Annotated in this window: 103 protein-coding genes and 1 pseudogene; 41 read left to right on the top strand and 63 right to left on the bottom strand. The window is 41.6% G+C overall.

Annotated elements, in window-relative coordinates; translation table 11 throughout:
• Positions 1-398: 398 nt before the first annotated feature.
• The 6 genes from PSI06_RS06100 to PSI06_RS06075 all read right to left on the bottom strand — a co-directional run bounded on the left by PSI06_RS06100 (position 399) and on the right by PSI06_RS06075 (position 4,670).
• Positions 399-1,334, bottom strand: coding sequence for a nucleoside recognition domain-containing protein (locus PSI06_RS06100; protein ID WP_004586143.1), 936 nt, complete (start codon positions 1,332-1,334; stop codon positions 399-401).
• 56 nt (positions 1,335-1,390) lie between these two features.
• On the bottom strand, positions 1,391-1,873 hold the full coding sequence (locus PSI06_RS06095) for a RidA family protein (protein WP_273604996.1): 483 nt from the start codon (positions 1,871-1,873) through the stop codon (positions 1,391-1,393).
• Between the two features lie 17 nt (positions 1,874-1,890).
• Complete coding sequence (locus PSI06_RS06090; protein ID WP_273603177.1) at positions 1,891-2,721, bottom strand: PhzF family phenazine biosynthesis protein; 831 nt, start codon at positions 2,719-2,721, stop codon at positions 1,891-1,893.
• Between the two features lie 46 nt (positions 2,722-2,767).
• Positions 2,768-3,115, bottom strand: coding sequence for a RidA family protein (locus PSI06_RS06085; protein WP_273603176.1), 348 nt, complete (start codon positions 3,113-3,115; stop codon positions 2,768-2,770).
• Between the two features lie 128 nt (positions 3,116-3,243).
• Positions 3,244-4,155: a LysR family transcriptional regulator gene (locus PSI06_RS06080; protein WP_273603175.1), complete on the bottom strand. Its 912-nt coding sequence runs from the start codon at positions 4,153-4,155 to the stop codon at positions 3,244-3,246.
• A 164-nt stretch (positions 4,156-4,319) separates the two neighbouring features.
• Positions 4,320-4,670, bottom strand: a complete 351-nt coding sequence (locus PSI06_RS06075; RefSeq protein WP_443197787.1) for a winged helix-turn-helix transcriptional regulator — start codon at positions 4,668-4,670, stop codon at positions 4,320-4,322.
• Between the two features lie 156 nt (positions 4,671-4,826).
• Here PSI06_RS06075 and namA point away from each other — a divergent pair, with 156 nt between their 5' ends.
• Positions 4,827-5,912 carry an NADPH dehydrogenase NamA gene (gene namA, locus PSI06_RS06070; RefSeq protein WP_273603174.1) on the top strand — a complete coding sequence of 362 codons (1,086 nt, stop codon included), beginning with the start codon at positions 4,827-4,829 and terminating at the stop codon, positions 5,910-5,912.
• Positions 5,913-6,348: 436 nt separating this feature from the next.
• Here namA and PSI06_RS06065 read toward each other — a convergent pair whose 3' ends face one another.
• From PSI06_RS06065 to guaB, 4 genes and pseudogenes are all read right to left on the bottom strand, one after another.
• The gene (locus tag PSI06_RS06065) at positions 6,349-6,612 is read right to left on the bottom strand and encodes a hypothetical protein (RefSeq protein ID WP_273603181.1); all 264 of its coding nucleotides are present in this window, start codon (positions 6,610-6,612) and stop codon (positions 6,349-6,351) included.
• Between the two features lie 22 nt (positions 6,613-6,634).
• Positions 6,635-6,742, bottom strand: a pseudogene (locus tag PSI06_RS06060) (hypothetical protein); the annotation flags it as partial.
• Between the two features lie 307 nt (positions 6,743-7,049).
• The gene (guaA, locus tag PSI06_RS06055) at positions 7,050-8,627 is read right to left on the bottom strand and encodes a glutamine-hydrolyzing GMP synthase (protein WP_024033152.1); all 1,578 of its coding nucleotides are present in this window, start codon (positions 8,625-8,627) and stop codon (positions 7,050-7,052) included.
• A gap of 96 nt (positions 8,628-8,723) precedes the next feature.
• The gene (gene guaB / locus PSI06_RS06050) at positions 8,724-10,193 is read right to left on the bottom strand and encodes an IMP dehydrogenase (RefSeq protein ID WP_004586134.1); all 1,470 of its coding nucleotides are present in this window, start codon (positions 10,191-10,193) and stop codon (positions 8,724-8,726) included.
• A 146-nt stretch (positions 10,194-10,339) separates the two neighbouring features.
• Here guaB and xseA point away from each other — a divergent pair, with 146 nt between their 5' ends.
• The gene (gene xseA, locus PSI06_RS06045) at positions 10,340-11,671 is read left to right on the top strand and encodes an exodeoxyribonuclease VII large subunit (RefSeq protein WP_064385295.1); all 1,332 of its coding nucleotides are present in this window, start codon (positions 10,340-10,342) and stop codon (positions 11,669-11,671) included.
• Positions 11,672-11,682: 11 nt separating this feature from the next.
• On the opposite strand, the gene PSI06_RS06040 is transcribed toward xseA, so the two are convergent.
• The 3 genes from PSI06_RS06040 to PSI06_RS06030 form a co-directional block, all read right to left on the bottom strand.
• The gene (locus PSI06_RS06040; protein ID WP_273603173.1) at positions 11,683-12,363 is read right to left on the bottom strand and encodes a hypothetical protein; all 681 of its coding nucleotides are present in this window, start codon (positions 12,361-12,363) and stop codon (positions 11,683-11,685) included.
• Between the two features lie 42 nt (positions 12,364-12,405).
• The gene (cysE, locus tag PSI06_RS06035; RefSeq protein ID WP_004586131.1) at positions 12,406-13,224 is read right to left on the bottom strand and encodes a serine O-acetyltransferase; all 819 of its coding nucleotides are present in this window, start codon (positions 13,222-13,224) and stop codon (positions 12,406-12,408) included.
• 125 nt (positions 13,225-13,349) lie between these two features.
• On the bottom strand, positions 13,350-14,279 hold the full coding sequence (locus tag PSI06_RS06030) for a sensor domain-containing diguanylate cyclase (protein ID WP_273604995.1): 930 nt from the start codon (positions 14,277-14,279) through the stop codon (positions 13,350-13,352).
• A gap of 296 nt (positions 14,280-14,575) precedes the next feature.
• Here PSI06_RS06030 and PSI06_RS06025 point away from each other — a divergent pair, with 296 nt between their 5' ends.
• The gene (locus PSI06_RS06025) at positions 14,576-14,983 is read left to right on the top strand and encodes a hypothetical protein (protein WP_054982749.1); all 408 of its coding nucleotides are present in this window, start codon (positions 14,576-14,578) and stop codon (positions 14,981-14,983) included.
• Position 14,984: 1 nt separating this feature from the next.
• A complete protein-coding gene (locus PSI06_RS06020) occupies positions 14,985-15,299 on the top strand; it encodes a helix-turn-helix transcriptional regulator (RefSeq protein ID WP_054982750.1) in 315 nt (104 codons plus the stop codon).
• 87 nt (positions 15,300-15,386) lie between these two features.
• Here PSI06_RS06020 and PSI06_RS06015 read toward each other — a convergent pair whose 3' ends face one another.
• Positions 15,387-18,266, bottom strand: coding sequence for a M16 family metallopeptidase (locus PSI06_RS06015; RefSeq protein ID WP_273603171.1), 2,880 nt, complete (start codon positions 18,264-18,266; stop codon positions 15,387-15,389).
• Positions 18,267-18,525: 259 nt separating this feature from the next.
• Here PSI06_RS06015 and PSI06_RS06010 point away from each other — a divergent pair, with 259 nt between their 5' ends.
• Positions 18,526-19,482, top strand: coding sequence for a methylenetetrahydrofolate reductase (locus tag PSI06_RS06010; protein WP_024033159.1), 957 nt, complete (start codon positions 18,526-18,528; stop codon positions 19,480-19,482).
• A 77-nt stretch (positions 19,483-19,559) separates the two neighbouring features.
• On the opposite strand, the gene PSI06_RS06005 is transcribed toward PSI06_RS06010, so the two are convergent.
• The 3 genes from PSI06_RS06005 to PSI06_RS05995 form a co-directional block, all read right to left on the bottom strand.
• A complete protein-coding gene (locus PSI06_RS06005) occupies positions 19,560-20,537 on the bottom strand; it encodes a sensor domain-containing diguanylate cyclase (protein WP_273603170.1) in 978 nt (325 codons plus the stop codon).
• 55 nt (positions 20,538-20,592) lie between these two features.
• On the bottom strand, positions 20,593-21,843 hold the full coding sequence (locus PSI06_RS06000) for a DEAD/DEAH box helicase (protein ID WP_004586123.1): 1,251 nt from the start codon (positions 21,841-21,843) through the stop codon (positions 20,593-20,595).
• 324 nt (positions 21,844-22,167) lie between these two features.
• On the bottom strand, positions 22,168-22,869 hold the full coding sequence (locus tag PSI06_RS05995; RefSeq protein ID WP_273603169.1) for a DUF3581 domain-containing protein: 702 nt from the start codon (positions 22,867-22,869) through the stop codon (positions 22,168-22,170).
• Between the two features lie 167 nt (positions 22,870-23,036).
• Between PSI06_RS05995 and PSI06_RS05990 the strand changes: the two genes are divergently transcribed.
• Positions 23,037-23,429 (top strand): hypothetical protein, encoded by a 393-nt coding sequence (locus PSI06_RS05990; protein WP_029773896.1) that lies wholly within the window; start codon positions 23,037-23,039, stop codon positions 23,427-23,429.
• A 4-nt stretch (positions 23,430-23,433) separates the two neighbouring features.
• Here the strand turns inward: PSI06_RS05990 and PSI06_RS05985 are convergent, their stop codons facing one another.
• The 5 genes from PSI06_RS05985 to proB all read right to left on the bottom strand — a co-directional run bounded on the left by PSI06_RS05985 (position 23,434) and on the right by proB (position 28,303).
• Positions 23,434-23,733 carry a 2OG-Fe(II) oxygenase gene (locus PSI06_RS05985; RefSeq protein ID WP_273603168.1) on the bottom strand — a complete coding sequence of 100 codons (300 nt, stop codon included), beginning with the start codon at positions 23,731-23,733 and terminating at the stop codon, positions 23,434-23,436.
• Positions 23,734-23,894: 161 nt separating this feature from the next.
• A complete protein-coding gene (gltX, locus tag PSI06_RS05980; protein WP_273603167.1) occupies positions 23,895-25,379 on the bottom strand; it encodes a glutamate--tRNA ligase in 1,485 nt (494 codons plus the stop codon).
• A 45-nt stretch (positions 25,380-25,424) separates the two neighbouring features.
• A complete protein-coding gene (locus PSI06_RS05975) occupies positions 25,425-25,784 on the bottom strand; it encodes a glutaredoxin domain-containing protein (RefSeq protein WP_004586118.1) in 360 nt (119 codons plus the stop codon).
• Between the two features lie 55 nt (positions 25,785-25,839).
• The gene (locus PSI06_RS05970) at positions 25,840-26,814 is read right to left on the bottom strand and encodes a GGDEF domain-containing protein (RefSeq protein WP_273603166.1); all 975 of its coding nucleotides are present in this window, start codon (positions 26,812-26,814) and stop codon (positions 25,840-25,842) included.
• A 385-nt stretch (positions 26,815-27,199) separates the two neighbouring features.
• Complete coding sequence (gene proB, locus PSI06_RS05965; protein ID WP_273603165.1) at positions 27,200-28,303, bottom strand: glutamate 5-kinase; 1,104 nt, start codon at positions 28,301-28,303, stop codon at positions 27,200-27,202.
• Positions 28,304-28,419: 116 nt separating this feature from the next.
• Between proB and PSI06_RS05960 the strand changes: the two genes are divergently transcribed.
• Complete coding sequence (locus PSI06_RS05960) at positions 28,420-29,385, top strand: DMT family transporter (protein WP_054982757.1); 966 nt, start codon at positions 28,420-28,422, stop codon at positions 29,383-29,385.
• On the opposite strand, the gene PSI06_RS05955 is transcribed toward PSI06_RS05960, so the two are convergent.
• Genes PSI06_RS05955 through pdsO form a run of 3 tightly spaced genes read right to left on the bottom strand, consistent with a single transcriptional unit; the run spans position 29,274 to position 32,630 of the window.
• Positions 29,274-29,873 (bottom strand): class GN sortase, encoded by a 600-nt coding sequence (locus tag PSI06_RS05955; protein ID WP_248462313.1) that lies wholly within the window; start codon positions 29,871-29,873, stop codon positions 29,274-29,276. The two genes, PSI06_RS05960 and PSI06_RS05955, sit on opposite strands and share 112 nt — an antisense overlap.
• Positions 29,870-31,852 carry a marine proteobacterial sortase target protein gene (locus tag PSI06_RS05950; protein WP_273603164.1) on the bottom strand — a complete coding sequence of 661 codons (1,983 nt, stop codon included), beginning with the start codon at positions 31,850-31,852 and terminating at the stop codon, positions 29,870-29,872. The genes PSI06_RS05955 and PSI06_RS05950 overlap by 4 nt, the downstream gene beginning before the upstream one ends.
• 46 nt (positions 31,853-31,898) lie before the next feature.
• Entirely contained in the window at positions 31,899-32,630 is a 732-nt protein-coding gene (gene pdsO, locus PSI06_RS05945) for a sortase-associated OmpA-like protein PdsO (RefSeq protein WP_273603163.1), read from the bottom strand.
• Between the two features lie 200 nt (positions 32,631-32,830).
• On the opposite strand from pdsO, the gene pdsR reads away from it, so the two are divergent.
• The 3 genes from pdsR to PSI06_RS05930 all read left to right on the top strand — a co-directional run bounded on the left by pdsR (position 32,831) and on the right by PSI06_RS05930 (position 35,961).
• Positions 32,831-33,520 carry a proteobacterial dedicated sortase system response regulator gene (pdsR, locus tag PSI06_RS05940; protein ID WP_054982760.1) on the top strand — a complete coding sequence of 230 codons (690 nt, stop codon included), beginning with the start codon at positions 32,831-32,833 and terminating at the stop codon, positions 33,518-33,520.
• Positions 33,520-35,655, top strand: coding sequence for a proteobacterial dedicated sortase system histidine kinase (gene pdsS / locus PSI06_RS05935; protein WP_273603162.1), 2,136 nt, complete (start codon positions 33,520-33,522; stop codon positions 35,653-35,655). Before pdsR ends, pdsS begins: the two co-directional genes overlap by 1 nt.
• A gap of 141 nt (positions 35,656-35,796) precedes the next feature.
• Positions 35,797-35,961 (top strand): hypothetical protein, encoded by a 165-nt coding sequence (locus tag PSI06_RS05930; RefSeq protein WP_024033174.1) that lies wholly within the window; start codon positions 35,797-35,799, stop codon positions 35,959-35,961.
• Between the two features lie 8 nt (positions 35,962-35,969).
• On the opposite strand, the gene PSI06_RS05925 is transcribed toward PSI06_RS05930, so the two are convergent.
• A complete protein-coding gene (locus tag PSI06_RS05925) occupies positions 35,970-37,220 on the bottom strand; it encodes a multifunctional CCA addition/repair protein (RefSeq protein WP_029773901.1) in 1,251 nt (416 codons plus the stop codon).
• A gap of 125 nt (positions 37,221-37,345) precedes the next feature.
• Between PSI06_RS05925 and PSI06_RS05920 the strand changes: the two genes are divergently transcribed.
• On the top strand, positions 37,346-37,573 hold the full coding sequence (locus tag PSI06_RS05920) for a hypothetical protein (protein ID WP_004586108.1): 228 nt from the start codon (positions 37,346-37,348) through the stop codon (positions 37,571-37,573).
• An 8-nt stretch (positions 37,574-37,581) separates the two neighbouring features.
• Here PSI06_RS05920 and PSI06_RS05915 read toward each other — a convergent pair whose 3' ends face one another.
• Genes PSI06_RS05915 through PSI06_RS05900 form a run of 4 tightly spaced genes read right to left on the bottom strand, consistent with a single transcriptional unit; the run spans position 37,582 to position 41,432 of the window.
• The gene (locus PSI06_RS05915; RefSeq protein ID WP_273603161.1) at positions 37,582-38,082 is read right to left on the bottom strand and encodes a DUF1543 domain-containing protein; all 501 of its coding nucleotides are present in this window, start codon (positions 38,080-38,082) and stop codon (positions 37,582-37,584) included.
• A 20-nt stretch (positions 38,083-38,102) separates the two neighbouring features.
• Positions 38,103-39,452, bottom strand: a complete 1,350-nt coding sequence (locus tag PSI06_RS05910; protein WP_273603160.1) for a sigma 54-interacting transcriptional regulator — start codon at positions 39,450-39,452, stop codon at positions 38,103-38,105.
• A 2-nt stretch (positions 39,453-39,454) separates the two neighbouring features.
• On the bottom strand, positions 39,455-39,976 hold the full coding sequence (locus PSI06_RS05905) for a hypothetical protein (protein ID WP_029773902.1): 522 nt from the start codon (positions 39,974-39,976) through the stop codon (positions 39,455-39,457).
• 4 nt (positions 39,977-39,980) lie between these two features.
• On the bottom strand, positions 39,981-41,432 hold the full coding sequence (locus PSI06_RS05900) for a sensor histidine kinase (RefSeq protein WP_126008029.1): 1,452 nt from the start codon (positions 41,430-41,432) through the stop codon (positions 39,981-39,983).
• A 301-nt stretch (positions 41,433-41,733) separates the two neighbouring features.
• On the opposite strand from PSI06_RS05900, the gene PSI06_RS05895 reads away from it, so the two are divergent.
• From PSI06_RS05895 to PSI06_RS05870, 6 genes are all read left to right on the top strand, one after another.
• Complete coding sequence (locus PSI06_RS05895) at positions 41,734-41,967, top strand: calcium dependent protein (RefSeq protein ID WP_004586103.1); 234 nt, start codon at positions 41,734-41,736, stop codon at positions 41,965-41,967.
• A 25-nt stretch (positions 41,968-41,992) separates the two neighbouring features.
• Positions 41,993-42,220 (top strand): hypothetical protein, encoded by a 228-nt coding sequence (locus PSI06_RS05890; RefSeq protein WP_004586102.1) that lies wholly within the window; start codon positions 41,993-41,995, stop codon positions 42,218-42,220.
• Between the two features lie 289 nt (positions 42,221-42,509).
• Positions 42,510-42,746 (top strand): calcium dependent protein, encoded by a 237-nt coding sequence (locus PSI06_RS05885; protein WP_024033183.1) that lies wholly within the window; start codon positions 42,510-42,512, stop codon positions 42,744-42,746.
• A gap of 8 nt (positions 42,747-42,754) precedes the next feature.
• Positions 42,755-42,991: a calcium-binding protein gene (locus PSI06_RS05880; RefSeq protein WP_004586100.1), complete on the top strand. Its 237-nt coding sequence runs from the start codon at positions 42,755-42,757 to the stop codon at positions 42,989-42,991.
• A 131-nt stretch (positions 42,992-43,122) separates the two neighbouring features.
• Positions 43,123-44,778, top strand: coding sequence for an amidohydrolase (locus PSI06_RS05875; protein WP_273603159.1), 1,656 nt, complete (start codon positions 43,123-43,125; stop codon positions 44,776-44,778).
• A 120-nt stretch (positions 44,779-44,898) separates the two neighbouring features.
• A complete protein-coding gene (locus PSI06_RS05870) occupies positions 44,899-45,576 on the top strand; it encodes a FlgO family outer membrane protein (protein WP_004586098.1) in 678 nt (225 codons plus the stop codon).
• Positions 45,577-45,626: 50 nt separating this feature from the next.
• On the opposite strand, the gene PSI06_RS05865 is transcribed toward PSI06_RS05870, so the two are convergent.
• Positions 45,627-45,857: a uroporphyrinogen decarboxylase gene (locus PSI06_RS05865; protein WP_273603158.1), complete on the bottom strand. Its 231-nt coding sequence runs from the start codon at positions 45,855-45,857 to the stop codon at positions 45,627-45,629.
• Positions 45,858-46,343: 486 nt separating this feature from the next.
• Between PSI06_RS05865 and PSI06_RS05860 the strand changes: the two genes are divergently transcribed.
• Positions 46,344-47,000, top strand: a complete 657-nt coding sequence (locus PSI06_RS05860) for a Crp/Fnr family transcriptional regulator (RefSeq protein ID WP_273603157.1) — start codon at positions 46,344-46,346, stop codon at positions 46,998-47,000.
• Between the two features lie 144 nt (positions 47,001-47,144).
• Here PSI06_RS05860 and PSI06_RS05855 read toward each other — a convergent pair whose 3' ends face one another.
• Complete coding sequence (locus PSI06_RS05855) at positions 47,145-47,711, bottom strand: phosphoribosyltransferase (RefSeq protein ID WP_004586095.1); 567 nt, start codon at positions 47,709-47,711, stop codon at positions 47,145-47,147.
• Between the two features lie 182 nt (positions 47,712-47,893).
• Entirely contained in the window at positions 47,894-49,189 is a 1,296-nt protein-coding gene (gene pepB / locus PSI06_RS05850) for an aminopeptidase PepB (RefSeq protein ID WP_004586094.1), read from the bottom strand.
• Positions 49,190-49,309: 120 nt separating this feature from the next.
• Between pepB and sfsA the strand changes: the two genes are divergently transcribed.
• The 8 genes from sfsA (at position 49,310) to PSI06_RS05810 (ending at position 55,653) form a co-directional block, all read left to right on the top strand.
• Complete coding sequence (sfsA, locus tag PSI06_RS05845; RefSeq protein WP_273603156.1) at positions 49,310-50,026, top strand: DNA/RNA nuclease SfsA; 717 nt, start codon at positions 49,310-49,312, stop codon at positions 50,024-50,026.
• Between the two features lie 226 nt (positions 50,027-50,252).
• The gene (gene dksA / locus PSI06_RS05840; RefSeq protein ID WP_004586092.1) at positions 50,253-50,696 is read left to right on the top strand and encodes an RNA polymerase-binding protein DksA; all 444 of its coding nucleotides are present in this window, start codon (positions 50,253-50,255) and stop codon (positions 50,694-50,696) included.
• A gap of 16 nt (positions 50,697-50,712) precedes the next feature.
• Complete coding sequence (gene gluQRS, locus PSI06_RS05835) at positions 50,713-51,657, top strand: tRNA glutamyl-Q(34) synthetase GluQRS (protein ID WP_273603155.1); 945 nt, start codon at positions 50,713-50,715, stop codon at positions 51,655-51,657.
• 234 nt (positions 51,658-51,891) lie between these two features.
• On the top strand, positions 51,892-53,223 hold the full coding sequence (gene pcnB, locus PSI06_RS05830) for a polynucleotide adenylyltransferase PcnB (protein ID WP_004586090.1): 1,332 nt from the start codon (positions 51,892-51,894) through the stop codon (positions 53,221-53,223).
• A gap of 4 nt (positions 53,224-53,227) precedes the next feature.
• Positions 53,228-53,713, top strand: a complete 486-nt coding sequence (gene folK, locus PSI06_RS05825; protein ID WP_273603154.1) for a 2-amino-4-hydroxy-6-hydroxymethyldihydropteridine diphosphokinase — start codon at positions 53,228-53,230, stop codon at positions 53,711-53,713.
• A gap of 30 nt (positions 53,714-53,743) precedes the next feature.
• Positions 53,744-54,538: a 3-methyl-2-oxobutanoate hydroxymethyltransferase gene (gene panB / locus PSI06_RS05820; protein ID WP_273603153.1), complete on the top strand. Its 795-nt coding sequence runs from the start codon at positions 53,744-53,746 to the stop codon at positions 54,536-54,538.
• The gene (gene panC, locus PSI06_RS05815; RefSeq protein WP_273603152.1) at positions 54,538-55,386 is read left to right on the top strand and encodes a pantoate--beta-alanine ligase; all 849 of its coding nucleotides are present in this window, start codon (positions 54,538-54,540) and stop codon (positions 55,384-55,386) included. Before panB ends, panC begins: the two co-directional genes overlap by 1 nt.
• Positions 55,387-55,416: 30 nt before the next feature.
• Positions 55,417-55,653 carry a hypothetical protein gene (locus PSI06_RS05810; RefSeq protein WP_024033192.1) on the top strand — a complete coding sequence of 79 codons (237 nt, stop codon included), beginning with the start codon at positions 55,417-55,419 and terminating at the stop codon, positions 55,651-55,653.
• 91 nt (positions 55,654-55,744) lie between these two features.
• Here the strand turns inward: PSI06_RS05810 and PSI06_RS05805 are convergent, their stop codons facing one another.
• The 12 genes from PSI06_RS05805 to PSI06_RS05750 form a co-directional block, all read right to left on the bottom strand.
• Entirely contained in the window at positions 55,745-56,710 is a 966-nt protein-coding gene (locus PSI06_RS05805) for a PstS family phosphate ABC transporter substrate-binding protein (RefSeq protein ID WP_273604994.1), read from the bottom strand.
• Positions 56,711-56,825: 115 nt separating this feature from the next.
• Entirely contained in the window at positions 56,826-58,133 is a 1,308-nt protein-coding gene (phoR, locus tag PSI06_RS05800; protein ID WP_273603151.1) for a phosphate regulon sensor histidine kinase PhoR, read from the bottom strand.
• Between the two features lie 58 nt (positions 58,134-58,191).
• Positions 58,192-58,881: a phosphate regulon transcriptional regulator PhoB gene (gene phoB / locus PSI06_RS05795; protein ID WP_004586083.1), complete on the bottom strand. Its 690-nt coding sequence runs from the start codon at positions 58,879-58,881 to the stop codon at positions 58,192-58,194.
• 634 nt (positions 58,882-59,515) lie between these two features.
• A complete protein-coding gene (gene fba, locus PSI06_RS05790; protein WP_273603150.1) occupies positions 59,516-60,580 on the bottom strand; it encodes a class II fructose-bisphosphate aldolase in 1,065 nt (354 codons plus the stop codon).
• Between the two features lie 202 nt (positions 60,581-60,782).
• Positions 60,783-61,958 carry a phosphoglycerate kinase gene (locus PSI06_RS05785; protein WP_004586081.1) on the bottom strand — a complete coding sequence of 392 codons (1,176 nt, stop codon included), beginning with the start codon at positions 61,956-61,958 and terminating at the stop codon, positions 60,783-60,785.
• A 63-nt stretch (positions 61,959-62,021) separates the two neighbouring features.
• On the bottom strand, positions 62,022-63,032 hold the full coding sequence (gene epd / locus PSI06_RS05780; protein ID WP_273603149.1) for an erythrose-4-phosphate dehydrogenase: 1,011 nt from the start codon (positions 63,030-63,032) through the stop codon (positions 62,022-62,024).
• Positions 63,033-63,210: 178 nt separating this feature from the next.
• Positions 63,211-63,873, bottom strand: a complete 663-nt coding sequence (locus tag PSI06_RS05775) for a peroxiredoxin-like family protein (protein WP_273603148.1) — start codon at positions 63,871-63,873, stop codon at positions 63,211-63,213.
• A 79-nt stretch (positions 63,874-63,952) separates the two neighbouring features.
• The gene (locus tag PSI06_RS05770) at positions 63,953-64,681 is read right to left on the bottom strand and encodes an SIMPL domain-containing protein (RefSeq protein WP_273603147.1); all 729 of its coding nucleotides are present in this window, start codon (positions 64,679-64,681) and stop codon (positions 63,953-63,955) included.
• A 137-nt stretch (positions 64,682-64,818) separates the two neighbouring features.
• Positions 64,819-65,442 carry a 3'-5' exonuclease gene (locus PSI06_RS05765; protein ID WP_256845428.1) on the bottom strand — a complete coding sequence of 208 codons (624 nt, stop codon included), beginning with the start codon at positions 65,440-65,442 and terminating at the stop codon, positions 64,819-64,821.
• A gap of 15 nt (positions 65,443-65,457) precedes the next feature.
• Complete coding sequence (locus PSI06_RS05760) at positions 65,458-67,296, bottom strand: DUF294 nucleotidyltransferase-like domain-containing protein (protein WP_004586076.1); 1,839 nt, start codon at positions 67,294-67,296, stop codon at positions 65,458-65,460.
• Positions 67,297-67,409: 113 nt separating this feature from the next.
• Positions 67,410-69,134: a sodium:solute symporter family protein gene (locus PSI06_RS05755; protein WP_004586075.1), complete on the bottom strand. Its 1,725-nt coding sequence runs from the start codon at positions 69,132-69,134 to the stop codon at positions 67,410-67,412.
• A 10-nt stretch (positions 69,135-69,144) separates the two neighbouring features.
• Complete coding sequence (locus PSI06_RS05750) at positions 69,145-69,408, bottom strand: DUF4212 domain-containing protein (RefSeq protein WP_004586074.1); 264 nt, start codon at positions 69,406-69,408, stop codon at positions 69,145-69,147.
• A 392-nt stretch (positions 69,409-69,800) separates the two neighbouring features.
• Between PSI06_RS05750 and PSI06_RS05745 the strand changes: the two genes are divergently transcribed.
• Entirely contained in the window at positions 69,801-73,241 is a 3,441-nt protein-coding gene (locus PSI06_RS05745; RefSeq protein WP_273603146.1) for a PAS domain-containing hybrid sensor histidine kinase/response regulator, read from the top strand.
• 77 nt (positions 73,242-73,318) lie between these two features.
• Here PSI06_RS05745 and PSI06_RS05740 read toward each other — a convergent pair whose 3' ends face one another.
• The 4 genes from PSI06_RS05740 to PSI06_RS05725 form a co-directional block, all read right to left on the bottom strand.
• Complete coding sequence (locus PSI06_RS05740; RefSeq protein ID WP_273603145.1) at positions 73,319-76,024, bottom strand: DUF2339 domain-containing protein; 2,706 nt, start codon at positions 76,022-76,024, stop codon at positions 73,319-73,321.
• A gap of 176 nt (positions 76,025-76,200) precedes the next feature.
• Positions 76,201-77,562 (bottom strand): hypothetical protein, encoded by a 1,362-nt coding sequence (locus tag PSI06_RS05735; protein WP_273603144.1) that lies wholly within the window; start codon positions 77,560-77,562, stop codon positions 76,201-76,203.
• A gap of 153 nt (positions 77,563-77,715) precedes the next feature.
• Positions 77,716-78,615: a GGDEF domain-containing protein gene (locus PSI06_RS05730; protein ID WP_273603143.1), complete on the bottom strand. Its 900-nt coding sequence runs from the start codon at positions 78,613-78,615 to the stop codon at positions 77,716-77,718.
• Between the two features lie 231 nt (positions 78,616-78,846).
• Positions 78,847-79,431 (bottom strand): YqaA family protein, encoded by a 585-nt coding sequence (locus PSI06_RS05725; RefSeq protein ID WP_273603142.1) that lies wholly within the window; start codon positions 79,429-79,431, stop codon positions 78,847-78,849.
• Between the two features lie 189 nt (positions 79,432-79,620).
• On the opposite strand from PSI06_RS05725, the gene PSI06_RS05720 reads away from it, so the two are divergent.
• Complete coding sequence (locus tag PSI06_RS05720) at positions 79,621-80,856, top strand: TMEM143 family protein (RefSeq protein ID WP_273603141.1); 1,236 nt, start codon at positions 79,621-79,623, stop codon at positions 80,854-80,856.
• 5 nt (positions 80,857-80,861) lie between these two features.
• On the opposite strand, the gene PSI06_RS05715 is transcribed toward PSI06_RS05720, so the two are convergent.
• Positions 80,862-81,689 (bottom strand): AraC family transcriptional regulator, encoded by an 828-nt coding sequence (locus tag PSI06_RS05715; protein ID WP_273603140.1) that lies wholly within the window; start codon positions 81,687-81,689, stop codon positions 80,862-80,864.
• A 112-nt stretch (positions 81,690-81,801) separates the two neighbouring features.
• On the opposite strand from PSI06_RS05715, the gene PSI06_RS05710 reads away from it, so the two are divergent.
• Positions 81,802-84,900: a beta-galactosidase gene (locus tag PSI06_RS05710; RefSeq protein ID WP_273603139.1), complete on the top strand. Its 3,099-nt coding sequence runs from the start codon at positions 81,802-81,804 to the stop codon at positions 84,898-84,900.
• A 74-nt stretch (positions 84,901-84,974) separates the two neighbouring features.
• Here the strand turns inward: PSI06_RS05710 and PSI06_RS05705 are convergent, their stop codons facing one another.
• Positions 84,975-85,433 carry a DoxX family protein gene (locus PSI06_RS05705; RefSeq protein WP_004586061.1) on the bottom strand — a complete coding sequence of 153 codons (459 nt, stop codon included), beginning with the start codon at positions 85,431-85,433 and terminating at the stop codon, positions 84,975-84,977.
• A 294-nt stretch (positions 85,434-85,727) separates the two neighbouring features.
• On the opposite strand from PSI06_RS05705, the gene PSI06_RS05700 reads away from it, so the two are divergent.
• Positions 85,728-87,314, top strand: a complete 1,587-nt coding sequence (locus tag PSI06_RS05700; protein ID WP_273603138.1) for a sensor domain-containing diguanylate cyclase — start codon at positions 85,728-85,730, stop codon at positions 87,312-87,314.
• Positions 87,315-87,339: 25 nt separating this feature from the next.
• Here the strand turns inward: PSI06_RS05700 and PSI06_RS05695 are convergent, their stop codons facing one another.
• Positions 87,340-88,125 (bottom strand): hypothetical protein, encoded by a 786-nt coding sequence (locus tag PSI06_RS05695; RefSeq protein WP_273603137.1) that lies wholly within the window; start codon positions 88,123-88,125, stop codon positions 87,340-87,342.
• A gap of 155 nt (positions 88,126-88,280) precedes the next feature.
• A complete protein-coding gene (locus PSI06_RS05690) occupies positions 88,281-88,700 on the bottom strand; it encodes a VOC family protein (protein WP_024033213.1) in 420 nt (139 codons plus the stop codon).
• A gap of 271 nt (positions 88,701-88,971) precedes the next feature.
• On the opposite strand from PSI06_RS05690, the gene PSI06_RS05685 reads away from it, so the two are divergent.
• Together PSI06_RS05685 and PSI06_RS05680 are read left to right on the top strand one after the other, a co-directional pair.
• Positions 88,972-89,277 carry a hypothetical protein gene (locus tag PSI06_RS05685; protein WP_036963831.1) on the top strand — a complete coding sequence of 102 codons (306 nt, stop codon included), beginning with the start codon at positions 88,972-88,974 and terminating at the stop codon, positions 89,275-89,277.
• Positions 89,274-89,657: a hypothetical protein gene (locus PSI06_RS05680; protein ID WP_004586056.1), complete on the top strand. Its 384-nt coding sequence runs from the start codon at positions 89,274-89,276 to the stop codon at positions 89,655-89,657. The genes PSI06_RS05685 and PSI06_RS05680 overlap by 4 nt, the downstream gene beginning before the upstream one ends.
• Before the next feature lies 1 nt (position 89,658).
• On the opposite strand, the gene PSI06_RS05675 is transcribed toward PSI06_RS05680, so the two are convergent.
• On the bottom strand, positions 89,659-90,486 hold the full coding sequence (locus PSI06_RS05675) for a sterol desaturase family protein (protein WP_273603136.1): 828 nt from the start codon (positions 90,484-90,486) through the stop codon (positions 89,659-89,661).
• Complete coding sequence (locus tag PSI06_RS05670) at positions 90,483-90,929, bottom strand: SRPBCC family protein (RefSeq protein WP_126008070.1); 447 nt, start codon at positions 90,927-90,929, stop codon at positions 90,483-90,485. Before PSI06_RS05670 ends, PSI06_RS05675 begins: the two co-directional genes overlap by 4 nt.
• A gap of 97 nt (positions 90,930-91,026) precedes the next feature.
• Here PSI06_RS05670 and PSI06_RS05665 point away from each other — a divergent pair, with 97 nt between their 5' ends.
• From PSI06_RS05665 to PSI06_RS05650, 4 genes are all read left to right on the top strand, one after another.
• Complete coding sequence (locus PSI06_RS05665; RefSeq protein WP_273603135.1) at positions 91,027-92,022, top strand: AraC family transcriptional regulator; 996 nt, start codon at positions 91,027-91,029, stop codon at positions 92,020-92,022.
• Between the two features lie 94 nt (positions 92,023-92,116).
• A complete protein-coding gene (locus tag PSI06_RS05660; protein ID WP_273603180.1) occupies positions 92,117-92,887 on the top strand; it encodes a substrate-binding periplasmic protein in 771 nt (256 codons plus the stop codon).
• A gap of 46 nt (positions 92,888-92,933) precedes the next feature.
• Positions 92,934-93,884: an alpha/beta fold hydrolase gene (locus PSI06_RS05655; RefSeq protein ID WP_273603134.1), complete on the top strand. Its 951-nt coding sequence runs from the start codon at positions 92,934-92,936 to the stop codon at positions 93,882-93,884.
• 128 nt (positions 93,885-94,012) lie between these two features.
• Complete coding sequence (locus tag PSI06_RS05650; protein WP_273603133.1) at positions 94,013-95,101, top strand: polysaccharide lyase family 7 protein; 1,089 nt, start codon at positions 94,013-94,015, stop codon at positions 95,099-95,101.
• Here the strand turns inward: PSI06_RS05650 and PSI06_RS05645 are convergent.
• Positions 95,091-95,495, bottom strand: coding sequence for a nucleotide triphosphate diphosphatase NUDT15 (locus PSI06_RS05645; RefSeq protein ID WP_273603132.1), 405 nt, complete (start codon positions 95,493-95,495; stop codon positions 95,091-95,093). The two genes, PSI06_RS05650 and PSI06_RS05645, sit on opposite strands and share 11 nt — an antisense overlap.
• A gap of 183 nt (positions 95,496-95,678) precedes the next feature.
• On the opposite strand from PSI06_RS05645, the gene PSI06_RS05640 reads away from it, so the two are divergent.
• From PSI06_RS05640 to PSI06_RS05630, 3 genes are all read left to right on the top strand, one after another.
• Positions 95,679-97,562: an AMP-binding protein gene (locus tag PSI06_RS05640; protein WP_273603131.1), complete on the top strand. Its 1,884-nt coding sequence runs from the start codon at positions 95,679-95,681 to the stop codon at positions 97,560-97,562.
• 477 nt (positions 97,563-98,039) lie between these two features.
• Positions 98,040-98,897, top strand: a complete 858-nt coding sequence (locus tag PSI06_RS05635; protein WP_273603130.1) for an MBL fold metallo-hydrolase — start codon at positions 98,040-98,042, stop codon at positions 98,895-98,897.
• Between the two features lie 107 nt (positions 98,898-99,004).
• Entirely contained in the window at positions 99,005-99,952 is a 948-nt protein-coding gene (locus tag PSI06_RS05630; RefSeq protein ID WP_273603129.1) for an alpha/beta hydrolase, read from the top strand.
• Between the two features lie 155 nt (positions 99,953-100,107).
• Here the strand turns inward: PSI06_RS05630 and PSI06_RS05625 are convergent, their stop codons facing one another.
• The 7 genes from PSI06_RS05625 to PSI06_RS05595 all read right to left on the bottom strand — a co-directional run bounded on the left by PSI06_RS05625 (position 100,108) and on the right by PSI06_RS05595 (position 109,462).
• Positions 100,108-100,452: a PDZ domain-containing protein gene (locus tag PSI06_RS05625; RefSeq protein WP_273603128.1), complete on the bottom strand. Its 345-nt coding sequence runs from the start codon at positions 100,450-100,452 to the stop codon at positions 100,108-100,110.
• A gap of 101 nt (positions 100,453-100,553) precedes the next feature.
• Complete coding sequence (locus PSI06_RS05620) at positions 100,554-101,615, bottom strand: hypothetical protein (protein ID WP_273603127.1); 1,062 nt, start codon at positions 101,613-101,615, stop codon at positions 100,554-100,556.
• A 192-nt stretch (positions 101,616-101,807) separates the two neighbouring features.
• Entirely contained in the window at positions 101,808-103,094 is a 1,287-nt protein-coding gene (locus tag PSI06_RS05615) for a sensor histidine kinase (RefSeq protein WP_273603126.1), read from the bottom strand.
• Positions 103,091-103,774 (bottom strand): response regulator transcription factor, encoded by a 684-nt coding sequence (locus PSI06_RS05610; RefSeq protein ID WP_029772931.1) that lies wholly within the window; start codon positions 103,772-103,774, stop codon positions 103,091-103,093. Before PSI06_RS05610 ends, PSI06_RS05615 begins: the two co-directional genes overlap by 4 nt.
• Positions 103,774-106,959 (bottom strand): efflux RND transporter permease subunit, encoded by a 3,186-nt coding sequence (locus PSI06_RS05605; RefSeq protein WP_273603125.1) that lies wholly within the window; start codon positions 106,957-106,959, stop codon positions 103,774-103,776. Before PSI06_RS05605 ends, PSI06_RS05610 begins: the two co-directional genes overlap by 1 nt.
• On the bottom strand, positions 106,959-108,104 hold the full coding sequence (locus tag PSI06_RS05600; RefSeq protein ID WP_004588879.1) for an efflux RND transporter periplasmic adaptor subunit: 1,146 nt from the start codon (positions 108,102-108,104) through the stop codon (positions 106,959-106,961). Before PSI06_RS05600 ends, PSI06_RS05605 begins: the two co-directional genes overlap by 1 nt.
• The gene (locus tag PSI06_RS05595; protein ID WP_273603124.1) at positions 108,101-109,462 is read right to left on the bottom strand and encodes a TolC family protein; all 1,362 of its coding nucleotides are present in this window, start codon (positions 109,460-109,462) and stop codon (positions 108,101-108,103) included. The genes PSI06_RS05600 and PSI06_RS05595 overlap by 4 nt, the downstream gene beginning before the upstream one ends.
• A gap of 153 nt (positions 109,463-109,615) precedes the next feature.
• On the opposite strand from PSI06_RS05595, the gene PSI06_RS05590 reads away from it, so the two are divergent.
• Both PSI06_RS05590 and PSI06_RS05585 read left to right on the top strand, forming a co-directional pair.
• Positions 109,616-110,308, top strand: coding sequence for a hypothetical protein (locus PSI06_RS05590; protein ID WP_273603123.1), 693 nt, complete (start codon positions 109,616-109,618; stop codon positions 110,306-110,308).
• 87 nt (positions 110,309-110,395) lie between these two features.
• A partial coding sequence (locus PSI06_RS05585) for a transposase (RefSeq protein ID WP_273603179.1) occupies positions 110,396-110,544 on the top strand: 149 nt, incomplete at its 3' end.

Raw genomic sequence — 110,544 nt, 5'->3', positions numbered from 1 at the left:
TGGTTATGGACTTATAATAATGAACGCCCTAACATGGGCATAGGTGGGATAACACCCATACAAAAACTGGAAAAGTTAAACAACGAAAATTCTACAGATAACCTCCATTAAAAATGGGGAGATTACCGAAGAATCTAAACTGAACGAAGTCAGTTGCGATTGTGAAGAAGAGACCGAATATTAAAAGGAATGGAATAAGTGACCAACCCCATGTGAGATCTCCGATTAATCCAAAAAAGGATTCTAGTATTAGCATTAGTATTCCTTGATATATTAATAATTTTATCTACTCATGCTCTCGTTCTAAATAATATGTAGTTTGAATTTTATTATATTTTTTATTGATTTAATTTGTTCTTAAATTCCTCCTCTTTGATTGAGAGTGCTTTTCTGTTTTATTAGCCTAAAATTAAAAAGTGAAGCAACGCTCTCACTAATATTCCTAATAATATCCCTGGTATTGCATATTTAAATAGTCGTACAAAACGATAGCTTAAACCTAAGAATATACCTACACCTGGTAAGTCGAATGTATTAACCAGAAATCCGGCGGAGGTATTTATCTGCGTAGCGGACATATTGCCTTGTTGAATCAAATCAGTCGCGACACCTAAATAAGCAGTCCCTCCACCTAGGTATTTTGCCAGAGTGGGCATAACAAACATGGAAGATATATTGACGGCGTTCAACAGAGGCAATAATGTTTGCTCTAGAGCAGTAACGGCTCCTGCGGCTTTGAGAATGCCGACAATAGTAATTGACAACGTTAGCATTGGAATAGCACCTACAGCTAATCGAATTGCGTCAATGCCAGCATCATTAATCACCTTTATTAAACCACTATGGGACGAACTGTCATTTGACGCTTGGTCTGAAGAATGATTGTCTTTATCTGATAAATTCCGCCCTGAGAAATACCAAGTCAATGAAGATGCACATAATCCACCGATGATAGAAATGACAATTGCTGCTGTCCAGTTGAGGCCTAAAGGGATCATTGGATAGAGAATATTACCTTGCGCCATTGCTAATAGCATCGCCAAGGTTGCGGCTAAGTGTCGGTCTGATACACCTCGACTTTGCATAATAGACAACGTAGCAAGTGGAGCCGCGAAACTGATAAAGTTCATCTGAAGTAAGGCGAAGGTGCTCATTCCCGTTAAGCCAAATGGCTTAAAAATTGGAGTCAGCTTCTTAACAATGATATCCATTATCCCCTTTGTTTCCAGCACTTTCATGATACACAGCATGACTATCATGACAGGGAGAAGCGTATAAAGCGCGATATCAACAGAGAACCGACCTGAAGACAAAATAATTTCAATGAATGACATGCTGATTCCTGAAAGATACCTTTAGCGTTAAAAGTAGAGGTCTTTTAAAGTAGTGTTTATTTAATTGAAAAGATGGCATCTACCTGAAGAATCATGTTAAAAGGCAGTGAATTAGCCCCCATGACAGAGCGGGTGTGATAGCCCCTCTCGCCTAAAACTTCAACTAGTAAGTCAGAGCAACCGTTCACAACTTTGGCATGGTCAACGAAGCTATCGCTGGCATTGACCATACCAAATAATTTAACGACCGAATCAATACGTGATAAATCACCTAATACATCTTTTGCAACGGCCAGTATTTGTAACCCCACATTGCGCCCAGCCAAATAACCTTCCTGTACGGTAAGATCGTTACCCAAAGTTCCTGTTATAAATTGCCCATCTTCACTTCTTGGTCCTTGCCCAGATAAATAAAGCATATTTCCAACTAAACCAGCAGGTTGATATTGACCTGCTGGTTTAGGAGCTGAGGGTAAAATAATATTAAGTGATTCAAGTGTTTTCTCTGGTGATATTGACATACCAATCTTCTCAATCATTAGTGAATGTTATTTGATCAGCTAAGCAACCGTGCGCTGCCTGACACTTTGATCCCAGAACCAATTTGAGGTGAGATCTCAGCGGTTAAGCATGAAGACATACCCATATCTTCCCCTTGATAAATCACGATAGATCCTTGATGTGGCCAAGTGATATCTCTGAGATATCCAGAAAGTGCTGCTGCCGCCGCTCCAGTTGCAGAGTCTTCAAATACTCCTCCTACAGGAAACGGATTTCGTGAGTGGAATACTTGATTCTGCTCAGCGTAAATCAGGTTAAATGTCACCAGCTTTTCTCGAAGAGATAAATGACGACCATCTTCTTGGTTATACTGCATCGCTTGCAATGTTTGTCTGTCTTTTAAGGCAAGGATCAAGTGATCTCCACCGCCATGAGCTATCGCAGGCGGAATTCGTAGATCAAGGTTTGCCTCGCTGAGGCCAAATAAAGCGAGGGCTTCAGCGAGTAATTCCTTACTAATTGGGCGGCTATGAGTAGATGGAGAGATAAATGAAGCCCCCCAGTCCTGCTCAGAGAAGTAGCCTTCAACGCTGATTTGCGCGTGATTGAGTGTTAAGTGAAAGGTTCCAGACCCAAAATCTCGCGCAAGAGCGGAGCCGAGTGCAATGGTTGCATGACCGCAAAAGTCTACCTCTACTTCTGGTGAAAAATATCGAACTCGCCAACCTGTATCGTTAGGAGCTGCAAATACTGTTTCTGAATAACCAATATCTGCTGCCAATGTTTGCATCGTTTTGGTGTCAGGCATCAATTCACATAGAACAACGCCAGCGGGATTTCCCCCTTCTGAACCGTTTGAGAATGCAGCAATACGCTGAATATTCATAATATTTTTCTCCGAAAGTAAGGAATTACAAAGATATGCCAATATATCAACAGGTAAGCGGTTCAAAGGAAGCCACTAAGTCTATTTCAACCAAAGCATCTTCAAGAGCCAGTTGTGAGATAACGGTAGAACGAGTTGGCAAATGGTCACCAAATATGCGGGCAAATGCGGCATCAAATTTCTGAAAATTACTTCGCTCGGTAATCCATACACCGGCTTTTACGACATTTTCTGGCCCCAAATTATATTCAGCCAGGACCTTAAACTGATGAGCAAGAATTAAAGCTGTCTGCTCTTCAACATCACCTTGGATTTTGCCGTTGCTATCGAACGCAAGCTGGCCGGATAAGAACAGAAATGAGCCTGATTTTATTGCTGGGGAAAGGTGTGGCATATTGAGATCTCCTTTGATTATCTGCTGGAGGTGATTGTGTCAACATGCACGGTGGGAGGCAATATCTTAAATTTGCACAATACTCATGCATTATTTGCATGAATCAGACGTAAAAGTAGCACTAACTATTATTTCCATGGTGCCGCCTGAAATAGCTGTGAAATCCATTCACCAAATGCGCCTGTGCGAGCTGATATATAGTGACGCGACGCTCGAACCAGATAAATTCCTCCATCACTATCAAAATGCCATTGCGGCATTAATTGCACTAAGGACCCTGAATGTATGTCTTGAGCAACAAGCCACTCTCCAGCACCAAGTATTCCAATGCCAGCCTTTGCCGCCTCTAGCATGGCGATACTATCGTTAGTGACTAAGGTTCCGTTGGTACGAACCATGGCTAGTTGTTGTCCATCGGACAGGCGCCATATCGGGTAGGAGTGAATACTGGGGTTACCGATACAGTTGTGTTCAAGTAGTTGGTCTGGCTCTAGAGGCGTTCCATGCTGTTGCAAATAATTAGGTGACGCAACGAGAATTCGTTTATGGCTGATCAGCTTACGTGCAACGAGACGACTGTCGGTCAGATGCCCAATTCGAATAGCAGCATCAAAGCCACCTTCAATAAGATCGACATAATTATCGCTATAGCTAATATCTAGCTCTAGATTGGGATACTTCACCATGAATTCCGGAATTTTCGGTGCTAACCACAAACGTCCCATAGTGGCTGGAAAAGCCAGTTTTAGTCTTCCACTTAGATTATTCGCGTTTTCAGTCGCTTCTTCCTGCGCTTCCTCTATAAGGTCAGTCGCTACCCTATATTTATCAGCGAGACGTTTGCCTGTATCTGTTAGTTGAACTTGGCGTGTCGTGCGTTCAACCAAACGAACCCCCAGACGGGTCTCCAATGACGCTATACGTTTAGAAATAATGGTAGGATGTCGTCCAATTGCTTTTCCGGCGGCGGCAAAAGTTCCGTTAGCAGCAATGGCTAGCAGTGCCGCTATTTCATCAATATGTTGGCTGTTTATTTTCATTATAAATAGGGGCCTGCAGTCTAGTAAACACCTGCGAAGTTGTACGGAATCTGCTAGTGTTTTAACAATACACGAGGTAACGTCCTGATTTTTCCCTGTATAGGTTAGCGATTCAGGAATTAAATATGTCGAATAATTCTGGAATAGTATTAATCCATTGAGTTTTAAGGTAACAACGCTTTTTTTAGTTCGTCAATATCCTCTTCAATTGCTGTTTTCAACCCTCGTTTTTCTAGCCATTGCCTACCCCATATACTTAGATCCAAAACAAGCTTATTTAGTTCCCTCCCCTCTTCACTCAGTGAATACTCAACCTTAGGCGGAACGACAGCATAAACCTTGCGTAGAACTAGTCCATCTTCTTCCAGCTCGCGTAGCTGCTTCGTAAGTAATCGTTGATTAATACTAGGCATAAAACGTTGTAGTTCACTAAAGCGGAGGGTTCCATCTTTGAAGAGATGATAAAGGATTACTCCTTTCCATTTTCCTCCCATGATATGAAGAGCTGCTTCCATGGAGCACCCTGGGGCTGAATCGTAGTTACGTAATTTCTTCATGTTCACCTCTAAGTTACCTTTAGGTAAGTATATGTATTTTTTTGCTGTATTTAATAATTTTGTTTATATGTTAGTTTAGTTAGCCTTAATAGCAAGTCACTTTCTGGAGAAATAATGTCAACCTTACTTTTTGAACCAATTACCATCAATGGTATTGAGTTTCGCAACCGTATTGCGATGTCCCCCATGTGCATGCACTCGGCGTCAGATAACGGGCATATTAATGATTTTCATGTAGTCCATTACGGAGCTCGAGCCCTTGGAGGAGCAGATCTCATCATGCTGGAGACAGCCTCAGTATTACCTAATGGACCCATTGGACCTGGTGACATCGGCATATGGGATGATAGTCATATTGAAGGTCTAGCACGGGTGACTAGCGCTATTCATCGCTTCGGTTCCAAAGCGGGTGCACAAATTGGTCATGCTGGGCGTCAACTGGGTATTGACTTACCTTCAATTGCACCTTCTGCGATTCCTTTTACTTCTGATTCTCGCGTGCCACAAGCTATGACTGTCGATCAAATTAAAGAGGTCATTGAAGCATTTCGCCAAGGTGCGCGCCGTGCTCGTGAAGCCGGTTTCGATGTAATTGAAATTCACTGTGCACACGGATATTTATTGAATCAGTTTTTGTCACCATTGGCGAATAAACGTGCGGATGAGTATGGTGGGAATCAGGAAAACCGTTATCGTATTGTGCGCGAAGTTATTGATGTAGTACGCAGCGAGTGGGACGGCCCACTGTTCCTTCGTATCTCTTCTACGGATTATGCTGAAGGCGGTAATCGGCCAGAGGACTTCCTCGTTTACGGTAAGTGGATGAAGGAGCAAGGTATTGATCTTATTGATTGTTCAACTGGCGGTATTGCTATGGTTGACGTAAACACTTATCCGAACTATCAGGTTCCTGCGGCTGAACTTCTTCGTCGAGAGTTGGACATCAAAACAGGTGCTGTTGGGCTTATCGAAACTGGTCGTCAGGCGGAAGAAATTTTACAGAATGGTCGTGCAGATTTTGTTTTTGTAGGCCGAGATATGCTCAAAGACCCTTTCTGGGCTCGCACCGCAGCTGATGATCTAAAAGTGGCTATTTCAGTGCCACCACAATACACTCGTTACGGCTCTGGCTGGCAGCGTTCACAACCAAGATTACCTGCCGCGCCATTAGGTATAACAGTGGAGTGCACGAACACCTGATGTTCAGGGTTCGATATATTCCGGTTTTTTACCTTCAAATTGAAATACAGGATCTATCCTGTTATCCCCCTGATAGGGCATATCAAGGGGATAACCTCGTTGAAAAATCAGATTAATAAATCAGATTGATCTAATATAGCAAATACAGTCAGTTAAGTTGACTTGGATAAACCAGTTGCAATGATTTTTATCTCGATGGCTGCTGAATCTAAGACAATAAGTTCAAATGTCGTTAAACCACAATCAAATCATCAGAATCTAGACAGTTCTTTAAACAATTCGATACCTGTAGTGATTCATCACTTGCTAAACTAGTAAAATACTTGGCAAGGCTTTGTCCAGATATAAATTGCGTTTTCTATGACACATAACATATCGGTCGGAGATATATAGAAATGCGGGCCGGTGCACCATTACCGGCCCGTGTGCTTTCTAACTACTTGCGTCGGCCAAACGGCCAACGTCTCATTTTGTCGATTTTATCGACCGATCTCGTCATGTCCTTGTAAACACGCCCGGCTAACCTGTTTTGGAATACCTCCATTTTGTCAGCAATGGCTTTCATCTTCGGGCCGTGTCCGGTGTTGTACAGCCACTGCCCAAAAAAATAGAAGACCAGCATCACAATGAACATCACTGCGAAGAAACCAATTACCTCCGCAAGGGTAGCGTCCAAAGGTGATGGTTTCTTGCCTGCCATTGATTGAGTAGTTGTAGCGAAAGGAGATAGACCCCGCTTTGGTGACAGCAACATAGAGGCCATCACGGTCATTGACTTTGTAAAGTTTATCTTTGGGTTTGAGATTGCGTAGTTTGGTATCAGTCAGCATGTTTCGACCTATTATTATTGTTTAATACCATGCTGAAACACCCCTAAAAAACCAGAGGTTAATCTTTATAAAACAAATAGATATAAAAATTTAATACCATGCCCCATCAAAAACACTCAGCATGGTATCGGGCGTAATCCATGGCATTAATGATGAATCATACCCATCAAAATACCACGGTCAAACCGTGCTTGGCGTTGCCAGACATTGCCAAAATTGACTAAGCCAAAAACAAAAAAAGTCCGCAATTACGCGGACTTAAGGTTGATTTCGTGCCTGTTAATGCCAGACCTTTCTTAAAGGAGGATTATTCCCACTCAATAGTAGCCGGTGGTTTACCAGAAATATCGTAAACAACACGTGAGATACCGTCAATTTCGTTAATGATACGGTTAGAAACCACACCTAAAAACTCATACGGTAAATGTGACCAACGCGCCGTCATAAAGTCGATAGTTTCAACACAACGTAGTGAAACAACCCAATCATATTTACGTGCATCGCCCATAACCCCTACCGACTTAACAGGTAAGAATACAGTAAACGCTTGGCTTACTTTATGATAAAGCTCAGCTTTGTGTAGCTCTTCAATAAAGATAGCATCAGCACGGCGTAGTAAATCACAGTACTCTTTTTTAATTTCGCCAAGTACACGTACACCTAAACCTGGCCCTGGGAATGGGTGGCGGTAAAGCATGTCGTACGGTAAACCAAGCTCTAAACCAATTTTACGTACTTCGTCTTTAAATAATTCACGTAATGGCTCAACTAAGCCCATTTTCATGTCATCTGGTAAGCCGCCCACGTTGTGGTGAGATTTAATTACGTGTGCTTTACCTGTCGCTGAAGCGGCTGATTCTATTACGTCTGGGTAAATAGTCCCTTGACCTAACCACTTCGCATTTTTAAGCTTTTTAGCTTGCTCATCAAATACATTAATAAACGTATGGCCAATGGCTTTACGTTTTTCTTCTGGATCTGATTTGCCCGCAAGGTCAGCTAAAAATTGCTCCTCAGCGTCTACTTTAACAATGTTTAAGCCAAATTTATTGCCAAACATGTCCATAACTTGCTGACCTTCGTTTAAGCGAAGTAAGCCATTATCAACAAATACACATGTTAGGTTTTCGCCAATTGCACGGTGAATCAGCATTGCTACAACAGATGAATCAACACCTCCTGATAAGCCTAAAATAACTTCATCATCGCCAACGGTTTCTTTAATGCGCTCAATAGCATCATCAATAATTTTGGCAGGTGTCCATAGCTTTTCACATCCACAAATATCAATTGCAAAACGCTCTAATAAACGTTGTCCTTGATGAGTGTGCGTTACTTCTGGGTGAAATTGTACGCCGTAAAAACGTTTTTCTTCGTTAGACATAGCAGCATGCGGACACGTTGGTGTTTTAGCTGTGGTGCTAAAGCTTGCCGGCACTTCCATTACTTTGTCGCCGTGGCTCATCCACACGTCTAAAACGCCGTTGCCGCCATCGGTAATATGATCTTCAATTGCATCGAATAATGCACAGTTACCCACTTTTTCTACTTGTGCATAACCAAACTCTTTTTTATCTGAGCTGTGTACACTGCCGCCAAGTTGAGCTGCCATGGTTTGCATGCCGTAACAAATACCCAGCACTGGCACGCCAGCGTTAAACACGTATTCAGGTGCACGCGGGCTGTTCTCTAGTGTGGTTGACTCAGGGCCACCAGATAAAATAATACCTTGTGGATTAAATTCGCGAATTTGCTCTTCGGTCACATCCCATGCCCACAGCTCACAGTAAACGCCAATTTCGCGGATACGACGCGCGATTAATTGAGTGTATTGCGAACCAAAATCTAAAATTAGAATTCGTGAATCGTGAATATCTTTGCTCATGAAGGATCTCGTAAAGTAGATGCTAGATTCCACTAATTTGCTTAGTGGCTATAAAAGAGGGCTGGTAATTCCAGCCCCGTAATTTAAACGTGTTGTTTAACCTAAGCGGTAGTTAGGCGCTTCTTTGGTAATTTGCACATCGTGAACGTGCGACTCACCCATACCTGCAGATGTAACACGTACAAACTGCGGTTTAGTATTTAGCTCTTCAATGGTGGCACAACCCGTTAATCCCATTGCGCTACGAAGGCCACCCACTTGCTGATGAATAATCGTTGCAATTGGGCCTTTATAAGCGACGCGACCTTCAATACCTTCAGGTACTAATTTGTCAGCTTGGTTAGATTTTTGGAAGTAACGATCCGACGAACCTTCTTTTTGATCCATCGCACCTAATGAGCCCATACCACGGTAAGATTTGTAGTAACGGCCTTGGTAAAGTTCAACTTCGCCTGGCGCTTCTTCTGTACCAGCAAGCATTGAGCCCACCATTACACACGATGCACCCGCAACCAATGCTTTAACAATATCGCCAGAAAAACGAATACCGCCATCAGCAATTACTGGAATGTCACGCCCTTGTAAGCCATCTACCGCATCAGAAATAGCCGTAATTTGTGGCACACCACAACCTGTAACAATACGCGTAGTACAAATAGAACCTGGGCCAATACCTACTTTAACCGCATCCACACCTGCATCAGCAAGGGCAATTGCGCCTTCGGCTGTAGCCACGTTACCGGCAATAATTTGTAAATCTGGGTAAGTTTCACGAGTTTGAGAAACACGGTCAATAACACCTTGCGAGTGGCCGTGTGAAGTATCGATAAGTAAAACATCAACACCCGCCTCTACTAATGCAGCAATTCGCTCATCAGTACCTGCGCCAACACCAACTGCAGCACCTACACGTAAACGACCTAGCTCGTCTTTACATGCATGTGGTTTGTCTTGCGCTTTTTGGTAATCTTTTACGGTGATCATGCCTTTTAGTTTAAACGCATCATCAACCACTAAGATTTTTTCAATGCGGTGTTCGTGCATTAAACCTAAAATTTCTTCGCGCGATGCGCCTTCTTGAACCGTTACCAGTTTGTCTTTTTTAGTCATAACGCTAGAAACAGGCTGTTCAAGCTTCGTTTCAAAACGCATGTCACGACCAGTAACAATACCTAGTAGGTTATTTTCGCTATCAGTAACCGGGAAACCCGAGAACCCTTTTTCTTGCGAAAGAAGCGTCGCATCTGCAATGGTTAAATCGGCAGACACAGTAACAGGGAATGACACAATACCTGCTTCATAGGTTTTAACTTTACGTACGTTTCTCGCTTGTTCTTCAATGGTCATGTTTTTATGGATAAAACCAAGACCACCTTCCTGCGCGAGGGCAATAGCTAAACGAGCTTCTGTAACAGTATCCATAGATGCTGAAATAAGCGGCAAGTTAAGTTTGATACCACGCGTTAAGCGAGTTGAAATATTTGCCGTGTGTGGCAAAACAGTAGAATGACCAGGTACTAAAAGTACGTCATCAAAGGTAAGAGCTTCTTTAGCGATTCTAAGCATTTTGGCAACTTCTCACATGTGGATCTAAGATAAGGAATTGCGGCCAAATTTTAACAGCGTTGTGGGCATTCGTAAATAATATTTCGCAAATATTTATGATAAACTTGCCTTATAACTTGCCTCATAATAGTTTTAGGTTGTTTTTTATGTTTTCGAAGCCTTCGCAAACGGTTTACACCGTATCGCGCCTTAACAGAGAGATTCGTACAGTTCTTGAGCAGGGCTTTGCATCGCTAATTTTAACAGGCGAAATTTCTAACTTTATTACCCCTGCTTCTGGGCACTGGTACTTTTCGTTAAAAGATGAAAAAGCACAAATTAAAGCGGCTATGTGGCGCGGCAATAACCGCTCTCAAAGTTACCGCCCCGAAAACGGCGCACAAGTAACAGTAAGAGCCCGAGTTTCACTTTACGAACCACGCGGTGATTACCAGCTTATTGTTGAGCACATGGAACCTGCCGGTGAAGGCCAGCTTAAGCAAGAGTTTGATGCATTAAAAATGCGCCTAGCCGCAGAGGGCTTGTTTAGTTCAGCCTATAAAAAACCACTGCCGCAAAATATAAACCGTGTAGGTGTAATAACCTCAGCAACGGGCGCTGCTATAAAAGATATATTAACCGTACTTAAACGCCGCGCACCGCAATTAGAAGTCATTATTTACCCAGCCATGGTGCAAGGCAAAGAAGCTCATGTGCACTTAATTAACCAAATACAGTTAGCCAATGCACGCAATGAAGTCGACGTACTTATTGTAGGGCGAGGCGGTGGCTCGTTAGAAGATTTATGGTGCTTTAACCATGAGCAGCTTGCGCGCGCGATTTATCAAAGTGAATTACCCATAGTCAGTGCGGTAGGCCACGAAATAGACACAACCATAAGCGACTACGTTGCCGATGTACGCGCAGCAACGCCTTCAGCAGCCGCTGAGCTTGTCAGCCCCAACACACAAGAGCTACATAGTAAGGTTATTGAGCTCATTAACCGGTTAAATAATGCCTTTAAACACGATATGGCCGATAAGCGTGCTCTAGCAACACAGTTACAGCATCGGCTTAACTTGTGTCATCCGCGCAATCAACTTAATCAAAAAGCGCAGCGATTAGATGAGCTAACTATTGCCTTACAACAAGGCATGCGCAATCGCCTTTACCAACAAGAGCGCACGCTTAATAATTTAACCCCGCGTTTAATGCGTCAATCGCCCGATAAAAAGTTATCACAAGCCAGCCATCAGCTTATGCAGATACAAACTCGGCTTGAGCAAGCAATGCAGCACAAGTTGCAACACGCGCAAAATAGTTTAGCGCTGCAAGCGAGTAGGCTCGACTCGGTAAGTCCACTTAATGTTTTAGCGCGCGGTTACAGCATAACCAAAACCCAACAAGGCAAAGTGGTTAAATCGGTAGATCACATTAAAACGGGTGACGTGCTAATTACAGAGCTGGCCGATGGCGCTATAAAATCAACGGTGTTGTAAAGCTCTTTCAGTTAAAGCTCTGTGGCCATTAGTAAGGTTAGTTCGGTGTCGCTTGACGTTGAGGTTGTTCTTTTAAATTGCAACCAAAACTCTTGCTTCATTAACTTATCGTTTAGCTCTCGCCATTGGGTATGATCAAACGAGTCGTTATCAGTAGGTGCAGCAAGTTCAAATTTACATACGGTGGTTTTACACGCTGCACTAACAATCTCTGGGATAGAGCTTAGATCAGAGGTAAGTAAAAAATCTTGTAAAGCTACTTCTGTTTGATAAGCCCACTCTTCATTACGTATTTGCTCATCAAATTGCGCTTGCAAAACGGCTTGTGCATCAGAGGGGTCACGCAGCTGCTGCGCCGCGTTTTTCATCAAGGCTTTTTGCGCTGCTAATTGCTGTTTAAGCTGCGATACTTGCTCTTCTAAAGGAAGCTCATCTAGCGGTTGTGGATCTGGTTTAGGGGGATTATCTTTTTGCTCTATACGAGCGCTTTGTTCAGGGGCAGCGGGTACAACACGCTTTGCTGTTGCTTCACTGCTTTTAACTGGCTGAACAAAAGGTGCCTGCTGCTTTGTATCAGCATGTTGTAACTTTGCGGGGTTTGCGTCACTTGAAGATAAATTAAAGTAGCTCCACGTTAAACCTACACCCGCAATAAATCCTATCCCTAGTGTTAATAAGCTATTTTTGTTCATTTTAATTCCTTTTAAAATTATTTTTATTTATACAGGCTGCTATTACAGCATGGCGCTGGTGTGTGATTCGTTTTCAGGCTCTGGAGTGGTTAAAAAGTTTTGGTTCATACTTTGCGCCGGACACGGACAATCCGGTCTGCCAATAATTTTAGCCGGTACGCCTACAGCGGTGGTATGTGGTGGTACCGCAGTTAAAACAACTGAACCTGCGCCAATACGTGCGCCCTCGCCTACTTCAATATTACCCAGCACTTTAGCGCCTGCACCAATAAGCACACCGGCTCTAATTTTAGGATGACGGTCGCCCTGCTCGTTACCCGTACCACCGAGCGTTACCGATTGTAGTATTGATACGTTATCTTCAATTACCGCCGTTTCACCAATAACAATACCGGTGGCGTGGTCAAACATTATCCCTTTACCAACTTGACACGCAGGGTGAATATCAACCCCAAACACTTCTGAGGTTCGGCTTTGAATAAAACGAGCAAGCTCTTTACGGTTTTGCTGCCACAAGCAGTTAGCTAAACGATGCGCTTGAATAGCATGAAACCCTTTTAAGTTTAAAATAACCGTAAGGTAGGTTTCGGCTGCCGGGTCTCTGTCTTTAACGGCTTTAATATCTTCGGCCACATAAGTAAGCATACGGTCGCACTTTACAAACGCTTGGTCGAACAACTCACGTATTGTAAAAGCCGATACAACAGCATCTGCCAACTTATTAGCAACAATAAAGCTTAACGCCGAACCTAAACACTCATGGTTTAAAATGCATGAATACACATGACTTGCTAAAAGTGGTTCGCGAGTTACAACTTCATTAGCTTCACTGCGAAGCTGTTGCCAAATTTCATGACGCATAATACTACACTGCCTTAAATTGATATAAAAAGAGCCTTTTCCTAAGTTTAACGGATTTAAAGCCTAAGGTGTTAACGCCTTAGTTATTTGTTCTGGTTATTAGGTATAACTAAGAGTAAAAAAAATTATATGAGTGCTAAATCACTCACACACAAAGCATCTTTTCCTTTATCTTTTGCTTTATAAAGTAAATCGTCTGCTTCTTTGATTAAATACGCACAGGTAAAGTCACTACTGGGTGTAATAGTAGTGAGGCCTACACTCACTGTAAGGGTTTGGCTGGGTAATGAATGTTTATTTTCAATGTTTAACTGTTTTAATTTTTCTAAAATATCGTTCAATACTAACAAGGCCTGATCTGAGTTTGTATTTCCATACACTAATACAAACTCTTCACCACCAAAACGGGCACATAAATCACCTGGGCGTTTAGTAAATTCATTGAGTACTTTTGCCACCCTTTTTAAGCATGTATCGCCTTGTTGGTGGCCGTAAGTATCATTGAGTAATTTAAAATCATCTATATCAATAATAGCCAACGAAAGCGGCATACCTAAACGCTGACAACGATTCCATTCTTGCTCTAAAAAGGTATCAAAAAAGCCTCGGCTAGCAATATCAGTTAAGCCATCAATAGCGGCAAGTTTTTGTACTTGCTCTTCAGCCAGTTTACGCTCGGTAATATTTTGATGGCTAATAGCGTAATACGCTTTATCTGTATGGCTAAACGACACTACTCGCATCATAAACCAACGTTTTTCATCTTCACTATGGCATGGATATTCTAAATAAAAGTCGTCATTAGCCCCCGAAATAACTGATTTAATGTCGTTAAATGCCTTTAAACCAAAGCTATCTCCTTTTTTAGCAGCTTTTTCACACTCTGCTAAGTAATTTTGCTGCTCCCACATATCACAGCAAGCACAGTCGTTTTGCTCACCAAAGTTTTGCCAGCTTCGGTTTATATAAACTATGTCGCCGTTAGAATTAATAACCACTACTTGGTCGGGCGTGGTATCTAGTACCAACTTAAAAAACGCTTTATCGTCAATCACGAGCTTTCCATTTTAGCTTTGTTGTTAATCAGTATAATCAATAACAATTCTTTAACACAATATTGTTACTTTACTTCACGCTAGTTGCATAATTTATTAATGTGAAGTAATACTCCGTATGACAGCTAAATAGTCTATAAAAAATATAAAAATTTTACTTTTACATTAAAAATCAGATACTAAAGCAGCATGACAGGGTTACTGTCATATGCCAAACTAGCTACTGGCATACTACTGACGGCGTAAAAAATAAAAACAAACGCTAAATTAGCATCATCAACTCAACAAGGATAACGATGATGAAAAACGATATATTGAATACAAAAAAGCTTGGTTATAAATTTTACTTTCAAGATGGTGACAATCAAATAGCCTGTTTTGGAAGCTACTTCACTGGTAAAGAAGAAGTATTTGTAAACGATGACCTATTCAGTAAAAAACGAAATATCTACTGTGCAAGCACACACTCTTTTGCTTTTGAGGGCTCACAGTACCAAGTAAAATTTGACATGCTTAATATACTTACAGGACGTCTGGAGTGCACTCTTTATAAAAATAGCAGTGTGATAGCCAAACAAGTTCAAAGTAGTCTTTCAGACGATCCTAAAAAGGCAGCATTTTTTCTTGCTGGCTGTACATTAGGTGGGGCGGTGTTTGGCTATACAACGGCAACTATTGTTGAGCTATTTGTAGGGAAGCTTTAACGTGCAATTAAATCCTACAACAGTTAAATCGCTTAGAAGTAAGTTAGATTGGACGCAGCAACAGCTCGCAGATGCCTGCGATGTAAGTTTGCGGACCATTCAACGGGTAGAAAAAGAAGGCGCCGCTTCTAAAGAAACCACTATGGCGCTTTGCGCGGTACTTGAAGTACGCCAAGGCGAGCTAATTAAACTTGATGAGCCTATAAATAATGACGTTAAAAGTACGCCAACTAAAAGCTTTTTAGCGGGAGTGGTTATTAGCTCCTTAATAAGCTTTGCTCTAGGCGCAGGCTCAGTGCTTTTAGCGACTAACTAATATTACGTTTTAATAGCACTAATTAAATAAAAATGCCCCAGGCTATAAGCACTGGGGCATTTTTTATATGTTAGAAAAAGAGATTAATTACTGAAACACTTTTTCAACAGCCATTACTTCAATGCTGTTAGCTGGAATAGCTAATTTATAATCGGCAATGACTTTATCCTCAGCAACAAGCGCTGCTGGTTTTTCTGTGTTGTAAACCATTGGCGATGTTTGCTCTGACACTAAACGTTTTTTCATGTCTTCGCCGTCACCGGTAATAAACACGTACTGTACGTTATCTGTTTGCAGATTATCTTTAATCACGCGATTAACATCAGCAAGCGTTAGCTTTTCAAGTTTACTTGTCACGTATTTTACAAACGACTCTGTGTTATAAAATTCGCTATCAAGTGCATAACCTAATTGGCGGTTTTGACTTGCGACAAGCTGCGGTACGTAGTTAATTAAAAAGTTACGTGTTGCTTCAAAGTCTTTTTCGGTTAAGCCAGTTTTAATAAGCTTATCCAGCTCAAACAACGCGGTACGTGTTGCAAAGTGTGCATCGTTATTAGAGCGCAGCGGGCGTAACCAAATTTGGAATATTTGCTCAGAGCGCCCTAAGTTTGCATCAGGCTTAGTTTGAAACATGCCACGCGGGAAGTACTCAATGTAGGCGTAATCGCCGTAGTTCATACCACGTGTTTGACGAATTCGCTCATACAGGTATGAGTTAGAACTACGGTGCTCACCAAAGTACGAACGCACCAGCCAAAGGGCTGTCCAATCTTCACTACTACGAATAGTATCAATTGGGAAACCAAACGATACCGCAGTAGATTGCGCCGACTTTTCTACAATCGTGGCATGGTGGCCTTCAAGCTCTGGCGCATCAGGAATACTTAAACGGCTTTGCTCGCCTTTAGGTAAGGTTGCTAAGTCGCTCATGATTTCGGTTTTAAGCGCTTTTGGCACAGCGCCAATTAAACCCAGTGTTAGTTTAGATTGGGTAAGCTCTGTGTTGTAAAATGCTTTTACATCATCAAGCGTTAGTGCTTCTAAATCCGAAATATCACCGTAATTGTAGCTTTCGTATGGGTGATCTTTGTAAAGTGCGCTGTAAAGCACTTCTTTACCTAGCTCTTCATCGTTAGAGGCTTTTAAGCCCGACTTAATACCGTCGATCATTTCTTTTTTAAGGCGTTTAAAGTCATCGTCTCTAAAGCCTGGGTTAAGTAACTGATCGCTTACAAGCGCATACCATGTGGCAGCGTTATCTTTATGAATGCGCCCTTGGAATGACAGCATTTCTTTATCTATTTGATAACCAAAGCTGCCAGCAAGCGGATAAAGCGCTTTTTGTATGTCTTTGTAACTCGTACTTTGCGAGCCACCTTGAGCAAGCATAGCGGCGGTGAGCGCAGCAACCCCTTTTTTACCTTGCGGGTCTGCAGCAGCCCCTGTATTGAATAAAAAGTTTACATCAATCAGCGGCGAGCTATTCGTTTTATCAAGCACTTTAAATACGGGTGCCTCTGGCGCTTTATCACGCTTAGCTACTAATGCGTTTAAGCTTGTTTCTTGTTCAAACCCTGGCGCTTTATCAAGTGCCGACATAGTTACGGTAGTACGCGCGTCATCTACAAAATATTTATTAGCCACAGCTTTAATGTCTTGTGCTGTGATGTTGTCGGCCGATTTATAAAGCTGGTTAATAACCTCTGGGTCGCGCTCAAAATGCATATAACTTGCAAGGGTTGATGCAATCGCTTGTGATGAATCTAAGCCGTTAATAAAGCTGTATTTAAGGTTAGACTTTAAATCACTTAGTTTTTGCTCATCAACAAGTTCGGTACGTGCTTTTGCGTAAGTGCGGTTAATAGCATCGCGTGCTTTTGCTAAATCATCTTCGTTTTCTACTTTTACAAACACATGCAGTAAGCCAGGATCTTTTGTCTCTGGATTGTAGGTAAACATTTGACTCGCTATTTGTTTATCAACAACTAGCTCTTGGTATAAATCGGAGTTATTAGAAAAATAAAGCTGTGAGATTAAATCAAGTGCGGCTCTGTCCTTTTTAGCAGGCTCCCATGCAGCACCTTTGTAAGATACAAGCAACCAATGACCAGGCAAACCTTCGTTTTTCTCATGTACATATTTAGGTGCTTGCTGCGCAGGCTCAGCTTTAATATCGGCAACGTAATCGCCTTTTTCCCAGCCACCCCAATGTTTTTTAACCATAGCCATTGTAGCTTGTGGGTCAACATCGCCCACAATCACTAGCGATACATATTCAGGCTTATAAAACTTATCAAAAAATTCTTTACCATACGCCATTTGATCTGGCATGGCTTCTATATCTTCAAAAAAGCCCATGGTGGTATGTTTATAAGTGTGCGTATCAAACGCTTCTTCGCGTACTGCGCTCAATAACTTACGAATTGGGCTGGCGTTATTTTTTAAATATTCCCCTTTAACCGTTAGCGCTTCGGTTCTAAATTGCTCTTCGGTGTAGGTTAAGTTTTGAAAAATATCGGCTTCAATTTCAAGTACTTTATCAAGGTGCTGCTTTGAAAAGTTTAAATGGTAGTTTGTGTAATCGTTAGTGGTGTAAGCACGGTTATCGACCCCTGCATTTTTAAATATGGCAGTGTATTCGTCTTGCGGAAATTTTTTAGAGCCTTTAAACATCATGTGCTCAAAAAAGTGAGCAAAACCGGTTTTACCTGCTTTTACTTCATTACGCGAGCCAACCGATACCGGAATTTGCAGCGAGACGACATCGGGGTAATCAGTTTTAACAACCATTACGCGTAAGCCGTTATCAAGCTCTTCGATTAAGTACTCTTGCGAAAATACACGTTCGTCAGCTTTTGTTGTTTGCTGTTGTTGTGCCGTTTGGGTGTTTTCGCTTTGCTGTGTTGCGCAGCCTGTTAGTGCCAGCGATACCGCTAAGCTTGTTGCTAGTAATTTAAATTTCATTGTTATCCCTTTTTAAATTGAGCAAATTTGTTATTAGGTTTAATACTAACTCGCTTAGAGTATGCCCCAAAGCCACTAAATATAAGAGTCCATCGGCTATTTATAATGTAAACAACTGTGTCAATTCCCTATTTTAAAAACATTTAAGTATGAAAAAAGCTCAAGTTGATTGAAAAACTTTCACTAAATAAATCTATCTAGACGTCTAAATGGCTGCTATATTAAATTACATACATTGGACTAAGCTGGAATGAGGATTATGGCTTTATCACTACAAGAAAAAATAGAAGACACCAATCAAGGTGTTTATCTTATTGGTACTACTCCACCTAAAATTGGTACTGATAAAGCGCAACTAAAAATCATTGCAGAAAAACTACTTGCTCGCTTACACGAAATTGAATACGACGGCGTGATAATTTACGACATTCAAGATGAAAGTAGCCGTACAGATAAAGCACGCCCATTTCCGTTTAAACAAACTGTAGACCCACGTGAATACAGTCACTTACTACGTAATTTATCTGCTCCAGATGTCATTACTTACAAAAGTGTGGCACAACGTGGTGTAGAGGAGTTTAAAGGCTGGTTGGATGAAACTAAAAACGACTACGATTTAAAAAATGTCGTTTTAGTGGGTAGCCCCTCATCGGTAGGTGATATAAAACTAAGCTTGCCCGATGCCTATAAAACATTGGCAGAGCAAAGTGATGACTTCTTTTTAGGGGGCGTTACCATTGCTGAGCGACATTCAAGTAAGCGAAATGAACACGAGCGCCTTATAGAAAAAACAGCACAAGGTTGTCAGTTTTTTATATCGCAAGCGGTTTACGACGCGCAAGCAACTATAGAGCTAATAACAAGTTACGCGCGTACCTGTAAAGCACAGGGTATTACACCAAAACGGATTATTTTAACGTTTACGCCGTGCGGTGGCGATAAAACCTTAGAGTTTATGCAATGGTTGGGTATCTCAGTGCCAGAGGCCACTAAATGGCGCATGCTTGATGCAGACAATACCTTAAGTGAATCTGTACGTATTTGCCGAGAAAATCTCGACCTAATACTCAAAAGCTGTGCGCACCTAGATGTGCCACTGGGCTTAAATATTGAAAGCTTAACAAACCGTAAAGAAGAAATTGACGCATCAATAAACTTATACCGTTTATTAAAAGCCATCATGGAATTAAACCTAGCCGAAAAACAAATCGCTTAACGCCTTATTCACACCCTTTATAGCAAGCCTAATGGCTTGCTTTTTTGTTGCTATGTTTAAGTGTATTACTTTTATAATTATGCTTTTTTAGCCAATTTGTACGCTTGTTTATTTTTATACATTTGGTGATCGGCCAAATTTAATAACGTATCAAAAGGTTGCTTTTGTTTATTAGTAAAACTTTCGCCTATGCTAAGTGTCAGCGCGCATACGTTGTTTTCTAATAGTGCGTTTTTATACTCAATTTTTATTTTATCAATAATATGGCTAAGCTTACTTCTATCACTAATTTGCATTACTGCTACAAATTCATCGCCGCCTAAACGCCCTACTATATCAGCCTCTCTTAAATGTGTTTTTAAGGTATTTGCTAAGAGGATTAACGCTTGATCGCCTATTTCATGGCCATAAGTGTCGTTTAGTTTTTTAAAGTCGTTTATATCAATAAACAAGCAACACACATCAAAACCTAAACGCAGCGCTAAATTAAGTTTGTGTTGGGCAAGTAAGCTAAGTGCACGGCGATTATAAATATTGGTAAGCGGGTCAAGCATGGCTATTTCGCGCATTTGCTCAAAGCTATAAATAAGCGCTAAATCGTCTTCAATTAAATCACGAAGCTGCTCTATTAGCTCAAAATATTCATCGGTGTAACTGGTTTTTTTTGAATCTTTTAAACACAAGGTGCCAAATACTTCACCTTCAGGCCAGTGAATTGGCAAGCCTAGGTAGGATTCAACGCCATCTTCAATAACCTCGGGCATGGTATTCCACTGCGTATCGCTGCGGGTATCGCTAACATACAAAGTGTTGTTGTTTTCGGCTACATATTTACAAAATAAGGGAGTTTCGGGAGGGAGTATAGGGTTGGTTTCAAAGTGTGAGCCACCTTCATTAGCTCTAATAACTACACGATAACCTTTACTAGTAGCCTGAACTATATAACCAGAGGGGGCCGAAAAAAGCCCCGTAATAAGATCAATGGTTTTTTGCCATTTATGTAATGATATTTGGCCATCGACACCAGAAAACGCCCACTGTTCTGTTTCAAACATAACTATACCTCAGCTATTTAGTGGCCTTAGTATAGCCAAATAAATATGTTTAAGGCTACTTTCTGCGGCGTTTACTTGGTGCTCTTTGCCCGGTAATGCGCTTTTTATCGCGATCTTTACGCGCTTTGTTGGTGTTTTTACGGTTATCTTTAGGGGGCTTGTTTAAATCAGGCTCGTAACCTTCTAGCCATTGTGGTGCTAAACGGGTATCCAGTAGCACTTCAATTTCTTCCAATAACCATTGCTCGTCAATACTTACCAGCGACATGGCAAGGCCTTGCTCGCCAGCGCGCCCCGTACGGCCAATTCGGTGTACGTAATCTTCTGCTATGTAAGGTAGCTCAAAGTTTATTACATATTTAAGCGCTGGAATATCTAAACCGCGGGCAGCTACATCGGTGGCAACTAAAACCCGCGTTGTGCCTTCTTTAAAGTTTTGTAATGCACGGTCGCGCGCACCTTGTGATTTATCGCCATGGATAGACTCTGTTTTTAAGCCGTCTTTACACATCTCTTTGGCAAGTTTATCGGCCATTTGTTTGGTACGTGTAAATATAAGTACTTGGCGCCAGTTTTTCATGCCAATCATGTGTGATACAAGCTCGCGCTTTCGCTCTTCATCTACTGCGTAAATAACTTGCTCTACTTCAACCGCGGCTGAGTTACGTTTATCAACTTCAATCAGCTCGGGGTTTTTAAGTAGTTTTTTACTCAGCTCAAACACGCTGTCATCGAATGTGGCTGAGAACAATAAGGTTTGGCGATCGCCTGGAATGTGGCGCAAAATACGTTTTATTTCATCAATAAAGCCCATATCCAGCATGCGGTCGGCTTCATCAAATACTAACGAATCAACACTTGAAAGCACCACACTGCCTTTAACGATATGATCAAGTAAACGCCCAGGCGTTGCGACTATCACTTGCGCCGTTTTAAGCGCTTTAATTTGCGGGCCAATACTTGCACCGCCATACGCTAAAGCGCCTTGAATATTTGTGCCTTGAGCGTATTTTTCAAAGCTTGCAAACACTTGCTGAGCAAGCTCACGCGTGGGCGTTAAAATAACCACTCGGGCTATGCCTGGCTCATCTTTTTTTGGTGTATTTAAAAGCTTATGTAGTAGTGGTAATACAAAGGCGGCTGTTTTACCTGTGCCTGTTTGCGCGCTGCCCATTACATCGCTGCCCGCTAATATGTGCGGGATAGTTTTAACCTGAATTGCGGTAGGCGTGGTGTAATTATTTTGCTCAATTGCGGTTAGTAATAACGAATCGAGTTTAAGAGATGAGAACGATGTGGCAGACATAGGCTTAGCTTTAAAATAACAAAGAGCGCTATTGTACGCATATTACGGTACTGCGTAAATTAACCAGCTCAGAAAAGTATTCAGCCTAGCTGCATTCGCTAATCAATAAAAAAGGCGCTAAATAACAATGTATTTAGCGCCCTTTTTATACCAATCCGCTTAATTAAGTGATCTATTTTGAGGACAGATAAACGTGTTGATAGCTAGGCAAAAAATTCGCTATTTAGTTGTTCTAAATGAGAATTTTTTAACGCAGATAGCAACACTTTTAACCCCTAAAAATGATTAAGTATTATTGCGGATTGGTATTATAATTTAATAACGTTAGGCCGGTTTTAAGGTGGCTTTTCGCTCATTATAAAACGCGATTAAATCATCAACCGTTGCTTGGCAGTATTCACGAATACCCGACACCACCATGTGCTTTTCACCAAAACCCACTTTTTCGCCGTTTTCTAGTAAATTAAAGCGCAAGGTAATTTTGCCGCGCTTACCCGTGTACTCAAAACTTGGCTCAGCAAACTCAAGGGTTGGCGCTTGAATATTGATGTTATCAAGGTTAATGATCATCGACTCGTAAATAACCATAGGGCGCGCTGGGTTGATCATTACATCTTGCTTACCCATTAGCGGAATAATTACGTGCGGAAATGCAGCACCAGAAAACTCAACATAGTTTTTTATTAAGCTGTTTGTAAGTGTTGGGCATTTGCTGGTTTTACCTTCGCGTTTTACCTTTAAAATTACTTTGTCGCCGTTGGTTACATCAAACTCGTCATCCCCTTCTGGGAAATTAAGTTTGGTGTTTTCATCAACCATACCGGCAAAGGTAAATTCCATTCGCTCACTTATACCGTAGCGGTCTAACACTAAAGAAAAAAGTAAGTCTCCTGGCGCGCAAAACTTTTTGGCATCTTTGTCATGAAGTGGGTTGTAATCATCTGCAACGCACTTTGCGAAACGACACCCTTGCTCACGAGAGATAGAAACATAATCAGCATGCTGCTGAAAGTAAGGACTTAACATAGATTGTTCACTGCTTAAACTGCTTATAACCTGCCCATACTACCAGAAAAAATTTAAAGAGAGGTCGAATCACTTACAAATTCATACAATTAACTTAAGAATAAATGTTGCACACACCTGTTTTAGTTAGTAATTTAGGTACCAAACTAAATAAGGGACTAATTATTATGTTACGTGTTTTTGCAGTAATAAGCGTACTCACTACTTTGGCTGGATGTTCTAGCGTGACTTTTCATACCGATATAGATAACGATGTTTTATCTGAGGAAATTGGTACGTACGTTAAAAAACGAGATTTACAACAGTTTTATAGCGACCAAGAAGCACACGAAAGTGGCGCCACACTTTTAGGCCGAATAGAAGGCGAAAGCTGCAATGGCGACGGTAGAGGCGACAATAATATAAGCTACAATCGCTTAAAATCAAATGCTATAGATTTACTTAAAGCAGATGCAATGCGCAGAGGCGGTAATGCCTTCACTATAAATTCTTGTAGCGAAATCTCTGTATCGTATTGTGACCTGTCTGTTTTATGCAGCGGACAGGCTTACGACTATTAATAAATTATATATTAAGCGCAAAGCTTAGTAGTACGCGCTTTCCCGACTCAATTTTAGAAACGCTATGCTCGTATTTGTCGGGTCTAAATAAATACACGCGGTTAAACCAATTAATAATGCATTTTAAGCATTTAAAAACCCCACCAGCTTTAGGTTTTACTAGTACAAAATTAAGTTTGTAGTAGCGCCCTTGCTGTACTGGGTCTATATGGTTCATCACACTGTGATGTGTAGGATAAGTAACTAGGTTTATTGAAAAGGCATTACTGCTAAATAAAGCTTTGTTTTTTACAGGTGCAATCATGCTGCCTCCTTTTAATTTACATGCAGCATTGTAGCATTTGCTAAAGCGCCACTGCTTGCGCTAAACAATATCAAAACGCGATGACATATAGCCAAACAGCCTGAAACAAAAAAGCCGAGCTTAATTAATAAGCTCGGCTTTTTATAAAGTATGACTAAAGATTATGCACTTGGGTATGTGCGGTACGCACGCTCAATATTTTTAGCCTGCTTTTTAGAAATGCCTAAATGAGCAAGCGCTACACGTAAACGCGCACGTGATAAGTCTGAGCCTAAAATTTCCATTGCATCAAGTACTGACGTTGAAGACGTTTTACCCGTGATTGCTACAAATATTGGCTCTAAAAAGTCTTTAATTTTAAGCTCGTGGAATGTAGCAACTTCTTTTGCAATGGCAAAAATAGCTGACTTATCAAAACTACGTAAACCTTCAAGCTGCCATACAAAAAACTGTAGCGCTTGGCGTATTACGTTTTCGTCAGCTTTGCCCGCCGTTAACAGTGCAGGGTCGTAAGTTGGAATGCCGCCTACAAAATGCCCTGCTAAATCAACCATGTCTGAAAGCGTATTAATGCGCGTTTTAGCTTCTGGTAATACTTTAGCTAGCATTTCGCCATTAAACTTCCAATCAACAAAGCGCTGTACAAGCTCTTCGTCTGTTAGGTTTTCGCGGATCCACATGCCGTTTAACCAGCTTAGCTTATCAACATCAAATACTGGGCCACCAAGTGATACACGCTTCATATCGAAGTGTTCAATCATCTCGTTAAGAGTGAATTTTTCACGCTCATCTGGCATTGACCAACCCATACGGCCTAAGTAGTTAAGCACGGCCTCTGGTAGGTAACCCATTTCTTTATAGTAATTAATAGAAGTTGGGTTTTTACGCTTAGAAAGCTTTGATTTATCAGGATTACGCAGTAGTGGCAAATGCCCTAGTACGGGTGCTTCCCAACCTAAATCTTCGTAAAGTTTTAATAGTTTAGGTGCTGAGTTAATCCACTCTTCGCCACGGAAAATATGGCTTATTTGCATGTGGTGGTCATCCACTACGTTTGCTAAAAAGTACGTAGGGAATCCATCGGCTTTTAATAGCACTTGCATGTCTACGTTTTCCCACGGGATCTCAATTTCGTCGCGTAGGTAGTCGTTAAATTTAAAAGTGCCTTCGTTTGGTATTTTCATACGTATAACGTAAGGCTTGCCTGCGGCTAGGTTTGCTTTAATTTCATCTTCGGTGAGGTTTAAGCCACGGCCGTCGTATTTAGGGCGCAGACCTTCTGCCATTTGCTCTTCACGCATTTGGTCAAGCTCTTCGCTGGTTGCAAAACAGTAAAATGCTTTACCTTGCTCAACTAATTGGTGTGCGTATTTTTTGTATAAATCGCTACGCTCTGATTGACGGTAAGGGCCAAATTCGCCACCTACGTCAGGGCCATGATCCCACTCAAGACCTAACCAACGTAAGCTATCCATAATCGCTTGTTCTGACTCTGGCGTGCTACGAACTTGGTCTGTATCTTCAATACGAAGCACAAACTCGCCGCCTTGTTGTTTAGCAAAACAGTAGTTAAATAAAGCAATATAAGCGGTGCCAAGATGCGGGTCACCTGTTGGAGATGGGGCAACACGAGTACGGATTGTCATGATAATGTCTCTTTTAATAAGTGAGATAAAAATTAAGGGGGTCGTTTAAGCCGCTACTTTGTTTAAGTAAGCAATAATATCGTTAGATTCGTATAGCCACTCTACTTGGCCATTTTTTTCTATACGTAAGCATGGCACTTTAATTTTGCCGCCTTGTTCTAACAGCTCTTGACGAAATTGTTGATTATTTTTTGCATCACGCGTTTCTATTTTTAAGCCTTCGCGCTTAATTGCACGGCGTACTTTTACGCAAAACGGGCATGCTTTAAATTGATAAAGTTTAAATTGTGAGGTTTGCTGATCAAGCTGCGCTTGCACATCGCTTGCACGCTTTTTACTGCGAGGAGTAAATACAAAATTAAAGAATAAAATTATACAACCTAAAAACCAACGAACGAATTTCATGTTTTGTGCCTGCCTACAACAATTTAAGGAGCCAGATTTTAGCACAAATTTACAATCAAAAAAGCTCAATACTATTATCGGTGGTCACTTCTTCATTTACCTCAAGCTCGCTATAAGCGGTCACTTTATTACGGCCGCTATCTTTAGAATGATACAGCGCCATATCGGCTTGGTTTACGATACTAGATACAGTATCAATACTTGCCAGCTCTAAAAAGCCAATACTTATTGTAAGCTGCCCAACTTGCGGAAAAGGATACTCAGCAATATTTGAGCGCAAACGGTTAAGTGCTATATGAGCTTGTGCCTCGGTTTTGGTTTGAAATAACACCGCAAACTCTTCGCCTCCATATCTGAATACGTAGTCTTCTAGCCTAAAGTTATTTTTTAACAACCGCGCCACAAGTAAAATAACTTCATCGCCTATTACATGGCCGTAGCTGTCGTTTACGCGTTTAAAGTGATCGATATCTGCAATGGCTAAATACCATCGTCGCTTTTCGTTTGTATCATCACGAGGTAATAAAAAGCCTTTGCCTGAGACAATTTCGATCACTTTTTTATCAAAGGTTTGTCTATTTAAAAGCTCGGTTAAAGGGTCTAATCGCGATTTATGTAATAGCCCTAGCTGGTTGGCATAAATATTTAAAATATGCACGGCGAGCATTGTGGTGGTTTGCGCTAACTCTTTTGTGGTTTCTATTAGTAATATGCCAATTACTTTACCAAAGTAATACACCGGCACATACGTAGTTACTACACCTAAGGCGCGGCTTACTCTTATTTTGTTTTGGGTTACTTTATTAAGCAGCGCTAAGGCTTCGTTAGACTCTAATACTTCAAGGCGGGTGTGGGTGTTTATAAGCGTAGGCGGTAATTGCGCACTAAAGTGCTTATTAATATAAATAGCAAAATTTTCAACTTCGAGTAGGTCGCCAATAATCTGCACTAATGATGCATCTAAATCACTTTCTTCTTCTTGCTGAGTTAGACTGATTATCCATTCGTGCCCGCAATTGTTTGCCTTCATTAGTTTGCCTAAACTGTTTTAACTTCAATCAGTTTAGACAAAATCATCAACTTTGCTAATTAATTAACCAATACTTTTTAATTAGGTCGCATTGAGCTATGTGGATTAAAGTTTGTTTTAGCTAAGCGCTATTAAATCGTAGCGCGAGCTTAGTAACTTAGTGAGCTCAATAACTACTGCGCTGTTATTTAATAACTTACATACAGCAGAGCCTCAAACAGCCTATGCTTTGCATTTATGCTTTGTATTTATGTTTTTGTACAACCAGTTATTCTAAACACAACATAGGCTCTGCCTTGCTTAAATACCTAAATCCAGCCGCAATACTAATAGCCAATACGCAACACGCGCTATTTAAAAAAGCTAAAGCAAAACTAAAATAAAACTAAAGCAAAACTAAGTCGTCTCTGTGTAGCACCACAGCGCCACTATCAAAGTCGAGTAGCTCCCCTATTTGCTCTGAATGAGCACCTTTAATTTTATTTACTTCAACTTGGTTAAAACGTGTTAACCCTCGTGCAATAACTTGGTTGTTGGCGTCTATTAAATCTATTAAGTCGCCCCGCTCAAAACGGCCAAAAGCATTGGTTATGCCTTTTGCCAGCAGGCTTGCCCCTTTGTTTTGTAGCGCCGAAATAGCCCCTTTATCAATCATAATTTGGCCGGTACTTTTAGGGCCGGCCATTAGCCATTTTTTACGGCCATCTTTTGGCGCAGTAAGTTTTAAAAACCGCGTACCGGGTAATTGCTCACTCATGCATTTTAAAATAACGTTGTTGCCAGCGCCTTTTGCAATAATAACCTCTACCCCTGCGTGCCTTGCTACGTCGGCGGCTTGTAGTTTTGTGGCCATACCGCCGGTGCCTAAACTTGTACCGCTACCACCAGCCAGTTGGCGTAACTCATCGTTTATATGAGTGACTTCGTCAATCAGTTTTGCGTCGGTATTTGTGCGCGGATCGCTGGTAAATAAACCTTCTTGATCGGTAAGCAGTAATAGCTTGTTGGCATTAGCCAAAATAGCCACCAGCGCCGATAAATTATCGTTATCGCCTACTTTTATTTCGGAGGTTGCTACCGCGTCGTTTTCATTAATAATAGGCACCACATCGTGGCTTAATAACGCATTTAAGGTGTCGCGCGCATTTAAATAGCGTTCGCGGTCATCTACGTCTGCACGGGTAAGCAGCATTTGCCCTACGTTTATGCCATACAAGGCAAATAAGCTTTGCCAAATATGTATAAGCTGACCTTGCCCTACGGCTGCCAACATTTGTTTATCTATTAGGCCGCGGCCACAGGGTTTAATAAGTTGTTCGCGACCCGCAGCAACCGCGCCACTTGATACTAATATAACTTGGTGGCCTTGCTTTTTAAGTTCGCTACATTGGCGAACCAGCTCAACCATATGGGCTTTATCTAACTTATCGGTGCCGCCGGTTAGTACACTTGTACCAAGCTTAACAACAATTACCTGTTCCCTACGCATTATTATTTACTATTAAAATGAAAGATAAATAAACTTATACCAGCTCGGTATTTTTGAACAAGTTAAAATTATTCATGCTAGGATCGGCGTTAATTTAATTTGATAAAATTTCATTTATGCCAGCCAGTTTATGCCTAATTATTGCCACCTTTTTATGGGGTAGCTCCTTTATTGCACTTAAGTATGCTATTGCCGTTTACGACCCTGCACTAGTTATATTTTTACGCATGCTAACCACCTTAGTTTTATCGCTGTGTTTATGGCGTTATGTAATTAGGTTTGAGTATTTAAAAGGCGATTGGAAGTACTTATTAGGTATGTCGCTCGCAGAGCCATGCTTGTACTTTTTATTTGAAGGCCACGCAATGGAATACACCTCGGCCTCTCAGGCGGGAGTTATTGTTTCGTGTTTGCCTATTATTGTGGCGTTGATGGCGTTTTTTATGCTTAAAGAGTATATAAGTAAAGCCATTGTGATTGGGTTTACCCTGTGTATTGGCGGCAGTATTTTACTTACTTTGCTTTCACCAAATACCGATCAGGCCCCTAATCCATTATTGGGTAACTTTTTAGAGCTTATGGCCATGGTATGCGCGGCGTTTTACACCATTAGCATTAAGCACTTGGCCAATCGCTACTCGCCGTTAACGCTAATTGCTTTACAAGGCATAAGCGGCAGTGTGTTTTTTGCACCGTTTTTGTTTTTTATCGACTTACCAAGCGAAAACCAGCATGACCTAACCGCCCTTATGAGCATTTTGTATTTAGGCTCATTTGTCACCTTAGGTGGCTATGGTATGTATAACTATGCAATTGGCAAAGTCTCGGTATTAACGGCTGCGGCTTATTCAAATTTAATTCCTATTTTTACACTTATTTTATCGGCCATTATTTTGGGTGAGGTACTCGATTTTTGGCAATGGGTGAGTATATTTGTTGTTTTTGCAGGGGTGATGATAAGCCAACGACATCAAGAGCTGGTGGTAGACATACCGCTTAATGAAGCTGGCGATGACCCTATCAACTCAGCCGATACAAGCCATCTTAAATCAGTACCTGATGCCAGCGAGTCAAAAGGGTAACAGGTTAATAAATAAAGCCCTGGGGTTTGTAAAAATGCCTGCTGGGATTGATGAATTACCTCAATCCCCTTCACTTTATAATGCTGTATTACGCCACTTTGCAGCTGCAGCGTAAACGTTTCACCCACTTTAGTGTGTTTTAAAAATGCAAAGTGGGTATCGTTGTGACCCGCTATTAACGCACCGCCATGTTTATCTCCAAGCTTTGCCCCTGGTAAAAAGTGGCTTGGTGCAAATGCTAAATTACGACCACTTGCCCCAGCTAAAACGCTAAGCACTTTATTATGCACAGGCCAGTTAAGCTGCGCGGTTACAAAGCTGTCGGCGTAAAACCACGGTTTAACGCGAGCGTGTGGCGTAATAAGTGCCTCTTGCCAAGCCTGCTCTATTAATACTTGGGCAAGCCATGCCTTAGCTTGCATATAAGCACCATGAGAAAACAGCCCCAGCCCGGCGATTAATAAGCCCGCACTTAGCCACTTTTTCATTTAAGCCCTCGGTTTATTTTAAACGCGCCATAGCCAAGTAATAAAATGCAGCCCAGCAATATGTAAAGTCGGCTTTGCCCATCGGTTTGTGGTAAACGCATAGCCAGTCCTTGCGGCGCTGCGTTCTTGGCCTGTGCCGTTTGCTTTGCAGGCTCGTTTATTTGAGTGTGTTCAATAGCTATAAAAGCAGTAAACGGGCTCAGTAGTTGATGTGAGAGCGCAAGCCCTTGCACCTCATTTTTAACTGACTGTCGGTCATTATACAAAAGCAACGATTTAATTTTTTGGCGCGCCCACAACTTATCAATCCCTTTTGCGTTGGCGCTATTTTGTGCGCTTAGCTTTATATTTAAAGGGCCTTGAGCGGTTTGCCCACTAAGCGTAATTTGATTTGTATCATTTAGTTTTATAGCCACCATTATTGGCTCGCCAAAATATAAATCAGGCAAAGGTGATGGCCAAAAATCTAAACTGTGAGTGCTTTCATCGCGAAGTACTAAATTAGTGATAGCGGGATGAGCAAGCTTATCAAATAACTGCTGCATTTTAGGCTGCACCTCATTTGTGCTGCCAATAAACGTAAATGACCCTTTACCTATATCAGCTGCGCGGCGCATAAAAAAGCTATTGGGTGCACTGCCAATGCCTACAGTAAATAAACGGCTATCACCCAATTTACGCTGAATATTTTTAAATAAGGCATCTTCGTTACTTACACTGCCATCCGTTAAAAACACCACTTGGCGTACAAAGCCTTCAAAGCTGCTGCCATCAAGTACCGCATCAAGTGCACCTTGTATTTCGGTACCACCGTCGGCCTCTAGGCTATAAATAAAGCGCTCAGCGCGGCGTAAGTTAAAGTCACTAGCAATAAGGGGTTTATCGCTCATGGGGGTAACCACGTTATCAAAGCCAATAATGTTAAAACTGTCGTCGCTATCAAGCAAAGACAGCGCATAAAACAGGGCCTTTTTAGCTTGCTCCATAGATTGCCCGTGCATAGAGCCTGAGGTATCTACAACAAACACCATTTCGCGAGGTAGGCGCTGCGTTTGTGTAAAGTGATCTGCTGGCGGCATTAGCATAGCAAGCCCGTATCGGTCGCCATTTTCAAACTGCTGGGTAAAAAATGCTGCTTGTGCGCTTTCTTTTTGCAGCGGTTTAAACTCAAGTACAAAGTCGCGATTAGCCCCCGTTTGCTCATTTAAAGCAACCGTATATTGCCCAAAGGCCGGGTTTTGTACTTCAACATGATGAAATTTAGACGTTATATCTACAAGCTCTAAGCCTACATCTATATTAATATTTAAACTAAATTGGCTGCTTGGCGCCTCGCTGTGCTGCGTTTTGCTATACACAGGACTTAACCACCCCTGAGGAGCATGAGTTAGGCTAGTTTGCTCAGCTTCAATATTTGCGCTTATTGTGTGATAGCGCGGCGTAATAGTACTTGGGAAGCGAATAGCAAATGTGCCATTGTTGTAATCAATGATCTCTTGGTATTCAAGCTCTATCACAATTTGCTCGCCAGGGCCTATATTTGCCACGTTAGTAATAAACATATTAGCGCGCTGCTGGCGTACAAGTGCGGCTTGCTTTCCTGCATTTTTAGCTGCCTGATACTTTTTTTCGGCCTCTACTTTTTTATCTATTTGGCCTTTTATGACTCGCTCACCTATGCGCATCGTCATCGCATGTACGGCGCTTTCATCAGGTAGCGGAAACACATAACGCGCATTTACCGCAAACGGATTATCGTTTTGATAAGTTTGCTTAACAACCACGTGATTTATCAGCCCGGTTAGGGTCATGTTAGCATCGCTTTTTAATATAATTGCCGGCGCAATAGATGCACCGCTGCTGTCAAAAAGTTCAAGTTTGGGCGACTGTGCACGGCTATTAAAACTAAGTAGAAGCACAGCCACTAAGAAAATAAAAATGCTTACTTTAGTAAGCATTTTGGTTGGGTTACTCAACATAAAATCACTCCATCGAACGCTTAACTTTACTCAAATAAAAGTGGCTTTAGTTACTTGCCGTTTGGCCATTTACTGGGTTTATTGAGCGGGTAGTAAGTGTTACGCGTCGATCAAAAAAGTTATCTTCTACGGTATTGCTGCGCGCTAATGTTTGTTGCTCGCCAAATGCCTGCGCACTTAAACGTGTATGGCTAATGCCGTGCTTTATAAGGTAACTTTGCACTGCGTTTACACGTTTTTTAGACAATAAAAGATTCGCTTGCTCATCACCGCGCTGATCGGCAAAGCCACTTAAATCTAATGCTAGTTGCGGCTGATTTTTTAACAGCACCACAAGCTGGTCTAACTGCGTAGCAAAGTGCGGGGCAATAGCACTTGAGCCTGTTTTAAATTGTACTGTCATGGCAAGTAAGTTATTTATTTGCGATTGCGTTAATTGCTCATTTTGATTAGTCAGTACATCTAACTGCTGCTCTAGCCTATTGTTTTGATTAAGTACCTTTTGGTAGTCGCTGGTTTTTTGCTGCATCACTGTTATTGCTCTCTGCTGCTGGGCAATTTTGTCATCAGCTACTTTTGAATCACCAATTAAGCCCCCGGCAAATGCGCCAATAAAAGCACCAATTGGCCCACCAACGACACCACCAATAATGGCGCCAGTACCTAAGCCAATGGCGGTTTCTTTATGTGCTTCTTTAGAAGGGGTGTTAGCGGCTGCTGCAAATGCAGGTGTACACACTGTGGCTACTAGCGTTAATGCGATTAATGTCTTCTTCATAATGTAATCCTTAAACTTGTTTTAATTTGTGATGTTTTGTTTTGATGGTTGTATTAAAACAGCTGCAAGTGGCAACAAAGGGGAGCAAAAATGGCAAACCGCTGAGCAATTGTGGCAAAAAAATGGCAATTGCCTTTTTAAGCGTACATAACTGAAAAACTTCGATATAGTGCGTTTTAAAATAAATAAGGGTGAGTAGAATGAAAAAAATAGCCATCATTGAAGATGAAACCGCCATCCGCGAAAACTATATTGAAATGCTTAGCGCCCAAGGTTACCAGGTAAGTGGTTTTGCTGATCGCGTCAGCGCAGAGATTGCATTTAAAGATGCCCTACCCGATTTAGCCATTGTTGATATTGGTTTAGGCCACGAAATAGACGGCGGTTTTTTGCTTTGCCAAACCTTGCGTACGCTTTCTAAAACACTGCCTATTATTTTTTTAACCGCCCGCGATAGCGAAATAGATACCGTGTGTGGCCTGCGTATGGGCGCCGATGACTACCTAACAAAAGATATTAGCTTAGCCCACTTGGCTGCCAGAATAGGCGCGCTATTTAGACGCATGGAAGCGCTTGAGCAACCCGCCGATGCTAATGCATTAATTACACGCGGCCAGTTAACGCTCGACACCCAGCGCATGCAAGTATTTTGGCAGCAGCAATTGGTTGATTTAACCGTGACCGAATTTTGGATGTTGCACTCACTTGCGCAGCGCCCCGGCCATGTAAAAAGCCGTAACGATTTAATGAGCGATGCAAAAATTTACGTAGACGACAGCACTATCACTTCGCATGTAAAACGCATTCGTAAAAAGTTTATCGCCCTTGATAACAACTTTGACTGCATAGATACGGTGTACGGCATGGGCTACAGGTGGGAACAACGCTAATGTTACGATTTGGCCTGCGCAGTAAATTTATATTACTGTCGTGTTTTTTGTTTTTACTGCCTTGGCTTGGCTACGAGTACGTGTGGGAAATGGAAAAGTTTTTACGCCAAGGCCAAGAAAAAACCCTCGTAGGCACCACTCGCGCGCTCGCCACCGCCCTGCATGAACGCCCAGCACTTTTTGATGAGCAAACCAACTTTTTAGACCAGGTAGTAAAAGGGCGCGACTTATATGCGTACAATCTTAAAAACGCCATTCAACTCGATGGCAAACTGAGCGACTGGCAAAGCTATCAACCACTCTTTTGGCATTACGATAAACGCTATTTACAAAAAGCAGACAAGGGGCATAAAGCTGAGGATTTATCGTTTGATCATATGGTTGGCAAGTTTGATAACTACTTATATGCCGTGTTTAAAGTAACTGACGATCACCTTGTATATCGTGCTAAAAATAGTTTAAGCATTACTAATAACGACCATTTAATAATTGGCCTAAAAAGCCCAGCCGGAGATTTTAATACGTACATTATTGCTCCACGCCAAGATGGCTGGGTAAATGCGTTTGATGCTAATACCAAAACACCGTTTACAAAAATTCAGGGCTATTTTATACGCACTGAATCAGGATATAACGTAGAGCTGCGCTTTCCTATAAATATGCTTGGTAACAAGCTAGGCTTTGCCGTGATCGATATCGACACAAAAAAAGCGCCGCTCGATTTTAAAACAATGTCGACCTCTAATTTAAATAACCCAAGCGATTTAGGCTCGGTATTGGTGCCCTCACCAGAAATTAACCGAATTTTAAAAGGTATGGGTCACAGTGGTAGCCGTATTTGGGTGGTTGATAATCATCATCGCGTATTAGCGCAGTCAGGCACAATTCAAAATGCCGATGGCGTATGGGCCGACGGCCTTAAAAACCAGCCGCCTAAAAATGCCTGGCAACGCTTTGAGCAAACGTATTTGCACCCACTTTATTATAAAATTTTAACTCGCCCAGAGAACGAATTTTTAGATACCCTGCACGATGTTGCCTCTATGCAAGGCACGCATTTAGCTAAGGCACTGAAGGGGCAACCAGCGTCGTCTTGGCGGTTAACCCCCGACAGTAAAGCCGTTATTTTATCGGCGGCTTACCCTATTTGGATAGAAGATAAAGTGATTGGCGCAGTAATCGCCGAGGAAACCACTAACGGTGTACGCACCCTACGTAATAAATCGCTGGAAAAGCTTTTTAACGTTATTTTAGCGGTGATGCTAATTGGCACCGTTACGTTGTTCTTTTTTGCCTCGCGTATTTCGAGCCGCATTAGGCGACTGCGCGACACCGCAGAGCAAGCTATTGATGCCCAAGGGCGCATTACCGGCAGTATTAATTACAGCGACTCAAACGATGAAATAGGCGACCTTTCACGAAGTTTTGCCAATATTGTTGGCCGCTTAGGCGGGTACACTAATTATTTAGAAAATATGTCATCGCGGTTATCTCATGAGCTACGTACACCGGTGGCTGTGGTTCGCTCTTCTTTAGAAAACCTACAAAGCTTGGAGCAAAATGAGCTTAGCCAAAAATACCTAGAGCGAGCTAGTGAAGGGGTTGAGCGATTAGGTAAAATAATAACCACCATGAGCGAAGCCACGCGCCTTGAGCAAAGCATTCAAAGCAACGAGAGCGAGCCGTTTGATTTACAAAAAGTAATTAATGGCTGTATGCAAGGCTACCAGCTCACTTACCCTGAGCAGTTATTTGAGCTTGATGTATGCCAAAGCCCTTTACCTATGCAAGGTGCCCCCGAATTTATAGCTCAGCTACTTGATAAGCTTATTAATAATGCACTGGAATTTAGTGAAGCAAATACAGCTATTAATGTAGGTCTTAAGCAAAGCGAAAATAAAGCAATATTAACAGTGAGTAATACAGGCCCCGCCCTGCCTGAAGGGCTAACTGAGCATATTTTTGATTCTATGGTGTCGGTGCGTAGCCAGCAGATGCAGCAGCAACCGCACTTAGGTTTAGGGCTTTATATTGTAAGGCTGGTGTGTGATTACCACAAAGGCAGTGTCACTGCGCAAAACAACGAGCGCGGTAATGGCGTGGTGTTTAAAGTAACCCTGCCTTTACAAAGCTAAGCTGTGCATAAAGTGGCGCCCTACTGAGTCGCCCTTATTTTTTGCACATCGATTACAATTTACTACAACTTAAAATGTAACTATTCACTTTTAATTCAGTCAAACGGCCATACCCTGAACGCTAATTAAGGAGAATAGATCATGAACAACCCACTTGAGCGTGAAGAGATCGAATTTATTTTTGATCTATACAGGCCCCAAGAGCAAGCACCTAGCTTACCTTCAGAGCCTGCCACCTCTACATATAAAAACTTACGACAGCCAGAACAAGTTAAAAACGAAGGCGTGTCTGAATACCTCAGCTAGTGTATTGCCTATTGCGTTGCTTGCTCGTTTTGTAAAAACGCTTTAATGCAGTTTATTTCTGCCAGTTTTACCTCTTCGCCTATTTCTGGGCCTTTTTTGCCATTTTTAAGTGCAGTTTGCACTACCTGCTTTTTATCCATTTTTTGTAATTCATTAAAAATTGCACGCAGCTTAGCCCCTTGCGGATAGGGCTTATTTACAAGTGTTTCTCCGCGCCCTTGCGCATCACATTGGCATGCTTGGGTAAACGCAATAAATCGCTCTGGGTGCACTAAAGCATTTAAATTAGTGACAATTAATTTATGAATCGTTTGTGGTCTTAATTGCTCCAGCGTATGGCATAAGGTGTGATTATCGCTGGTGAGTACGCCAATATCGCGAAAACGATTAGGCACTTTTAAACGCTCACAAAACTTTTCTACTACGGCTACCCCTTCGCGTTCATGGCCGCGTAAATTACCGCGTTTTTTAAAGCTCAGGGCCTTACCAAAATCATGAGTGAGTGCCGCAAACCGTGTTTCTAAATTAAAGTTTAAATCGGCAGCGCGCCTAAGTACCAACATAGTATGAACAAATACATCGCCTTCAGGGTGGTGGTTTGCAGGTTGCGGTACCCCTTGCATACTCTCTATTTCTGGGAAAATACCTAAGCCATGTAGTGCTTGGAAATACAGTTCAGGGTGTTTTTCACCCAGCGCTTTTTCGGTTTCGAGCCATACGCGCTCGGGCACTAAATGATTAAGCTCACCTTTGTTTTTAAGCTCACGCATTAATGCATAAGTACTTGGGTGAATACGCCATTCACTTCCGTAGCGTGCTAAAAAACGGGCTATGCGTAATACCCTTACCGGGTCCTCTACAAAGGCTTCTGTGGTGTGGCGCAGTATTTTATTGTGTAAATCGCTTTGGCCATTGAAAGGGTCAATAACGGTGCCGTTTTCATCAAGTGCCATTGAGTTTATGGTTAAATCGCGCCGTGCTAAATCTTCTTCAAGGGTGACATTAGGGCTGGCATCTACCACAAAGCCGGTATAGCCTTTACCGCTTTTTCGCTCGGTGCGGCCCAAGGCGTATTCTTCTTTTGTTTTTGGGTGTAAATAAACCGGAAAATCACTTCCTATAGGCACAAAACCAAGCGACTCCATAGTTTGGGGTGTTTCGCCTATAACAACATAGTCGTTATCTTTTGATGCTATATTAAGTAGCTGGTCGCGTACCGCGCCACCAACAAGGTAAACTTGCTTAAGGTTGTGTTTCACTGTTTATCCTAATCACACTGGGTGGTTATTTGTTGTCGATCATACCATTAAAATCACCATAGTTTGCCAAGCTTAAGTAAGCTCATTACAATAGCGCTTTATTTTAAGCCATAGCCTTACATTCAATGAAAAATCATTCATCAAAAAAAGAACTTATGCTACTGCCTATATTACTTGTGGTTATTGTAATGTGCGTGGCGGGTCACTTTTTACTACAGGCTAACTTTCAAGATAGCAACATGGTTGAATACATGTTGGCAGCGCTGCCCTTTGCGATGTTTGGCCTAGTTATTGTGGCATTTAAAATGGCAGCTAAAAGCGAAGCCAATGAGCAAAGCGAGCAAGACTCTTAATTTTACTGTTAAAGAATATAATACCCAAACCAATCTGGTTTTATTGGTTGAGCATGCCCACTTGGCGTAAGCTTAATATTTAATTGGCTGTCGAGCAGGTCTATAGCAAAGCAGTCATCTACATCATGTAAATCATCTTTATGAATATGGCTAAGGCCTGCAAGCAAATCTCTTTTAGCGCGCTGCTTGGCCTCTGCTGCGCTACTGGCAACATACAATGCAAAGTCGTGTTGCTCAGCCATAGAGTCGCTTCTGTAAGCGCCTAAATTAACAAAATACAGCTGCTTATTTTGCTCAACGTAGGTATCAACGACTTCTACTTTATAACCGTCGATATGGTTAATTGCCATGTAGCTGTCCATATGCACATTGTTTTTATCGCCCACCCATTGGCTTTTTAGCTTTGAATAAGTTTGCTCAATGCTTTGCCCTACGACAAAGCGAATATCGTGCATTTCTATGTGGCAGCCTTGAATTCGCCCGCCCAGATACACCATAAATAACTGCATTTAATAACCTTACTCTTAAATTACACTAAATTATCGACATCAATATTGTGTTTTTTTATTAACTTATAAAAATCCGAACGATTACGTTTGGCAAGCTTTGCGCCTTCAGCTACGTTACCACCGGCCATTTTGAGGGTGTTTATTACATAATCGCGCTCAAACTCTTTTTTGGCATCATTTAGAGAAAGCGGCTCTGCACTGGCTTGGTTTGAGTTAAGTGCGTTTAACACTAAGTGCGCAGAAATTACCTCGCTGGCGCTCAATGCGACCACTTGCTCTACAACATTTTGTAGCTGGCGTATATTCCCAGGCCAGTCGTAACGTACTAGTGCATGCATGGCATCGTTTGCAAAGCGCTTTTCTTTTTGGTTCATACGTTTAGCAATACTTGCGCTAAAGTGCTGGGCGAGCAGGCTTATGTCTTCTCGGCGCTCACACAGCGGCGGTAATTTTAAATTAACAACATTTAGCCGGTAGTATAAATCTTCCCTAAATTGTTGATTGCTAATCGCATCGGGTAAATTTTTGTGAGTGGCCGATACAATGCGCACATCAATAGGAATCTCTTCTTGAAAGCCCACCGGGCGTATGGTTTTTTCTTGTAGTACACGCAGTAACTTAACTTGTAAATTAAGCGGCATATCGCCAATTTCATCTAAAAATAAGGTGCCGCCTTGAGCTTGCTGAAATAAACCTTGGTGATCTTTCACCGCCCCTGTAAATGCGCCTTTTTTATGGCCAAATAATTCTGACTCTAAAAGCTCCCCAGGCACTGCGCCACAGTTAATGGCCACAAAAGGCCCTTCACTTACATGGCTGTGTTGATGAATCGCCTGAGCCAGCAGCTCCTTACCTGTGCCGCTGGCGCCTGAAATAAGCACATTTACTTGGGCTGGCCCCAGTAATTTTACTTGCTCAAGTAGGTGCAACATAGCGCCACTGCGCGTTACTATATTACTTTTTTGGGGCGATTCTTCTGCGTTTACGCCATGTATTTCAATGGCTTTGGCTAGGCTGTCAAACAGCTCGTCTTTATCTACCGGTTTTGTAATAAACGCAAAAATACCTTGTTTTGTCGCCTCCACCGCATCGGGTATAGAGCCATGCGCTGTCATCATTATAACCGGCAGCGCTGGGTAGCGGCTTTGTAATTGGCGATGTAAGGCCATGCCGTCCATTTCGTCCATACGCAGATCTGTTATAACTGCATCAAACACTTGGTTTTTAAGAATTTGTAATGCAAGTATGCCGCTTTCACAGCTTGTTACTTCATACCCTTTAGACTCGATTCTTAGCGCGAGTAATTTAAGTAAACTTGCATCGTCATCAACGAGTAATACTTTTGCACCTTGTGGTGTGTGTGTTGCCATAATTACTGCTCCTTAGTGTCTTCGCGTAGTAACAGCTGCTGCTCTATGGTGGCTAAAGACGATAACGTTTGCTGCATTTTGTCATTTAACGCCTGTTGCTCTTTTAGGGCATTTATTTGCCGAGTAACATGCTGCTTTTGAAGCCATAAATATTGTTTTATTGGCTCAGGCCAAAAGTAGGCTAAATCGAGTTTTTGTAATCGTGTCATTACCTCCTCTGGTGCACTTGAGGTGTTAACACACATGAATTTAAAAAAACGTTTTAGCTCTTTTTCACCTAAATAAGTATGTAGGCTTGGCTTTACTTTAAAACCGCCACATTGATTAGCATGCCATGCAACAACACGTTCTGCGCTGGGGTAAACGGGGTCACTTTTAGGGCGCTTTTTAGGATTTGGCACCGCATTTTTTGCAGGCTCAACCTCCTGCGACACTGCTGCTGTTTGTGTGTTATTTGTTTCACACCCAGCTAAAACAACCGTACTACTGAGCACACATAAAATAGCTATTAAACGCGTACGCATGCTATTAAACTCCTTGATTAATTAAAGGTATTTTTATTGTAAATAAGCAGCCTTGGGGCTGGTTATGCTCAACACTAAGCTGGCCTTGTAACTGCTCAACCGACTCTTTTACTATGGTTAAACCTAAGCCACTGCCTTGCAGCGTAACATCTTTATTATGCTTGCCTTGGTAAAATGCGCTGAATATCTGGGTTTTTTCTTGCTCTTTAATACCACAGCCTTCATCGCGCACTTGTATTGTTAGTAGCTTTTGCTCAAGTGCTAAGGTTACATCAACACTTTGTCCTGTATTTGAAAATTTTAACGCATTAGAAATGAGCTGAATGAGGGTCATTTCTATCAGCTCTGCGGGTAATGCAAGTGGCTGTTTTGTTATGCTGTTGTGCCAATTTAAGCGTTGCTGCTTAGCCGTTAAGCGGTGCTCAAAATGGCTGTTTATTTTATTTATTAAATTGCCAAATTCGACTTCGCTAACGCTGTCTTTACTGGTTCTGATAGCGTTATAACTAAGTAGGCTGTCAATCATAGTACGCAGACGCACCATAGATTGGCTAATAAGCTCCAGTACGGCTTGCTGCTCTTTTGTAATGGGGCCGACTATTTCATCGCTAAGTAAATCGGTGCCCTCGACCATCGAAGCCAACGGCGTTTTAAGCTCGTGGGTTACATGGCGTAAAAAGGTATCTTTTTGTTGCTCAAGCATATGTAGCTGCTCTTGCACCCATTGTAGTTTTTCGCCTAATTCCACGAGCTCACTTGAGCCTTGCACTGCAATTTTTTGCTGCCAGTGGCCTTGTCCTAGTCCATCTATTACCGACGTAAGCCCTTTTAAGCGCTTACTTATGCGCCATAAAAAGCCCCCGCCCACTAGTAAAGTAAGCGGAATAAGCGCCACTAACCAGTTGATAAACGAGCTTTGTAAAGTACTTAATTCACTTTGGTTGTTTTGTATTTGCGCTGCATTCGTATCGCGCAACCACACCGTAAGCTCAGCCACTAAATCGCTAATAGGCACAAATAATGCAGCATCTTGTTGGTTATTTTCAATTAAAGCTTGATGAGTGCTACGCAATGTTTTTGCTAAGCGGCGCCACTGCATAGTGTATTGCTGTGTGGCACTGGCTTGGCTGAGCGTGTCGATTGTTTGTAAGGAGGATTGCCATTTTTCGTTTATTAACGTGTCGAGCGACTCGCTTTTTAACACCCAGTTTTGTCGCGTTGCCCGCTCTAGGCTATTAAGCTCTTGCTTTAAAAAATTAAACGACTTAGTAACTTGGTAATTATTACTGACAATAAGCTGGGTAACAGCGAGCTGTTTGTTTAACGCATTTAAAAAAACAATAACCACCAAACTAAGCGGCAGTAACGACAGCAGCATACTAATTATAAACTGACCTATTAAGTTAGGCCGCCAATTAAGCATTGCACGATACTTTTTAGCCAACGTTACAGGCATTATCATTTCCTTTTATTATTTTAAGCGCCCTATTTTAGTTACTTACCTTATACTCTCGCTGAATCAACTTCTATATTTAACCCAATATACCCTCCTGTTGCCATTTAGCAACACACTAAGCTATTGATAACTATATTAACGACTAATAGCACGTACCGCCTGTTGCAAAAATAACACACATTTAAGTAAAAAATTCCGACCAGCGCCCCATAAAAAATATAAGCCATTGATTTTAAATACCTATTTAAATTGGCACCATTTTTGTAATAGTGAGTGCAACTTTAATCAATAAGGAAATTAAATGAACAACCGCTTTTTAGTAATTTTACCCATGCTGGCTTTTGGGTTTATGGGCACAGATGCAATAGCTATGGACGTTCAAGCTACATTTAATGAGCTAGATAAAGACAGTAACGGCACACTTAGCGAATCAGAAGCGGGTGAAGATGCCGTACTACACGAAAACTTTTCACAAATAGACACTAACCAAGATGGCCAGTTGTCGCTAAGTGAATTCAAAAAGTTTATTCAGTAAATTCATTTAATTAGGGAACATGATTATGAAACAACTTATCGCAGCATTTGCATTAATGTTTTTAGCCATTAGCGCCACGGCTTTAGCCTCTTCTGTCAACATTCGCTTTGCTCATTTAGACAAAGATATGGATGGGGCAGTATCGCTTGCAGAAGCCAAACAAGATAAAGAAGTAATGAGGCAATTTGCCGATTTAGACGAAAACCAAGACAAGAAAATTTCTAAAGAAGAGTTTCAAAATTTTAAACCTTAATTTTGATTAAGCGCTTTAATTACAAACTCAATAGTAACGATGTTTAAATCTTTTTCTCTGGCTAGAAATTTTAAGCCGTTAGCGCTAAAACGAGCTGCTTAAAATAGATTTATTATCCACAGCTGAAGTTAATTAAGTTTTACTTAAGCTTTTACCTAGTAAGGTAGGTTTCAAAAGCATTTGCCATAATCCCTGAGGGAATGTGTAAACGGATTTAATGTTGGGAAGTTAAATTATGGCAAGTGCTTTTTTTATTAATCTACAAACACTGTATGTTGGAAGGAAAACCATGAAGTGTGTTTTTTTTAGTGTTATCGCTATTACTATGATCAGCTTTAATGCTGTTGCGTTAGATGTTAAACAACGTTTTGATCACCTTGATGCCAATAAAAGCGGCTTCTTAACAGAAGACGAATTAGAGCCACAGCCTCAGCTACTCAGCACCTTTACTCGCTGGGATAAAAACCAAGACAAACAAATCTCGCTTCTTGAGTTTAAAGACTATTTAACCAATAACCTTTACTGAGTATAAGTATGAAGACTGTAAGCTATTTAGCGCTTGTTGCGCTGGGCCTTTTTAGCGATGTAAGCCTTGGCCAAAGTACAGAAGTTGCCGATAAATTTGAAAAGTTTGACCGTAACCACGATGGCTTTTTAACCCGTTCAGAAACCGCCATTGACCCCGCCCTTTGGTCGCGTTTTTCAAGTTATGATAAAGATAAAGACGGCAGACTTACCCTTTCGGAATATGGCATATACGCCAGTAAGTAACTCTTTTTTATAAGCGTAAGCGCTAAATTTTTAACAGCCCTTACGCTTTTAAGCTATCTACCTCAACATATTGGTATTCTAAAAGTGAGTTTGCTAGTGTTATTTTACTAACAATAAAAAATAACCAACTTATGCAACTCAAAAAACTATTTAACCCACTACTGCTTGCCGGCTTATTTGTAAGCAGCACTGCGATTGCGCAAACGCAGGTCATTTACAACGCTAATGGTTACACTCCCTTATACCAAGGTGGTATTCAAACGTTTTCTACTTTAGTGATTGAAAACGGTAAAGTTGTTAAAACTGGAGATGATACGCTTAAAAACACTTTTCCTGATGCCAAACTTATTGATGCCAAAGGTAATACGTTACTGCCAGGGTTGATTGACGCTCACGGGCATGTAATTGGCCTTGGCGATAACTTATCGCAACTTGATGTACGCGGCGCTAAATCGGTCGATGAAATAACCACAAAGTTAGAGCAATTTGCGAAAAATAAACAAGGCTGGATATTAGGGCGAGGCTGGAACCAAGAACTGTGGAGCGACACGCGCTTTCCTACCGCCAAAGACTTAGACGAAGTAGTCAATGACCGTCCAGTGGTACTTTCGCGCGTTGACAGCCATGCAATTTGGGTTAACAGCAAAGCCTTAGAGCTGGCCGGTATTACCGCAGCAACTCAAGCCCCTGACGGCGGCGAAATTATTAAAGATGAATTTGGCAATCCAACTGGTATTTTTGTTGATAAGGCCGAGTCGTTAATTACCCAGCATATGAGCGCCCCTTCAAAACAAGCTATAAGCGACTCGTTAGATGCCGCAGGCGCGCACTTATTAAGCTTAGGCATTACCTCTACTCACGATGCCGGTATCGATAAAACCACCTGGGAAGTTTACAAAGAGCGCAGCGAGCAAGGTAATTTGCCACTAAGAATAGTCGCCATGCTAAGTGCTGCTAGCCCCGATTTAAAGCACATGCTTCAGGCAGGGCGCTATCAAGATGCAGCATCGTTTATGTCTATCCGCAGTGTAAAAGTATATGCCGATGGCGCATTAGGCTCGCGCGGGGCTGCGCTAATTGATGACTACGCAGATAGAAAAAACCACCACGGCCTAATGCTAGAAACCCAAGCTAAGCTTGAAGAATTATTTACTTTAAGCTTCAAAAATGGCTTTAGCGCCAACACCCATGCAATTGGTGATAAGGCAAATAAAGTGGTACTTGATGCGTATCAAAACGTGTTTAAGCAAACGGGCGGTATGTTACTGCGTAACCGTATTGAACACGCGCAAATAGTCACCCCTGATGACATTCCACGTTTTAAAGCTCTTAAAATCATTCCATCTATGCAGCCTGTGCATGCCACTTCAGATATGCATATGGCTCAGCAGCGCTTAACCGATAGCCAATTACAAGGCGCATATGCATGGCAAACATTTTTAAAGCAAGGCTCTGTGATTGCAGCAGGCTCTGACTACCCAGTAGAGCTGGCAAACCCTTTTGATGGCTTGTATTCAGCCATTACCCGTATGGATCATAATATGCTGCCTGAGAACGGCTGGCGCACAAGCGAAGTGCTAAGCCGCGAACAAGCCCTAAGAGCGTTTACACTCGGCGGCGCGTATGCAGCGCACCAAGAGTTTAAAATAGGCAGCTTAGAAAACGGAAAATGGGCAGATTTTATTTTAATAGACAAAGACTACTTTAAAGCCCCTGTCGATGAGATTTATAAAACACAGGTTTTACAGACTTGGGTAGCTGGAGAATTACGCTTTAAAAAAGAATAGCTTATAAAATAGGCAAATTTAAAAATAAACAAAGTAATTACGAATATTTACTAAAGTAATTAAAAAGAGTGTCGATAAGTGAGGGAATTTAAAAAATCTCTTATGTTTCAGGAAGAAAACATGTTTTCAAAAAAACTATCGCTTACTTTATCGGCTCTTTTTACTTTATCACTTAGTGCATGCTCTACTCACCCAGTTTATAATGGCCACGCTTCGCATAATAATATTGGCCATCACAATAGCCATAATCGTTACACAGACGTTCATCAGCCACGCGTAAATAACTGGCAATTCCCAGAAAATAACTACCGCCCTATTAACAGCAGTAAATTATTAAGTAACTATACAGAACAATTAGCAATGAAGCTGATTGAAAATATGAACTACATCAACAGTGGAACGCCTGTTGCAATTACTTCGTTTGTGAATTTAGATGACAATTTACAAACCACAAATATATTTGGTAATCACTTGGCTGAAAGCTTTATTACTGAAATGCAGGAGTTTGGCTTATCGGTAGTTGATTACAAACACACAGGCGCTGTGCATGTAACCCCGTTAGGTGATTTCTCGTTTAGTCGTAATGGTAAAGAAATTAAAGGTTACCCGCATATTGAATACACTTTATCAGGCACTCTAACTTACACGAATCGTGGTGTAATAGTTAACGCTCGTATTATTGGGGCAAAGTCTAAAGTAGTAGTCTCATCAGCTAAAGGATTTATCCCAAGCTTTGTTGTTGAGTCACTTTATCCAACTCGTAGAACTGATGGCATTGTTTTAGACGCGGTGCTTTAAAACAAAAAAGGGTTAACTTAAATGTTAACCCTTTTTTTGAATTTTTAGCTTCACGCTTCTTTGACTTTAGGCTGTCGGTAGAGCTTTATAATATGGTACATATTTACCAGCGCTAATAAGCTATTAGTAAACGCAACAGGCACTGCACCAATAGCCACACCGTAAATAGTAAATACAATACAACCAAACATATTATACCAACGCAGTTTTACTACATCGGTCATTGTTAACGATGCAACCAAGAAAGCTGATGCAATATAACCTAAATATTCCCAACTCAATTGTTCTCTCCTACCCTTTAGGTTAGCATTACGCCAATGCTAACGTGTGGCACTTGTCAGTGTTACAACGTTTAATACCAGTTCGCAATAATACTCAATCATTTTGCGGGGCTAAATGTGTCGCTACCTGCGTTAAAAAATGCTCATTTACGACTGCATGGATGCAGAAGGTAGAGCAATGCAGGAGCAAATGCCGAGAACGACTAAATAGCGATTTTTTGCCTAGCTATCAACACGTTTTCCTAGCCTTAAAATTGATCACTTAATTAGGCTGATTGGTATAAAATAAAAAAACTAACTTGCTTAAAAAACCTTAAAAAGTATATTGGTTGTAGCCAATAGCTTCCTAAATCATTACACGGGAAATGAAGGTATTACGTACTTAGCAAGGCTAAATACAGTAGCAAGTTAGCGTAAATTCTTAGAGCCTTAATAATATCGTCATTAAGGTGTAATAAATAGGACAATTGTCCGAAGAGCATATTGATGTTTCAATACCATTTTTCTAGTTACCTTGTTGAACAATTACTCACTTTTGCAGGGAGTAGCTATCAACAATCAAAAAAAGAAGTGCTGATCCACCAAGATCAACCACTTAGTAAACTTGTGCTGGTGCGCAGCGGTACTATTTCATTTAGTTATGACGTAGGTAACGGACGCCGCCTATTATTAGGCCAATTAGATTGCAACAACACCCTAATTGGTGAAATAGAAGCACTAAACAATAACCCATGTATTTATACGGTCACCTGTTTTAGCGATGTAACCTATAATTTAATAGAGCTTCGCCACTGGCGAGCATTACTACTCGAAAAGCCAGGGCTGAGCTTATACACCGCGCAAACCATTGCGGCTAAATTTCAAGAAAACCAAAAAATTAATTTAGATAAGTTACTGCTGCCTTTAAGCTACAACATAGCTAAAGACTGCTTACTACGCGCCGAGAACAATAATCCAACGCTACTGCGCGCATACCCAACCGTTAACGCCGAAGCAGAGCGCTTTGCAACCACTGAGCGAGCTTATCGTCGCGTAGTTACCGAGCTTGTTGAAAAAGGCTTAGTGCAGCGCAGCTCCCATGGGCTAAAAGCGGTCGATACACAAAGTTTAAGTGATTACGTAGACAGTTTTGCGCAGCTATAAAAAAATCAGACACAAAAAAAGGCCGTAATGGCCTTTTTTAGTTTTTGTGGTATTTATTAGCACTGCGCTATAGCAATAATTTATTTAAAATGAGTACACAAACACGCCCCCGCGCAAATAAACCCCTACTTAACGCTTTGGCAATTACTTATCTAATAAAATATCTTGGATATTTACTAAATCAGATTTACCTTCAATTATTTCATCTGGCGTTAAACCCGATAACTCATGCGGGAACACTAACCACTCTTCTGACTCATGAATAAAGTAATCTGGCACCATCTCTACTTTTGAGTTTTTAGGCTTATAGTACGGACATGCCACACGAATATCGCGTGGTAAGTTTAAGCGCATAAGCTCAGAAAGCTTTTCTTTTAGTGCAAATATACTGCGGCCAGAATCAAACACATCATCAACAATAAGCAGTGAGTCACCTGCATTAGCGTTTTCTACAATGTAGTGTAGGCCGTGTACTTTTATTTCTTTAGATTGCTTGCCAATACCGTAATAAGACGACGTACGCACCGCAATGTGATCAGTTTCAATGCCTTTGTAATCGTAGTATTCTTGCACAGCAATACCAATAGGTGCACCACCTCGCCAAATACCAATTATAAAGTCTGGACGAAAGCCATCTTTATAAACTTGTGCCGCTACGCGGAATGAATCTTCAAGTAGCTGTTGAGCTGTGATGTAGCACTTATCTGACATAGTTTAGAACCCCAGTGGTGAGTATAACATTTGAGTGTAGGCACTTTAGCCAATAATTAAACACCCAAACAGGTATTGGCGAAGGATTTTACCGTAAATAAAAATAAATTGCTTGCCTGCAAATAGCAAAATAGGCACCAATTGGTGCCTATTTTATGTATTAAACGCCTAGTTACTTACTATTAAGCTTTTTCTAACAATGTACGTGCCACTGTGCGCATACCTTGCGTAGTTGCACCTGCAGCCCATTGGCTAGTGCTACCCATATTAAATGCTGCAGCTAAATCAATGTGTATCCAACCTTTACCATCGTTTGGTACAAAGCGAGATAAAAAGCCTGCTGCATTTGATGCGCCGCCGTAACCGCCACCTTTTTGAGCGCGGCTATTTGCCGTATCAGCATATGGAGATGGGCAGTTTTGCTGGTGCCATTTTTCAAGCGGAAGAGGCCATGCAGCTTCCATTTCTTGCGATGCAAAGTCTTCTACTTCGCGAACCAGCTCTTTATCAAGGGCAAATAATGCGTTGTACTCTTGCCCTACAGCTACGAGTGCAGCACCTGTTAGTGTTGCCGCATCGATAATTAGCTCTGCGCCAGTTTCGCCTGCAGCCATTAGGCCATCAGCAAGCACTAAACGCCCTTCAGCATCGGTGTTTACAATTTCAACGGTTGTGCCATTTTTGTAGGTTAAAATATCACCTAGTTTGTACGCATGGCCCGAAATTAAGTTCTCTGCACAGCATAAAAATAGCTTAATGCGTTTTTCTATACCGCGGTTAATAGCCAGTGCTAAACCCGCTGTTACCGTTGCCGCGCCACCCATGTCGCACTTCATTCCTAGCATACCTTCGCTAGATTTAATTGAGTAACCGCCAGAGTCAAACGTAATACCTTTACCTACAAGCGCAGCGCTTACCGGTGCGTTTTCATCACCTGTTGGGTTGTAATCAAGCTCAAGTAAAACAGGTGGGCGCTCAGAGCCACGCCCCACAGCATGAATACCAATCCACTGTTGCTCTAATAACGCATCGCCTTTAATAATTTGGTAGCTTACGTGTTCAGGCGCTAACGATTGAATAAATTCGGCGGCTTTTTCAGCAAGGCTTTCAGGGTAAATGTCATCGGCTGTACCGTTTACCATTTCTCGTGCCCACGTAGCTGAGGCTTTTAAATGCGCAAGCTCGTTTAGATCTGATTGTGCGTTATCAACAAATTCAACACCATGTAATGATTTAGGTGTTACAAAACCTTGGTAAAAAGCCCATTGGCTTTCTGTGCACCATGTATCGCCCGCAAGCTCAACCTGTTTAACACCTTGGCTTGCAATTGTTCGCGCCGCTTTTTGAACATTTTTTAATGTTTCTTGCTCAGATAAATGAACCGTTGCGCCTTGCTCGTTAAAAGACAACGCCGCGTTTTCGCCCCAATGGCTTGGTGCTGCTTGCTCGCTTAGTTGAACAACAAATTTTTCACTCATGTTAGAATACCCTTACACTTAAATGTGCCACCGAGTTTACTATAGTGAGTACAAGTTCCCAACAGCTTGAGATAAATAACATAAACCAACGCATCTGCAGCGTTTAGCATTGGAATTTAAATGAAATACACCCCAGCTTTACAGCCCGCCACGTTATTAAAACGCTATAAACGCTTTTTAGCCGACCTCCAACTTAACGATGGAACTGAATTTACCGCCCACTGCGCCAACACCGGTAAAATGACAGGTTGCGCAGAGCCTGGCTTTAGCGCTTTTTATTCAACCAGCGATAACAGTAAACGAAAATACCCTCAGTCGTTAGAGCTCACTCAAAACTCCCTCTCGCAGTTAATATGTGTTAATACCGCCGTGGCAAATAAAGTGGTCGAAGAGGCTATCAACAACCAGGTTATTACAGAGCTTAACGGCTATGAGCAGCTTCAAAGTGAAGTAAAATACGGCAGCGAAAACAGCCGTATCGACTTTTTACTCACAAGTGACAATAAACCCACTTGCTATGTAGAGGTAAAGTCAGTCACCTTGTTAAGCGAAAGCGCGCCACATAGTGGGCAAGGCTACTTTCCGGATGCGCAAACCGTGCGTGGGCAAAAACACATTCGCGAATTAATAGAAATGATCGAACAAGGCCACCGCGCAGTATTACTGTTCGCTGTTTTGCACCTAGGTATTAATACGGTGAGTGCAGCAAGCCACATAGATAAAAAATACAGCGACTTATTAAACCACGCGATTAAAAAAGGCGTGGAGGTATACGCTTATAAGGCATCTATTACGCCTAGTGAAGTAACGCTTAGTGAGAAAGTGGCCTTTAAATAAAAAATTTAACTTGCTTTTAAACTTTATGCCCATATAACTAGGCAAGTTTAAATACCGAAATAACGATTAATAAAGCATCAAAATTAAAATATGAGCCTTTTTAGTCAACACACTGGTTGAAGCTAATTCGATTAATTAAAAAATAAATTTGCCTAGGGTATAAGATTCTGCTATTTATACCGCCGGCTAATGCTGAGGCATTAAATTAAGGATTTAGGAGAGAGTTATGCCAGACCAACAAAGACATGGTTTATTGGCTCAAGCCGGTTTAGAACCATACCAAGAAAAGCCGGGCGAAGAGTATATGAATGAAGCGCAACGTGCTCATTTTAAAGCGATTTTAGAAGCGTGGCGTAACGACTTACGTAATGAAGTTGACCGCACGAAATCGCATATGCAAGACGAAGCTGCCAACTTTCCTGATCCAGTTGACCGCGCTGCGCAAGAAGAAGAGTTCTCTTTAGAGCTTCGTACTCGCGACCGCGAACGTAAACTGATCAAAAAAATTGAAAAAACAATTATCTTAATTAAAGAAGATGATTTTGGCTTTTGTGAGTCATGCGGAATCGAAATTGGTATTCGTCGTTTAGAGGCGCGTCCAACTGCAGATTTATGCGTAGACTGTAAAACCCTTGCAGAAATTAAAGAAAAACAAGCTGGGCGCGGTTAATTAAAATTAGTTAACTATGTCTCCTACAGCCGTTACCACGCCAAAGCGTGACTATCGCGGTCGATTTGCACCGTCTCCTTCTGGGCCACTTCACTTTGGCTCACTTGTGGCGGCTGTGGGCAGCTACCTTGATGCTAAAGTAAATCAGGGTAAATGGTTAGTGCGCATTGAAGATATAGACACCACCCGCGTGGTGAAAAATGCCGACACCCATATTCTAAATACCTTACAAGCCTACGGCCTTTACTGGGACGAATCCGTTGTTTATCAAACTCAGCGCCTACCTCTTTATCAAGAGGTAACAAATAAGCTGATCCACCAACAATGTGTATATGGTTGTCGCTGTTCTCGCAAACAAATAAAAGCCATGGGTGGCATTTACCAAGGTCACTGCAAAACACTTAACTTATCAACAGAGCAAGGCGCACTTCGTCTTAGCCAGCAGCACCCAACATGCCATTTTAACGATTTGATTCAAGGCGATATTACTGTAAATAGTTCATTAGCCCATGAAGATTACATAATAAAGCGCAGTGACGGATTATTTGCCTACCAACTAGTGGTGGTTATTGATGACATTGAGCAAGGTATTAATCGTGTGGTACGTGGCGCCGATTTAATCGAGCCTACAGCACGGCAAATCAGTTTATTTAAACAGCTTAATGCGCCTATTCCCCAATACGCACATTTACCCCTTGCGGTGGCCGAGCCTGGTTTTAAACTCTCTAAACAAAATTATGCGCCCGCTATTAGCACAGACAACCCAAAACCTGCGCTTATTGATGCGTTTGAATTTTTAAACTTACCTGTGCATAGCCAATTGAATGATTTGTCTGTGGAGCAATTAATGGTGTGGGCTATTAACGAATTTAGCTTAACAGCGGTGCCAAACATACCCGAAATTCAAATTTCGCAAGGTCAGCATCCAAACAGCACTAAATTTACGCATTTAAGCAAATAAAAAACTTAAAAACGGCTTAATTTCAGTCCATCAACTTAATTTTTATACCGCGCTGGTATATGATAGCCGCCTAAATAGAGGCTATTTACAATAAATACAAAGCACCGCACTATAATACCTAATTTATGTGCTTTTTGATTGCGATGACCAGCCAATCATCATTTCTGTAGGAGACAGATTATTATTTCCAAGCTTTTTCAATTTTGCAGGCAAATAATCGGCCCAAATGCCGATGTGCAAAGCACTCAAACAAGTGATGAACCGGTTGTTGTAACACGCGGCGAACATGGTATTTCACGTAAACAATTTAGCCCAAATGCAATCAAAGTACTTTACCGTTTAAAAGACGGTGGTTACGACGCTTACCTTGTGGGTGGTTGTATTCGCGATATATTGTTAGGTCAACAACCAAAAGACTTTGACGTTGTTACCAATGCCACCCCAGAGCAAGTAAAAAAACTATTTAGAAATTGCCGCCTAATTGGCCGTCGTTTTCGCTTAGCACATATTGTTTTTGGTCGCGAAATTATAGAAGTAGCCACCATGCGCGGGCACCACGAAGCGCAAGAAGACAAAAACCAAATTAGCCAATCAAGCGAGCACGGGCAGTTACTGCGCGATAACGTGTTTGGTAGCATTGAAGAAGACGCTGAGCGCCGTGATTTTTCTATCAACGCGCTGTATTACTCTATTAACGATTTTTGTATATACGATTACGCCAATGGCTTAGCGGCTATACAAGCAAAACAAATTGAGTTAATTGGCGACCCAGAAACACGCTACCGCGAAGACCCTGTACGTATGCTACGTGCGGTACGCTTTGCAACTAAGCTTGATATGAGCATAGCGCCAAAAAGCGAAAAGCCAATTACTGCGCTTGCCAGCCTACTTGATAACATACCGCCAGCGCGTTTATTTGAAGAAGTTCTAAAGCTGTTTTTAAACGGTAAAGCCGAAGCTAACTATTTAATGCTACGCCAATACGGCTTGTTTAAGTCGTTATTTCCAGTGCTTGATAAAATTTTAGATAAAAACCCTGACGGCTTAGAAGCGGCGTTTATTCAGCAAATGTTTCAAAACACCGATAAACGCATAAATGCAGATAAAAAAGTAACGCCTGCGTTTATATTTGCTGCTTTAATGTGGTTTCCGCTGCTTGAGCGCACAACTAAAATTAAACAACAAGAACAGCTGTCTTACTTTGATGCCTTTGCTCAAGCCATGAATAAAGTTCTGAGCGAAAATGCCCAGCATATTGCAGTACCTAAACGCTTTACCTTAGGCGCGCGCGACATTTGGCATATACAGCAACGTTTAGATAAACGTGCCGGCCAACGCGCTTACAGACTTACCCAGCAGCCACGATTTAAAGCCGCTTATGACTTTTTATTATTACGTGTTGATGCCGGTGAGCACCAACATAGTGAGCTTGCCCAGTGGTGGACACAATACTTGAGCCTAGATATTAATGGCCAAAAAGAAATGGTAAAAAACCTAGGCCACCAAGGTGGACCAAAACCACGTAAACGTCCGCGCCGCCGCACCACTAAAAAGCCAGCCGAGTAATTGCATGCAGTGTGTATATTTGGGTTTAGGTGCCAACCTAAACTCACCCAAAGAGCAGCTTGATAACGCCGTTTGTGCGCTTAAAAAGCTGCCTCATTGTGAATTTATAAGTGTATCGCATTACTATGCAAGCAAACCAATGGGCCCACAAGATCAACCCGACTATGTAAATGCCGTCGCGTGTATTAAAACCGCGCTTGAACCTGAGCAATTACTTGATTTAACTCAAGCCATAGAGCTTGAACATGGACGGGTAAGAAAAGCCGAACGTTGGGGGCCGCGTACGCTCGATATAGATACTTTACTGTTTGGTCAGCAAGTGATTAATACCCAGCGCTTAACTGTGCCACATTATGGCCTGTGCGAACGTGAGTTTGTAGTTTACCCTTTACTTGAGCTTGCCCCAGAACTGATTTTACCAAGCGGCATTGCATTAAAAACCATTACGCAAGACTTACCGCTCAACGACTTACAACAATTACCTCTGTAATTAACCAAGGCTTATGCCTGCGAGGATATTATGTCTAAAATAACCGTTTCTACTTTAAATAAAATGAAAGCAGAAAATAACAAAATCACCGCATTAACCGCTTACGATGCCAGTTTTGCGAAGTTATTTCATGATAACGGTGTGGACGTTATTTTAGTTGGCGATTCTTTGGGCATGGTGCTGCAAGGTGGCGACGATACCCTAGGCGTAACCAATCAAGATATAGCCTATCATACCCGCTGTGTACGCGGTGGCAGCCGTGAGCTTTTTGTTATAGCCGATATGCCCTTTATGAGCTATTCAAACGTTAGCGACACCTGTAAAAATGCAGCAGAGTTAATGCGTGCAGGCGCTAATATGGTAAAACTTGAAGGCGGTGAATGGCTTTACGACAGCATTAAAAGTTTAACGCAGCAAGGTATTCCTGTTTGTGGCCATTTAGGATTAACGCCGCAATCAGTACACGTATTTGGTGGCTTTAAAATTCAAGGCCGCGAAGACGACAAAGCGCAAAAAATGATTGATGATGCAAAAGCGCTAGAAGCCGCAGGTGCCCAATTATTAGTGCTTGAGTGTATCCCAAGTGTGCTCGCTAAACGCATTACCGATGCCGTCACCATTCCTACCATAGGTATTGGCGCAGGTAATGTAACGGATGGCCAAATACTGGTAATGCACGACTTAGTCGGTATTTCGGCAGGGTACATTCCTAAATTTTCTAAAAACTTTTTACTGGAAACTGGCAACATGCCAGATGCAGTTAAAAAATATTGTTCAGACGTTAAAAATGGCGCATTTCCAAGCGCCGAACATGAGTTTAAATAATGCAGTCAATTACTGAAATTAAATCATTACGTAGTCAAATTAAAGCTTGGCGCCAAGCAGGTTTAAGCGTGGCTTTAGTGCCAACCATGGGCAACTTGCACCGTGGCCACTTTTCATTGGTTGAAAAAGCAAAAACAATGGCCGATAAAGTGGTTGTGAGTATTTTTGTCAACCCAATGCAATTTGGTGCCAACGAAGATTTAGATAGCTACCCGCGTACATTAAACGAAGACAAACAAGGCTTAGCCGACTTAAACACCGATATAGTGTTTACCCCAAGCGTAGATACCATTTACCCAAATGGACTTGGTGAGCAGAGCTTTGTAGATGTACCAGGCGTATCTATGGGGTATTGTGGCGGCACGCGTCCAGGACACTTTAGAGGCGTAGCCACGGTAGTGACTAAGTTATTTAATTTAGTACAACCAGATTATGCATGCTTTGGCGAAAAAGACTTTCAGCAGCTGCAAGTGATTAAAACCATGGTACGCGATTTATCAATTCCGGTTGGAATTGTTGGTGTACCGACCATGCGCGAAGTTTCTGGCTTGGCTATGAGCTCGCGAAATGGCTATTTATCTGCAGAGCAAAAAGCCACGGCTACCGCATTATTTAAAACACTAAACAGCTGCGCTGAGCAGCTCAAAGCAGGCAATACCGATTACAAAGCACTTGAGCAAAGCGCACAGCTTAGTTTAGAGCAAGCCGGCTTAAAGCCTGATTATTTTGAGATAGCTCAACGAGATACATTAAAAGCTGCTACACTTGATGATACACAACTTGTTATTTTAGCTGCCGCCTTTTTAGGTAATGTTAGATTAATCGACAACTTACAAGTTGAGATTTAACAAAAGCGCAGTTCAACGTTAAGGATAAGCATGCAAACATTTATTAAAACGAGTGCCCTCGCCCTTTCATTTTCATTGTTAGCAGCTTGCCAAAATCAAGTGAAAAACCCTGAGTTAAACCAATGTGCACAACAAAACTATCAGTGCGAAAATAGTTGCGATCAGCAATCAATTGACAAAGGTTTAAAACAGCAAGTGTGCTCTGCCAAATGTGTAGAGAGCTATAATCAGTGTAAAGCACAAGCGCAAAAGCTGACTGATCTGTAATCGCTTTTAGTAAGTTAGTCTGTTTTACGCTTTAAAGTTTTACACACAAAAAACCGCTCATTGAGCGGTTTTTTTATTGGTTGGGTTTAAATTATAAACCTAACTTTTTAAGCTCTGCTTCTACTAACTTAGCAGATAGTGGTACGTAACCATCTTTTTCAACGATTTTTTGACCGTCTTTAGAAAGTACCATTTTCAAGAACTCAGCTTCAATTGGTGAAAGCGGTTTATTAGGGTGCTTGTTCACGTAAACGTATAAGAAACGAGAAAGTGGGTATTTACCTTTAGCAACATTATCAAGCGTTGCATCTACGTAGTTAGTGCCTTTTTTAGATAAAGGAACCGTACGAACACCCGACGTTTTGTAACCAATGCCTGAGTAACCAATCGCGTTTAATGACGATGAGATTGACTGTACAACAGAGGCTGAACCTGGTTGCTCATTTACGTTGTTACGGAAGTCACCTTTACACAGTGCTTTCTTTTTAAAGTAACCGTAAGTACCTGATACAGAGTTACGTCCGTATAATTGAATGTCTTTTGCAGCCCAGTCGCCCGTTAGGCCAACATCGCTCCAGCGGTTAACTTGCTCAGACGCACCACATTTACGAGTAGATGAAAAAATAGCATCTACTTGGTCAATACGTAAGCCTTCAATTGGGTTATCTTTGTGTACAAATACCGCTAATGCATCAATCGCTACACGCACTTCTGTAGGCTTGTAACCGTAGCGTTTTTCAAACGCTTCGATTTCTTTTGATTTCATTTTACGGCTCATAGGACCCATGTTAGAGGTGCCTTCGGTAAGCGCTGGTGGAGCAGTAGACGAACCTGCCGCTTGAATTTGAATATTTACACTTGGGTAAATACGTTTGTACTCTTCAGCCCAAAAAGTCATCATGTTAGCTAAAGTATCAGAGCCTACAGATGAAAAGTTACCTGAAACGCCGTTAATTTTTTGATATTCAGGAATTGCGTCGTCAAGAGCAACAGCCTGTGCAGATACTAATGTTGTAACAGCCACACCCATTGCGGCAACTAAGTTTTTAAATTTCATGCGGGGTTCTCCGATTTGTTCGTCCCATTTCCTAACTGCCGTCTACTGTAAAGTGAGTAGATGACAGTTACATTACTCTTAAATGACACTTTTATGACTTTGATTTTTATTGCCTTTAACTTGCTAAGTTAACAAGCTTATCCTTTGAAAAGTCGAAAGAAAAACACGAGCCTTTACCAAGCTCACTGCTTATATTTAATTTACTATCGTGACGTGTAAGTACATGTTTAGTAATTGCTAAGCCTAAACCTGAGCCACCGGTTGTGCGACTCCTTGCTTTATCTACGCGGTAAAAGCGCTCAGTTAAACGATTTATATGCTCTGATGCAATACCATCGCCATTATCATTTACACTAAAGTGCGCAAGCCCCTCTTTACGCTGCCAGGTAACAACAATTTTTCCGCCCGCTTTAGTGTAATGTATAGCGTTAAACACTAAATTAGAAAACGCACTGCGTAGCTCATCTTCAGAGCCTTTAATATCAAGCTCATTATCTATATCAAAAATAAGCTCGTGGCCTTTGTCTTGGTTTATAGACTGCGCTTCGGTTTTAATGTAGTTGAGCATTTGCGGCACATTTATGGCTTTGTCGTTGTCTTGCCTGCGCGCCCCTTCAATACGCGAAAGAGATAAAAGCTGATTAACTAAGCTGTCCATACGCTTACATTGCTCAAGCATGGTATTTTGCGCTTTATTCCACATTGCAGACGGTGGCATCATATCGCCATCCATCATTTCAAGGTAGCCAGTAACAACCGTAAGCGGCGTACGCAGCTCATGCGATACATTGGCAACAAAGTCTTTGCGCATTTGCTCTAGCTGCTTTAGACGTGTTACATCACGTACTACCACCATAAGCTGCGTGTTGGCATACGGCATTACCCTAAATTCAAGCACTTGGTCAACAATATGCCCGTTATCAAGCTCTAATGGCTCTTCAAATTCACCGCGCAGCATGTACTTGGCAAACTTAGGTTCGCGTATTAGGTTATCTAGGCGCTGGCCATGATCGGTCGGCCATTGTAGCCCCAATACTTTAAGTGCAAGTTGGTTACACCAAACAATGCTTAAATCACTTTGCAACACCACTACGGCATCGGGTACGGCTTCAGCTCCATCGCGAAAGCGACGAATTAAATCGGCCAGTTCATTGCGTTTTTTACGATTACGGTGCTGTAAATGATAAATGCCTTCAAATACTTGTTCCCACGCACCCTCGCCCTCTGGTGGGTTAAAGCTACGTTGATTTAAAAGCCAATCGCTTAAGCGATAAAGTTGATGATAATGCCAGACTAAAAGAGAAGAAGTGCCTAAAAATAAAAGCAAAAATGGTGCACCAATAAGCACACCAACTAATAACAGGGGTAAAAAATAGATAAACAGACGTTTTACTAACGCCTGTTTATTAATAACTCGATACATACACTCACTTTACCTTTGAGTAGTAATTAATGCGTACTCACACCCTAGCTGCGGTACCTTATAATTTACTAGAAAAACGATAACCTGCACCACGTACTGTTTGTACTAAGCGATCATGCCCCAGCGGTGCAATCGCTTTGCGTAAACGACGTATGTGCACATCAACTGTACGGTCTTCTACGTACACATTAGTTCCCCAAACATGGTCAAGCAGTTGCTCACGGCTATAAACACGCTCTGGGTGAGTCATAAAAAAATGTAATAATCTAAATTCGGTTGGGCCCATATCAAGCTCGCTTCCCTCAGAGGTAACGCGGTGCGATATTGGGTCTAAACGCAAGCCATGTACTTCTATGGCTTCTTCTAATGAGGTAGGCGATACACGGCGAATAACCGCTTTAATACGAGCCATTAACTCTTTAGGAGAAAAAGGTTTAGTGACGTAGTCATCTGCCCCCACTTCTAGGCCGCGTACTTTGTCTTCTTCTTCGCCGCGGGCTGTAAGCATAATGATTGGAATTTGGCGTGTGTATTCACTTTGCTTAAATTGCTTAGCAATTTGAATACCGCTACCACCTGGTAACATCCAATCGAGTAAAACCATATCTGGGTATGGTTCAACCATAGCTGCAATTGCAGAATCGTAATCTTCTGCTTCAATTGCTTGAAATCCATTTTGCTCTAAAACAAAAACTAACATCTCTCTGATAGGAGCTTCATCATCTACGACTAGTACTTTACGTGACATTCCAAATTATCTCTTACGCTATCGAATTAGTTTTCATTATTATGACTAAGTATGACATTTTTATGAAAGTGTAACGTGTAAATTAAAATCCTGGTAAAAAAAACACAAAATAGTGACAAAAAACCTCATTAACGTCATATTTTTAAAACTATTTTGCAAATTACGGTTAATCAAAACATATTTACAAAAAGATGACAGTTTTATTTCTGAGTAGATACTCATGGCGGGATCATTACTTTACTAACACAGTATAAAAACCAGATACGAAACTGAGTTTGCACTGGAAGATGTGATTACGTGGTTAAAAATAGATCTGTTTTTTACTAAGCAGTCTATAAAAAGATCAGATTTTTACTAAGCCGATCGGCTTTGGGATCACGGTTATACTTAGTCAAACAACTAAGCACCTGACCTATTGTACAAATAAAAAACGATCTGATTGATTGAGCGCCTAACGTGGCGTAAATTTATGCGCTAGTTGGTAAATAAATGATCCAAATGCGGGGCGGTTAGTAAATCAGTGATCCCATTTTATTAAGTTGGTACAACAGTGATCCCAGTGCTTTGCGGTATAAAAAAACCAGCAGGATTACGCCAGCTGGTTTTTATAACGTTATTTTTTAATCAAAGATCATTATTTAATTTGTGGGTCTAACTCACCACTTAAATATTTAAGGTGCATGTCATCAAGTGAAATTGCCTTAATTTTACCTGCTTGACCAGCCGTACCAAACGCGTTGTAACGCGCAACACAAATCTCTGTCATTGCTTTAGTTGCTTCTGCTAGGTATTTACGCGGATCGAAGTTAGATGGATTAAGCGCCATATGACGGCGAATAGCACCGGTAGAGGCCAAGCGTAAATCGGTATCAATATTTACTTTACGTACACCGTATTTGATCCCTTCTACAATTTGCTCAACAGGTACACCGTACGTTTCAGGAATTTCGCCACCGTATTGATTTATGATCTCTAACCACTCTTGTGGTACAGACGACGATCCGTGCATTACTAAGTGCGTGTTCGGGATACGTGCGTGAATTTCTTTAATACGATCAATCGCTAAAATGTCATCTGTGGGTGGGCGCGTAAATTTGTACGCACCGTGCGATGTACCACAAGCAATTGCCAAGGCATCAACATGGGTTTTATTTACAAAATCAGCGGCTTCTTCTGGGTCGGTAAGCATTTGATCAGTAGTTAGTTTACCTTCTGCGCCTACACCATCTTCTTCGCCCGCTTCACCGGTTTCAAGTGAGCCAAGTACACCTAGCTCGCCCTCTACCGATACGCCACAAGCATGTGCCATAGCCACGGTTTCGCGTGTTACTTCTACATTATATTCGTAGCTTGATGGGGTTTTTCCGTCAGTCATTAATGAGCCATCCATCATAACTGATGAAAAGCCAAGTTGAATTGAGCGTTGGCAAACACCGGGTGAGGTACCGTGATCTTGGTGCATTACTACTGGAATGTGCGGCCATTCTTCAACGGCTGCTAAAATCATGTGGCGGATAAATGGAGCACCAGCATAAGCACGTGCGCCTGCTGATCCTTGAACAATTACTGGGCTGTTTGTTTTATCAGCCGCTTCCATTATTGCGCGCATTTGCTCTTGGTTATTCACGTTAAAGGCTGGAACGCCGTAACCGTGTTCAGCTGCATGATCTAAAAGTTGTCGCATACTGATTAAAGCCATTGGGTATTCTCCAATTTATCGACAGCAGTCTCCTGCCATCTAGTTTGAACGGATATGTTAGTTTGACGCAATCACTGCGCCACAAAATAAAGCAATTTACACTGCTTAGTTTTGTCTTAATTAACTATTAAATAAGGGTGAGAGGTATTTAATAATTAATCGTTGGTGAGGGTTTCCCCTCACCTAATGCGGCTAAAATTTATTATTTAGCGCGCGACTCTAGCATTTCTACTGCTGGAAGTTTTTTGCCTTCTAAAAACTCTAAGAACGCACCTCCACCGGTAGAAATGTAAGATACTTTATCGGCAATGCCGTATTTATCAATTGCCGCTAAAGTGTCACCACCGCCTGCAATCGAAAACGCATTAGAATTAGCAATTGCCTGAGCAATAGCGCGTGTACCATTACCAAACTGGTCAAACTCAAATACGCCAACTGGGCCATTCCATACAACAGTACCGGCGTTTGCAATAATTTTTGCAAGCTGGCTGGCTGTATCAGGGCCAATATCAAAAATCATGTCATCGCTTGTTACTTCGCTTACATCTTTAAGCGTAGCGACTGCAGAGTCTGAAAATTCATTACCTACTACAACATCAGTCGGTACCGGAATTTCACCATCGTTTGCTTTAGCTGCTGCACATAAACGATTTGCTTCATCCATTAAATCAGCTTCATAAAGTGATTTACCAACGGGATGACCCGCAGCAGCAATAAAGGTATTAGCAATACCGCCACCTGTTACAAGCTGATCTACAATCGTTGAAAGCGAGTCTAAAACAGTTAATTTAGTTGATACTTTAGAACCACCTACAATGGCCACTAATGGGCGTGCTGGGTTATCTAGTGCTTTACCTAGTGCTTCAAGTTCTGCTGATAATAACGGGCCAGCACAGGCAACATCTGCAAATAAGCCAACGCCATGAGTAGACGCTTGTGCGCGGTGAGCGGTGCCAAATGCATCCATTACATACACATCACACAGGGCAGCAAGTTGTTTTGATAAGGCTTCGTCGTTTTTCTTCTCGCCTTTATTAAATCGTACGTTTTCAAATACAACTACTTCGTTATCGGCAACTTCAACGCCGTTTAAGTAGTCTTTTTCAAGGCGTACATTTTGCTCAAGTGCATCGTTTAGGTAATCGGCTACAGGGGCAAGTGAAAATTCGTCATCGTACTCGCCTTCCGTAGGGCGGCCAAGGTGCGACATAACCATTACTTTAGCGCCTTTTTCAAGAGCTAGCTTAATAGTAGGCAGTGCAGCACGAATACGTGCATCTGAGGTCACTTTACCTGCTTTAACTGGTACGTTTAAATCTTCACGAATTAATACGCGCTTGCCGTTTAAATCTAAATCTGCCATTTTTATGACCGACATAACATCTCCTTAGTTAACGATACTTGAACCTGAAAAATAAATTTTAAAATTATTATAAAATGCTTACTTAGCCATCATCGCACGTGCTGTATCTAGCATGCGATTGGCAAAACCCCATTCGTTATCACACCAAACAAGTAACTTTATCAGGCGTTTGTGACTAACACGTGTCTGCGTGCCATCAATAATACAAGAATGTGGGTCGTGATTAAAATCAACCGATACTAATGGCTCTTCGGTGTAACTTAAAATACCTTCTAAGCGGTCTTTAGCTTGGGCTTTAAGTGCCGTATTTACCGCCTTTAAATCTACATCGGCATTTACTGTAACACTTAAATCCATTGCCGTTACGTTAATTGTCGGCACGCGAACCGCAATGGCTTCAAAGCGCCCTTCAAATTTGGGTAAAATGCGGTCTATTCCTCGTGCTAATTTTGTATCAACTGGAATAATAGACTGACTCGCAGCGCGGGTACGACGTAAATCATGATGGTACGCATCAATCACTTGCTGATCGTTCATCGACGCGTGAATAGTGGTAATAGCACCCGATTCAATGCCAAACGCATCATCTAGCACTTTAATAACAGGCACCACACAATTTGTAGTACACGAGCCGTTAGATACAATAGTGTGCTCGCGTTTGAGCTCATCATCGTTAATGCCATACACAATGGTGGCATCTACATCGTTATCAGCTGGGTGCGAAAACAACACCTTTTTAGCACCCGCAGCAATGTGTAATTGTGCATGCTCGCGCGAGTGATAAACACCGGTACATTCAAGTACTACATCTACATCAAGGGTTTGCCAAGGTAATTCTACTGGGTTTTCTTCACAAAATAGTGCAATGGTATCGCCTGCAACGCTAATGGTGTCTTCACCAAGTTTTACAGGAAAAGAAAAACGACCGTGGGACGTATCGTATTTTAATAAATGAGCAATAGCTTCAGGGTCAGCAAGTTCGTTAATCGCAACAATTTTTATCTCGTCGCTCAAACCTGACTCGTACAACGCGCGGACAATATTTCGACCAATACGACCAAAACCATTAATTGCAAGTTTGATTGCCATGAAATATAAAATCCACTCTCTTTACGTGCAGACAAAGGCATCGATGCCTTTTAGATGGCTGTATTGTAATCGACCTTGAACATTATTATAAGAGGGAGCGATTAGAAACTTTAAATTAACCCAAAAGTAGCTAATTTACTTGGCTACTTTTGGGCATAAAGCGAGCTTGCTTGAGTGCTTACTGTAGTGCTTTTAAAGCATTAATTATATCTTGTGGCTCTGAGCGGGTGCGGTAATCAACATCAACATAGCGCCACGTCACTTTACCTTCGCTATCTAAAACAAACGTGGCAGGAATAGGTAAAATACTGCCGTTGCCGTTATTAAGCGACTCTAAATCAAGGCCGCGGTCTTCGCGCATATGATCTAATAAAAATGCAGGTACTTGCCACGCTACGCCATAGCTTGCTGCTACATCTGCATTTTGGTCACTCAGCACGACAAAATCCATATTACGTATGTCGTTTTCGCTCATTGAGCCATCGGGCGCTTGCGGGCTAATAGCCACCAGCTGTGCGCCTAATGCGTGAATTTCAGCTAGGCGTGACTGCAATGCTTTTAGCTGTAAATTACAATAAGGGCACCAACTACCACGATAAAAAGTTATAACCACAGGCCCTTTTGCAAGTAGCTCATCTAATAAAACTTGCTCACCGTGCTGGTTCGGCAGTTCAAAGCGTGGGGCATTTTGATCTAAATTAAGTGCATTTGCCCCTTCTTGAAACGCTTTTGCCTGAGCAATGGTTTCATCAACGCCTTTCATAGAATCAGGGTTACCTTTTCGCCCTGCTGCTACTTTTGCCTCGGTTTGTGCTTTTAACGTGTTGCTTTCATCGCTCATAATACTGCTACCTTCAAATTAGTCAAAAACATAAAACTAGCTTACAGTACGAACATGTATTTGAAATGAAATTATTAATTTAATCAGTTATCTCTAAATCAAACACCACGTTTATGGATGATTTAAAGCTTATTGTTGCCTGTAAATCGTTACTACGTATTTGAGGAAAAGAATTATCATCTTGCTGCGCCCTGTGCATCTTGGTTATGGCTGTACTAAAACCACTGTCATAGTTGTTTTTAGTTGAGCGAATAGTGCGTACTTCACCTACTTTTGCATTGAATGAATCAGCAAGTAAATCCGCTTTTATTTTTGCATCTTCAATTGCTAACTGTGTGGCTTGCGCTTGTAATTGCTCAAACTTTGAAGATAAAAACTCAATATTTTGAATGGCATTTACTTCTTGGTTCAATAAAAAATCGGTTAAATCGCTCACACGCTCAATACTGTTTAGCGTTACTTCAAACGTTCTTATCGCTGCGTATTCGCTAAGGGCCTGATGCCCTGTTTCAATATAATCCATTCCTGTTTTTTCAATTTTAACGTTTGAGGCAACTACGTCATCGGCGCTTATTTCAAATTGATTGAGCCCATCGATTAATAACTTCACTTTATTCTCAAGCGCGTTATTGGCGGCTTTCGGCTCATTTTTAACACTATTCACCTTAAATAGTATTTTAGCCATGTCAGGCTCAACTAATACCTCAGCAGTGCCTTGCACTGAGATATGACGATTGGCAGGTAAGCTCGAATTAGCAAAAGCGATGAGTGGCAAAAAGAGTAGAGCAATAGCGGTAATGAGTTTCACGTCGTTCCTTAAAGTAGTTAGTTAAATAATGATTATGTAACCGTACCTATAATCATACATGTAAAAATAAAAGAAAACTGCCCTTTATTGTAAGCAGAGTTTACCTCGCGCGGCATAAAGCCGCGCCTACAGCCAACCTAGGTTAACTCACCCACTTTTAGCTCTTTACCGCGGTTTATTTGGTAGCACTGGGCTAGTAGTAATTCGGCGGTGGCCTGTGCGTCTGTAAGTGCGTTATGGCAATGATAGCTTGGTAACTCATAACGTTTGCGACACGCACTTAGGGTTAAATCATCTTGTTTTATTTCTGCACCTTGACAAATAAGGCGCTTTTTTTCTATGTGGAGGGTGTCGAGTATCAACTTAGGTTGTGCGTTTATATTGGAACCTTTAAGGGCTGCTTTTAAAAACCCCCAATCCAGTATGGCGTTATGAAAAACCAAAATATGGTCACTAAAATCACGGCTTAGCTGCGTTAAGATAGTGTGCAGGCTTTGTCCTTTAGCAACGGTGTCTTCCACAATGCCGTGAAAAACAGGGCTTTGGTCTAAGCGTTTAACGTTTTTATTAATTAAATGCTGAGACTCACTCATTTTTATACATTGGTTATCTATTTTTACCCAGGCTACTGAGACAATTTCATGCTGGTTTACATCAAGCCCAGTAAGCTCTAAATCAATCACTAAATAGCGTTGCGTTAACGCATTTTGACTTAAAAGATTACGCCTTTTTATATACTTACTGAGCCATTTTTTTACCACAGCGCTTACCTCTTGTTACAAACTGCCACGGGCAAATTTAAACGCCGCGGCTTGCTGCGCTTGTTTTACTAAATAAAAAGCCTCTTTAAGCTGATGACGCTCTAATGAACTTAATTTATCGGGGTTTATGCAGTTACTTGGCAAACCTTCTTCGTTTATTTGCGTACTAAAACGCAACTGAGTTAAAAATCGCCAGCAATCTTTTAAATTATAAATATCGTCTTTATTTAGCAGTGAATGCTTAAGTAAAGCATCTAAGCGCTCTTGGGTATTGGCGCGTTTTATACCTGCTTTTAACGCATATAAACGCACTATGTCGTTAATGATCACCACACCACGTTTTTTTAAATCAATGTATTTATGATTATTATCATTTTTTTGCGTTTTAAGTTTATTAAACAAGCCAATAGGCACTGAGCTGGCTCTTATATCGGTTGCCATAGCAGCATAAAATAACTCATCGCGCGATATTCTGTTTAACTGCTCACAAAAGCCGCTGTATAGGGCATTGGAGCCTTCTATAAAGCGCAAATCAAAAAATATTTTGCAGTTAAGCATGGCGCTTGGGGTTGGGCTTTTTATCCATTTAAAAAAGCGCTCGCACCACTGGCTTACACTCATTCTGCATTCATCGCTGCTGGCCATTATATTTCCGGGGCAACGCCTAATGCCACATTCTACTAACTGCTCACATACAAACTCCCCCATGTGTTTAAAGTAAGCTTGGTGTTGCTCGCTTAAATCATCTGGGAGTAATAAGCCGTTGTCTTGATCTGAATGTAGGGTTTGCTCTTCGCGTGCTTGCGAGCCAAAACATATAAAGCAAAAACTGGTGGGCGCTGCGCCATTTTCTTCTTGAAATAAATGAATAAGACGCGAGGTAAGTGCATCGGTTAAGCCGCTGAGCAGTTTACCAATTAGCGATATGTCTTCTATGTTGTACGAAAAACTTCGCAGTAACTCAGGGATTTCGCCCGCATAACGTTTTAAATCGGCAATGCTGTGGGCTTTATAAATGCGGCCAATAAGCTGCACAGGATCGCTTTTTTGCTGGCGAAGTAAATCGGTACTGGTAAGCATACCCAAAGGCTTATGGTTTTCATCAAGTACAGGTAAATGATGAATATTGTATTTAAGCATTAAATGCAAAGCAGAAAACACCCGATTGTTTTCGAATATAAATTTAGGCTTTGCACTCATTATGCTGCTAACCGCATCTTGTGGGTCTACCTCGTCGGCCAGTACACGGTTACGTAAGTCGCGGTCGGTCACTACGCCCACTAAAATGGCGTGTTCGGTGATCATAATTGACGATACACCGTGTTTTTTCATTTTTTTAGCGGTTTGCCTAATACTGGCATCGGGGGCTAAGGTTATGGCGGTGCGGGTCATCAGCTCAGATATTCTGCGCTCAGACCAGCTATCGTTTTTACTTTTATAATGTGATGAAAGTAAACGATTGGCGTGCGCGCGTACAAAATATTGCTCAAACGGTTTGTATTGATGACGTAAAAAGTCAAAATGCGTTTGCGCAAGCATATACACTATGCCCTCTTTTTGTACCTGTAACCTATTTTGAATCGCCTCTCCGGTTAACAAAGAAGGATAGCCAAAGTAATCTCCCTGCGCTAAACGCTTCACTACATCGCCTTTTGCATCCACTAGGTCGTATAAACCAGAGCGAATTAAAAAAAGCTTTGGGGTTTGCGTTTGCAGCCACTGCGCTTGGTTTTCTCGGGTTAAATAAACACTATCAATATGGCTTACAAAATACTCACACGCACTGTCGTGTAGCATGCTAAATGGCGCCTGCATACACACAAACTGGGCAACTTCCTGCTGCTCTACACTCATTGCTGTACTCTTAAAAAGTATACACAAAACCTAATGTACTCATTATTTGAACAAATAAAAAGCCCGACTAAAGTCGGGCTTTTGGTGCTTTATTTTTAAGTAGGCTTAGCGCATTAATGTGCGTGTGCTTCACCTGACCCTTTAGGATTACGAATACCTTCCACCATTTGTTGTATTTCAAGCGGTGTCGATTTTGTTAATTTAAGTACGGTTGCAGCAACCACAAAATTAATTATCATTCCCACTAAGCCAATTCCTTCGGGCGAAATACCTAAGAACCAATTTTCTGGGCTATTAAGCTCAGGGCTTACAAATTTAAAGAAGATAATATACGCAGCGGTAAAGCCTATACCGGTCACCATGCCAGCAATTGCGCCTTCTTTATTCATTGTTTTAGAGAATATCCCCATAATAATTGCCGGGAAGAAACTCGCCGCCGCTAAACCAAAGGCAAAGGCGACCACCGATGCAACAAACCCAGGCGGGTTAATCCCAAAGTAAGCCGATATAACAATGGCAATCATCGCGGCTAAGCGAGCAGCTAGTAGCTCTTGTTTATCACTTATGTCGGGTTTAAGGGTGCGTTTAAGTAAATCGTGTGACACTGAGGTCGAAATAACCAGCAATAACCCCGCTGTGGTTGAAAGCGCAGCAGCGATACCACCGGCCGCAACTAATGCGATTACCCATGCTGGTAAATCAGCAATTTCAGGGTTAGCCAGTACCATAATATCGCGGTCTACTTTTACTTCGTTTGCGCTTGTTGGGTCTTCTACCTTGCCGGCGGTGTAAAACATTTTGCCGTCGCCGTTTTTATCATTAAAGGTAATTAAACCCGTGCGTTCCCAGTTTTTGATCCACGCTGGTGCTTGAGCGTACTCTGTACCGCTACCATCTTTACCGTTAATGGTGTCAATCATGTTTACACGTGCAAACGAGGCAACCGCCGGTGCAGTAGTGTAAACAATAGCAATAAATACCAGTGTCCACGCTGCTGAAATACGGGTATCTTTAACGCGTGGTACAGTGAAAAAGCGAACAATTACATGCGGTAAACCTGCAGTACCCACCATTAAAGCGCCGGTAATAGCAAATACGTCAATCATGCTTTTAGAGCCTTCGGTATATTGTGCAAAGCCCAGCTCTGCGCTTAACCCGTCTAGCTTATCAAGTACATACATGCCTGAGCCATCACTCAATGTGGCACCAAAGCCGGTTTGCGGGAAGAAGTGGCCTGTCATCATCATTGAAATAAAGATAGCGGGCACAAGATAGGCAAACACAAGCACACAGTACTGCGCTACTTGCGTGTAGGTAATGCCTTTCATGCCGCCAAGTACCGCATAAAAGAATACAATCACCATTCCAATGTAAACACCGGTTTCAATTTCTACTTCTAAAAAGCGCGAAAATACCACGCCTACGCCACGCATTTGTCCAGCAATGTAAGTAAAACAAATAAAGATTGCACACAAAATAGCAACAACACGTGCTGTTTGTGAGTAGTAACGATCGCCTATAAAGTCAGGTACAGTGAATTTGCCAAATTTACGTAAGTAAGGCGCTAAACACATAGCGAGTAATACATAGCCGCCAGTCCACCCCATTAAGTAAACACCGCCATCGTAACCTGCAAACGAAATAATACCCGCCATTGAAATAAACGACGCTGCGCTCATCCAATCGGCTGCGGTTGCCATACCATTGGCAAGCGGAGGTACGCCGCCCCCTGCCACGTAAAACTCATTTGTAGAGCCTGCACGCGCCCAAATTGCAATGCCGATATAAAGCGCAAAACTTAAACCAACAATTATAAATGTGAGTGTTTGAACATCCATTACCTAGCTCCTATTCGTCTACGCCGTATTTTTTATCTAACGTGTTCATTTTGAAAACGTAAACAAAAATCAAAGCTACAAAGGTGTAAATAGCGCCCTGTTGTGAAAACCAGAAGCCAAGTTTAAACCCAAAAAAACGTACTTCATTCAGTACATCTACCAGTAATATGCCAAAGCCAAATGAGACCACAAACCACACTGCTAGTAACTTAAACAGTAATGAAATGTTTTCTGCCCAATAAGCTTTTGCTTGTTCTTCATCTTTAAAAGCCATTTTTATTTTCCCCTTTAAGCATTGCATAATTGCAATGAGTGGTTTTTTTATAGTCGGTTATTAATTTAGCAACGCGGCGTGAAGAGTGAAGTGAGACCATAGTCGTAACAGCCTGTTAACGTTTACGTAAACTGCAAATGTAATTGTATTTAAAAATACAATTACACATAATTTTCAGTAAGTTAGCTTTTACCAAAGGGCGTTAACGGCAAAATTTAAGTGGCTTTGTGTAAAAATGCGACATTAGTCTAATAAATCACCAGAAATAAAAATAATCATTTAAAATCAACATAATAAAAACAACGTTAATATTTTGCATAAAATTGTGCACGCACACTTAAAGTTATCTCTGGTATTGTGTGTGGGTATAAATAATAAGGTTTAATAACAACATGACTGCTGTACTGATTTTTGTAGCATTAGGCTATATTGGGGTGCTGTTTTGGCTTGCTAATTGGGGCGATAAAACAACACCACTTGCTAAACGGATTAGCCATCATCCTTTTGTGTATTCGTTATCGTTAGGGATTTATTGTACCTCGTGGACGTACTATGGTTCGGTTGGTACCGCCGCCACAAGTAGTTGGAGCTATTTACCCATTTTATTGGGGCCTTCATTGTTGTTCTTTTTTGGCCAAGGCTTTTTACGCAAACTGGTATTAGTAAGTAAAAAACAAAACATTACCACCATTGCCGATTTTATTTCTGCCCGCTACGGTAAACGTCAAACTAGTGCAATACTGGTCACTGTTATTGCCCTACTTGCTACCATTCCCTATATTGCGCTGCAGTTAAAAGCACTCAGTACCAGCTTTTTGCTTTTGCAAAACAGCAATCAAATATCTGGCGAAATGCTTACCCTCACCGCCACGTTAATTATGGCGCTGTTTGCAATATTTTTTGGTACCCGTAAGGTAGATGTTACCGAGTACCGCTCTGGGCTTATGCTAGCAGTCGCCTTTGAGTCAATGATAAAGCTCATTGCGCTTATTGCCGTCGCTGGCTTAGCCTTGTACACCTTATTTAATTTACCCACCCTTAGCGGCGACAAAGTCACAGAGTCGATTTGGCAACACTGGGGCAACTTTAACTTTTTTAGTTTTAACTTTATTGGCCAGTCACTTATGGCTGCCGCGGCCATAATTTGTTTACCACGACAATTTCATGTCACCGTGGTAGATAACCAAGACAAACGCCATTTATTTACTGCTCGCTGGGCTTTTCCGCTGTATTTATTACTCACCGCCGCGATGATAATTCCTATTGCTACTGCCGCAATTCACCCAAGTATTGGTAGCAGTTTTTCACCCGACAGCTTTGTATTAGCGCTACCGCTTATTCACGACCAAGCTTTTTTAAGTACCTTTGTATTTATTGGCGGGCTTTCTGCAGCCACCGCTATGATAGTGGTGGCCACACTTACGCTTAGCACCATGATCTCTAACGATGTAGTGCTGCCGCTTCTACTACGCCGTAAATTTAAGCGCAACTTAATTACCAGCAGTTATAAATCGCAAATTTTATTAGTCAGGCGCTTTACCATAGCCGGCATACTTATATTGGCTTATTTTTATCAGCAATGGTTTGGCCATGGTAGTGCGCTGGCCAGCATGGGGCTGGTGGCTTTTTCGTTAGTAACGCAGCTGCTCCCAGCTATTGTGGGCGGGCTTTACTGGCGAAAAGGCCATGCTTATGGTGTATATGCGGGGCTATTAGCGGGTTTTATTTGTTGGGTATTATTTTTAATGATGCCAATTTTAGATGCCGGCAGTGCCCTTGATAGCGAGCTTCAGCAAACCCTTATTACACGCGGCACTCTGATTGCCTTATTTGCTAACATTGGTTGTTATATTAGCTTTTCGTTAGGGGCAGAAGAGCGCTTGATAGATAAAATTCAGGCTGCCGCATTTGTTAACCCTAAAGATCAGGCTATTTTATCGCGCCGCTTAAACAAAAATGTTAAAGCCACGGTTTACGACTTTAAAATACTACTGCAAACCTTTTTAGGTATTCAGCGTAGCCAACAAGTACTGGCGCACTTTTCACTTTCGCACCAGCTAAGTGACAATAATGCCCACCCCGAGCCCGAATTTATAGCCTACTGCGAACGTGCGTTAACTGGGGTGTTAGGGGCGTCTTCGGCGCAGGCGCTAATCCGTACGGTTTCATCGGGTAAACGTATGGCCTTTGAAGAGGTGGTTAACTTTTTTGACGAAACCACACAAGCACTGCAGTTTAACCAAAACCTTTTGTATACCTCGCTCGAAAACTTAAGCCATGGTATTTCGGTGGTCGATAAAGATTTAAAACTGGTGGCATGGAATAAGCGCTACAGCCAAATGTTTGGCTACCCTGACGGCTTTTTAGAAGTGGGGCAACCCATTGAAGATATAATAAGGTACAACGCAGTACGCGGTGAATGTGGCCCAGGCGAAATAGAGCGCCAAGTAGAAAAACGCGTTCAGCATTTAAAAAATGGTAGCTCGCATCACTTTATTCGCCACCGCAGAAACGGCCAAGTGTACGAAATGATAGGTAACCCCCTACCCGATGGCGGCTTTGTAACGAGTTTTTCAGACATTACAAACCATATAAGTACGCAAAATGCGCTTGAAGAAATTAACATGGATCTTGAAAACCGCATTGAAGCGCGAACCCAAGAAGTGCAAACCATTAATAAAGACTTACAAGCACAAATAGATAGCCGAGTAAAAACAGAGCAAGCACTTACTTTAGCCAAGCGCGAAGCAGAGCAAGCCAACGACAGTAAAACGCGATTTTTAGCACTGGCTAGCCACGATATTTTACAGCCTCTTAACGCAGCACGTTTATACCTTGCAGCCATTGATGAAAAGCAGCTTGATACAACTAACCAAAATAGCTTTAATAAGCTTGGCCACAGTTTAGACTCAACCGTGCATTTAATGTCGGCCTTACTAGAAATTGCCAAGTTAGAGCAAGGCGCAATGACCCCAACCCCTCGGCACTTTTGTATAAACGATATACTTATGCCACTGCAAAGCGAGTACGCTATTTTATCAAGCGATAAAGGCTTAAAACTAACCGTGCGTTCAAACGCACAAATTGTGCATAGCGACATTACCTACTTGCGCCGAATTATACAAAACTTAGTGTCTAATGCGGTTAAATACACTGAAACAGGGCGAGTATTAATAGCGTGCAGAAACCGTAAACATAATTTACGTATAGAAGTATGGGACACCGGCCCAGGTATTAGCCAAATAGAACAAGCTAAAATATTTAACGACTTTTACCGTATAGAAGCCGGTGATAACAAAGGCGTTGGTTTAGGGCTTGGCGTTGTAAAACGTATGGCCGATTTACTTAGCTTAGAGCTTGATGTGCACTCAGAGCCCGGTAAAGGCAGCCGCTTTAGTATTGAAGTCCCCTATGGCGATGCGCAGTTTGTACAACAAAAGGCAACGGCCAGCAGTTTAGTAGAAAACCGCGCCGCGATTAACATAGTCGCGGTAGACGATGACCCCGAAAACCTAGCAGCAATGGCCAGTTTACTTAAAAAGTGGCAAGCCAATTACACCTTGTTTGACGATGTAAATAAAGTACTCGCGCACGCTAAACAGCGCACAGCGCCCGATGTAATTTTAATGGATTACCAATTAGGTAATGATTGCGATGGTATTTCGCTTATAAAAACACTGCGTGATACATGGCAAAGCGAGGTGCCCGCCATACTTATTACCGCCGTACGCGACACCGAGCTTAAACAAGAAACCAAAGCGGCTAATATTCATTATTTAAGTAAGCCTATTAAGCCAGGTAAGCTAAAAGCACTACTTAATCACAGTACTTAGGCTCTGCTCAACAGTGTAAAACCAAAGCCCAACAAATTGCTGGGCTTTGGTTTATAGCTTATAGCTTATAGCTACGATTATGCTTGTTTTACGAGGCTTCTAAGCTTTTGAAACAACCAGCTTAGCCCCACTAGTGATAAACCCAAACCAATAAACGACAGCGCTTTTAAAAGCCCCGTTAAATTAGCCATATCCACCAAGAACACTTTTAAAATAACGGCGGCTAATACTCCTAAGCCTATTTTTTGGATTAATAGCTGATTTTTTAAATGCCCTAGCACCACAGTAATAGCCCCTAACACGAGCCAAATAACCGAGTAGCTATAAAGCTCTGCGTTGCTTGCACCTGTTGATATGTAAATATAAGGGCCTTGCCAGTATTGGCGTATAAAGCCATTAATTGCCAACACACTCAATACACCCGCTACTGTGAGTATAGATGGCGCAGCTTTTGTATACAGCGGCTTAATTAACGTATAAAGCCAAAGCACGAGACCCGAAGGCACTAACCAAAGCAAAAATAGCCAATTAAATACAAAATATTCGCCAATATAAATAGAGCTTAAAAATGGGTTAGCGTTTAGTAAGATACTCAGTGCAGTAAAACCCGCAGCACCTGCTAATGCCATGCCTGCCACATGGTATAATTTAGCTAAGCTACCGGCAATACGAGCACGGTGTAAATATACACAACCCAGCGCAAGCCAATTACAGGTGAGTAAAGCTTGTTCGTAAAAGCTCAAAGAATCAAACTGCGGATAATGCCCTACCAGTTGATAGCTGGTTTCGGTGGTAATAAATAACGCCAAGCAATGCAGCGCTGCGCCTTCAAGCCAAACTTTTAACTGCGATGCGTTAAAGCATTTGGCTGCAGTGTAAAATAACACCACACACAAAGGATAAACTACTAAGCTCCAGTGTACACCCAATACACTAAGCGCCTCGTAACTTGGGGTCCACGGTGACAGTGTTAGGCGAAGTAGTAATGCAGCCACCAACGCTTTAATTGGCCAATGTGGCATAGGCACCCGATAGCGGTTTATTAACACGCTAATAAGTAAAACTTGAATAGCCAGTGCAATGGTTAGCCCGCTGTCATTTAATAACATAGTGATAGCAAGCGTGATGTTGGCATTTGCCCCCACCCAATATGTAAAGCGCTGAAAAAGCGTTGCGCCACCTATTGCGCACTTAATTAAAATGGCGCTACTTGTAAGTAGTATCACTGCCCACAATGGATAGGCTGTGGCCAACGCATGGTTTGGGATTATAGCGTATAAGGTGGCAATCATTATAAATACGCTAAACGAGGCAGTAATGTGAAAAGCCAATCGTTTAGGTTGCCACTTTATACCAAAATAAAGCCCATATACGCTGAGCGCTAACCCTAAAAATATAGCGCCACCATATTGGTGCCTAAATATAAATAGCGAGTCAGAATAATCAACATAATAGGAAGGCGTGCTTAATAGCCAGAGTATAGCTATTAGCATCGCCACCCCTTGCCATAAATCCCAGCGGCTATTTTTAAGCACTAAAAACAGCAGTGTTAATATGCTTAACGCATTTATTATTTGCCACTGTAAGTAGTTATTACTATCAAAAAGCATAGCCAGTAACAAAGGGACAATACAGGCAAGCATTAAAGGGTTACTAGGGAGTGCGTTTATTAGGCGCTTTAAACTATGTGGGCGAGTTTCAACCACCGCAAGTTTTAACCCCAAGCGTGGCACGGCAATTAAACCAATAACACTTAATAGCCCATACGTGCCCATAAGCCAAATGGTGCTGCTGTTAGCAAAAGTAAAGCCAACAACATACCAGCTCAAATGCCCCGCCCAAAGTAAATACCACAGCCATGCACGCTGTACTTTATGCGCGACCAGCGCAGCAGATAAGCTCACAAACCCAATGTACATATAAAGCGCAAATAAATTATTGCTGCCGGTATTAATCAGCACGGGGACACAATAAGCACCAATAATACCTAGTACGGCTAATACTGGGCCAAGCATTATTGCCATAGCGCTCGCACTTATGGCAATAACCCCAAGGACAACAAATGCTGTTAAAGGGCTGATCATGTTATAGCTGCTATACGCTAATAAGGTCAGTGCAAAGCACGTAATAAAACCCCCACTGGCAAGCGCTGCAGGTATATAGTTATTAAACCCTTCAAATACACTATTTTTGTAATGCATATAAGCTGCGGCTGCAATTAAGCCACCACCAAATAAACCGCCTAGGGTTAATCGCATTGCAGGAGAGAGCAACCCGGCTTCTAAACTGTACTTTGCTAAAAATATACCGCCTAGCGCCAATGCGATTGCGCCTATCCAGGTCATCCAGTTTTGTTCAAAGTCGCTACGCAGTTTTTCAAAAAAAGAAGTTAAAAGTGTGGGTTTGAGATTTTTACTGCCTTGCTTATGTTTACTGGCAGAAGCATTAGCGGGAGGCTTTATTGCTGAAGCTGGCGTTTTTACCAGCCCACGAGGCTGACTTGGCTGTTTGGATTGATTAGGACTAACTTGAACAAAAGTCGCCTCATTACTATTTGCTTGGGCCGTGTCCGCATGTTCAGCTGTGGAGCAATCGGTGCTTTTATCGGCGTTTTCAGCGTGGCTTTGTGCGTTGTTAGCTAATTCTAAACTAAGTACTTTTGCTTTTAATTGGGTAATTTCTTGCTTTAAATTACTAAGTTGTGCAATTGCGACAATACCGCAAATAGCACCGGCCATTATTGCAAATGCAAATAAACCCACTATTCCTAAAAACTCATCCATGGCACGCTCTTTTTATTTATTATGTTATGAGTGTACCTAAAATTTTTAAAAGTTATAGCAATCTGCTTATATATGGGTTTATTTAATGTAAACAAAATCACGCTACAGCTAGGCAAAAAAAAGCCCCAAACAATAATGCTTAGGGCTTTTACTTTCTAGAACGTGTTACATGTTACTTATTCTACGCTGTCTGTAATTGTGCGCGTTACACTCATTTTAAAGCCTGAACTGGTTGTCACATCGTGCTCTAAAATTAAGATATAGTTACCTTCTTCGGTAAAATCTATATCGCTTTGTTGAATTAACACTATTTGTTGGCCGTTATCTTCGTATACGGCATACACAGTGTAAGCTTCATCATCTACATCAATTTCTTCTTGATCGTATCTATCTAAGCCATCAATTACATTGGTGGCATCATCAACGGTTTCACCATTTAAGGTAAAGTACACGTCAACTTCGCTTACTGTTTGCCCTGCGTAGCTTTCAATTAGGTTAACAACCGAAATAGTATGGCTGTAGCTGCTAGGTGTTAGGTTTTCCTCAACACTCATCATGCGTAAACCATTATCGACATCGTTGTAAAAAACGCCTACCGCACTTTGCTCGCGCTCTAGGGTCATTAAAAAGTTATCGGCAAGCTTAGTGCCCTCTTCGTCGTACATTGCAACGCTGTAACTGTTTGGCGAAAGCTCAATGTAATCGGTGTAGGTATCGCTTGCTACCGTATTAGTATCGTTAACTGTGGTGCCACGGGTCGTGCTAAAGCTAACTGGCGAGTAATCGTCAACGGTATTTATAAAGCGCAATTGGCCTAACGCTGATTGGTGCTTTAGTGCTGTAACATAGTTATTGTCAGTCACAATATCGAGCGTGATACCGTTTTCTTCTGTTGCATAGCTTGGGCGGATCATGGCTACGTAGCTTTCTTCATCGTAAAAATAAACCGACTCCGACTCATACACTACATCAGTGCTACCCGCCTCAGTGATATAAATTGTGTAGTAACCCTCATCAAGGGTTTGTAAATCTAGTTCACTTAAATACTGTGTTGATGTAAATAGTTCAGCACTTTCAAATACGCCATCATCGGTTGCTAGGTAAATATCGTAGCTAGTGTCTTCACTGGTGATATTGTAAAAACCTAAGTTAAACTCATCTGTATCACTTGAAATGGGCACACTTAGCTCTGTGAACGTAGGTTCGTCAAAGTTACCGCTCATTACAATTAGTTCGGTTTTGTCACCTTTGATTGATACTTCTTGTTCGCTAATTGTAATGTAGCTGTCGTTTGCATCTAAGTATTCAAAGCTTAAATCGTAAGTGCCGGTGCTGTAATTATGACGCGTGGTTACATCAGCAAAATCAGTGCCTGAGCGCTCAGTTTCGTCTACAAATAAACGCGTATATGGGCTGTTATATGAGCCGTTATATAATTGTACGTAGCCTGTATCACTTGAGCCGTCGCTGCCGCCACAACCAACTAAAATAGACATTAAACTTAGAGGTAAAGCAGCTTTCAACAGAGAGTTGGTCATTAAAGTTTCCTTATTATTAAAATCACTATTATGACTTCTTTGCTGCATTTTAATTTCATAGTTTACAAAGTATTACCCTCGCTGACAGTTCTTTACGAAAACGTTTAAAAGTGTAATAAATGTGCAAATAATAAGGATATTTGCGTAGAAAGCTTAAGGGGCTATTTTATATTGATCTCGGCCATTATTTTTAGCAACGTATAAAGCCATGTCTGCCCGCTTCATTACCTTGTCGAGGGGCTCGTTAGCGCTTTGCAGCTCCATACCAATACTTACGGTAAGCTGTTTGACCTGTTTAACTTTAATATTGTGTGCAATGTCTATTAGTTGCCCACAAAATTCAGCCGCTTGGCTTATATTACCGGTAGGCAAATAGCCGCCAAACTCCTCACCGCCTAAACGAGCAAATACTGCATTATTAACAAACACACGATTATATTTAGTGGCTAGCTGCTGGAGCACTAAGTCACCTTCATCATGGCCAAACTCATCATTAATTGCCTTAAAATGATCAATATCAACAATTAAAATAACATAAGGCGTGGCGGAGGCGGTTTTAACATACCGATAAAAATAACGCCTATTATGTACTTGTGTTAAGTCATCAGTAATTAGTTCGCGCACTAAACTTATGAATACTTTGCACAAAGCGCATGGTTTTAAATAAGCCATAGGCGGTACCATGGTTCTGCATAAGTCTTCAAAATAAACACTCATCCAATAGGGCTGCACAACTAATTCATCTATTACATCGGCCGTTGTGCCCATACTCCATAGCAATAAACCCAATGTAGAAAACACATACGCTTGTTTTGAAAGCTCAAAGCACTGCACTATCCAAAATAAAAATATAAGCACAATAACAATAAGGTTGCAAAAGTCGGTAGTAAAACCGTACACGTTATTTTGCACATCTAAAGAGGGAAAAGTATTTAAAGTATAAAGTGAAAAAACAATAATATAGAGAAGTAACGCTATACTTACCGCCTTGTTTATCCAACTCATTTTATAAAAGTTAGACAGCCTAACGGTAAGTTTTACAGTTTCAATCATAGGGTGGCGCTTTTTAGTGCGTTATTAACAAACTATAGCACACCAGAAAAAACCGTTATAAAAGGTTACCTTACCCTATACTTGCTGGGTTATTTCACCACCTTGAATAAAAAGGGTTGAGCAATGCAGACACAAATACAATGCAAAGCTAAAAACCCACATTTGCATTAGTGCCCACATAGTTTTAGTCGCGCTGAGCAGCTTATTTACCTATACCAACTAAGCATAAAACTATATTAGAGTGCTAAGGCCCCATAAAGCCAATATTAAAATAGTACTAGCAATCATCGCTTTAGTTTTGTGTTTACTGACTATTTGCTCGGCTTTATTACCTGCGTAATATACAACAACAGCTAAACTAAAATAGCGAATTGAACGAGCAATACCAGAGGCTAATAAAAACAAACCAATAGAGTATTTCGTAGCCCCAGCGGCAAGCATCGCAATTTGAAACGGAATGGGCACAATGCCCAGCGTCATTACAAACCAAAAACCTTGGTTTTGCATTTGCTGCTTAACATTTTCAAATTGCTCTTGGCTTGAAAACATTTCAATAACCCAGTCACCTATAGCGTCAAATAGGTAATAACCCAGCGCATAACCAAATAAAGCACCAATCACGCACCCAGCTGTAGCCATAAGCGCTATTAACCAAAGCTTTTCACGACGTGCTTGCATAAGAGGCACAAGCACTGCTTCAAGCGGAATAGGGACTATCGTAGATTCTAAAAACGACGCTACGGTAATGCCTGTTAGCATATGTTTAGAATCTATAAAGTGCCGTGTTTTTTCTTTTAGTTTTTTTTGAATAGCCATGTAAATCCTTTTTTGCTTGTGATGATAAGCCGTTGCTCAATGGGTTAATTCTTACATATTTACGTTAATACACGCTGAAAACAGTTAAAGATTTAACAGCCACACAACTGTTAACAAATTAGCAATATTTATAAGAATATTTTATTATGTGCCCATGCAGTTAAATACCTACCAAAGCAGTTAAAATTTATGCAAAGTGCACGTTTTATTCCCTTTAGAAAACAAGATATTGTTGATATGTGCAGCGCTGAGCTCACAAACAACTCAGAGCAAACATCGTTTAAACAATTTTGCGATTTATTAGCAAGCCTTATCCATTACGATTACCATTCAACACTTGAGTCGCTCAAAAATAACTACGCGCCCTTTGATCCCAATAGCGATACGCGATCTTTAGCGCCAGTATCAGCTGATCAAAAAGCGCAGTGCCAACGCGAATTTGCTAAAGATTTTGCTAAGGTACTTAATGCAGCTAACTTTGAAGTGATCACCCATCAAGACCTGCAAGATGCACTCAACGAAGAATCCCTTTTTAAAGTACGCCTCGAGGTAGAGTTTGACGACTTTGAAGAAGTGGTTTTTTATCGTCGTGGCGAATCACAACTTACTGAAACCATAACCAGCTTTTGGGGCTTGCGTAAAAAGCCCCTGCACTTTACCAATTACGACCGCGTTGCGGTGTTTATTCGCTTTAAAGATAAAGCCTACTTTGAGGCTAAAAATAAAACGCCTTTAGGGTTTGAGCCAAGCTCTACCATAGTTAAGCTGTTTCAAAATGTACCCAAAGCCGACCTTGAAATGCTATTTCCGAATAGCGAAGTACGTATGCGCCCTATTGATAAAGTGATTATTGGCTCATCGGCTTTAGTAGGCGGTGCTGTGGTATTAATTACTAAGCTTGGCGCATCTATTTTATTGTTATTTGCTTTATTTGCTTTTTGGGGTGGCTTTAGAAGTGAAGCCGTAGAAATGACCCAACAACACTTTATTACCTTTGCTATTGGAATGGGGGTTTTTGGCAGCTTTATTTTTAAAGAGTGGAGTAAATTTAAAAACCGTAAAATTAAATTTATGAAAGCGCTAAGCGATAACCTCTACTTTAAAAATCTAGATAACAATGCCGGTGTTTTTCATACCCTTATAGACGCCGCCGAAGAAGAAGACATAAAAGAAGCCCTGCTTGCCTATACATTTTTATTAAAATCAGAAAGTGGCTTAAGCGCACAGACGCTTGATGAGCAAATAGAGGCGTGGTTTAAAACAAAGTATAAATGCGAACTCGACTTTGAAATTAGCGATGCGCTTGAAAAGCTCACTCGGATGCGTTTAGTAACCAGCACTAACGATGTGTATAGTGCAATAAATTTAGATCATGCAAAAACTATTTTGGATGAGCGCTGGGATAATCTTTTTCAATATAATTAAAATGTTTAAAACAACTTTTTTCTAAACTCAGTGGGTGACACGCCCACTGATTTTTTAAACCGTTTAGAAAAATTAAATATATTAGGATACCCCACATAAGCAGCAATATGGGCAACCGGCCAGCGGGTATTTAGTAGCAAGTTTTTAGCCCGTTTAATACGTAAATAAATAAGCTGCTGCATTGGACTTTTACCAAATTGCGCTTGGCATAACCTATGTAAATGCGGTGCTGAGTAATGTACTTGTTCGCACATGGCGTCTATTGTCCAATCAAACTGCAGGCGCTCTTCTACCTCTAAAAACAAACTAGTTAACCGGTTATGCCCGCCTATTTGCGGCTCGCTTTGCAACGTAGTGTTTAAGTAGTGACTTAAAATAGGCATTACGCCTTCGCGCAAAGTAGCGTTTGCCTCGCTGTATAAAAGCTCCATCGCTAAATGTAATGGCGCTAATTGCTGATTAGTTAATACCTTAGCGTGCGCTAAGTTTAAATGTTGCCAGCGCTTAGTATTTGCAAGGTTTAGCCAAATCACATCCCATTTTTCACTCGCTATTTTAACCTCAAAACGTTGCCTTGCAGGCAATATAGCTAAGCTATTTTCGGCAAGTGTATATTGGTTATTAATGGTTTTTAGCGAGCCCTGGCCAGCCAAAGTATAAAAAAGAGTGTGTTCAAGCGGGTTAGTACGTGCAACACAATAGTCACCCAATAAATTTGAGCAACCTGCCAGCTCTATTTCAAGGCTTGGCATTTGCGAAAGCGTGTTTAAATCAATAAACCGCTCTGTACACTCTGGGCCAATATCGAGTACATCTACAATGGTGTTGCGCATAATTTAAAATGATAGTTTTGGATAAATAAAAGAGAGCTTTAAGCATAACCGCAACGCATTATTTTAGCTATATTTAAGCCACTATAATTGCCACACATGCAATAGGACACGAATGAACTCACTACAGCACATAATTAACCGCCGCGATTGGGAAAACCCAATTTCGGTGCAAGTTAATCAAGTAAAAGCGCACAGCCCACTTAATGGTTTTAAAAGCGTTGACCATGCCCGTACAAACACGCAATCACAAAAACAAAGTTTAAACGGCCAGTGGGATTTTAAATTATTTGATAAGCCCGAAGCGGTTGATGAATCATTACTTAGTGAAACACTTGCCAGCGACTGGCAAAGTATTCCAGTGCCTTCTAACTGGCAACTACACGGCTTTGATAAACCTATTTACTGTAATGTTAAATACCCCTTTGCAGTAAACCCGCCATTTGTACCAAGCGATAACCCAACAGGTTGCTACCGCACTGAGTTTACTGTTACGGCGCATCAATTAGCTCAGCGTAACCATATTATTTTTGAAGGCGTAAACTCGGCGTTTCACCTTTGGTGTAATGGCCAATGGGTGGGCTACTCGCAAGATAGCCGCTTACCCAGCGAATTTGATTTAAGCAAACTGTTAGTGGCTGGTACTAATCGCATTGCGGTTATGGTTATTCGCTGGAGCGATGGCAGTTACCTAGAAGATCAAGACATGTGGTGGCTAAGTGGCATATTTCGCGATGTTAATTTACTTACTAAACCGCAGCACCAAATACGCGATGTATTTATAACCCCAGATTTAGATGCCTGCTACCGCGATGCAGCGCTACATATAAAAACCGCAATAGATGCGCCAAATAACTACCAAGTAACCGTACAGGTTTTTGATGGTGAACAAGCACTGTGTGAGCCACACATACAAAGCACTAACAATAAACGCGTTGATGAAAAAGGCGGTTGGAGCGATGTCGTATTTCAAACAATTGATATACAAAACCCTAAAAAGTGGACAGCTGAAACCCCGACCTTATACCGCTGTGTTGTAAGCTTACTAGATGAGCAAGGCAACACTGTAGATGTAGAAGCCTACAACATTGGCTTTAGAAAAGTAGAAATGCTTAACGGGCAGCTTTGCTTAAACGGCAAACCGCTACTTATTCGCGGTGTTAACCGCCACGAACACCACCCAGAAAACGGCCACACGGTGAGTACCACCGACATGATTGAAGATATTAAGCTGATGAAGCAAAATAACTTTAATGCTGTACGTACCGCTCACTACCCTAACCACCCTCGTTTTTACGAGCTGTGTGACGAGCTAGGTTTATACGTAGTAGATGAAGCCAATATAGAAACTCACGGTATGTTTCCTATGGGTAGGCTTGCCAGCGATCCGCAGTGGGCTGGCGCATTTATGTCGCGCTATGCGCAAATGGTTGAGCGCGATAAAAATCATCCCTCTATTATTATTTGGTCATTGGGAAATGAGTGCGGGCACGGTGCCAACCACAATGCGATGTACGGCTGGTCTAAAAGCTTTGACCCATCGCGCCCAGTGCAATACGAAGGTGGCGGCGCAAATACCACAGCAACCGATATTATTTGCCCTATGTATGCCCGTGTAGATACCCATGTTGCCGACGACGCCGTACCTAAATACTCTATTAAAAAATGGTTAAGCCTACCGGGTGAAACGCGCCCACTTATTTTATGTGAGTACGCCCATGCAATGGGTAACAGCCTAGGTAGCTTTGACGATTACTGGCAAGCATTTAGAGAATACCCGCGTTTGCAAGGCGGCTTTATTTGGGATTGGGTAGACCAAGGTTTATCTAAAACAGACGAAAGCGGTAAGCATTACTGGGCTTACGGTGGCGACTTTGGTGATGAGCTAAACGACCGCCAATTTTGTATAAACGGCTTATTATTTCCAGACCGTACACCGCACCCAAGCCTGTTTGAAGCTAAATACAGTCAGCAACATTTACAATTTACGCTGCGAGAGCAAACTCAAAACCAATACACCGTTGATGTATTTAGCGATTATGTATTTAGAGCAACCGATAACGAAAAGCTTATTTGGCAGTTAATAGAAAATGGCCAATGTGTAGAGCAAGGCGAGCAAGTTATTAATATTTCTCCACAAAGTACGCAAACGCTAACTATTAATACAAAAACGATGTTTAAAGCAGGTGCGCAATATCACCTTAATTTAGATGTTGCACTGATTAACGACTCAAGCTTTGCAACTGCCGAGCATGTATTAAACACCGAGCAATTTAAGCTTATAAATAGCCAAAGTTTAAGCGCTGATGCATTTTCGCTTGCTATAGCAAACACCTCAACGCACGGCGCACTAAATATTAGCGAAACCAACACACAGCTAAATATTGAAGGCGATACCTTTAAACTTGTGTTTAATAGCCAATCAGGCCTTATTGAGCAATGGTTACACAATCAAACCCAAGTTATTAAAAGCCCATTGGTAGATAATTTTTACCGCGCCCCGCTTGATAACGACATAGGCGTAAGCGAAGTAGACAACCTAGACCCTAACGCATGGGAAGCACGCTGGTTAAGAGCAGGTATTGGGCAGTGGCAGCGTACATGTCGCTCGTTTGAAGTAGTGCAATCAAAAGTAGATATACGTATTACCTGTGTATTTAGTTATGAATTTAATGGCGTAGTACAAACAAAAACAACTTGGCTTTATACACTTAATAATACCGGTGAAATTAGCTTAAATGTTGATGTACAACTAAACGATACTCTCCCGCCCATGCCACGCATAGGACTAAGTACAACGCTTAATAAACCAAGCGATACACAAGTAAATTGGCTTGGTTTAGGCCCATTTGAAAACTACCCAGATCGTAAAGCGGCTGCGCGCTTAGGGTATTACAGCGCACAATATAATGAGCTATATACACCGTATATATTCCCAACCGATAATGGCGTACGTAGTGATTGCCAATTACTTTGCATTAATAACCTAAACATAACTGGTGCGTTTTTATTTGCCGCCAGCGAGTACTCACAAAGCATGTTAACGCAAGCAAAACACACTAATGAGCTAGTCGCTGATGATTGCTTACATGTACATATTGACCATCAACATATGGGGGTTGGCGGCGATGACTCATGGAGCCCAAGTACCCATAAAGAGTATTTACTAGAGCAAAAGCAATACAACTACTCTTTAAAATTTAGCGCTAAATAAAACAGCGCTTAATCCATACAAAAATAGCGGCTAATTTAGCCGCTATTTTTTTAACACTGAATTGTTATTTATTACTACTGAGGCAGCGATTTGTTCGCTAACTTTTTAGCAATTACGTTATCAACCGATAAGCTACCTGCCCCTTGTATAGCCAGTGCAGCCGTTGCAACTAACAAAGTAAGTGCGAACTCATAGCCGTTGTTTGCTACAAATAAACCATGACTAATGTGCACGCTAAATATCGCAATCAGCATAGTAAACGCCGTAACTACAGCTGCTGGGCGCGTTAATAAACCAATGGCTAAGGCAATACCGCCAAAAAATTCAGCGCTGCCTGCCATCATTGCAAGCCAATAGCCAGGCTCAAGGCCAATGCTTGCCATCCACTGCCCAGTGCCTTCAAGGCCGTAGCCGCCAAACCAAGCAAATAATTTTTGTGCACCGTGCGCTGCTAAAATTAAACCAACGGGTACACGTAAAATAAGTGCTGCCATGCCTGCGTTAGAGCTTAATAATGAGTGTAAGTATTTCATAGTGTGATCCTGTTTTATTGTTAATAAGGCTAGTAACCAATGAGTACAGTTTACTATCATCATTTAAAACAATTAATACGAATATTATTGCCAAATTATCAACATGGTGTTTTTAATTCCTTAACTAAGTTGCGCCTATTTTGTACTTAGCGGGCATAAACACCCCAGTAGCTAGTTTAATAGCGCACTTTTAAGCGTTATTAAACAGTAAACTAATAGCTAAATAGTCCGGCTCTGCTAGTATAAAAAAAGTAGTAAGAATTGGATCCGCTTATGAGCTATAAAGGTAATAGATTGACGTTTTTCCCACCTAAAAATAAGGGGGCGCTCTTTTTTGTTTTCATTACTTTGCTCGCGTTATTTATTACTTTTGATTCTCATGCTGCCGATACATGTAAAATAAAGCACTTAAACTCACCCACGCCTGCCTCTGTGCTAAAGGTAAATACTCCTTCTGAACTCACTGCTCAACGCGGTGTTAATCAATACCAAATAAGTTGCTCTGTTAAAAATGGTGGCGTACTAAGCTTTTTACGCCCAGGGTTAGATAGCTTTACTTGGCAGCAAAACAACACTGTAAAAGCGCCCTTAAAAGCGGGGCAAGTAGCCTACTTAATGGACTCGGGGGCTTTTACAGCCACAATAACATTAGAATCAAAGCTTAATTACACACCGCGGTTTAAATGGCAGCCAACTCACATTTATTTCAAAAAAGCGCAGCAACATTCGCTGATTATGGGCTCATTTTATGGGTTGTGCATTACGCTTATTTTTTATGTATTAATAATGGGGCATAGACTTAACGAAAGTGTATTTAAGCTCTACAGCATTTACATTTTTTGTATTGGCAGCTTTATTTTACTCCAAGAAGGGCAACTGTATTTATTTGTAACGCAGCATGTCTCTGGCGTTATTTTTAACTTATACCTACTTAGCATTGGCTTAACCGTACTAAGTGCCACGTGGTTTATGCTTGCGTTACTCGAGACTAACAAACGCTGGCCTAAATTAACTAAGCTGCTCAAAAAATTGGCCTGTACTGTAATGCTATGCGCGGTTCTTAAAATGCTCGTTACCGACCTGTTATTTTGGACAATAGCAGGGCATATAATGGCTTATTCTTCGCTGTTTATTGTGGCTGTTATTTTTACGTTAGCAGCCATGCAAGCCCTCAAAGGTGTCCGCGAGGCAACACTCGTATTTGTAGCGCTTAGCTTTGTATTAGTAAGTATGATTTTTAGGGTGCTGCTTATTAACCAAAGTCCGTTTATGCAGCGTTATGGGTTTGTGTTAGCGTTTGCGGTTGAATCATTTTTATTAGCTGTTGCGGTTTCAAGGCGTATAAGCCGAATGCGAATTGCACAAAAGCGCGCCGAAACCGAAGCCGACTACGACCCCCTTTGTGGTATTTTAAACCGCAGGGGCTGGGCTAAAAAATCAACCGCGCTTATCAATATGCACGCCAAAAAAGGCGGCGTATTATGTTTGATGTATATAGATTTAGACGACTTTAAACAAATAAACGACAGCTACGGCCATGCTGTAGGCGATGACGCTTTATGCAAGGTTGCCCGTTGCTTAAAAAGCAGTGTTCGCAGCAGCGATGCTGTAGGGCGCTTAGGCGGTGATGAATTTGTCGTACTTGCACATTTTTATACTAATGCGCAGGTAAACCCTAAAACTCATCATTTAAAAACCGCCTTAAATAGGCTCACAATAAATCACAACAACGACCCTATAGCCATTAAAGCGAGTATGGGTACTACCGTATTTAGTGAACCGCCCCACTCTATTGATGAAATTTTAAAAGCGGGCGACACCGCCATGTACCATGAAAAAATACAACGAAAGGTTAAACCGCTCACGTTAGTAGATGGCTAAATTTAGGCAATACTGCTTATTGCTATTAAACCGTAGCCGGCTTGGCAAATTGTTTACGGTTTACATAGTGGCTCATAATAATGGTAAATAAAGTTGAGCACACTGCAGCCGCTGCATATACCTGCCAAATCAAAAATTCAAACTTAAGCGCGAGTGCAATCACAGCAAAAAACACACAGCCCCCTAACGAGCCAATAATGCCGCCGTTAAGCACCTTATACGCCGAGTATTTTTTATCACTTGCATGCGCAATACTGCCCATAACCGCCAAAATTACCGGAAAAGTAGAAAGTAACCCGCTCCACATAGCGCCTATTTTTGCCGATATAAACGTAACTAACATAATAAAGCAGCTGACCAATAACATTTTTAGCGGCAGCTCCCACGCAGCGGTAAAAGGTTTGGCATCGGGCGCAAATTTTAACTTACTCGATGCCAGCGCAAGCACCAATAAAGTACTGAGCGAAAGCACCGATGCAAAGGCAATATTCACCGGCAATAACAAGGTAAATGCACTAAAAGCGCACCATAGTGTTAATGCAGCAAACAGCGCTTTAACTACCCCATATTTTGCAAGCATGGCAGCATAACAAAAACAAAATAAGCCTATACCGCTCATGCCATACAACGACGCCACAGCCGAGTTACTCGCAAATAACTTACCTTGCTCAAGCGCAATAAAATACGAAATAGGGCCCGATGTAATAGGCAAGCCCGGAATAATACCGCTCACAAAACTGCCAAAGCGTTTTTGAGCAAAGTGAATAAATAATAAAAGTAATGGCGCAATGGTGAGTTTTAACAGCAACATAAATAACTATAAAGTATGAGAGTTGCGCGTTAGTCTACGTTTAAAATTCCGTACTGTAGAGTGAATAAATATCACTCATACGGTGTAATTATTTTCATCTATAGGTACAAAAAAGGCCACTACAAAAGTGGCCTATTCTTTAATAAATATATTGCTTACGCTTTTTTAAATAAAACCTCAGGGTTTACCATGGTTTTCATTTCAAGCACGTTGCCGTTTGGATCTTCAATAAAAAAGGTTTCTTGTTCAAACTCATCACCAACAAAACGGCGATACGGTTTATCTAGGTATTCAAGCCCCGCATCTTCTATACGTTTTTTTAAACCGTTAAATTCATCTTCTGATAAATGAATACCAAAATGCGGTACCGCCACTGCGCCCATATCTACATCGTGGCGAACAGTGGGTAAGCGCTCTTCGCTTTGATGTAATGTGAGCTCATTACCCCAAAAGTCTATGTCTACCCAGCGCCCTTCTTCGCTGTTCCCTGTTTTACAGCCAAGCACATCACAGTAAAACGTTTTCGCTACTTTTAAATCGCCAGCGGGTATAGCCAAGTGCAAACAGTTAGACATAAATTACCTTTAATCTTTTAAATTTTTATATTAATAACCTCTATTATACATAAAATATAATTTATGAAACATTAACAGCCACAAATAAGCATAGTTAATACCAACCCAGATTAAAAAGTAGCCTTAATAACATTTAACGCTAACACCCACATTTTATTTATTAGAGATAGTTAGAAAGCGTAAAAGGATTAGTTTAAAATGCACTGCTATGATTAAATTCTTATTTTTAAAATTTATAACCTTCTTTTTAGGCTTTGTAGCCTGCTTTGCCATGCACACAACTTTTGCATTGCCTTTAGTTATTTCGGCGGCGCTTACAGGGCTAATTGGCTCGTTTATTCCTTTTCCTGCTCGGTTTAAAAATCATCCCTATGCGGCTATTTACGCAGGTAGTTTTGCCGGCATGTGCTCTACACACTTAATTACAAGTTATTGGGAAATAGCCATAATTTCAGTTATTGGCGCCAGTTTATATGTGCTTACCATAAATATGTTTACCGGATTTGGCGGTAAGCTTGGCAGTGTTGCCTTTGCAAGCGTGGCTTTATTTATGTTGGCCAAAGGAATGGTTTTATGAATTTAGAATACCCGTTTATAGCCTTATTAGGTGCGTTTTTAACGTTTTACTTAGCCAAACATAATCGTTTTGACGGCATACGTGCATCGGCCTCGCTTTCTATTATTGCTTATTTACTATTAAGTGCTTTAAACCTAAACCCCGACTTATACTCAGTCGTGTTTTTTGGCGGCACATTTATAGGCATGAGCGCCCCACACCGATTTGGTATTTATACCGTGGCCAGCTCATCTATTTTATTTTCGTTTTTATTTGAATACCTGGTACCAAAGCTTGATGGTTATGGCGGTGCGTTAGGTGTGAGTGCGTTTTTATCTATTTGTATTTGCCACATGTTTATTTTACTCGGAGCGCCAAGAAGTAAAAAGCCACTTGGCTAAATCACTCGTTTTTAACCTTAACGCTACTGGTTGGGTAGCCAAATAGCACTTTGCATTTAGCTTTTAACCCTTTCGCCGTATAGGTACTTTTTAATAAATGAGCCCACTGATGAAACGTTATTATTAGTGGGTTATTACTATTTAGCTGCCCTACTATGCCGTATTTACAGGGCTGATTTTTGTCTTCTTCTACAAAGGTGCCAAATAATTTATCCCAAATAATAAGCACACCGGCAAAGTTTTTATCAAGGTAGCGTTTATTAATTGCATGATGAACCCTGTGGTGCGATGGCGTATTAAATACGCTTTCAAACCAGCCTAACTTAGCCACTATTTGCGTGTGCACAAAAAATTGATACGCCAAATTAAGTGCCACTACACTAAATACGGTTAAAGGGTCAAACCCTAGCAGTATCATAGGTAGCCAAAATACCCACATGCCGGCTACTGGGTACATTATGCTTTGCCTAAACGCAGTGGTAAAATTCATTTTAGTGGAGCTGTGGTGCACCACATGCGCAGCCCACAACCAATGAATATGATGCGACGCACGATGAAACCAATAGTACAAAAAATCTTGCAGTAAAAATGCAAAAGCAACGCTTAATACACTTAGCTTTATATCAAATAAGCGGTACTCGTAAAACATGTAAAAAAATGGCATAAGTAGCAGCAGTGCCATTGCATCTGCGCCTTGGTGCAACAAGGCTAAAACGGTGTTTGCTAGGCTGTCTTTTATATTGTAATAGCGCTTAAATTTTACAAATTCAAAGCATACAAACACTAAAAACACAGGGCTTAGGGCAAGTAAAATAATTTCTGAGTTCATACTTTGCCCACCATAAAGTAATGCTGCAGTTTATTTAATGCCTGGGTTATATCTTTACTAATTAAGTGTTTTAGCAAAGCATTTGGCAGCCACCACGGCGCTTTGCAGCGTATACAATAATTAAGCTCGGTAGTGATACTTTTAGCGCCTGTATTAGCAACTAAATAAATATCACCTTGATGGTTTGCCACAGGCTTGTTACCTACTATTTGGTAGCAAATGTGGCTGGGGTTAGCCATTATTATACGCTCATTAAACGTGGCATTTGCCATTTTCACTTGCCTAATAGCGCCTTTCCCGCCTTTTAGCTCACCGCTATTTGCTGTTTTTATTAGCTCAAACTTGGCATTAAAAAAGCGATCTAACTGCTGATGATCCAACAAGGTGGTTATTATTTGCAAAGGATCTGCATTAAGCGTTTGCTTTATTGATATAAAGATCATTGTTTACAGCGAAGATAATTACTCATGTAACTAGCATATAAAAATTGAACATGGCAAGCTTGCTCATACACGACCATTTTTTAGCTTTAGACGACAAATGCATACACTGGCTGATCATTACTTTTCGAGCATTTTAGATTACTTGCAAACCCAAGGTATTGATTCTAATACGGCTCTTAAGGCAATCGGGTTTACTGAATTTAGTCGCCAGCATAGTCAGCAATTAGCACCCCGTATTAGTTTACAAAGCTACAATGCGCTGCTTGTGTACGGCCAAAAAGTGCTAAACGATGCGCTGTTTGGTTTTACTTTAGGTATGCACATTCGCCCCGCAGATTACGGTATATTGGGCTATTTAATAGAATCGAGCGATACCCTAAGTAGCGCTATAAAGGCACTGTTAAATTACGACAGCTTAGTGGCAGATATTGGTAAAGCGCAGTTTTTGCAAACTGCAGACACCGCTACGGTGCGCTGGCATGCTCATCCTCATTGTAATGAACAAGTAGTATTACGAAACATGACTGCGTGGGTAAGCATTATTCGCCAATTAATAAACGCATCACTTTGCCCAAGCAGTATCAGCTTTATACATAATTGGCCTAAAAGGCACACACAACAGTTAGAAGCGTGGTTTAAATGCCCCGTTATAAGCGGCGCAGCGCATAACCAAATAAACTTTCCGAGCAGTTATTTAAACCTTGCCTTTAAAACCGACAACGCCATTGTAAATGCTACATTTAAGCAGCTTTCACAACAGCAGCTATCGCGTTTTAAAAGTCAGCAGTGCTTAACAGAAAAAGTTAAACAGCTACTTATTGCAAAAACAACATTACAAAATTGCCAGCTTATTGCAGTTGCAAGCGCATTAAACGTAACACCGCGCACACTACAGCGACATTTAAAAAAACAACATGTAACCTTTGCGCAATTGCTAGAACAAGAAAGAAAAAGCCGCTCCCACACGTTAATTGGCACGCTCCCACTTAGCGAACTAGCTAACCTGTTAGGCTTTAAAGATCAGAGCTCGTTTAATCGTGCTTTTTTACGATGGCACCATTGCACACCCACACAATTTTTAAAACATAAATGAACCGCAGTGTTATTCACATTAAATAAACATTTATGGTATACCTTTTAATCAACACTCTTTAAACTAGAGCGCATAATAATTAAAAATGTGGGTTATATTTGTGCGTGTAGTATTAAGTATTTGTGTGTTTATGCTTTATAGCGCCATGTGCAACGCACAAACCATTACCTTTGTAGCAGAAGATCTTCCGCCTTATCATTTTATAAATGAAAATAACGAACCCGACGGCGCATTAGTCGATTTAGCCAAAGCCACCATTAAACACACAAAGCTATCCGCCAAGCTTGAAATAATTCCTATGGCGCGTATTTTTACAATGCTTGAAAACAACCCAAATGCAATTGCGTTGTCTCTTTTAAAAACCCCCATTAGAGCAAGGCAATACACCTGGCTAGGTGAGTCATACTTTGCCGATGCTTATTTAGTTAGCTTAAAAAACCGTACTGATGAAGTTACCCACCTTAATCACGCAAAATTTTACCAAGTGGCCACAATACGTGGCTATTCAAGTGCCACCTATTTAAAAAACGCCGGTTTTACCGAAGACAAAAACCTAGTTCTTGTAAGCTACTATCAGCAACTGTGGCAAATGCTTTATAAAAAACGCATCGACTTTGTACTAACCAACACACTTACGTTAAATAACGAGCTAAAGCACTCAGGCCTAAATCCCAATTTAATAACTAAGCGAATTCATTTAACCGACTACCCTTCAAAATTATATTTTAGTGCCAACAAAACCCTAGATAAACACACCGCAAGCGCTATTAGCCATGCACTTAACAGGCTAAAAGAAAACGGCGAATATCAGGCTATTTTAACCAAGTGGCAACTACCGTTTCCGGCTACTGCCAACAAGTTGTAATAAACAGGGTCTATAATTTTAGCAACGCAAACACTGCTAGTTGGCTATGCGAACAATTAAAACACCTCAGGGTATAAAACTCAGTTACCAAGACGAAGGCGATAAAAAAGCCCCCGCAATCATACTTATTATGGGTTTAGGGGCACAAATGACTGTGTGGCCCGACTCGCTTTACTACACCTTAGTAAAAAAAGGCTTTAGGGTTATACGCTTTGATAACCGCGACACTGGCCTTTCTACTCATTTAGAGCACCACCCTAGCCCGAGTTTATTTAAATCGTGGTTAAGTAAACGCCTGCCCATACGCACGCAACCCCCCTATTTACTTGATGATATGGCAAACGATGTATTGGCGCTTATGGCGGCGCTTAAAATAAAAAAAGCACACTTTGTAGGTGCTTCTATGGGCGGTATGATTGCTCAGCTAATTGCAGCTCAACATAAAAAAAAGGTGCTAAGTTTAACCACTATTATGTCAAGCTCTAGCCTGCCAAGGCTGAGTGCCAAAAGCATTGGCGTATTTATAAAGCTTGCCAAATTAAAGCCCAAAACATCCAGCCGTGATGAGGCGATAAACTACAACATTAAACTTAACCAACTTATTGGCAGCCCCGCTTACCCTCAATCAGAAGACGCACTTCGCCATCACGCAACGCAAATTGTAGAGCGCTCGCATAATCCAAGTGGCTACAAACGCCAACTTATTGCTATGGCTGCGAGTAAAGACAGGCAACATTTAATTCGTAAAATTAAAACGCCTACTTTAGTAATTCACGGCAGCGACGATGTGGTAATACCCGTAAGTGCAGGCAAAAAAACGGCAAGCCTTATAAAAAAAGCCAAACTAAGAGTAGTCCCTGGGATGGGCCATAACTTTGCGCCAGAACTTATGCCTCTTATGACAAAGTGGATAGTTAAGCATGTAAAAAAAGCGCAGCGCAAACACCTAAATAAAAAACGTAAAAAACAACAGCAACAAAAAACCACTTTGGTATAACCAAAAAAGCACTATAAAAACTACGAAAACAAAAAATTGGTAATGTTGATATTTTAAATTGGTATGTTAGATTAAAGTTAAGCGAAGTTAATATCGCTCATTTTTAATATCATCACACAGAGACAACAATGAAAAATCTAACATCTACCTTTAAACTCACAGCACTGGCTGCTGTTACCCCTTTGCTATTTATGGGCTGTGCCAGCACAAGTACACCTGTTGATAGTAATGTCGCAGTGCCTGCGTCAAAATTTGATTTATCGCAATGGAAAATAAACGTACCTGTAGATCTCAATAACGATGGAACAATAGATACCGTAGACGTAGAAGAGATCCAAACCTACGCGCACCCTGATTTTTTCTACCTTGATGATCAAGGTTATATGGTCTTTACCTCGCCAAATAAAGCGCTTACCAGCGCCAATTCAACCAATACCCGCAGTGAACTAAGACAAATGATCCGCGGCACTAATACCAAAATAAAAACTAAAAATTCAAAGAATAATTTTGCCCTAGCTGTTCACCCGCTATCGGAGCGCTTTGGCTCGGTAGGCGGAAAAATGGAAGCCACCCTAAAGGTGGATCATGTTGCGCTTCGCGCTAACGATCCTAATAAAAAAGCCGCTTATTCTGTGGTGGTAGGGCAAATTCACGCAGGTAAAGATCAAGCCTTAATAGATACAAAACTGGGTTTTGGCTGGGGTAACGAGCCGCTTAAAATTTATTATAAAAAATGGCCTGGCCATAAAACCGGATCTGTTTTTTGGAATTACGAACGTAACTTACCAAAAAAAGATCCTAACCGAACCGACATTACATACCCTGTGTGGGGTAATACCTGGGAAAACTCGGACGATCCCGGTGCGACAGGCATAGCGCTTGGCGAAGACTTTAGTTACACAGTAAACGTGCATAAAAACATGATGTACTTAACCTTTAGCGCCCAAGGCAAAAAAGACGTTAACTACGCAATTAACTTAGGCAATAACATAGATGCCTATGGCAAGGTAGATGAAAAAGATCACCCTAATGGCTATGCTGCCGATTGGCATTACTTTAAAGCGGGTGCTTATAACCAATGTAGCACCAAAAGCGCTAAAGGCATTTGGTACCCAGGCTGTTTAGGCACTGGCGATTGGGCCACCGACAAGCAAAATGGTGATTACGCCCAAGTGAGCTTTAAAAAATTACTATTAAGCCCATCAACTAAACCGTAAGCGTTGTTGTAGTTAAGTAGTTTTTAAGTGATGTAAACAGTGGCGATGGTAAATTATTAATGTCGCACCAGCGCCACTGCATACATTTATTTGGCTCGTTTAGCACAGGCTCGCCGCCCTCGTAACCGGCTTTTACATATAAAGTAATGTAGTGTTTATTCTCAGCACTAAAAATATCGTTAGTAAAATCAAGCTTAATAATTTTACTCACATTTAGCCCTGTTTCCTCAAATACCTCGCGTATTGCGCACTGCTCAACACTTTCACCAAATTCTAAATGTCCACCAGGCGTTGCCCATGTATTTGCACCATGCGACCCTATTCGCTCACCTAATAAAATAGTGTTTTGGCGCATTATAATAACTGCAACCCCTACTCTTACTATGTTACTCATATTGCGTTTTCTCTTATTTAATTGCTCGCCATGCTGAGCCACACGCTTTGTATTGTCAATTTTGTATTTTAAAACCCAAAGTGTTGTTTAACTTTTAGCCGACCATAGTCGAATACCTATCGGTTAAAAAAAAGCCTACCTTTTGTAAGGTCTCTCACACACATTTAGTATTAGGAGCCCACTATGTTAGGCCCATATAAACAACAATACGAAAGCTTTAAACAAAACCCAGCACAATTTTGGCTTGAACAAGCAAAGCGCCTACCTTGGTATAAAAATCCTGAACACGCCTACACACAAGATACTGACGGCCTTTACCATTGGTTTGATGATGGCCAACTAAACACCAGCTTTTTAGCGCTCGACCAACACGTTATTGCCGGTTTTGGCGAGCAAACCGCGCTTATTTACGACTCCCCCGTTACCAACACGCAGCAGAAGTATAGCTACTACCAGTTACAGCAAGAGGTAGCTAAATTTGCCGGTGTAATGCAATCGTTAGGCGTTAGTAAAGGCGACCGCGTTGTTATTTATATGCCCATGATCCCCCAAGCTGTAATAGGCATGCTGGCCTGCGCCCGATTAGGCGCTATACACTCTGTGGTATTTGGTGGCTTTGCAGCGCATGAACTCGCCGTACGTATAGACGATGCTAAACCTAAACTCATACTGAGCGCTTCGTGCGGTGTAGAGGTAGATAGCGTAATAGAATATAAACCGCTGATTGATCACGCCATAGATCTTGCCAATCATAAAATAGATCACTGCGTTATTTACCAGCGCGAACAAGTAGCTGCCACGCTTATCCCCTCAAGAGATATTAACTGGGATGAGGCAATGCAAACAGCCACTGCAGTAGAGCCAGTACCTGTAAGTGGGCGTGATCCTCTTTATATTTTATATACCTCAGGCACCACAGGCACGCCTAAAGGCGTAGTGCGTGAAAACGGCGGCCATGGTGTTGCTATGCACTACAGCATGGAAACCGTTTACGGCATGCAGCCCGGCGAGGTGTTTTGGGCTGCCTCAGATATAGGCTGGGTCGTTGGGCACTCCTATATAGTGTATGCCCCGCTAATTTATCGCTGTACAACAGTGTTGTTTGAAGGCAAACCAGTTCGCACACCTGATGCCAGTGCATTTTGGCGAGTAGTAGAGCAGTACCAAGTAAATGCATTATTTACAGCGCCCACTGCGTTTAGAGCCATCAAAAAAGAAGACCCAAATGCAGAGGGCTTTAAGCAGTACAACACCAGTAGTTTAAAACGACTATTTTTAGCTGGCGAGCGGCTCGACCCGCCAACGTACAACTGGCTAAAAGAAAAAACCAACCTGCCAATACTCGACCACTGGTGGCAAACAGAAACCGGCTGGGCCATTGCCTGTAACCCCGTAGGCATAGAAGAATTAGTGACAAAACCAGGCAGCTCTACCGTGCCAACCCCTGGGTTTGATGTGCAAATATTGAATATGCAAGGCGAGCAATGCGCACCAAACGAGCAAGGCGTGGTGGCTATAAAATTGCCGCTGCCGCCAGGTTGCTTACCCACCATTTGGAAAAACACAGCGCGCTTTAAAACCGGTTATTTAACTCAGTACCCGGGGTATTATCTTTCCGGCGATGGTGGTTACATAGATGACGATGGTTACCTATTTATAATGGGCCGCACAGACGATGTTATAAACGTAGCAGGCCATAGGCTTTCAACCGGCGAAATGGAAGAAATAGTCGCATCCCACCCAGCCGTTGCAGAGTGCGCGGTGTTTGGGGTTACCGATACACTAAAAGGCCAATTACCGATGGCCATGATCGTACTTAAAAACGACTTTACCGGCTCCCCTACCGATGTAGAGCAAGAGCTTGTGCAAACAGTACGCAACCAAATAGGCGCTATAGCGTGCCTTAAAACGATAGTAAGCGTAGAGCGATTACCAAAAACTCGTTCAGGTAAAATACTACGCAAAAATTTACGTCAACTGGTCGATGGCGACGAACTACAAATACCTTCAACCATAGACGACGCCGGTATTTTTGAAGAAATAAACCAGCAGCTCACCCTGCGTTAAACCCAACCTAACAAAGCCATTTTATATTTAAAATAAAATGGCTTTTACTTTGACTGAAATTTTATACTCATTAGCACTTTCTTACTTAATGCTAGGGTCTGTTGATCTTTTAAGGTTAAATTTGCAGCTGTCTGTTTGGTATTTAGGCAAGGCAGAGCCTATATAGTGTGGTTGTTCCCCACAAATAGGCGATAACGTAGCATTAATGCCAAACAGGCGCTGCCCAAAGGGTTCTTCCTAGGGGCTATTTACTCTTTGTTGCCTACATGGATGTAGGTAAAGGGCGTGAGCAGGACGCGGAAGCTTTGCTCGGCTTTTACTTATTCTTACAGGGATGTAAGTCATTAGAATAACGCAGGAGCAGTTATCGAGCCCACTAGGTTACAAACCTCGCGCCGCGATTAAATAGCCCCTAGTTTGAACAAATTTTAATCCGCAAAGGTCAACAGACCCTTAGAACATTAAACAGGATTGTGCATGCTTCGCTTATTACAAACACTACTTGCCACCAGCCTACTATTTACAGGTTTTATGGCGCAAAGTTACGAAATTGAAGATTTAGGCGATGGCCTCCACCGCTTTATTGACGACAGACACCGCTCGGTATTTTTAATCACTCCACAAGGTGCAATAGTTACCGACCCACTCAATAAAAAAGCTGCCACGTGGTTAAAGGAGCAAATTAAAACTCGCTATAACGTACCCGTTAAATACGTTGTATATAGCCATAATCACAGCGACCATATTTACGGCGCAGAGGTATTTAAAAGCCCGTACACAACCTTTGTTGCGCACAAACTTACCGCGCAAGATATTAAAAACACGAAAATAAAAACGGTTATGCCTAACCTTACTTTTGATGATGAACTAATACTTAGCCTTGGCGGCTCAACCTTAAAACTTAACTACCACGGCCCTAACGATGGCCGAGGTTCAGTAAGTATGCTGTTCGAAAAGCAAAAAACATTATTTGTAGTCGATTGGATAGTCATTGGCAGAATGCCATGGCAAAAACTATGGAGCTACGATATTCAAGGTATGATTAATTCAACCCAAGCGGTTTTAAATTACGACTTTAATACCTTTGTGGGCGGCCATGCCGATATGGGTAATAAAACCGATGTAGCACGTTACTTACGCTATATAGAGCAGCTTTACAGCCAAGTAACCGCAGCAGCGCTTGCAGGGCAAAGCCTAGAGCAAATAAAACAAAACGTTAAGCTCGATGAATTTTCAGATTTAAAGCAATATAAAGCATGGCTGCCACTTAATATTGAGGGCGTATACGAGCGCCTTATGGAAGAGTCGGGCATGGGCTGGCGCAGCGATTTATAAATTGTATGCGTGTGCATTTGTAGCTTAAATGCAAGTGCATACGTATTCACATTGAATTAACAATGCAAGCTTGTGATAGTGCACTTTTTGTATGCTAAGGTGCAACCATGAAATTAGTTGCTTTACTGTTTAGCTTATCAATATTTGTAGTGCATACCAGCTATGCAAACACGCCCACCGTGCAAGTAAGCAAGGGCTATATTGAGGTGATCGACAATATAGAATCACAGTTTGTAAAAAACCGTTTTTTAAATGTATGGCTACCGCCAGGTTACAACAAAAACACCACCTACGATGTACTTTACATGCACGATGGCCGCATGCTGTTTGATGCCAATAGCACATGGAACAAGCAAGAATGGCGCGTAGATGAAGTAGCCGGCTCATTAATAGAGCAAGGCAAAGTACGCCCATTTATTGTGGTAGGTATTCCAAACTCCGTAGAAAACCGCCACAGCGAATACTACCCACAACAACCGTTTGAGGCCTTGAGCAAACAAAAGCAAAACGCCCTATACCAGTTAGAAAAATACCCAGGCCACAAATTATTTGCCTCTAAGGTGTACTCAGACAACTACTCACGCTTTTTAGTTAAAGAAGTTATTCCTTACATAGAGTCTAACTACAACGTAAATAAAGGCGCGCGGCACCGCTATATTGGTGGCTCTAGCATGGGTGGGCTTATATCGTGGTATACACTACTTAATTACCCTAACGAATTTGCAGGTGCTATTTGTATGTCGACCCACTGGCCGGGTATTTTTAGCCACGACGACGAAGTATTTGCCGAGTTTAAAAATTACATTGCCAACAACATCGAAAAGCTGAGTAACCAAAAAGTGTATTTTGATTATGGCGACAGCACTTTAGATGCCATGTACCCTAAGCTACAAGCGCAAATTGATGATTTATTTATGGCGCAACAATACCCAGCAAAGCTATGGCAAAGCCAGTATTTCCCGGGGGAAGATCACACCGAAAACGCGTGGGCAAAACGCTTACACATTCCCCTTGAGTTTATGTTTAGAAAAACCAAGCAAGCTGCCCCCGAATAATCATTTACAAGTATTATCCTATCAGCAATCACAAAAAAGCGGCTTAACGTTTACTACGTTAAGCCGCTTTTTTAATAGACTTTTAAACCGTTTTAAAACGTAGGTCGGAAGCGCAGCACCGTCCGACAATTAACGGCGCTTAAAGCTCATTAGTCTTACCAAGCATTCATAGGAACCTCTAAAGGAACTTGGCTACCATCCTCATTTTCTAAAACTAACTGTAAGATGTCCCCTGACTCCTTTCGCATTAATTTTTTTGCTTTACTGGCAGGGCAGCCCGGAATTTTACAGCCTTCTATAGAAATAATTTTTTGCCCTGCAACAATCCCTGCTTTTTCAGCGGGTGAATTAGGCTTTACGTTTTCAATAATAAATGACATTACTTTTGGGCTAAAAAAGCCATCTGCCCCAACGTTCCCTACAACTCCAAGCTTCACTTCTTCTGCTGCCAAGGCATTAAAAGAAACTATTGATATTAAAATAATTATAATTTTGAACATAAAAATAAACACTCCATGTAAATATAACGAGCTTATAGAATAAATCTAACAATAAAAATTAATCTAAAAATAGCTTTAAACTGTAAGCGTTGGAGAACTGGTTAGTCGCTCTTTTGGTAGAGCCATTCAATCTTATTTAACTCCCTCTCAACCAATTCACTCGGCATAATCTTTTCACTAGCTTGAAACCATGAGTAGTTAGCCCGAAACCTGTAGAGTTGAGTGATTTTTTTCTTTACCTCCTCCGGTAATGCCATTTTTGCCCATGGATTTTCAAAGAAAATTAAGCCATCTTTAGTTAACAGTAAAGCACCATTCAAATGTTGTCTTTCCCTAAATAACCCATCCTCCATCTGTTGGTAATAACCAGAATTAGAGTTTAGGTAACGTAACTCTGTTCTATCAGGGACAAAAGTAGACTTATGTTTTTTCCCATAAAATGCATGCCAAATACCAAAACTACCAGTATATATAGTACCTACATGGTGGATAGTGACTAATGGTAAGGTATTATCGCAAGAAGCATTAAAACCATGAGTTAAATCAAGCCAAAGCAAATTATAAGAATCAACTTTGGTTTGGTCATTACTTCTTTTGTGACTTAATACTCTATCTATAATCTTATTTGAAGGGTACCTTTTTGCACCTACTGTTTGTCCTGTTTGGGGATGAGAGAATGAAATCGAAATCATTTTATCTTTTTGTTCATTATGTTGCTTTTGTACCGCTTCGATATTCTGTTGAGATGTTTGGGGACAATATACTTCCAAATAAGTAGAGTCTAGTAACTTAAAATCAGGATTTTTTTGACCCTGTCTTTCTACTAAAGGCTCAATTTCATGAAAAACATTAGATAGCTGCCCGCCTGCAATAAGTTCAGCAGCTACTTTTGAGTTTATCTGAATTATTTTGTCATTGGATTTATAAGGCTCGTAAGATAGCAACTTGAGGTTTTCAACAAGCCACGATTCATATCTATCAATGCCCACAAGAGATTCAACTGCAGCACTAATATTTAGTATATTTGAATAAGAACCTTCAGAACCCCCATTACCTAAATTCTTTTTTAAAAGCACACCTAAATAGCTCTCATCGCTAATTTCTATTCCATGCTCTTCCATAAAGTTATCAAATTGATGATAACCAAAGTCTTTTAATTCCATACGACCTCAACTTTATTGGAGATTAATAAATTAACATTCCGCGAACCTCTTAGCCTCTAAGGTTTTATCAAATTACTTAACACTTTACTATTACTAGTTTTAAACTTCACACCTACCACAAAAAACCGCGCTAACACTTTATAAAAAGCCTTAGCGCGGTTATTAATACTTTAAACCTAATTAACCAAATAACTAACTAAAATCGACCACCACTTCATAGCGCCCTGGCATGTCGTTTACATCGTAAATCCAGCCGTGGCGTTTTATTATTTTTTCGCTTAATTGCAGGCCTAGTCCGTACCCTATGCTGGCGTGTTTTGCTGAGGGCGAGCTCGCTTTAGGGGCATCGTCTTGCTTACTACAATTAACAATAGTCACTTTACTGCCTTGCTGCGTAATATGTACTTGGCCAAATTGGGTATGTTGGTAGGCATTACGAATTAAATTAGTCAGTACTATGTGGCACGCAGTAGCATCGGTGGTAATAACGCTCTCTTGCTGGGTGTTTAAAACCACCTCAACGTGCTTAGCATTAAGCAGGTAATTAAGCTCGTTACTCAGGGTCGTTATTTTATCACTAAGGTTTACAGGTTCTGGACTACTTTGCTGATCTTCGTTGCGGCTTAGCCATAATAACGTATCGGTTAAATCGCTCATGGTTAAACCGGCGCGCGCTATACGCTCAAGTGTAAGCTGTTGTTTATCACTTAACGGGGCTTTTTCGCTCAGCCGATTGAGTAGCTCAACGTTACTGCGAATAACCGAAATTGGCGTACGCAGCTCGTGGCTGGCATAGCTTAAAAAGCGCTGCTCGCGCTCTACGCTTTCATTTGCCGAAAGCAAGCTGCTGCGTATTAATGTGGCTAAAGTGTTTAGTTCGTTATATGTAAAATCGGGCGGTGTTTGCTGTAGATTAGTTTGGTTTAACGATTTAGCCCAACCCCTTAACGACTCCACTGGCTTGGCTATTTTTTTCATTACCATAAACAAAAAAAACGCAAATAACACAATGGCCGCAATGCCTGTAATGGCAATCCATAGCATGCGTTGTTCGGGCTCTATATTAGCGAGCAATTGTGGTTTGTCTTTTTCGAGCATAATGCGCGATATATAACGCGGCTCGCCTTCGGGGTTTGGATAATACACCACAAAAAATAAATTTTGCGGCATAGAAAACATCGATGGCCTGTCTTTTGTTTTATGTAAAAGCCCCACCTCTGTTGGTTTTTTAAAACGCTGCTGAATTGACGCAGGCATGTCTTCCCAGCGACTTGCTATATTAAAGCCCACCAGCTCTTTTGTTTCCCCTGGCTTTACTTCTGTGGTTTGCGAAAGCTTTAACATAACTCCGTTTAAGCCTTTATCTAGCCCATCAATAAAGTAATTTACACTTAAAAACGAAAAGCCAATGGCCATAGCAGAGCTAAGCACTACCATACTGGCAAAAAAGTAGAGCCTTAAACTAGGCCTTATTTTCATTGTGGTTGCCCTTCATTTGCTGTTATTGCAAAGCCCACACTAGGAATGGTTTCAAGTGTAACTTGGTGTGTGGTTGCTTCTAATTGCTTACGCAAATGATGCACATGCACTTTTAAACTGTTGCTGTCGGGCTGCTCTTCGCCCCATATAGCTTGCATAATGCTACTGCGCGTAACAGGCTGCGGCGCATGGCGTACTAAGGTTTCTAGCAATTTAAATGCAATGGGCGATAACTTTAATGTTTGCCCCTCTACATCGGCACTGCGCTTTGCTAAATCTAAATTTAAATTAGCCAAGGTGAGGCGTTTTGCCTCACCACTTTTGCGCTTTGCCAGCACTTGTACCCGCGCTACTAGCTCTTTCATGGCAAAGGGTTTTACTAAATAGTCGTCGCTACCGGCGGCAAAGCCCTCTAGTTTGTTATCGAGGCTATCGCGTGCGGTCAACATTAATACCGGAATATCTTTACCTTGTTCACGCAATGTTTTGCACATTGTTAAGCCGTCCATTTTGGGCATGTTTACATCTAAAATAATCATTTGATAATCATTAATTTGCAGTAAATTTAAGCCCAAAACGCCGTTGCTTGCATGGTCACACTCAATGTCTTCTATATCGAGGTAATCAACAATTGTTGTTGCCAGGTCTATGTCGTCTTCCACCAGTAGTACGTTTATCATTAAGAGGCAGCTCCTTGGGTGCGTTTACCACTTAAAAAGTCTAACACATTGGCAAGTAAGCGCTTAATGTCTATTTGAATCATTAATAATGCCGGAATAAGGATTAACGTAATAACCGTGGCAAACAAAATACCATAACCAAGTGATGCCGCAGCAGGAATTAAAAACTGTGCCTGCATTGAGGTTTCGCTTAATAACGGCACTAAGCCCGCATAGGTTGTAATTGAGGTAAGCATTACCGCGCGCAGGCGGCTTGTGCACGACTCTACAATGGCATCGTGCGTGCTCATGCCTTCATCTTTTACCAGCTCGTTAAAGCGCGATACCAATAGTAGGCTGTCGTTTACAACCACCCCACTGAGCGCCAAAATACCATTTAAAGAAAGTATGCTGATGGTTAAGTCGTTCCACCAATGGCCTAAAATAGCACCCACAATACCAAAGGGAATCGCCACCATAATCAACATAGGTTGAATGTACGATTTAAGCGGAATCGCCAGCAATACGTATATAACTAATAACGCGGCTATAAACATAGTGGCCATTGAGCCTGTTGTTTCGTCTTGCTCTTCGGCTTCTCCGGCAAAGTGAATACTTAAGTTAGGAAATTGCGCGTTAAGCTCAGGTACTAAATCGCGGCTTAAGTTAGCAACTAATTCGTTAGATGCCACAATGTTTTTATCTACTTGTGCGCTTAAGTAAATTGCACGTAGGCCATCAATGCGGGTTATTTCATCTTGCTGATATTCGCTACTTATATTGGCTACGTTAACCAAAGGTACTACGGTGCCATCGGGTAACCTAATACGCGATTGCATAATATCGGCTGGTGTTTTACGGGCGTTTTCTGGGTAACGTACACGTACTTTTACTTCGTCTTTATCACGCTGGTAACGCTGTACAATTGCTCCACCAAAAGCTTGTAATACTTGCTCTGATAGGCTCGCCGTATCCATACCTAAAGCGCGCCCTTGTGCATTTAAGGTAAATTTAAGCTGTGGCTGACCTGGGTTTAAATTATCGTCTATGCCATTAACACCAGCAGTATTTTGTAAGCGCTCTTTAAACAGTGCGCCTGCGGCCATTACGGTTTCGTCATCCCAGGCTTTTAATTCTACTTTAAAGTTATCGACCATTTTACGTGTAGCCAATACTTGTAGCTTTTTGCTGCCCTCTGGCATACCTGCAAGGCGCTGCCATTCTTGTGCAAATTCGCTTGCAGTAAAGTCGCCCTTGTTTAACAGTTCAACACTTACCGTACCGCTAGTATCGCTACTGCTCACTAATTGTAAGCTCGTTATTTCGCTCTCTTGCGAGTCAAACTTATCCATTAAATTTTGCTGGGCTTGTAGTGCACTTTGCTCGAGCGCTAACAAGTTTTTATTAGTTTGCCCATACGCTGCATCGTTTTGCATAACAAGCTCAGCGGTTACGGTATCGCCGGCAATACTTGGGAAAAAACCTACTTTTACTGCACCGGTCATAGGCATACCAACAACCAGAATAAAAAAGGCTACAAATGCAGCAACAATGGCGTACCTAAAGCGTAACGAGTATTCAATAACGCGGCGGTACACTTTATCGCTAAACCAAGTTAGACCGCTGTCGGCGCCATGCTGCACCTTTGACCACAAGCCACTAAGACCCGACTTTAACTGGCGTTTAGTGCTTACGTGGGCTAAATGAGACGGTAAAATAAGTTTTGATTCAACAACCGAAAGCAGTAAACAAATCGTCACTACGGTCGCAAACTGTGAGTAAATTTTACCTAAATTGCCAGATACATTCGAAAGCGCAACAAACGCAGCTACCGTGGTTAATACGCCAAATATGGTGGGTACAGCCACCTTCATGGTGCCTAAAATCGTGTTATTAAGGGTGTCGCCGTGTTTTTTGCGAGTGGTGTAAATACTCTCCCCCACAACCACGGCATCGTCAACCACAATGCCCAGCGCCATAATAAAACCAAAGGTGGTCATTTCATTTATGGTCAGTGCGGTGTAGCTGTCGGTCATAAAGTACAGCGTGCCAAAAAATACAAATGGCAAGCCACCTGCAACCCATAGTGCAACGCGTACATTTAAAAATATCGCTAAAATAACAAACACCATAATAATACCGGTTACGGCATTTTTAGTAAGCAGCGATAGGCGCTCGGTGATCATGGTGCTTTTGTCGTGCCAGCTTTCAAGCTCTACATTTTGCGGTAATAAGCCGCGCTCGTGCCATGTATCAATTACGCTTTGTGCTTGCTCAACTATGGTGGTTATATCGCTATTTTCATCCATTAAAATTTCAATGCCTACGGCATTTTGTTGGTTATAACGACTTAGTGAGTTGGTATCTTCTGCGAATGTGTCGGTAACGGTTGCTACATCACCTAATTTAATTTGTGTGCCTGATTGCGTTGTAAATAACACAATATTGGCAAAGTCGCGCTGCCAGTAAGCTTGGTCTGCCGCTTTTAGGCGCATAATTTTATTGCTATCGCGCAAGCTAGTAGAAAGCGGGCTCGATGATTCGTTGTTAATCACCTCACTTACATCGCTAATAGTTAAACCGTAGGCTTGTAGTTTGCCTTCGTCGATTTCTACCGACATCATAGGGTCAAGCACGCCCGATTGCTCTACATCGCTAATGCCCGATTTAGCTAATAAATCGGCTTTTAGTTTTTCACCTAGGTTTTGCAACGTATGGCGGTCGGCATCACCAAATAATTGTAAGGTTAATGCGTGATCTTGCCTGCGCGCTTTGTCGATCACCGGTTCTTCGGCATCTGCCGGAAAGTTATTTATGGCATCAACTTGGTTTTTAACATCGGTGAGTAGCTCATCAAGCGAGTAATCGGTTTTTTTCTCAATGCTTACATGACTGCCGCTGGCATCCGATGTAGAGGTAATGCGCTTAATACCCGGTACGGTTTCAAGGGCTTCTTCTACTTTTAGGGCTATGCCTTCTTCTGCTTGTAAGGCATCGCCACTGTCGTAAACCACCGATACCGAAATAGTATCTGGCTCAAGGCTTGGAAACGCCTCTTTACGCAAAGTAGAAAGCGACATTATACCCATTACTATTACGCTAATGAGTAATAAATTGGCGGCCACTGAGTTGTTAGCAAACCAGCAAATAATGCCGTGCAAAGGGTTAGTATTATTAGGTAATTGCGGTGCTTGATGCGGGCTCATTATGGCATCTCCTCAACAATTGGGTTTACTAACATATCGTTTAAGTAGCTTACGAGTGGGCGAGCCACCACACGTAAATTAGTGTGCCCTTCAATAGGAGAGATATAAACGTAATCACCGCGCTCAAATAGTTTTTGCGCTTGAATGCTCATTAACGTGTTTTGCTCGTTTACGTACCAAATTAAGCCCTCTTGCGATACTGCTGAGGCGGGTAATTTAATTACGTTGTTAAGCGCTTTACCGGCAATTTGTACCGCTAAAAATGTACCTGGTAACAATGGTGTTGCTTGCTCAAAAGGTTTGTCTAGCGCAACCACTACACTGCGCTGGCGAGAGCTATCGTCAAGATGCTGCTCAAAACGAGCAATGTAACCTTGCCACTGATTCTGTGTTGTTACATCACTTAAAATAACCTCGCCCGACTTATCGCTTGCCAGGTTTTGCCATTGGCTTAATGAAAGCGGTACGCTAATTTCTACTTTGTCGGTGCTGTTTAATGTAGCAAGTGTATCGCCGATGCTTACGTAAGTGCCTAAATCTACATCGCGCGATAAAATAACAGCATCAAACGGCGCACTTATATGGGTGTTTTTTTCATCACGCTGCGCAGTTTGGAGTGCGTATTGGGCGTTATCGGCCGTTGCTTGGGCGGCTTCTAGCTGTAGCGTTCTAAATACTAAAGGTGAGCTTGGCGCTTGTGTTACGCCCGAGCGCTGCCATTCGCGCTTTGCTTGGTTTCCTAAGTCTTGCTCTTCTTGTAGGGCAAGTTTGGCATCTGCTAATGTGGCTTTAGCGCTCGCGACTGCTTGTAAGTATTCGGTGTTATCTATTTGTGCAAGCACTTGGCCCTTTTTAACTACATTTCCGGTAGCAAATTGCTCGCTCATATTCGTTATTTCGCCCTTAACTTGTGCTTTTAAGCTAAGTGCCCAGTGTGCTTTAGCCTCACCGTGGCCGCTAACATAGGCTTGATACGTACTTGGCACAGCGTTAATAACCGATACATTGGGTGCCACAGATTTAGCCGGCTCAGGCTTAGGGCCATTTGCTTGCTGCGCCATTTTTTGGCCGTTATATGAAATAGCAAGCCCTATACAAACAATGGCAACAAGAGTTACAACAACAGGTACTGGCGAAATTTTCATGACGATACTCCAAGGCCCAAGGCAAGGCCTAAATCTATACGGTTAGTTAAAAGGGTGTAATTTATTTGGCTAAGCTGAGCTTGTAGGTCGTACACCTGCTGCTGCACAGTGAGTAGGTCTAAAATATCAACCAAACCTTGCTGGTATTTGCTTTGGTAGTTGCTATAACTGCGCTTAGCACTGGCAAGTGCTTTATTAATTTGTAGCTGCTGCTGCGTTAATGATTGCTCTTGGCCTAGTGCGTTTTCTACTTCGTTTACGGCGCTAAGTAGCGTGTCTTGGTATTCCCAAAACGCTTGTTCGGCATTTAATTTTGCAATATCAACTTGTGCACGAAGTGCTCCGCCTTGAAACAATGGCGCACTTAAACTGCCTAATAAGTTCCATACTGGGCTGGTTAATAATGCTTGGCTGGGTGTAGTTGCTAAATCGCTAAGCGATGCCGAAAGCGTAATGCTTGGCAGTAAATCTTTGTAAGCTACATCAACTAAATAACGTTTAGATTGAATATTGTAATAGGCACTTTGTAAATCGGGGCGACGCGCTAAATCTTGCTCTGGTAGCGCGCTTAGCGGCTCAATAACCTCAGGTAAAACAGAGGTAGTAGGTAAGTTTTCAAGTTTATCTACACCCACTAATAATACTAAAGCACGTTTAGCTTGTGCTATTTGTTCTTGATAATCGGCAATAGTGGCTCGGGTAGAAGCGGTATTTGAACGCGCGGTATCAAGGGCTTCTAAATCACCTAAGCCGTATTGGTAACGCTCAACAATGCTTTGCTCGTTATTTTCTAAAACCGTTAAGCGCTGCTGCTCAATGTTAAGTAAATCTTGCTGCAAAATAATGTTTAAATACGTGCGCATCACGCTGGCTACTAAGGTGTCTTTAGCGCCTTGGTAAGTGGCCAGATTACTGGCTATGGTCATGTCTTGCGCGGCTACGTTATCAGCAATTTTTTGCCATACGTCGGCCTCCCAGCTAACCCCTAGTGATGAGCTGTACTGTGTGCCAGTTGTTTCGTTACGCTGAGCGTCAAAATCGGCATCTACACTAAACCACTGGCTTGCTGCGGTAACATCGCGCTGCGCATAAGCAAGTTTTAGCGCCACATGCACTTGGTTAAATGAAGGGTTATTTGCAACGGCTTGGTTAATAAGCGAATCAAGCCCCGCTATATTCACTAAATCAGTGATATAACTTACCTCGGTTGCATCATCTTGTGTGTATTGCCAATTTGCATGCTGCTTTAGCGATTGCTCGGTGCTATTACCTGTATAGCTTGGCTGGCTACTACACGCAGCAAGCGTGCAGCTAAGTGCAAGCAATAAAACCGTTGAGCGCTTTTTAAAATAAACCATTTAACTGTGCCTAATTTACATCATTACACACAGTTTATTAGGGCAAGGGTTAAGGATGGGTTAAAAGGGGTTAACTTACTTTAGACAAATTAGTATTTGCCTCGTTTAGCCAAATTACGTAGCCTTTGGCAAAAATATTCACTTAAAACTCATATGCATAAATTAATTTTTACCCTTTTTTTAATACTCCCCACGTTATTGCAGGCTCAAGTAACCTTAAGTGATAAAACCATTATATACAGTGGCCAAATCAACAAACAAAATAACAATACGGCAGCTGAGCTTTTAAAAACTAACCCTACAATTAATACATTTACGATTACCAGCGGCGGCGGAAACATAGATTTAGGGATGGACTTAGCCGAATTAATTTTGGCGCATAAGCTAACGGTAAACATAAAGCAGTTTTGCTTTTCGTCGTGTGCAAATTATGTGTTGCTTGCTGGCCACCCTACTACAATTGAGCCCAATACAATTATTGGCTGGCATGGGGATGCAGCCTCAGCTAAGTGGTTAGATAGTGATATTGATGCCATGGTAAAGCACTTAAAAGAGCCACAAAAAAGCCAAAAGTGGCAAACATTACGCGCTTATTACGATGAGGTAATTGCTAAAGCAAGCTTGCGCGAAAAAGCCTTTTACACAAAGCTAAATGTAAATCACGACCTACTCACAGTAGGGCTAAAACCCAGTTTACGCAGCGCCGCCATAAAGCAACGTGCACGTGGCTGGACGTACTCACCTAAGGTGCTTAACTATTTTGGAATTAGCAATATTAGCTATAATAATTGGCAACCTCGTTCAGCTAAAAACTTTCCGCTGCTTATTATTAGCGACTTAAACTAGGGCGTGTTGATCTTTGTGGTATGAAAAACAAACAGCATGAAGATAAGGTATAATTGAATTCGCCAGAAAACTTTACACCGAACCTACATGCCAAGATTAATGTTAACAGACGGGACATGGAATGTCTTATCAAAAGTAATGTACTTAAGTGGTCGAATTTATAATAAGCCCGACCATAGAAAAACGCTCGAAGGCATACTGTATAAGATGCGCACAGGTATTCCATGGCGAGATTT

Origin of the sequence: Pseudoalteromonas sp. GABNS16E (assembly GCF_028598715.1) — a bacterium.
Lineage (GTDB): Bacteria > Pseudomonadota > Gammaproteobacteria > Enterobacterales > Alteromonadaceae > Pseudoalteromonas > Pseudoalteromonas atlantica.
Note: the sequence above shows the minus strand (reverse complement) of the source record. Positions and strands in the feature narration are given on the sequence as shown.

Bases quoted from the DNA above. Each gene is read 5' to 3' on its own strand.
- PSI06_RS06100 (WP_004586143.1), bottom strand. From the start codon at position 1,334: ATGTCATTCATTGAAATTATTTTGTCTTCAGGTCGGTTCTCTGTTGAT.
- PSI06_RS06095 (WP_273604996.1), bottom strand. From the start codon at position 1,873: ATGATTGAGAAGATTGGTATGTCAATATCACCAGAGAAAACACTTGAA.
- PSI06_RS06090 (WP_273603177.1), bottom strand. From the start codon at position 2,721: ATGAATATTCAGCGTATTGCTGCATTCTCAAACGGTTCAGAAGGGGGA.
- PSI06_RS06085 (WP_273603176.1), bottom strand. From the start codon at position 3,115: ATGCCACACCTTTCCCCAGCAATAAAATCAGGCTCATTTCTGTTCTTA.
- PSI06_RS06080 (WP_273603175.1), bottom strand. From the start codon at position 4,155: ATGAAAATAAACAGCCAACATATTGATGAAATAGCGGCACTGCTAGCC.
- PSI06_RS06075 (WP_443197787.1), bottom strand. From the start codon at position 4,670: ATGGAAGCAGCTCTTCATATCATGGGAGGAAAATGGAAAGGAGTAATC.
- namA (WP_273603174.1), top strand. From the start codon at position 4,827: ATGTCAACCTTACTTTTTGAACCAATTACCATCAATGGTATTGAGTTT.
- PSI06_RS06065 (WP_273603181.1), bottom strand. From the start codon at position 6,612: ATGGCAGGCAAGAAACCATCACCTTTGGACGCTACCCTTGCGGAGGTA.
- guaA (WP_024033152.1), bottom strand. From the start codon at position 8,627: ATGAGCAAAGATATTCACGATTCACGAATTCTAATTTTAGATTTTGGT.
- guaB (WP_004586134.1), bottom strand. From the start codon at position 10,193: ATGCTTAGAATCGCTAAAGAAGCTCTTACCTTTGATGACGTACTTTTA.
- xseA (WP_064385295.1), top strand. From the start codon at position 10,340: ATGTTTTCGAAGCCTTCGCAAACGGTTTACACCGTATCGCGCCTTAAC.
- PSI06_RS06040 (WP_273603173.1), bottom strand. From the start codon at position 12,363: ATGAACAAAAATAGCTTATTAACACTAGGGATAGGATTTATTGCGGGT.
- cysE (WP_004586131.1), bottom strand. From the start codon at position 13,224: ATGCGTCATGAAATTTGGCAACAGCTTCGCAGTGAAGCTAATGAAGTT.
- PSI06_RS06025 (WP_054982749.1), top strand. From the start codon at position 14,576: ATGATGAAAAACGATATATTGAATACAAAAAAGCTTGGTTATAAATTT.
- PSI06_RS06015 (WP_273603171.1), bottom strand. From the start codon at position 18,266: ATGAAATTTAAATTACTAGCAACAAGCTTAGCGGTATCGCTGGCACTA.
- PSI06_RS06010 (WP_024033159.1), top strand. From the start codon at position 18,526: ATGGCTTTATCACTACAAGAAAAAATAGAAGACACCAATCAAGGTGTT.
- PSI06_RS06005 (WP_273603170.1), bottom strand. From the start codon at position 20,537: ATGTTTGAAACAGAACAGTGGGCGTTTTCTGGTGTCGATGGCCAAATA.
- PSI06_RS06000 (WP_004586123.1), bottom strand. From the start codon at position 21,843: ATGTCTGCCACATCGTTCTCATCTCTTAAACTCGATTCGTTATTACTA.
- PSI06_RS05995 (WP_273603169.1), bottom strand. From the start codon at position 22,869: ATGTTAAGTCCTTACTTTCAGCAGCATGCTGATTATGTTTCTATCTCT.
- PSI06_RS05990 (WP_029773896.1), top strand. From the start codon at position 23,037: ATGTTACGTGTTTTTGCAGTAATAAGCGTACTCACTACTTTGGCTGGA.
- PSI06_RS05985 (WP_273603168.1), bottom strand. From the start codon at position 23,733: ATGATTGCACCTGTAAAAAACAAAGCTTTATTTAGCAGTAATGCCTTT.
- gltX (WP_273603167.1), bottom strand. From the start codon at position 25,379: ATGACAATCCGTACTCGTGTTGCCCCATCTCCAACAGGTGACCCGCAT.
- PSI06_RS05975 (WP_004586118.1), bottom strand. From the start codon at position 25,784: ATGAAATTCGTTCGTTGGTTTTTAGGTTGTATAATTTTATTCTTTAAT.
- PSI06_RS05970 (WP_273603166.1), bottom strand. From the start codon at position 26,814: ATGAAGGCAAACAATTGCGGGCACGAATGGATAATCAGTCTAACTCAG.
- proB (WP_273603165.1), bottom strand. From the start codon at position 28,303: ATGCGTAGGGAACAGGTAATTGTTGTTAAGCTTGGTACAAGTGTACTA.
- PSI06_RS05960 (WP_054982757.1), top strand. From the start codon at position 28,420: ATGCCAGCCAGTTTATGCCTAATTATTGCCACCTTTTTATGGGGTAGC.
- PSI06_RS05955 (WP_248462313.1), bottom strand. From the start codon at position 29,873: ATGAAAAAGTGGCTAAGTGCGGGCTTATTAATCGCCGGGCTGGGGCTG.
- PSI06_RS05950 (WP_273603164.1), bottom strand. From the start codon at position 31,852: ATGTTGAGTAACCCAACCAAAATGCTTACTAAAGTAAGCATTTTTATT.
- pdsO (WP_273603163.1), bottom strand. From the start codon at position 32,630: ATGAAGAAGACATTAATCGCATTAACGCTAGTAGCCACAGTGTGTACA.
- pdsR (WP_054982760.1), top strand. From the start codon at position 32,831: ATGAAAAAAATAGCCATCATTGAAGATGAAACCGCCATCCGCGAAAAC.
- pdsS (WP_273603162.1), top strand. From the start codon at position 33,520: ATGTTACGATTTGGCCTGCGCAGTAAATTTATATTACTGTCGTGTTTT.
- PSI06_RS05930 (WP_024033174.1), top strand. From the start codon at position 35,797: ATGAACAACCCACTTGAGCGTGAAGAGATCGAATTTATTTTTGATCTA.
- PSI06_RS05920 (WP_004586108.1), top strand. From the start codon at position 37,346: ATGAAAAATCATTCATCAAAAAAAGAACTTATGCTACTGCCTATATTA.
- PSI06_RS05915 (WP_273603161.1), bottom strand. From the start codon at position 38,082: ATGCAGTTATTTATGGTGTATCTGGGCGGGCGAATTCAAGGCTGCCAC.
- PSI06_RS05910 (WP_273603160.1), bottom strand. From the start codon at position 39,452: ATGGCAACACACACACCACAAGGTGCAAAAGTATTACTCGTTGATGAC.
- PSI06_RS05905 (WP_029773902.1), bottom strand. From the start codon at position 39,976: ATGCGTACGCGTTTAATAGCTATTTTATGTGTGCTCAGTAGTACGGTT.
- PSI06_RS05900 (WP_126008029.1), bottom strand. From the start codon at position 41,432: ATGCCTGTAACGTTGGCTAAAAAGTATCGTGCAATGCTTAATTGGCGG.
- PSI06_RS05895 (WP_004586103.1), top strand. From the start codon at position 41,734: ATGAACAACCGCTTTTTAGTAATTTTACCCATGCTGGCTTTTGGGTTT.
- PSI06_RS05890 (WP_004586102.1), top strand. From the start codon at position 41,993: ATGAAACAACTTATCGCAGCATTTGCATTAATGTTTTTAGCCATTAGC.
- PSI06_RS05885 (WP_024033183.1), top strand. From the start codon at position 42,510: ATGAAGTGTGTTTTTTTTAGTGTTATCGCTATTACTATGATCAGCTTT.
- PSI06_RS05880 (WP_004586100.1), top strand. From the start codon at position 42,755: ATGAAGACTGTAAGCTATTTAGCGCTTGTTGCGCTGGGCCTTTTTAGC.
- PSI06_RS05875 (WP_273603159.1), top strand. From the start codon at position 43,123: ATGCAACTCAAAAAACTATTTAACCCACTACTGCTTGCCGGCTTATTT.
- PSI06_RS05870 (WP_004586098.1), top strand. From the start codon at position 44,899: ATGTTTTCAAAAAAACTATCGCTTACTTTATCGGCTCTTTTTACTTTA.
- PSI06_RS05860 (WP_273603157.1), top strand. From the start codon at position 46,344: ATGTTTCAATACCATTTTTCTAGTTACCTTGTTGAACAATTACTCACT.
- PSI06_RS05855 (WP_004586095.1), bottom strand. From the start codon at position 47,711: ATGTCAGATAAGTGCTACATCACAGCTCAACAGCTACTTGAAGATTCA.
- pepB (WP_004586094.1), bottom strand. From the start codon at position 49,189: ATGAGTGAAAAATTTGTTGTTCAACTAAGCGAGCAAGCAGCACCAAGC.
- sfsA (WP_273603156.1), top strand. From the start codon at position 49,310: ATGAAATACACCCCAGCTTTACAGCCCGCCACGTTATTAAAACGCTAT.
- dksA (WP_004586092.1), top strand. From the start codon at position 50,253: ATGCCAGACCAACAAAGACATGGTTTATTGGCTCAAGCCGGTTTAGAA.
- gluQRS (WP_273603155.1), top strand. From the start codon at position 50,713: ATGTCTCCTACAGCCGTTACCACGCCAAAGCGTGACTATCGCGGTCGA.
- folK (WP_273603154.1), top strand. From the start codon at position 53,228: ATGCAGTGTGTATATTTGGGTTTAGGTGCCAACCTAAACTCACCCAAA.
- panB (WP_273603153.1), top strand. From the start codon at position 53,744: ATGTCTAAAATAACCGTTTCTACTTTAAATAAAATGAAAGCAGAAAAT.
- panC (WP_273603152.1), top strand. From the start codon at position 54,538: ATGCAGTCAATTACTGAAATTAAATCATTACGTAGTCAAATTAAAGCT.
- PSI06_RS05810 (WP_024033192.1), top strand. From the start codon at position 55,417: ATGCAAACATTTATTAAAACGAGTGCCCTCGCCCTTTCATTTTCATTG.
- PSI06_RS05805 (WP_273604994.1), bottom strand. From the start codon at position 56,710: ATGAAATTTAAAAACTTAGTTGCCGCAATGGGTGTGGCTGTTACAACA.
- phoR (WP_273603151.1), bottom strand. From the start codon at position 58,133: ATGTATCGAGTTATTAATAAACAGGCGTTAGTAAAACGTCTGTTTATC.
- phoB (WP_004586083.1), bottom strand. From the start codon at position 58,881: ATGTCACGTAAAGTACTAGTCGTAGATGATGAAGCTCCTATCAGAGAG.
- fba (WP_273603150.1), bottom strand. From the start codon at position 60,580: ATGGCTTTAATCAGTATGCGACAACTTTTAGATCATGCAGCTGAACAC.
- PSI06_RS05785 (WP_004586081.1), bottom strand. From the start codon at position 61,958: ATGTCGGTCATAAAAATGGCAGATTTAGATTTAAACGGCAAGCGCGTA.
- epd (WP_273603149.1), bottom strand. From the start codon at position 63,032: ATGGCAATCAAACTTGCAATTAATGGTTTTGGTCGTATTGGTCGAAAT.
- PSI06_RS05775 (WP_273603148.1), bottom strand. From the start codon at position 63,873: ATGAGCGATGAAAGCAACACGTTAAAAGCACAAACCGAGGCAAAAGTA.
- PSI06_RS05760 (WP_004586076.1), bottom strand. From the start codon at position 67,296: ATGAGTGTAGAGCAGCAGGAAGTTGCCCAGTTTGTGTGTATGCAGGCG.
- PSI06_RS05755 (WP_004586075.1), bottom strand. From the start codon at position 69,134: ATGGATGTTCAAACACTCACATTTATAATTGTTGGTTTAAGTTTTGCG.
- PSI06_RS05750 (WP_004586074.1), bottom strand. From the start codon at position 69,408: ATGGCTTTTAAAGATGAAGAACAAGCAAAAGCTTATTGGGCAGAAAAC.
- PSI06_RS05745 (WP_273603146.1), top strand. From the start codon at position 69,801: ATGACTGCTGTACTGATTTTTGTAGCATTAGGCTATATTGGGGTGCTG.
- PSI06_RS05740 (WP_273603145.1), bottom strand. From the start codon at position 76,024: ATGGATGAGTTTTTAGGAATAGTGGGTTTATTTGCATTTGCAATAATG.
- PSI06_RS05735 (WP_273603144.1), bottom strand. From the start codon at position 77,562: ATGACCAACTCTCTGTTGAAAGCTGCTTTACCTCTAAGTTTAATGTCT.
- PSI06_RS05730 (WP_273603143.1), bottom strand. From the start codon at position 78,615: ATGATTGAAACTGTAAAACTTACCGTTAGGCTGTCTAACTTTTATAAA.
- PSI06_RS05725 (WP_273603142.1), bottom strand. From the start codon at position 79,431: ATGGCTATTCAAAAAAAACTAAAAGAAAAAACACGGCACTTTATAGAT.
- PSI06_RS05720 (WP_273603141.1), top strand. From the start codon at position 79,621: ATGCAAAGTGCACGTTTTATTCCCTTTAGAAAACAAGATATTGTTGAT.
- PSI06_RS05715 (WP_273603140.1), bottom strand. From the start codon at position 81,689: ATGCGCAACACCATTGTAGATGTACTCGATATTGGCCCAGAGTGTACA.
- PSI06_RS05710 (WP_273603139.1), top strand. From the start codon at position 81,802: ATGAACTCACTACAGCACATAATTAACCGCCGCGATTGGGAAAACCCA.
- PSI06_RS05705 (WP_004586061.1), bottom strand. From the start codon at position 85,433: ATGAAATACTTACACTCATTATTAAGCTCTAACGCAGGCATGGCAGCA.
- PSI06_RS05695 (WP_273603137.1), bottom strand. From the start codon at position 88,125: ATGTTGCTGTTAAAACTCACCATTGCGCCATTACTTTTATTATTTATT.
- PSI06_RS05690 (WP_024033213.1), bottom strand. From the start codon at position 88,700: ATGTCTAACTGTTTGCACTTGGCTATACCCGCTGGCGATTTAAAAGTA.
- PSI06_RS05685 (WP_036963831.1), top strand. From the start codon at position 88,972: ATGCACACAACTTTTGCATTGCCTTTAGTTATTTCGGCGGCGCTTACA.
- PSI06_RS05680 (WP_004586056.1), top strand. From the start codon at position 89,274: ATGAATTTAGAATACCCGTTTATAGCCTTATTAGGTGCGTTTTTAACG.
- PSI06_RS05675 (WP_273603136.1), bottom strand. From the start codon at position 90,486: ATGAACTCAGAAATTATTTTACTTGCCCTAAGCCCTGTGTTTTTAGTG.
- PSI06_RS05670 (WP_126008070.1), bottom strand. From the start codon at position 90,929: ATGATCTTTATATCAATAAAGCAAACGCTTAATGCAGATCCTTTGCAA.
- PSI06_RS05665 (WP_273603135.1), top strand. From the start codon at position 91,027: ATGCATACACTGGCTGATCATTACTTTTCGAGCATTTTAGATTACTTG.
- PSI06_RS05655 (WP_273603134.1), top strand. From the start codon at position 92,934: ATGCGAACAATTAAAACACCTCAGGGTATAAAACTCAGTTACCAAGAC.
- PSI06_RS05650 (WP_273603133.1), top strand. From the start codon at position 94,013: ATGAAAAATCTAACATCTACCTTTAAACTCACAGCACTGGCTGCTGTT.
- PSI06_RS05645 (WP_273603132.1), bottom strand. From the start codon at position 95,495: ATGAGTAACATAGTAAGAGTAGGGGTTGCAGTTATTATAATGCGCCAA.
- PSI06_RS05640 (WP_273603131.1), top strand. From the start codon at position 95,679: ATGTTAGGCCCATATAAACAACAATACGAAAGCTTTAAACAAAACCCA.
- PSI06_RS05635 (WP_273603130.1), top strand. From the start codon at position 98,040: ATGCTTCGCTTATTACAAACACTACTTGCCACCAGCCTACTATTTACA.
- PSI06_RS05630 (WP_273603129.1), top strand. From the start codon at position 99,005: ATGAAATTAGTTGCTTTACTGTTTAGCTTATCAATATTTGTAGTGCAT.
- PSI06_RS05625 (WP_273603128.1), bottom strand. From the start codon at position 100,452: ATGTTCAAAATTATAATTATTTTAATATCAATAGTTTCTTTTAATGCC.
- PSI06_RS05620 (WP_273603127.1), bottom strand. From the start codon at position 101,615: ATGGAATTAAAAGACTTTGGTTATCATCAATTTGATAACTTTATGGAA.
- PSI06_RS05615 (WP_273603126.1), bottom strand. From the start codon at position 103,094: ATGAAAATAAGGCCTAGTTTAAGGCTCTACTTTTTTGCCAGTATGGTA.
- PSI06_RS05610 (WP_029772931.1), bottom strand. From the start codon at position 103,774: ATGATAAACGTACTACTGGTGGAAGACGACATAGACCTGGCAACAACA.
- PSI06_RS05605 (WP_273603125.1), bottom strand. From the start codon at position 106,959: ATGAGCCCGCATCAAGCACCGCAATTACCTAATAATACTAACCCTTTG.
- PSI06_RS05600 (WP_004588879.1), bottom strand. From the start codon at position 108,104: ATGAAAATTTCGCCAGTACCTGTTGTTGTAACTCTTGTTGCCATTGTT.
- PSI06_RS05595 (WP_273603124.1), bottom strand. From the start codon at position 109,462: ATGGTTTATTTTAAAAAGCGCTCAACGGTTTTATTGCTTGCACTTAGC.
- PSI06_RS05590 (WP_273603123.1), top strand. From the start codon at position 109,616: ATGCATAAATTAATTTTTACCCTTTTTTTAATACTCCCCACGTTATTG.